The organism is Azospirillum fermentarium (assembly GCF_025961205.1).
GTDB classification, from domain to species: domain Bacteria; phylum Pseudomonadota; class Alphaproteobacteria; order Azospirillales; family Azospirillaceae; genus Azospirillum; species Azospirillum fermentarium.
The window spans coordinates 742695-858037 of the sequence record NZ_JAOQNH010000002.1; the positions used below are offsets into that span (position 1 = coordinate 742695).

The window sequence follows — 115343 nt, forward strand, 5'->3', positions numbered from 1 at the left end:
CCGAAAGCGGCTATGTCCGGCGCCAAGTCTTCATGCGCCCCGATCATCCGGTCGAGGTTGCCAGGATCAGCTTGCCCGCCGGTCAAAACGTGGCGCTTCCCGCGTCCTCCTACGTCGTCATCCGGCAAGTCGTCGTCGTCCTGTCGGGCACCCTCCTGATTCAGGAAGGGACGGAAAGCCACACACTCTTCGCCGGCGACAGTTTGGGATTCGGCGCCCCGGCGGATGTGGTCTTTGCCAATACGACGCAGAACTCTTGTGAGTACATGGTCGTTCTGTCCCGTTCGTGATCAACTTCAATATCGGTCATCGCCACATGCTGATGAAACAGGGAATGCTCGATGACGAGCGCGTCAAGGCGCTGCTCGACGTGCATGTCCGGCGCGCCCGCGCCGAGACGGCCCCCGGCAGCGCCCACGCTCTTGACCTGGATGCCTTGAAAACACCGGATATCCATTTCTGGACCCTGTGGGACGGGGATGCCCTTCTCGGGGTCGGGGCATGGAAGCGGTTGAGTGAGGACCATGGCGAAATCAAATCCATGCATGTCGCGGAGGGCAGCCGCAGGCGCGGCGCCGGCTCCGCACTGCTTCGCCATATCATGGCCGATGCCCAGACCGCGGGCATGCGGCGGCTGAGCCTGGAAACCGGGTCATGGGATTATTTCCGCCCGGCCGCCGCTCTCTACGCGCGCCATGGCTTTGTCGTCTGCGGCCCGTTCGGAAACTACCAACCCAACCCCAACAATGTGTTCATGACGGTGACGGTGACGGTGGAGGACGGCGGGGCAGAGGGGAAAAACTGACCTTTGGGTCATCCGTGCGGGGCTTGCCGGCTCCGTTCCGCTTCGACACCCCGATTCGCGGCCATCCCAGCGGCAAACCCCGTTAAAACGGTGGCGTATGGGACACGAAAGGCGATCGGAATGGTTCTTTCCCGCCGGCCAAACCCTTTCTTTCGAAGAGTTCCGGGCGGCTGATCTGCAATTATGAAAGGGGAAGGGCCACCCAAGCCGCTTGCGTGTGGCCGGATCGCCGTCACATAGTGGTCCTACCGCCCGACCCGACCAGGGTCGGCGTCCGTTGGGCTGCGTTCAGCGGAAATAACAAAGTAAGGTCAAACGTTAAGGAATCCACCAATGGCGAGCCATGGCGAGAGCAAGTGGGTTTACTCCTTCGGTGCGGGCAAGACCGAGGGCCGTGCGGACATGAAGAATCTGCTGGGCGGTAAGGGAGCCAATCTGGCCGAAATGGCCAACCTCGGGCTTCCTGTCCCCCCCGGCTTTACCATCACGACCGAGGTCTGCACCTACTTCTATGCCAACGGCCGCACCTATCCGGTGGAACTGAAGGATCAGGTCGCCGCCGCTCTGGCCGAGATCGAGCAGGCCATGGGCGCGGTGTTCGGCGATGCCAACAACCCGCTGCTGGTGTCGGTGCGTTCGGGTGCCCGCGCGTCCATGCCGGGCATGATGGACACGGTGCTGAACCTGGGCCTGAACGACGTGACCGTCGCCGGCCTGGCTACCCGTTCCGGTGACGCCCGCTTCGCGTACGACAGCTACCGCCGCTTCATCCAGATGTACGGCAACGTGGTGCTGGACGTCGATCACCACCATTTCGAGGAGATCCTCGATTCGGTGAAGCGCGACCGCGGCTATTCGCTCGACACCGACCTGACCGCCGCCGACTGGCAGGCGGTGATCGCCGACTACAAGGCGATGGTGGAACGCGAACTGGGCCGCCCCTTCCCGCAGGATCCGCAGGAACAGCTCTGGGGGGCCGTCGGTGCGGTGTTCGGGTCGTGGATGAACGCCCGCGCCATCACCTACCGCAAGCTGCACGACATCCCCGCCGAATGGGGCACCGCGGTCAACGTGCAGTCCATGGTGTTCGGCAACATGGGCAACGACTGCGCCACCGGCGTGGCCTTCACCCGCAACCCGTCCACCGGTGAGAACGCCTTCTACGGCGAATATCTGGTGAACGCCCAGGGCGAGGACGTGGTGGCCGGCATCCGCACGCCGCAGCACCTGACCATCGCCGGGCGCGAAGCCAACAAGTCCGACCTCCCCTCCATGGAAGAGGTGATGCCGGAAGTGTTCAACCAGCTCAACGAGGTCCGCCTCCGGCTGGAAAAGCACTACCGCGACATGCAGGACATCGAATTCACCGTGCAGCAGAACAAGCTGTACATGCTCCAGACCCGCACCGGCAAGCGCACCGCCCAGGCGGCCCTGCGCATCGCCGTGGACATGGCCACCGAAGCCCTGGTGACCAAGGCCGAGGCGGTGTCGCGCATCGACCCGGCCTCCCTCGACCAGCTCCTGCACCCGACCCTGGACCCCAAGGCCGAGCGCAAGGTCATCGCCAAGGGCCTGCCGGCGTCCCCCGGTGCGGCGTCGGGCAAGGTGGTGTTCTCCGCCGACGACGCGGAAACCCAGGCGGCGTTGGGTGATGCGGTCATCCTCTGCCGCATCGAGACCAGCCCCGAAGACATCCACGGCATGCACGCGGCCAAGGGCATTCTGACCACCCGCGGCGGCATGACCAGCCACGCGGCGGTTGTGGCCCGCGGCATGGGCCGCGCCTGCGTCGCCGGGGCCGGCGAACTGCGCATCGACTACAAGACCAAGGTCATGTCGGTGCGCGGCGTGCAGGTGAAGGAAGGCGATCTGGTCACCATCGACGGGTCCACCGGCGAGGTGATGCTGGGTGCCGTCCCCACCGTGCAGCCGGAACTGTCGGGCGATTTCGCCACCCTGATGGGTTGGGCCGACGAACTGCGCCGCATGAAGGTGCGCGCCAACGCCGAAACCGCGCTGGACGCCGCCACCGCCCGCAAGTTCGGGGCCGAGGGCATCGGCCTGTGCCGCACCGAGCACATGTTCTTCGACCCCGCCCGCATCCTGGCGGTGCGTGAAATGATCCTGGCGGAGACCGAAGAGGGCCGCCGCAAGGCGCTGGCCAAGCTGGAGCCGTTCCAGAAGCAGGACTTCGTGGAGCTGTTCACCATCATGGCCGGCCTGCCGGTGACCATCCGCCTGCTCGACCCGCCGCTGCACGAATTCCTGCCCAACACGGAAAAGGAAATGGCGGAGGTGGCGGCCGCCGCCGGCACCGACCCGCTGCGCGTGCATCAGCGTTCGGTCCAGCTTCACGAAGCCAACCCGATGCTGGGCCACCGCGGCTGCCGTCTGGGCATCACCTACCCGGAAATCTACGAGATGCAGGCCCGCGCCATCTTCTCCGCCGCGGCGGACGTGGCGAAGTCCGGCACCCCGGTGACGCCGGAGGTGATGATCCCCATCGTCGCCACCCGCAAGGAACTGGACATCCTGAAGGCCGTGATCGACCGCGTGGCGGCCGAGGTGAAGGCGGCCAGCGGCCAGGAGTTCGAGTATTCCGTCGGCACCATGATCGAACTGCCCCGCGCCGCTCTGCGGGCCGGTGAGATCGCTGAAACGGCGGAGTTCTTCAGCTTCGGCACCAACGACCTGACCCAGACCACCCTGGGCATCAGCCGTGACGACGCCGGTAGCTTCCTGCCCGATTACGAGCGGGCCGGCATCATCGAGCACGATCCCTTCGCCACCCTGGACCAGGACGGCGTGGGCGAACTGGTGCGCATCGGTGCCGAGCGTGGCCGTGCGGCCCGTCCGGGCATCAAGCTCGGCATCTGCGGCGAGCACGGCGGCGACCCGGCGTCGATCCAGTTCTGCGAGTCGGTTGGGCTGGATTACGTGTCCTGCTCGCCCTACCGCGTTCCGATCGCCCGTCTGGCCGCGGCCCAGGCCGCGCTGAAGACCGACACGGTGAAGCGCGACTGATTCGGTCTTATCCCCGCATCCATCGGTATGATTGATGCGGGGATGGTCCCTGCGACAGGAAAACCCCTCCCGAAAGGCATAGTCGGGAGGGGTTTTCTATTGCTTTCTGCTGAGATTTGCTCAGACTTAGCTTATAAAGCAAAGACGCGAGAAACCGCACCGGACGGGTGCGGGAGGGGATCATGGAGACAATCGGCTGGTCGGACGCGATGGTTTTGGGCGTCCCCGAACTGGACCGGGAACACCAATCCCTCGTCACCCATTTCAAAACCCTGGCCGACCCCGCGCTGCTGCGGGATCAGGCCGCGTTCCGCGGGCGTCTCGACGCTCTCGTGGCGGAGGTGTGCGCCCACTTCGACGCCGAAGAGCGCCTGATGCGCGAGCATCATTACCAGGACGCCGCCGAGCACAAGGACGCCCACGACGAAATGCTGAAGCAGATCAACAGCTTTCTGACCCTGCTGGAGCAGGAGCACGGCCACCCCGGCGTGACTATCCTGGATTTCGTCGGCCAGTGGCTGACCGACCATATCGCCGAGGACGACCGGGCCTTCGCCGAGTTTCTCAAGCGGAACCGGCGGCAGGCGTCATGACCGTCTCCTATGTGGTGACCCTCTACAACAAGCGCGCCTACATCGGCGGCGTGCTGGACAGCCTGTTACGGGAATGGGAGCAGACGGGCGGGGAGATCGTCGTCGTCGATGACGGGTCCACCGACGGCTCCCGCGCCGTCGTGGAAGCGGTGGCCGCCGGGCGGCCCCATGTGCGGCTGATCGTCAAGGACAACGGCGGCGTGGCCTCGGCCACCAACGCCGGTTTTGCCGCCGCCGCCTTCCCCCTGGTGCGTTTCATGGACGCCGACGACACGGCGGTGCCCGGCAGCACCCGCCGTCTGGTCCGTGCCTTGGACGAGCATGGTGCCGGGCTGGCCTTCGGCGGGTGGCGGGGCTATGACGGCGACGAGGCGGCCCTGGCGTTCCCCGATCCGTCGGCGGCCCCGTCGCGGCGGGTGGACGACCCGTTGCGGCTGGCGCTGTCGCGCCAAGCCTTCGTGCCCAGTTCCATGATCGCCGTGCGTCAAGCCATTGCCCCCTGCTTTCCGCTGCCCGAGGGCTACCGGACCAGCCAGGATTTCGTCATGAGCGCCCGCTTCGCTCAGGTGACCGGCTTTGCCAAAGTGGACGCCACCGTCTGTTTCCTGCCCGAAGGGGTGGCGGGCCGGCTGTCGGGCAGCCTGGCGCGCATGTATTCGGATTCGGCCCTGCTGCTGGCCGACGAATGGGAGCGGGCGCCGGGGGACTGGCCGGCGCCCTACCGCCGCCACGCCGTTCGGCGTCAGGCGTGGCGGGCCTACCTCTACGCCACCCGCCACCTGCCGGGGAACCGGGGGCAGGCGGCGTGGCTGATGGTGCGCCGGGCGCTCGGCGCTCTGCCCTGGGGCAGCCCCGGCCCGGCGGTCCTGCGCCGGATCGCCGCCACCTATGCCGGCGCCCTGCGCGCGCCCGGCCGCTATCCGTAAGAAAAACCGCCAGATCAGCCGGCGCCGGCCATCAGCGACTGGTAGAGATCGGCCAGGGAGGGCTGGGACGCGGGCGTTCCGGCATTCTGATAGCGGCCCAGCATCGTTTCGATGGCCTTCTGCATGGCGTTCATGGCCGACGGGTCGGTGTTGCCGCCGTCGCTTTCCGTGCCGTAATGCACTTCGGCGGTGGTGCCGTCGCTCATCGGCACGCCGAAGGTATCGATGCAGCGGGCATCGGCCGGCGACCCGCTGGGCGGCCCCTCGCCGGTCGGGCGGATGCTGCTGAGATAGCCGACCATATCCTGCATGGACGCCAGCATCTGGGCGCTGAAGCCCGCGCTGCCGCTGCCGATGTGGGTGGCGCTCACCGAAAAGCCGTTGGGCAGGTCCACCTGCAGCCGGTCCATGGACAGGGCGCTGTCGGCGCTGTCCTGCGACAGGTTCAGTCCGAAGGACGAACCGTCCGATAGCGGCGTTCCGCCCCAGGTGCTGCGGGCACCGTACGGGGTGCCGGCGGCCCCCGTCCGTTCAAGAGTGTTGATCGACATGGAATGATCCCTTTTTGCGTACCCCGGCGGATCCAAGCAAGAACCGCACCGCAAAAGGGATATTTCATTGTGAGTTGCTCCCGCTTTTCATGCGCAAAACACCGGTTTTGCCGAAAATGTGCGGGGCGGGGCCGGAACAAACTGCCGGCCCGGAAAAGCTTTCCCCCTTGCCCCGTGAGAGGCAAGGGGGAAACCCGCGATCAACCCTCGGCGGAGGCGCGCTGGTGCTTCTTGCGCTCGTTGGGGTCGAGGTAGCGCTTGCGCAGGCGGATGGACTTGGGCGTCACCTCCACCAGCTCGTCGTCGGCGATGTACGACAGCGCCTTTTCCAGCGACATCTGGATGGGCGGGGTCAGACGGACCGCTTCGTCCTTGCCGCTGGCGCGCATGTTGGTGAGCTGCTTGCCCTTGGTGACGTTCACGTCCAGATCGTTGCCGCGGGTGTGCTCGCCGATGATCATGCCGGTGTAGACCGGGACGCCGGGGTCGATCAGCATCGGCCCGCGGTCTTCCAGGTTCCACAGGGCATAGGCCACCGCGGTGCCGTCGCAGTTGGAGATCAGCACACCGGTGCGCCGGGCGGCGATCGGCCCCTTGTAGGGGGCATAGTCGTGGAACAGCCGGTTCATGATGCCGGTGCCGCGGGTGTCGGTCAGGAATTCCGACTGATACCCGATCAGCCCGCGCGACGGCGCGTGGAAGACGATGCGGGTCTTGCCGCCGCCGCCGGGCTTCATCTCCACCATTTCGGCCTTGCGCTCGGCCATCTTGTTGACGACGGCGCCGGAGAATTCCTCGTCCACGTCAACCACGACTTCCTCGATCGGCTCCAGGCGCTGGCCGTTCAGGGGGTCGTTCTTGAACAGCACGCGCGGACGGCTGATGGACAGCTCGTAACCCTCGCGGCGCATGGTTTCGATCAGGATGCCGAGCTGGAGTTCGCCGCGGCCCGCCACCTCGAACGCATCGCCGTTCTCGGTGTCGCGGACGCGCAGCGCCACGTTGCCCTCGGTCTCGCGCATCAGGCGGTCGCGGATCATGCGGCTGGTGACCTTGTCGCCCTCGCGGCCCGCCAGCGGGCTGTCGTTGACCGAGAAGGTCATGGCCAGGGTCGGCGGGTCGATGGGCTGGGCTTCCAGCGGCTCGTTCACTTCCGGCGCGCACAGGGTGTCGGCGACGGTGGACTGCGACAGCCCGGCCAGGGCCACGATGTCACCGGCCTCGGCCTCTTCCACCGGCACGCGCTCCAGCCCGCGGAAGGCCAGCACCTTGCTGACGCGGCCCTGCTCCAGCAGCTTGCCGTCGCGCGACAGCGCCTTGATCGCCATGTTCGGCTTCACCCGGCCCGACTGGATGCGCCCGGTCAGCAGGCGGCCCAGATAGGGGTTGGCTTCCAGCGTGGTGGCCAGCATGCGGAACGGCTCGTCGGCGCTGTCCACCCGCGGGGCCGGCACATGGTCGCGGATCAGCTCGAACAGCGGCTCCAGGTTCTCGCGGGCGCCGTTCTCCAGATCGGTGGTGGCCCAGCCGTTGCGGCCCGAGGCGAACAGGGTCGGGAAGTCGAGCTGGTCGTCGGAGGCGTCGAGCGAGGCGAACAGGTCGAACACCTCGTCATGCACCTCGTGCGGGCGGCCGTCGGGACGGTCCACCTTGTTCACGACGACGATGGGGCGCAGGCCCAGCTTCAGCGCCTTGCCCAGCACGAACTTGGTCTGGGGCAGGGGGCCTTCGGCGGCATCGCACAGCAGGACCACGCCGTCCACCATGGACAGGATGCGTTCCACCTCGCCGCCGAAATCGGCGTGGCCGGGGGTGTCCACGATGTTGATGCGCAGATCCTTCCACAGCACCGAGGTGCATTTGGCCAGAATGGTGATACCGCGCTCACGCTCCAGGTCGTTGGAGTCCATGGCGCGTTCGGCCACCTGCTGGTTTTCGCGGAAGGAGCCGGCTTGCTTGAGAAGCTGGTCAACCAGGGTGGTCTTGCCGTGGTCAACGTGGGCGATGATCGCGACGTTACGGAGGGTCATGCTCATCCGACTAAAAGGGCGGCCGCCATCCGTCTTACCCATAGCAAAACGACCCGCCAGAGTGCATCTGGTGGGCACGGCCGGTTGTTTCTGTTGCCCTGCAATATAATGAAAGACCCATACGGGGCAAGCGCTATGGCCGTCTGGCGTAGGACCATTTTTCGATCCCAGACCTGCTGCATTTCGCTAGATTCAAGCGGTAGCTTTTCCGTATGCCCAGCCCCGCCGCCGCTTTCCCGGACTCTCATGACCATTTATGACCGGACCACCCCCTGGATCTTGCCGGCTGTTGCCGCCGCCCTGGCGCTGCCGGTCATGGTGTGGGCCGCCGACGAGGGAATCCCGGCTGCGCCGCAATCCCCCGCCGCCGACGGGGGGGATGGTGGGGGGGACGGGGCGCCCGAACCGGCGGTGGCCTACACCGTCACCCTGACGGGGGTGGAGGACGGCGGGCTGCGGGATGTGCTGGAACAATCCTCCTCCCTCTTCGCGCTCAAGGAGTCGCCGCCGCCGTCGCTGATCGGGCTGGAGCGGCGGGCGGAAACCGACCGCACGCGGCTGGGGGCGGCGCTGCGGTCCGCCGGCTATTACGACGCGCGGGTGGACATCGGGGTGGACCGCGCCGCGTCGCCCGTGGCGGTGACGCTGACGGTGGTCACCGGCCCCGTCTACCGCTTCAAGACGCTGGCGGTGAAGACGGCGGGCGGTGCCCCGCTGCCGGGCCCGGCCCCCGACGCCGCCGCCCTGGGGCTGCTGCCGGGCCCGGCCCCCGACGCCGCCGCCCTGGGGCTGCCGCCGGGGGCGGAGGCGCGGGCGCCGGCGGTGGTGTCGGCGCAATCCCGGCTGACCGCCCGGCTGGCGGAGGCCGGCTACGCCTTCGCCAAGGTCACGGACCGGGAGGTGGTGGTGGACCACACCGAGCGGACCATGGACGTGACCTTCACCCTGGATCCCGGCCCGCTGGTCCGTTTCGGTGCCGTGACGGTGGAGGGGGCCAGGGATGTGGACCCCACCCTGATCCGCGGGCGCATCCCCTGGGCCGCGGGCGACGTCTACGACCCCGCCCGGCTGACGCGGGCCCGCACCGATATCGCCAAGCTGGAAACCTTCGACACCGTGCGGGTGGCGCTGGCCGAGCAGCCGGGACCGGACGGGGTGACACCGGTGACGGTGACGGTGGTGGAGCGCAAGCCGCGTTTCATCGGTGCCGGCGTCACCTACACCACCGCCGACGGATTCGGCATCAACGGCTATTGGGGCCACCGCAACCTGTTCGGCCATGCCGAGCAACTGCGCCTGTCGCTGGACATCGCGCGGCTCAGCGCCAATACCGCAAGCTCCAGCGGCCTGGAAAAGACCGACTTCACCGTCGGCGCCGTCTTCCGCAAGCCCGATTTCCTGGAGCCGCACCAGTCGCTGGTGCTGTCGTTCACCGCGGTGACCGACAACCCGCCCGCCTATAGCCGCGATGCGGTGATCCTGTCGGGCGTGGTGGAGCGGCCCTTGAGCGAACGGCTGACCGTCTCCGCCGGGCTGACGTCGGAACGCGCCCGGCTGACGGTGACGGACGGGCAGGTGCAGAGCGCCCTGTTCGGCGTGCCGCTGGGGATGAAGTACGACGCCTCCAACGACCTGCTCAACCCGACGGAGGGGTACCGGCTGACCGCGGGCCTGACCCCGTGGTTCCCCATGGGCGGCGACACCAAAAGTTCGTTCGTGGAGACGCGGGCCACGGGGACCGCCTATTGGGGCCTGAGCGATGATGCGGTGCTGGCCGGGCGGCTGTCGCTGGGCAGCATCACCGGCGCCAACCTCGCCGCCATCCCGCCGCACAAGCGGTTCTACACCGGCGGCGGCGGGTCGGTGCGGGGTTTCGCCTTCCAGAAGGCGGGGCCGCGGGATGCCGCCGACAAGCCCACCGGCGGGCGGTCGCTGGCCGAAATGGGGCTGGAGGTGCGCTACAAGATCACCGACACCATCGGTCTGGTGCCGTTCGTCGATGCCGGCGGCGTGTTCGACAGCGCCTTCCCCGATTTCTCCACGCCCTTGCGGGTGGGGGCGGGGCTTGGCGTGCGCTATTACACCGATTTCGGGCCGCTGCGGGTGGACGTGGGCTTCCCCCTCAACCCGCAATCGGGGGATGCCCGCTGGCAGCTTTACCTCAGCCTGGGGCAGGCGTTCTGATACCGGCCTGATGGGCGGGACGGCCGGAGCCGATTGTTGAGCCACACTCAACAACGCATCTCGGAATGATGATTTGTGCTGGCGCCGCGCAGGCCCGATCATCACACCCGTACCACTGCCACGGCGTTTGCCGGCGTGGGTGTGACATTCCTTTTCGAAAAAAGGGTTCGTTTGATGATCGAGGCCAAGGGCTACGCCGCGCACGATGCCGCCTCTCCGCTGGTGCCGTTCCGTTTCGAACGCCGCGATCCGGGGCCGCACGACGTGCAGATCGAAATCCTGTACAGCGGCATCTGCCATTCCGACCTGCATCAGATCCACAACGACTGGGGCAATTCCGTCTATCCCATGGTGCCGGGGCACGAGATCATCGGCCGCGTGGTGCGGGTGGGGGAGGCGGTGACCAAGCTGAAGCCCGGCGACCATGCCGGCGTCGGCTGCATGGTCGATTCCTGCCGCACCTGCCCCGCCTGCCTGGAGGGGCTGGAGCAGTATTGCGAGAACGGGGCGACCCTGACCTACAACGACCGTGACCGGAACGGGGCGCTGACCTTCGGCGGCTATTCCGACCAGATCGTGGTCGAGGAACGCTTCGTGGTGAAGATCCCCGGCACCATGGACCTGAAGGCCGCGGCCCCGCTGCTGTGCGCCGGCATCACCACGTATTCCCCCCTGCGCCACTGGAAGGTGGGGCCGGGGCAGAAGGTGGGCGTGATCGGGCTGGGCGGGCTGGGCCACATGGGCATCAAGTTCGCCAAGGCGCTCGGCGCGCACGTGGTGATGATCACCACCTCTCCCGGCAAGGCGGAAGACGCCGAACGGCTGGGGGCGGACGCGGTGCTGCTGTCCCGCGACGCCGACGCCATGGCCGCCCACGCCGGCAGCTTCGATTTCCTGCTCAACACGGTTCCGGTGCCCCACGACCTCAACCCCTATCTGCGCCTGCTCAAGCGGGACCGCACCATGGCGCTGGTGGGGGTGCTGACCGGGCTGGAGCCGCCGGTATCGGGGGCCGCGCTGATCATGGGGCGCAAGTCGGTGGCGGGATCGGCCATCGGCGGCATGGCCGAAACCCAGGAGATGATCGACTTCTGCGCCGAGCACGGCATCGTCAGCGACGTGGAGATCATCCCCATCCAGGGGGTGAACGGCGCCTATGACCGGCTGGTGAAGAACGACGTCAAGTACCGGTTCGTCATCGACATGGCCTCGCTGCGCAACGAACCGCAGTTCTGACGCGCAACCAGACCACGAAAATAATGCACGGCGGGGTGGGCGTCCCATGGTCCGCCCCGTCCGTCCCTCTATCTTTTCGCTTCGTCCCTGGAACATCCCGTGATGGCCGGTGCGGGCGGTGCCGTCCCAAGCGAGCGCCCGTGCCGTTTTCCCCCCAGCCATCCCCCCCTTCACGGAGTGGCCCCCGATGAAACTGACTGTGAATGATCGCGCGTACGAGATCGACGCCGATCCCGACATGCCCCTGCTGTGGGTTCTGCGCGACCTGATCGGCCTGACCGGCACCAAGTTCGGCTGTGGTGCCGGCCAGTGCGGCGCCTGCACCGTCCATCTGGGCGGCCAGCCCATCCGCGCCTGCATCACCCCCGTCAGCATGGTGGAAGGCCAGGCGGTGGTGACCATCGAAGGTTTGACGGGCGACGGCCCGTCGGGCCGGGTGGCGGACGCGGTGACCAGGGCCTGGACCGCCCTGGACGTGCCCCAGTGCGGGTACTGTCAGTCCGGGCAGGTGATGGCGGCGGTGGCGCTGCTGACCACCACGCCCAAACCCACCGACGCCGACATCGACGCCGCCATGGACGGCAACCTGTGCCGCTGCGCCACGTATCAGCGCATCCGCGCCGGCATCCATGCCGCGTCCCGCACGCTGGAGGGCTGATCCCATGCGCTTTCTGTCGTCCATGACGGCCAAGCCCGCGCCTGCGCGCACAGCCCTGTCGCGCCGCGGCTTCCTGGTCCTGTCCGGCGTTGCCGGGGCGGGGCTGACGCTGGGGCTGCCGGCCCTGGCCGCCCCCGCGGCCTCCGCCGCCACGGGCGGGGTGCCGGCGCCTTTCGACGCCTATCTGCGGGTGGCCCCCGACGGCACGGTCACCGTGCTGTCCGCCCATATGGACATGGGGCAGGGCATCTACAGCGGCCTTGCCGCCCTGGTGACCGAGGAGCTGGGCGCCGACCCGGCGCAGATCCGGGTGGAGGGGGCGGCGGGCAACACCGCGCTTTACGGCAATCTGGCCTGGGGCGGAGCGATGCAGGGGACCGGCGGGTCCACCGGCATGATGTCGTCCTTCGACCGCTACCGCCGGGCCGGCGCCACCGCGCGCGCCATGCTGGTGGAGGCCGCGGCCCGCGCCTGGGCCGTGCCCGCCGCCGAGATCACGGTGGAGCGGGGCATCCTGTCCCACCGCTCGGGCAAGCAGGGGACGTTCGGCGCCTTTGCCGAGGCCGCGGCCAAACTGCCGGTGCCGGCGGACGTGCCGTTGAAGGCGCCCAGGGATTGGACCGTCATCGGGTCGGAGACCTTCCGCCGGGTGGACAGTGCGGCCAAATCCACGGGCCGCCAGACCTACACCATCGACGTCACGCTGCCGGGGATGCTGACGGCGGTGGTGGCGCACCCGCCGCGGTTCGGCGGCACGGTGCGGTCATTCGACGCCACGGCGGCCAAGGCGGTCAAGGGGGTGGTGGATGTGGTTGCCATCTCCCGCGGGGTGGCGGTGATCGCCGAACACACCTGGGCCGCCATCAAGGGCCGCGAGGCGCTGAAAGTCGATTGGAACCTGGACACGGCGGAATCCCGCGGCTCGGCGGCGCTGATGGCGGAGTTCAAGCGCCTGACCACCCAGCCGCCCACCGCCGTGGCCGCCCAGCGGGGCGATGCCGGCGGGGCCATGGCCAAGGCCGCGAAGACCGTGGAGGCCAGCTTCGAGTTCCCCTACCTCGCCCACGCGGCCCTGGAGCCGCTGGACGCCGTGGCCCGTATGGAGAACGGCGTGCTGGAGGTGTGGGGCGGTCACCAGATGCCCGACATCTATCAGGCCACCGCCGCGTCCATCGCCGGGGTGACGCCGGACAAGGTGACGCTGCACGTCATGATGACCGGCGGCGGCTTCGGGCGCCGGGCCACGCCGGATTCCGACGTGATCGTCGAAGCGGTGGAATGCGCCAAGGCCATCGGCTGGCGCGCCCCGGTCAAGGTGCTGTGGACCCGCGCCGACGACATGGCCGGGGGCCGCTACCGGCCCATGTTCCTGCACACGGTGAAGGCAGGGGTGGATGCCGCCGGCAAACCGGTGGCGTGGCAGCACCGCATCACCGGCCAGTCGATCCTGGCCGGGGGACCGTTCGAAGCCATGATGAAGAACGGCGTCGATCCCACCTCGGTGGAGGGGGTGGCCGACACGCCCTACGCCATTCCCAACATGACGGTGGAACTGACCTCGGTGAAGGCGGGGGTGCCGGTGCTGTGGTGGCGGTCGGTGGGGCACACCCACACCGCCTTTGCCATGGAAGCCATGATCGACCAGTTGGCGGCGGCGGCCAAGGCCGACCCGGTGGCCTACCGCCGCGCGCTGCTGGCCGATCACCCGCGCCACCGGGCGGTGCTGGATCTGGCGGCGGAAAAGGCCGGCTGGGGCCAGCCGCTGCCCCAGGGGCGGTTCCGCGGTGTGGCGGTCCATGAATCCTTCGGCACCGTGGTGGCGGAGGTGGCGGAAATCGCCGTGGACAGCCGCGGCGGCTTCCGCGTCGAACGGGTGGTGTGCGCGGTGGATTGCGGCGTGGCGGTCAACCCCGACCAGATCCGCGCCCAGATGGAGGGCGGCATCGGCTTCGGCCTGGGGGCGGTGCTGCATTCCAAGATCACGCTGACCGACGGCGTGGTGGACCAGGGGAACTTCGACACCTACCGCGTGCTGCGCATCGGCGAGATGCCGCGGGTGGAGGTGCACGTGGTTCCCTCCGCCGCCCCGCCCAGCGGTGTCGGCGAACCGGGGGTGCCGCCCATCGGCCCGGCGGTGGCCAACGCGCTGGCGGCGGCGGGCCGTACCGTTCGCGTGCTTCCCATGGACCCCGCCGCCCAGGCATGATCCCCCGGTCCTGACGAACGCCGGTTGTCACCCTTTCAGGGTGGGCAACCGGCGTCCTCATGGCTACATGAGGAGGAGGACGGGATGGAAAGGACTGGGCGTTGAAGGGTTTGCGGTGGGTGCTGTGGGCACTGGCGGGGCTGGTGCTGCTGATCGTCGTTGCCGCCGGGGCCGGCGTGGCGTGGCTGTCCAGCCCGCCGGGCCGGGCATGGCTGGAAGCCACGGTGGAGACGGCGGCCTCCGGTCCCGGCCAGGGGCTGGACATCGAGGGCTTGACCGTTTCCCCCGTCGGCGTCACCGCCGCCCGCATCGCCGTGTCCGACGCCCAGGGGGTGTGGCTGGTGCTGGAGCGGGTGCGGCTGGACCTCGCCCCTGCGGCCCTGCTGTCGCGCCGGGTGCGGATCACCGGGGTGGAGGCCGCCCGCATCGCCGTGGACCGCGCGCCCGTCGCCGCCCCCGCCCAGCCGGAACCCGCACCGCCGTCCGAACCGGGGCCGCTGCTGCCCGGCCTGCCGGTGTCGCTGTCGCTGGACCGGCTGGCGGTGGACAGCATCGAGCTTGGCCCGGCCCTGGCGGGGCAGGCGGCGCGCTTGCGCCTCTCCGCCGCGGGCCGGCTGGAGGCGGGGGGGCGGGAAGCCGCCCTGACCGCCGCCATCGACCGCATCGACGGTCCGCCGGGGCGGCTTGCCGCCGACATCGCCTTCGTGTCCGCCGGGGAGTTGCTGCGGGTGGACATCCGCGGCGACGAGCCGGCGGGGGGCGTGATCGTCACCACCGCCGGCATCCCCGGCGCGCCACCCTTCCATCTGGAGATCAAGGGCGACGGGTCGCTGGCCGACTGGCGCGGCACCGTCGCCGCCCTGGCCGGCGATGCCGCCCGCCTGACCGCCGACATCGGCGTGAAGGGCGTGGCGCAGGGGCACGCCGTCACCCTGTCGGCCACCGCCGACGCCCGCCCGGTGATCGAAGCCCTGGCCGGCGCCCCCGCCGCCGCCCTGGCCGGCGACCGCCCGACCTTGACCGCCGACATTCTGGTGGGGGGCGACGGCAGCATCGCCCTGCGTCCGGCAACGGTGACTGCCGCCGCCGGCACGCTCACCCTGTCGGGCACCGCCGGGCCGGGGGGATCGCCTCTGGCGCTGGCCTACACGCTCGACGTTCCGGCGGACTCGCCGCTGCACGCCCTGGCTCCCGTCGCCTGGGCCACCGCGCGGGCGGAGGGGCAGGTGTCGGGCACCCCGACGGCCCTGACCGTCAGCCTGTCCGCCGCCGTCCGTGATCTTCTGTCCACCGATCCCGCCCTGGCGCCGCTGGCCGGGCCGGAGGTGCGGCTGGACACCACCGCCACCATCGACACCGCCGCCGGCGGTATCCGCGTGCCGTCCCTGACCCTTACCACCCCCGCCGCCACGGTGGCCGCCGAGGCCACGGCCACCGGCTGGGGGCAGAGCGCGCAGGCACGGGTGACGCTGACCGCCGATGACCTGTCGCGGCTGTCGGCGCTGGCCGGCAAGCCCCTGGCCGGCAAGGCCACCCTGACCGCCGAGGCCGGCGTGGCCCCCGGCGGGGCGGTGCGGGTCGGCGGGGTGACGCTGGAGTCCCCCTATGTCCGCCTGACCGACGGGCGGGCGGCGCTGGCCGATGGCCGGCTCGACGCCGCCGCGTCGCTGCGGGCCGAGGATCTGTCCGTCCTGTCGTCCCTGGCCGGCGTTCCCCTGGCCGGCGGGGCCGGCGTGACCGTCACCGCCACCGGCCCCCTGGACGCCCTGGCGGTGGAGGCCAAGGCCGAGACACGTAATCTTGTGGCGAACGGCCGCACCCTGGGCCGCGTCACCCTGTCGGCCACCGCCACCGGGCTGCCGCAGGCGCCCGCCGGCACGGTGCAGGCCGGGGCGGCGCTGGAGGGGCAGACCCTTGCCCTCGGCGGCGCCTACGCCCTCTCGGGCGACACGCTGCGGCTGTCGGATCTGACGCTGACCGCCGGGCGCAACCGCATCGGCGGCGGGGTCACCGTCTCCCTCGCCACCCTGCTGGCGGAAGGGAAGCTGGAGGGCGACCTGCCGGCGCTGGATGCCTTTTCCGCGCTGGCGGGGGTGGAGTTGGGCGGGCAGGCGTCGTTCGCCGTCACTCTGGCCGGGCGCAACGGGCAGCAGGACGCCACCGTCACCGCCAAGGCCGGGGGGCTGCGGGTCACCGGCCCCGGCGGGCCGCTGCTGGCCGCCCGCACCCTGACCCTCGACGCAAGCGTCCGTGATGCCCTGGGCACGGCGGCGGGCAAGGCCGACCTGAGTTTGCGCGACGGATCGGCGGCGGGCACGCCGCTGGCGGCGGTGACGGCGGGCATCGACGGCTCGCTGGCCGGTGCCGGTTTCAAGCTGGATGTGAAGGGGGGCGGGGCCGAGGCGCCCAGCCTGACCCTGGCCGGCACCGCGGCCCAGACCAACACCCAAGCCGGCGCCCTGACCCGCATCCGCCTGACCGCGCTGACCGCCCGCGCGTCGGGCCAGACGGTGACCCTGACCAGGCCGGCAACGGTGGAGGTGGGGGCACAGCACTACGCGGTGTCCGGTCTGGCGCTGTCCAGCGGCGGGGCGCGGCTGACCGCCGACGGCGGGCTGACCGGCGGGCAGATGCGCGGCGGCCTGACCATCGACCGTTTCCCCCTGGCGCTGGCCGCCCTGGTTGATCCATCGCTGGCGCTGGACGGCACGCTGGGGCTGACGCTCAAGCTGGCCGGCACGGTGCAGGCGCCGCGGGCCGACGTGGCCCTGCGCCTGAGCGGGGTGAGTGCCGCCGGCATGGCTGCCGCCGGGGTGTCGGGGATCGATGCCACCATCGACGGGTCGTGGCGCAACAACCGCGTCACCGCCACCGGCACCCTGTCCACCCGCGATGCCGGGGCCGGGCGGTTGACGCTGCGGGCCGCCGCCCCGCTGGTGCTGAACCCGGACACGCTGGCGGTGTCGGTGCCGCCGCGCGGTGCTGTGTCGGCCTCGGCCCAGGGCACGTTCCAGCTGGCCCGGCTCAACGACCTGCTGGCGGCCAGCGGCGACCGGGTGCGCGGCACGCTGGCCGTGGACGTGACCGCCGGGGGCACGGTGGAGAATCCCCGGCTGGGTGGGGCGGTGACCATCAGCGGCGGACGCTACGAGAACCGCGCCAGCGGTGCCGTCGTCACCGACATCACCGCCCGTCTGGCCGGCGACGGCAAGGTCTTCACGCTGCAGGACTTCTCCGCCCGCACCGCCGGGGGCGGCACCATCACCGCCACCGGCACCGTGCGCCCCGCCCCGCAAGAACCACGGCAACTGGACATCCGGGTCAAGGCGGTGGACGCCCGCCTGCTGGCCATGGACATCGTGACCGCGCGCATCGGCGCCGATCTGTCCCTGACCGGCACCTTCGCCCGCGCGCTGCTGTCCGGCACGCTGCGGGTCAACCGCGCCGACGTGCAGGTGCCCAACCGCCTGCCCCCCAACGTGGTCGATCTGGGGGTGGAGGAGGTGGGACGCCCCCGCAACCGCAAGCCCACCCCGGTCAAGGCGGCGGTCAAGGAACAGAACCCCGACGCCCCCATGATCCTGGCCCTGGACGTCAAGGTGGACGTGCCCGGACAGGTGTTCGTGCGCGGGCGCGGGCTGGACGTGGAGTTGGGCGGCGACCTGCACGTGGGCGGCACCGCGGTGGCGCCTGCGGTCACCGGGCGGCTGTCGGTCCAGCGCGGGCAACTGGATCTGCTGGGCAAGCGCTTCGCCTTCAGCCGCGGCAACCTGGATTTCGACGGCGGGGTGGACCCGCGGCTGGACGTTCTGGCCGAGGCCACCGCCAATCAGGTGACGGCGCAGGTGGAGGTGACCGGCACCGCCAGCCGCCCCACCATCGCCCTGACCTCGCCCCAGGGGCTGCCGCAGGACGAAGTGCTCGCCCGCGTGCTGTTCGGCAAGCCGGCCAGCGAACTGGGAGCGGCGGAGGCGGTCCAGCTTGCCCAGTCGGCGGCGGAACTGGCCGGTTATGGCGGCGGCGGGGTGCTGGACACCGTGCGCCGCACGCTGGGGGTGGACCGGCTGGAATTCTCCCAGGGCACCGACGGCAAGCCCGGCGGGGTGGAGGCCGGCAGCTACATCAGCCGCGACGTCTATGTCGGCGTGGAACAGGGATTGGGGGCCGACCAGAGCCGGGTGAAGGTCGAGATCGACCTGACCGACACCGTGAAGGCCGAAGCCAAGGCCGGCGGCAACGAAGGGGCCAGCGTGGGCGTTAAGTTCGAGTGGGATTATTGATGGTGGTGGCAAAAAGACCGGCCACACCTCATCGTCATTCCCGCGAAAACGGGAATCCAGAAGATTTGTCCAGAGCGGTCCCTTTGGGATTCATATCGCCGCAGACGCGGCGTTTGCCTGGATTCCCGCTTTCGCGGGAATGACGAGAAAAATCGTTCTGAACAAGAATTGCACAAGAAAAAGGGCCGGCGGTTCGCACCCCCGACCCCTTTCCCGCGATACCTGGAAACCGCCGCTTACTTGGCGTCGGCGGCGACCTGCATCTTGACGATCTTGTCGGGGTCGGTCACCTGACCGTTGCGGTTGCTGGCCCCCTTCTTGATCATGTCCACGAATTCCATCCCCTCGACCACCTTGCCCCACACGGTGTACTGGCCGTTCAGGAAGCTGGAGTCGGCGAAGCAGATGAAAAACTGGCTGTCGGCGCTGTTGGGATCCTGCGCACGGGCCATGGACAGGGTGCCGCGGACGTGGGGTTCCTTGTTGAACTCCGCCTTCAGCTTCTTGCCCGAGCCGCCCATGCCGGTGCCGGTGGGGTCGCCGGTCTGGGCCATGAACCCGTCGATCACGCGGTGGAAGACCACGCCGTCGTAAAAGCCTTCGCGGGTCAGTTCCTTGATGCGGGCCACGTGGTTCGGGGCCAGGTCGGGGCGCAGTTCGATGACGACGCGGCCGTCCTTCAGGTCAAGGTACAGGGTGTTTTCGAGATCCAAGGCGAATGCCTCCCCAATGAACAGGACGGCGGCTGCCAGCGCCGCCAGGATAATGCGGGATAACCGCAGCATGTGACGTTGTCTCCCATCTGCTGTCCGCTGGCCGGGACGATAGGGGAAAGCGGGGCCGATTTCAAAGCGGACTTGTATCCCCGCCCCCATCCCGACACATTCGCCCTATACCAACCACGACAGAACCGGAGCTTGGGCCAAGCCGGGGGAACCGTTGCGCGCGAAGAACCGCACCACAGGACAACAGGGGCGACGGGGCTGGCGGCGGATGCTGCGGCTGGTCTTCGTGCTGATCTGGCTGGGCGTGCTGGTGGCCCTGTGGCCCTTTCTGCTGGCAGCAGGGGTGGAGGCCGGGCTGGCGGCGGCGGGCTGGCCCGGCATGACCGCCGCCGTGGCCGAGACCGGCCTGTCCCGCACCGCCGTCACCCTGCGCCCCGATGGCTGGCGCGGGCAGCCGGTGACCGTGGCGGTGGACCATCCGTGGTCCGATCTGCTGCGGGATGGCAAGGTGCGGCTGTCGGTGGCCGTCCCCGATCTCGCCGCCGTGCCCTTTCCCCCCGCCTGGGGCCTGCGGGCCGCCGCCGGGCGGCTGACCTACGGCGGTACCATCGTCTGGACCGGCGGACGGCTGGACGGGGAGGGGGAGGCCACCATCACGGGTGCCGCCGGGCAGGCGGCGGGCCTGGATGTGGCCGGGTTGTCGGGGCGGGTGCCGCTGTCGGGTCTCAATCCCCCCGCCATTCCCGACGACACCGCGCTGACCGCCGAACGGGTGGACGCCGGCACCGTGCTGACCGACGCGGAGGTGGTGTTCGGCCTGCGCCGCAACGGCAAGATTCCGGTGACGAAGGTGGAGGCGGCGTGGGCCGGCGGGCGGCTGCTGACCCGCCCCTTCGTGATCAGCCCCGACGGCCCCGCCGCCGCCCTGACGCTGGAGGTGGTGGGGGTGGACGTGGCCGCGGTGCTGGCCCTGGCCGAGGTGCCGGGGCTGGAGGGCACGGGCGCCCTGTCGGGCCGGGTGCCCATGGTGCTGCACGGCGAGCAGTTGCGCATCGAAAGCGGCAAACTCGCCGCCGATGAGCCGGGCCTGATCCGTTACGACCCCGCCCGCGCGCCCCGCGGCGCGCTGCAGGCGGAGGGGGAGACGCCGGTGGGAGCGGTGCTGAAGGCGCTCAGCGATTTCCGTTACGAGACGCTGGAGATGCTGCTGGACGGCACGCTGGGGGACGAGATGGCCGCCCGGCTGGTCATCCGCGGCGCCAATCCCGCATTCTATGATGGCACGCCGGTGGCGCTGACCCTTAATCTCAGCGGGGCGCTGGACCGGGTGCTCCGCCGGGGGATCGACGCCTACCGCCTGCCTCAGCGGCTGGGGGAAGGGGCGGCGGCCCGGCAGGCGAAACCCAAGGGGCAATGAGGATGGGGGAAACGGTGCGGTACGGATATGCGGGTCTGGCGGCGGTGACGCTCACCTTCGGGCTGGGCGGCTGCACGCCCACGGTGAAGGTGGAGGTTCCCGACAAGCCCATCGAGATCAACCTGAACATCCGCATCGAACAGGAGGTGCGGGTGAAGGTGGAACGGGATCTGGACGACGCCATCCGCAGCGACCCGGCCCTGTTCGGCCTGCCGCCCGCCACCGTGGCCCCCGCGGTCAAGGGAAAGGAAAAGTCATGACACCGACGTTCCGGCGCATCGCCGCCGCTGCCGCCCTGGCGCTGCTGTCCCTCGCCACCCCGGCCCACGCCGACGACGCCCTGGCCGCGGCCAAGGCGGCGGGGCAGGCGGGGGAGCGGCCCGACGGGCTGGTGGCCGCCCGGCCCGGTGCGCCCGCCGCGGTGGAAACCCTGGTGGGGACGGTAAACGCCGCCCGTCTGTCCCGTTACCGCGCCATTGCCGCCCAGAACGGCACGGCGCTCGATTCGGTGCAGGCGCTGGCGGGCAAGGAGCTGATCGCCCGCACCCCCGCCGGCCAGTATGTGATGGGCGCCGACGGCCAGTGGATTCGGAAATAGCCCGGTGCCCGCCCCGTCCCTGATGCAGGCGGAGGCCGACCGCGCCGCCGGGCGGTTCGACGCGGCTCTGGCCGGCTACCGCGCCGTGCTGGCCGCCGACCCGGCGGTGGAGGCGGCGCTGACCGGCCTGTGCGCCACCCTCGACGCCCTCAACCGCTCCGGCACGCCGGAGGAGGCCGTGGCCCGCAGCAACTTCGCCGAGGGGCTGCGCCGCCGGGGCCGGGTGGCGGAGGCGGAGGCCCACCACCGCGCCGCCCTGGGCTGGTTGCCGGATTTCGGCGGCATCCATTTCAATCTGGCGGTGCTGCTCCAGGCTGGCGGACGGCTGGAGGAGGCCGCCGGCCATTACGGCGAGGCCGCACGGCTGATGCCCCGCTTCGCCCCCGCCGTCGCCAACCTGGGCACCGTGGCGCGGGATCTCGGGCGGCTGGACGCGGCGGAGGCGGCGTTCCGCAGCGCCCTCACCCTTGATGCCGGCCTGACGGCGGCGTGGGTCGGGCTGGGTGGGGTGGCCCGCAGCCGGGGGGATGACGCCCGCGCCGTGGCCCTGTGGCGGGCGGCGGCGGCCCTGGCCCCGGCGCTGGCGGAAATCCACGCCAACCTGGGTGTCTCGTTGAAGGATCTGGGGCGGGGGGAGGAGGCGCTGGCCGCCTTTGCCCGCGCGCTCAATGCCGGGCTTTCCGACGAGGGCGGCGTGCTGGCGCAACTGGTGCAGCAGCGCCGCCACCTGTGCCGCTGGGACGGGCTGGAGCCGCTGTCGCGCCGGCTGACCGGCTTGGCCGGCACCTCCCGCCAGATCCACCCGTGGATCTTTCTGGGCCAGGGGGCGGGGCCGGCGGCGGAACGGGCGTGCGCCGAGGCGTACGCCGCGTGGCGTACCCGCACCGTGACGCCCTTGCCCGCTGCCGCTCCCCGCGTAGCGGACGGAACGGTCCGGCTGGGCTACCTGTCCGCCGATTTCCACGAGCACGCGACCGCCGTCCTGCTGGCCGAGGTGATCGAGCGCCACGACCGCCGCCGGTTCCACGTGGCCGCCTATTCCTACGGCCCCGACGACGGCGGGCCGATGCGGGCGCGGTTGCGGCGGGGGTTCGACGCCTTTCACGACATCGCCGCCCTGTCCCACGCCGACGCCGCCCGCAAGATCCGCGCCGACGGCATCGACATCCTGATCGATCTGAAGGGCTTCACCCAGGGTGCCCGGCCCGAGATCCCGGCCCACCGCCCGGCCCCGGTGCAGGTGCAATGGCTGGGCTATCCCGGCACCATGGGGGCTGGCTTCATCGACTACATCATCGGTGATGCCATCGTGACGCCGCCGGGGTGTGAATCCGGCTACCGCGAGCGCATCGTCCGGCTGCCCCATTGCTACCAGCCCAACGACCGCACCCGCCCCATTACCCCGCCGCTGGGGCGGGCGGCCTGCGGCCTGCCGGCGGACGGGGTGGTGTTCTGCGCCTTCAACGCGCTCTATAAGATCACGCCAGTGCGGTTCGCCTTGTGGATGGACATCCTGCGGGCGGTGCCGGGGTCGGTGCTGTGGCTGCTGGCCGGGCCGGCCCCGGCCATGGAGTCCCTGCGCACCGCCGCCCGGTCCCACGGGGTGGACGGTGATCGGCTGGTCTTCGCCGCCCGCCGCCCCCTGGCGGCGTATCTCGGGCTGTTCACCCTGGCCGACCTGTTCCTCGACACCCACCCGGTGGGCGCCCACACCACGGCCAGCGATGCCCTGTGGGCCGGGCTGCCGGTGCTGACCCACCTGGGTCCGGGCTTCGCCGCGCGGGTGGCCGCCAGCCTGCTGCACGCGGTGGGGTTGCCCGACCTGGCGCTGGCGACGGCGGAGGATTACCGCGCCGCCGCCATCCGGCTGGGGCATGACGCCGCCGAACGGGCCGCCCTGTGTGCCCGGCTGGCGCGGCAGCGGGACCGGGCGCCGCTGTTCGACACACCCCGCTTCACCCACGGGCTGGAGGTGGCCTTCGCCCACATGGCCGCCCTTCACCGCAGCGGACAGGGGCCGCAGGGTTTCGAGCTTGAACCCTTGGGGTGAAGGGGGTGCGCCTTCAGGGCGGCAACGCCCGCTTAACAGTCCCTTTCCCGGGGCGGGAGAGGGGGATCACCCGGTTTTGCCCACCCGTATCACAGCCGGTGAACCCGGACCGCCCCGGCGGGCAGGCAGGCGGCGGCGGTGTCCAGCACCGAGCGGTGATGGGTGAACAGCACCACCTGGGTGTGGGCGCCCAATTCGGCCAAGGCGTGCAGGCCCGGCACCGTGCGCTGGTCGTCCGAGGTGATGAACAGATCGTCGGCGATGAAGGGCAGCGGTTCCTTCTCCGCCGCGTACTGTTCGATGGCGGCGATGCGCAGGGCCAGGAAAAGCTGATCCCGCGTGCCCTCGCTCATGCCATCCACCAGGCAGGTGGTGCCGTCGGCGCGGCGGGCCTGGAGCACCGGGCGGTTGTTCTTGCCGTAATCGGGCTCCAGCCCGGTGATCGGGTTGCCGGACCCGGCGGCGATGGCGGCCAAGAGGCCGCTGGCCCGCGTCAGCAGCGGCTGCTGGTTGGTGGCGCGGTAGCGCTCCACCGCCTGGGCCAGCAGCAGGGAGGCCGCGCGCAGGCGCATCCAGTGGCGGGCGTGCTCGCCCATGGCGCGGGCGGCGTCGCGGGCCTGCCATTCCGCCTCTCCCCCGCCGCGGGCCGAGCGCAGGGTGTGCAGCCGCTGGTCGGTCAGGGCCTGGGTGCGGGTGGCCTCGTCCTTGCGGTGGAGCAGGCGCTTTTCCTCTTCGTCCAGGTCCAGCGCCTGGGCGTTCAGGGTGTCGGGGTCCAGACCCGCCGCTTCCCGCCGCAGCTCCTCTTCCGGCTGGCCGCCGCCGGCCTCGGCCAGGGCGGCGCGGCAGCGGACGATGTCCCGTTCCGCCGTGCGCACGGCGGCGGCGGCGCGGGCCAGGGTTACGGCGTCGTCATCCGGCCCCAGCCCGTGGCGGGCGCGCAAGGAATCCAGCGCCTGCGCCGCATCGCGGGCGGTGACGGCGGCGGCGTCCAGGGCGGTTTTCGCATCGCCCGCGCGCTTGTCCACCTGCCGGCGGTGGGTGTCGCGGGTCTGGGCCGCCTCCAGCCGCCGCACGGCCTCGGCCATGATCTCCAGCCCGTCGCGGCCCGCCAGGTCGTCCAGCGCCGGGGCCGCCTGGGCCACCAGCGCCGTCACGGCGGCGGCGAAGGCCTCATCCTCGGCCTCCAGAGCGTCCAGGCGGCGGTGGCGGTCCTGCTGGCGGGTGACGGCGGCGCGGATGTCGTCCCACAGGGCCAGCGCCGCCGCGGCTTCGGCCACCGTGGCGCCCGCGGGCAGGCCGAGGGCCGGCATGGCCTGCGCCCACTCCCGCTCCCATTTCTGAAGTGCGGCATCGGCGGCGCCCATGTCCCGCTCCGCCGCCCCCACCTCGCGTTCATGGGCCTGATGGTCCCGGCGCAGCGTGTCCAGCGCGCCGCGCCGCTTGGTGGCGGTATCGACGGCGGCCCGCAGAACGGCGGCGCTGCTGTCGGCGGGCAGACCCAGCGCCAGGGCCGCGGCCCGGCGGTGGGATGCTGCCCGGTCATGACGTTCCGCGGCGCCGGCCGCCTCGGCGCCGGCCAGCCGGGCGGCGTCGGCCAGCCGCAGCACCGCGTCCTTGCGCCCCAGCCAGCGGGCCATGGCGCCGGGGGCGGCGGGGATGAGGCCGGCGGGCGCCCACAGGCCGTTCCATGCCCGGTCCCACGCCGCGGTGCGGGCGGCGATGGCGGCACGCTCGGTCTCCGCCGCGTCCCGCTTCATCCGCGCTTCCAGGCGCTGGCGGGACAGGGTGGCGAAACGGGCGATGCGGTTGGCCTCCCGCTCCCGCCGGTCGGCCAGGGAGTCGGCGGCGGCCACCGCCTCTTCGTAGCGGGCGGGCAGGGCAGGGTCGCCGGGGGCGGTGCGCAGGGCACGCCACAGCCGGTCGCGCTCCCGCCGCGCCTCCATCACCGCGTCGGGGGTGGGGACGGAGCCGGCGGCCTCGATCTCCGCCAGATCCGCCGCCAACCGGTCGTGCAGGGCGGCGGCCTCGTCGCGCCCGCTCTCCTTGCGGGTGTGGGCATCGTCCAGGGCGGCGCGTTCGCGCTCCCGCTCCGCCACCGTCTCGGCGTCGGGGAAGGGGGCGGCGGCCAGGGCGTCCAGCCCCATCGTCCACAGGTCCAGCCGGGCCAGCGCCTGGTCCACCGCGGCAGCGGCCAGGGACTGGCGCTGGCGGGCGGCGGCCAGCGCCTCGGCGGTATCGCCCAGCCGGGCGGCCTCGTCCAGGGCGGCCGCCGCGTCCGCGGGGTCGGCGGCGGTGGCGGCCTCGGCCAGCGCGGCGGCGGAGGCGGCGGCGCGGGCCGTGGCCTCCTCGTGGCGGCGGCGGGCGGCGGCCTGGGCGGTGGCGAGATCCTTGCGCCGCTCCATCCGCTCCCGTACCCCGGCGGTCAGGGGGGCGGAGGGAATGCGCGGCCCGATCCCGTCCACCGGGACGGGCAGGCCCAGCGCCTGGACCAGGGCCGCCAGATGCTCCTGTCCGGCCTTCCATTCCTGATGGATGACGGGCTTTTCGCGGCGGCTGCCGGCGATGGCGCCGCCCATCTGGTGCAGCCGGCGGATCTCCTCGGCCAGGGCCGGCAGCGGGCCGGGATCGCCGCAGCCGGCCAGTTCCACGGCCAGCCCGTCCCACGCCGTTTGCGCGCGGGCCAGGGCGTCGGCGGCGCCGGTGGCGGCGGTGGCGGCGGCACGCCAGTCATCCTCGAACCCCTCGGGCAGATCGGGCACGGTGCCGAGGGCTGCCCGTGCCACCAGCACGCCGTCCAGCGCCGCCAGGGCCGGCAACACCCGCAGCAGCCGGTGGATGCGGTGGCGGCGGGCGCGCACGTCCGACAGGATGCCGGCCACCTCGTCCCCGATGGCGCGGGCGGCGGCGGCGTCCTTTTGCGCCTGATGCCATTCCTGTTCCGAGCGGCCCTCGGCCTTCAGCCGGTCCTGGGCCTCCTTGAAGCTTTCCAGGGCCTGATTGAGCCGGCGGCTTTTCGCTTGCCGGCCCAACGAGGCGATGGCGTCCGCCTCCGCCTCCAGCGCGTCCAGCAGGCGCATGGCGCCGCTGAGGCCGCTGCCGGCTTCGAACAGCAGCCGGGCCAGATCGCCGCCGTCCTCCAGCATGGCCCGGCCCCCCTGGCGCAGGCGGGCGTGGTCCAGGCCGAACATGCGCTCGAACACATCCCGGCCGGCGTCGCCCAGGAAGGGGGGCAGGGTGCGGGCGGCATCCTCCAGCACCTCGCCGCCGCCGGTGCGCACCAGGATCTTGCCGTCGTTCTTCTTGCGCCGCTGAAAGCTGAGCCGTGCGCCGCCGCGGCTGACCAGCGTGCCGCTGACCGCCAGCGGGTCGTTGCCGTAGCGGAACTTGTACGGGGTGCTGCGGGGGAAGCCGAACAGGAAATCGCCGATGGCCGACAGGGTGGTGGATTTCCCCGCCTCGTTGGGGCCGTGGACGATGTGCAGCCGCACGTCATCCCCCGACAGGTCGAAATCCCTTTCCTTGAAATGGCCGTAGCAGTCCAGGGACAGGCGTTCGATCTTCACGAGGTACGTCCTTCGTCGAGCGGGCGGGCGTCGAGCAGGCGGGCCAGCAGCAGCGCCTCGGCCTCGGCCACGATGTCGGCGGCAAGATCGTCGCCGATCTCCTCCAGGCCCGCGTGCTTGCGGGCCAGGGGGGGCAGCTTGTCGATCAGCGCCGCGGCGTCCGCCCGCACGCCGTCCAGCAGGGCGGGGCTGGTGCGCACATCGGCCATGGTGCGCAGCAGGGTGTCGAGCGCGTCCGCCGCGCCGGCGTCCAGGGTGGTAGACGTGGTGCCCGGCGGGCGGGTCTTCAGCCGGATGCGCTCGATCCACACATCATGCCCGGTCCAGGCGGCGGCCCCGCAGCAATCGGCCTCCACCTGTTCGGGGTCGGCGGCCAGCCGGTGATGGGCCACGGTTTCGCCCGCCAGCGTCAGCCGCACCGCCAGCGCCCGCCCGCCGGCGGCCAGTGCGGCATCGGTCAGGGCCGCCTGCACCCGGCGGTTCACGGAGTCCACATCGGCGCAGCCGGTGGCGTCCACCGTCACCCGCGCCCACCGCAGCACGTCGCAGGCGTGGTGTTCCACGCGGCGGATGGCCCCGGCCTCGGCGGTGACGATGGTGAAGCCCTTGTCCCCCGGCTCGTTCACATGGCGGGCCTGCAGATTGCCGGGAAAGACGATCCACGGCGCCTCGCACAGCACCTCGCGGCTGTGGACGTGGCCCAGCGCCCAGTAATCATAGCCGTGGGCGGCAAGCTGCCCCACGGTGCAGGGGGCGTAGGCGTCGTGGCCGGGCCGCCCCTCCGCCGCCGTGTGCAGAACGCCGATGTTCAGGCATCCGGGCCGGGGCGGGGGGTAGGATGCGGCCAGATTGGCGCTCACCGGGCCGGTGGCGAAACTTTGCCCGTGCAGCGCCACGCCCAGATCGTCCCACACCACCGTCTGCGGACGCTTGTGGTCGAAGATCACCGTGTTGGGCATTTCGGTGGCGATGTGGCGGGTGATCTTGCTGGCGGCGTCGTGGTTGCCCTTGACCACCGCCGCGCGGATGCCGGCCTGATGCAGCCGCACCATCTGTTCGGCGAAGAATAGGCCGGTCGATATGTGCGGCCAGTCGCCGTCGTACAGGTCGCCGGCGATGACCACGAAATCAACGCCCATGTCCACCGCCGCGTCGATCATGGCGGTGAAGGCGCGGCGGGTGCTGTCGGCCAGCGCGCGGGCCGGCTCGCCCCCCCGCGGCTTCAGCGCGGAGATGGGGCTGTCCAGATGGATGTCGGCGGCGTGGATGAAGCGCACGGGTGAAAATCCCGGTTCGGTAATCCCTGGGGTGGCGGGGAGGCTACCCCGCCGTTGCCGTTCCGTTCAACCGCCAAAGCGGCCACCATTGCCGCAAGGGGCATTTCGTGCTGTGCTGATGCCCCGCCCGAGCAACCCGAGGATGCCATGAGCCGCCTGTCCCTCGACGCCGTGAACGATCTGGACGCCGTTGGTTTCACCGCCGCGTTCGGCGGGCTGGCCGAGCATTCGCCGTGGGTGGCGGCGATGGCCTTCTCCCATCGGCCCTTTCCCTCGGTGACGGCGCTCCACGCCGCCCTTGTGGCCGCCATCAACGCTGCGGGGCCGGATCAGCAGCTTGCCCTGCTGCGCGCCCATCCCGATCTTGCCGGGCGGGCGGCGCTGGCGGGGGAACTGACCGCCTCCTCCTCCGCCGAACAGGCCGCCGCCGGCCTGGACCGCCTGACGCCGGAGGAGATGGCACGGTTCCAGGAACTGAACGCCGCCTATACCGCGCGGTTCGGCTTCCCCTTCATCCTGGCGGTGCGCCACGCCACCAAGCATCACATCCTGGCCGCCTATGCCCGCCGCGTGACCAACACGCCCGCGGCGGAAACCGCCGCCGCCCTGGGGGAGGTGGCGAAGATCATAGGGATGCGGCTGCTGACCGTGGTGGAGCCCGCACCCACCGGGCGCCTGACCGTGCATGCGCTGGACACCGCCGCCGGGATGCCCGCCCGCGGCCTGCCCGTGGAACTGGTGCGGGGGGATGGCGGGACTGTGCTGGTCAGCACCATCACCAACGCCGACGGGCGGGTGGATGGGCCGCTCCTGGCCGGGGCGGATCTGCACGCCGGGGTCTATGAGCTGCGGTTCCACGCCGGCGTCTATTTCCAGACCGCCGGCCACGCCCTGTCGGCCCCGCCGTTTCTGGATGTGGTGCCGATCCGTTTCGCCGTCGCCAACCCGGAACAGCATTACCACGTGCCCCTGCTGCTGTCGCCGTGGAGCTATTCGACGTACCGCGGCAGCTAAATTCCATCGAAAGCCATTGTTGGTTATACCCCGTATTGATGGCATTAATTTGTCAGTCAAACGGATACAGCCGCGCCTATAACCATAATATAATTATGGAAAAGGCTGCCTGCTTTGGTGTGCTTTGCTTGCCCATTTTTTGCGCGTGTGTCGTTCCTTGGGCATGATTGCCTATAAATTAGGCGATTAATTCGGATAATCCCTGCCTGCCTTTCGCCCAGGCCCAAGTGTTTCCGCCGCTTTTGCCCTATGTCCCCGGTTGGCATCCCTTTTGCGATGCAGCGTCCGCACGCAAAACCCGAGCGAGGGGATAACAATGGGTCAGTCGATGCTGGGTCAGTGGGGAAAGGGTCTGAAGGGGTTTGTCGCCGGCACCGCCATGGCGGCGGCGATGCTGGCCGCCGGGGCCGTGAAGGCGGCGGAGCCGATCAAGATCGGTGTCCTGCATTCGCTGTCGGGCACCATGGCCATCAGCGAAACCACCTTGAAGGACACGGTCCTGATGATGGTGGACGACATCAACAAGAAGGGCGGGCTGCTGGGCCGCCCGGTGGAAGCGGTGGTGGTGGATCCCGCGTCCAACTGGCCGCTGTTCGCCGAAAAGGCGCGCGAACTGCTGCAAAAGGAAAAGGTGGCCGCGGTGTTCGGCTGCTGGACCTCGGTCAGCCGCAAGTCGGTGCTGCCGGTGTTCGAGGAACTGAACGGCCTGCTGTTCTACCCCGTCCAGTACGAGGGTGAGGAATCCTCCCGCAACGTGTTCTACACCGGGGCGGCCCCCAACCAGCAGGCCATCCCGGCGGTGGATTACCTGATGGGCGCCGACGGTGGGTCGGTGAAGCGCTGGGTTCTGGCCGGCACCGATTACGTCTATCCGCGCACCACCAACAAGATCCTTGAAGCCTACCTGCTGTCGAAGGGCGTGGCCAAGGACGACATCATGGTCAACTACACGCCGTTCGGGCATTCCGACTGGCAGACCATCGTCGCCGACATCAAGAAGTTCGCCTCTCAGGGCAAGAAGACCGCCGTCGTCTCCACCATCAACGGCGACGCCAACGTTCCCTTCTACAAGGAACTGGCCAACCAGGGCATCAAGGCCACCGACATTCCCGTCGTCGCCTTCTCGGTGGGTGAAGAGGAACTGGCCGGCATCGACACCAAGAACCTCGTCGGCCATCTGGCCGCCTGGAACTACTTCATGTCGGTGGACACGGCCGAGAACGACGCCTTCATCAAGCAGTGGCAGACCTTCATCAAGAATCCCAAGCGCGTGACCAACGACCCCATGGAAGCCACCTTCATCGGCTTCAAGATGTGGACGCAGGCCGTGCAGCAGGCCGGTTCCACCGACGTGGACGCCGTGCGTCAGGCGCTGTACGGGCAGAAGGTCCGCTCGCCGTCGGGCTATGACATCGTGATGAACACCAACCATCACCTGTCCAAGCCGGTGATGATCGGCGAGATCCAGGCCAACGGCCAGTTCCAGATCGTCTGGCAGACCAAGGGCCCGATCAAGGCCGACGCCTGGTCGCCCTACATCCCCGAATCCGCCAAGCTGACCGCCGACTGGACCTATCCGTGGGTCTGCGGCAACTGCACCGCGCCCAAGTACGGCACCGCTGCCGCCAAATAAGCGGCCCCGGACGCCCCCTTTCCGCCTTCGCCGCCATCCCGGCGGGGGCGGGGAGGGGGGCGGCCCCGCCGGGGGCCTTGCCAGACACATTCCTCAGTCCCCATTCCCACGCAAAGGGGCCTTCGTTTCCGTGGGAATGGCGAGTGACCGGATGGGATCGCCGGCACCACGCGTTCAAAGACAATGGGGGGTTTCCATGCGGTGCGTGCGCCTGTTGCAGGTGCTGTTCGTTCTGCTGGCGCTCGGGGCCGGAACACCCGCCCGTGCCGCCGACGACAGCACCTTTTCATCCGCGCTGGCCGGGCTGGCCGCCGACGGCTTTGCCGAAAAGATCGCCGCCGCCGAACGGCTGGCCGGCACCGGCGACGCCCGTGCGCTGGCGGTGCTGCGGGCCATGGAATCGGGATCCCTGTTCGTGCGCAAGAGCGACGGGGCCGTGCTGATCGGCGCCGTCACCGGGCGGGAGGCCGCCCTGACCGATCCCCTGACCGGGGCCGATGCCGGCACCTCCCCCACCCGTGACCTGACCAAGATCACGGTCAACAACGCGCTGCGCTCGGCCCTGGCCGGGCTGGCGGCGCGGCTGGACCTGGCCTCCCCCGATCCCGCCCGCCGTCTGGCCGCCGCCCAGGCCGCCGCCAACGACCCGTCGCCGGAAGCGGTGGCCCTGCTGAAGGGCGCGCTCGCCCGCGAAACCGACGCAGGCGTCAAGGCGGCGCTGTCGGCCGCGGTGGCCCGCTCGGCCCTGGCGTCCCCCGACGCCGCCGAGCGGCTGCAGGCGGTGGCCGATCTCAGCGGCATCCTGTCGGCGGAGGTGCGCTTCCTGGTGGCCCCGCTCGCCAACGACCCCGACCCGGCGGTGCGGCAGGCGGTGAAGGATCTGACCGCCTCCATCGAGCGGCGGGAAACCGCGGTGGCCGTCACGCTGAACCTGTTCCAGGGGGTGAGCCTGGGGTCGGTGCTGCTGCTGGCGGCGGTGGGGCTGGCGATCACCTTCGGCGTGATGGGCGTCATCAACATGGCCCATGGCGAGATGATCATGCTGGGCGCCTACACCACCTTCGTGGTGCAGGAGGCGTTCCGCGCGTGGTTGCCGCCGTCGGTGTTCGGCCTCTATCTGATTTTGGCGATCCCGGCGGCGTTTCTGGTGGCCGGGGCCGTGGGCGTGGCGCTGGAACGCGGGGTGATCCGCTTCCTCTATGGCCGCCCGCTGGAAACCATGCTTGCCACCTGGGGTATTTCGCTGGCCCTGCAGCAGATGGTCCGCTCGCTGTTCGGCGCCACCAACAAGGAGGTCGCCAACCCCGCCTGGATGACCGGCGCGTGGGAGGCGGTTCCGGGGCTGGTGCTGACCTGGAACCGCATCGCCATCGTCATCTTCGCGCTGGCCGTGCTGGCGGCGGTGGCGGCGGCGTTGCGCTACACCTCCTTCGGTCTGCGGATGCGGGCGGTGACGCAGAACCGGCCCATGGCCGCGTGCATGGGCATCAAGACCGGGTGGGTGGACGCGCTGACCTTCGGCCTTGGGTCCGGCATTGCCGGGGTGGCCGGGGTGGCGCTGTCACAGGTGGGCAACGTCAGCCCCAACCTGGGCCAGACCTACATCGTGGACAGCTTCATGGTGGTGGTGTTCGGCGGGGTGGGCAGCCTGTGGGGCGTGCTGGCCGGGGCCATGTCGCTGGGCGTGGTCAACAAGGTTCTGGAACCCTACGCCGGCGCCATGCTGGGCAAGATCCTGGTGCTGGTCTTCATCATCCTGTTCATCCAGAAGCGGCCGCGCGGTCTGTTCGCGCTCAAGGGCCGTGCGGCGGAGGCCTGAACCCATGGGTCCGATCATCGCGCGCCTGATGGCGCTGGAATCCCGCCGCGGCTGGCCGGTGTTCCTGGCCCTGACCGCCGTGGCGGCGGTGCTGATCCCGGTGCTGCACGTGGCGGTGCCGGCCACCTCGCTCTTCCACGTGCCCGACTATATGCTGAGCCTGCTGGGCAAGTACCTGTGTTACGCCCTGCTGGCCCTGGCCATGGATCTGGTATGGGGCTACGCCGGGGCGCTGTCGCTGGGGCACGGGGCGTTCTTCTCGCTCGGCGGCTATTGCATGGGCATGTACCTGATGCGGCAGATCGGCGGGCGCGGCGTCTACGGCAACGCCGAACTGCCGGATTTCATGGTGTTCCTGAACTGGAAGGAGTTGCCGTGGTACTGGTGGGGGTTCGACAACCCGGTCTTCGCCATGATCATGATCGCGGCGGTGCCGGGGGTTCTGGCCTTCGTCATCGGCTGGTTCGCCTTCCGCTCGCGCATCACCGGGGTCTACTTCTCCATTATTACCCAGGCGATGACCTATGCCCTGATGCTGGCCTTCTTCCGCAACGAAATGGGGTTCGGCGGCAACAACGGCCTGACCGACTTCAAGGACATCCTGGGCCATCCGATGCAGGCGCCGGGCACGCGGGTGGGGCTTTATGTGGCCTCCGCCGTGCTGCTGGCGGTGGCGTACCTGCTGTGCCGCTTCATCGTCACGTCCAAGCTGGGGCGGGTGCTGATGGCGATCCGCGACGCGGAAAGCCGGGTGCGCTTCCTGGGCTATGACGTCACGGCGGCCAAGCTGTTCGTCTTCACCGTCTCGGCCATCCTGGCCGGTGTGGCGGGGGCGCTGTACGTGCCGCAGGTGGGCATCATCAACCCCAGTGAATTTTCCCCCGCCAATTCCATCGAGGTGGCGATCTGGGTCGCCGTCGGCGGGCGCGGCACGCTGGTGGGGGCCATCATCGGGGCCTTTGCCGTCAACGGCGCCAAGACGTGGCTGACCGGGGCGATGCCCGAGGTGTGGCTGTTCGCGCTCGGCGGCCTGTTCATCGTCGTCACCCTGTTCATGCCCAAGGGGCTGCTGGGTCTGGCCGGCCAGATCCGCACCCGCATCCGGGAGGGCGCCCCCGTGGCGCGCAAGCACAATGCATGACAAGGCCGAAGGCTCGATCCTCTACCTCGACGGCGTGTCGGTCAGCTTCGACGGCTTCCGCGCGCTGAACAACCTCAGCCTGATTTTGCAGAAGGGGGAACTGCGCACCATCATCGGCCCCAACGGGGCGGGCAAGACCACGATGATGGACATCATCACCGGCAAGACCAAACCCGACCACGGCGACGTGTTGTTCGATGGGCAGGTCGATCTTCGCAAACTGGATGAAACCCGCATCGCAAACCTCGGTATTGGCAGAAAGTTCCAGAAGCCGACGGTGTTTGAGCACCTGACCGTGTTCGAGAATCTGGAACTGGCGCTGAAGGGCGACCGGGGGGTGTGGACGACGCTGTTCTTCACCCTGCCGTCCGCCGACCGCGACCGGATCGAGGCGGCCATCATCCGCATCGGCCTGACCGGCAAGGGCGCCATGCGGGCCGGTGCGCTCAGCCACGGGCAGAAGCAGTGGCTGGAGATCGGCATGCTGCTGATGCAGGAACCGGCGGTGATGCTGCTGGACGAGCCGGTGGCCGGCATGACCGACCACGAAACCGAACAGACCGCCGACCTGATCCTCGACATCAACCGCGACCGCTCGGTGGTGGTGGTGGAGCACGATATGGAGTTCGTCCGCCGCCTGGGCGCCAAGGTCACGGTGCTGGCCGAGGGGTCGGTGCTGGCCGAAGGCTCGCTGGACACGGTGCAGAACGACCAGCGCGTCATCGAAGTCTATCTGGGCCGCTAAGAGGGATGCCGCGTCATGCTGACCGTTGAAAACGCCCATCTCTACTACGGCGCCAGCCACACCCTGCGCGGCGTGTCGCTGGAAGCACCCAAGGGGGCGGTCACCTGCCTGCTGGGCCGCAACGGGGTGGGGAAGACCAGCCTGCTGCGCGCCGTGGTGGGGCTGGAATCCCTGCGCCACGGGCGGGTGATGTGGGAGGGGCAGGACATCGCCCGCCTGCCCGTCGCCGAGCGCGCCCGCCGCGGCATCGGCTTCGTGCCCCAGGGGCGGGAGATCTTTCCGCGCCTGACCGTGCTGGAGAATCTGGAAACCGGCTTTGCCGCCCTGCCTCGCAAGGACCGCACCATCCCCGACGAGATCTTCGAACTGTTCCCGGTGCTGAAATCCATGCTGAAGCGCCGCGGCGGCGACCTGTCGGGCGGGCAGCAGCAGCAGTTGGCCATCGCCCGCGCGCTGGTCACCCGTCCGCGGCTGCTGATCCTGGACGAACCGACCGAGGGCATCCAGCCGTCGATCATCAAGCTGATCGAGAACGTCATCCGCATGCTGGGCGCGCGGGGGGACATGGCGATCCTGCTGGTGGAGCAGTATTTCGACTTCGCCCGCGATCTTGCCAACCATTTCGCGGTGATGGACCGGGGCGAGATCGTGCTTGCGGGCGATGCCGCCGGCATGGTCGAGTCCGAGGTGCGCCGTCACCTGACCGTTTGAGAGCTATGCTCGCCCCTTGGGGCAGCGTGGAACCGGGTGAGGGCTGTTTTCCGTCCGTACCACCGGCCCTCACCCGGTCGCTTTCCTTTTATTTATCAATGTGATGAACGATATTCTTCAGGTAAGAACCCACCTTAAGGAACCAGCCCGCCTGACCATCCATGGCCGGGCGGAGGTGGCGTTCGACAGCCGTAACGGCGAGCCGACGCGGCTGTTACACCTGTATCATCACGATCCCCTGCGCTTCCTGTTCCCCCAACCGGGGGCCGGCGAGCCACCCATGGCGGTGCTGGTCACCACGTCCGGCGGGCTGGTGGGCGGTGACCGGCTGGAGGTGTCGGCCCGCGTGGGCGACGGCGCTGCGGCGCAGGTGGTGGCCCAGGCGGCGGAAAAGGTCTACCGCTCCGCCGGTCCCGACGTGACCATGGGGGTGGAACTGGCCTGCGGTGACGGCGGGTGGCTGGAATGGCTGCCACAGGACACCATCCTGTTCGACCGCGCCCGCCTGAACCGCACCACCCGCATCGACGTGGCCGGCACGGGCCAGGTGCTGGCGGGAGAGTTGCTGGTGTTCGGGCGCATCGCACGCGGTGAGCGTTTTACGGAAGGCCTGGCGCGGGAAGCGTGGGAGATCCGCCGCGACGGGCGGCTGCTGTGGGCCGACACGCTGCATCTGGACGGCGCTTGCGCCGCGGTGCTGGACCATCCGGCGGGCTTTGCCGGGGCCGTGGCTTATGGCAGCATCGTCTACACCGCCCCCGATGCGGCGGAGCGGCTGGATGAGGCCCGCGCGCTGCTGGAGGGAATGGGCGGCCACGCCGGGGCAACGTGCGTCGGCGGGGTTCTGGTGGTGCGGTTCCTCGACACCGACGCCCGGCGCCTGCGCGAAGGCTACGGCCGTTTTTGGGCCGGGTTCCGGGCGCGGGTGGCGGGGCTGCCGGACCGGCTGCCGCGGCTGTGGGTCATTTAAGAAAAAGGGTGAGGGAAAAGGGCTATGAACCTGACTCCGCGGGAAAAAGATAAGCTTCTCGTCGCCATGGCGGCCCAGGTGGCCCGCCGCCGTCTGGAACGGGGCGTGAAGCTGAACCACCCGGAAGCCGTGGCGCTCATCACCGATTTCGTGGTCGAAGGGGCGCGCGACGGGCGCAGCGTCGCCGAGCTGATGCGCGACGGTGCCACCGTGCTGACCCGCGCGCAGGTGATGGACGGCATCCCGGAGATGATCCACGAGATCCAGGTGGAAGCCACCTTCCCCGACGGCACCAAGCTGGTCACCGTCCACAACCCCATCCGCTGAGAGGTTACGTGATGATTCCCGGCGAACTCCTTCCCGCGGCGGGGGAAATCGAACTGAACGCGGGCCGTCCGACGGTGACGCTGGATGTGTCCAACACCGGTGACCGGCCCATTCAGGTGGGTTCCCACTATCACTTTTTCGAAACCAACGGGGCGTTGCAGTTCGACCGGGCGGCGGCGCGGGGATACCGGCTGGACATCCCCGCCGGCACGGCGGTGCGGTTCGAGCCGGGCCAGACCCGCAGCGTGACGCTGATCGCCTATGACGGCGCGCGGGTGGTCCACGGCTTCAATGGTCTTGTCAACGGCGCTCTGTAAGGGATTGAGATCATGGCAAACCGCATCAGCCGCGCCGATTACGCCGCCCATTACGGCCCCACCACCGGCGACCGCCTGCGCCTGGCCGACACCGACCTGATCATCGAGGTGGAGAAGGACTTCACCATCTATGGCGAAGAGGTGAAGTTCGGCGGCGGCAAGGTGATCCGCGACGGCATGGGCCAGTCGCAGATGACGAATGCCGAAGGGGCGATGGATACCGTTATCACCAACGCCCTGATCCTCGACCACTGGGGCATCGTCAAGGCCGACATCGGGCTGAAGGGCGGGCGCATCGCCGCCATCGGCAAGGCCGGCAACCCCGATGTCCAGCCCGGTGTCACCATCGTCATCGGCCCCGGCACCGAGGTGATCGCGGGCGAGGGCAAGATCATCACGGCGGGCGGCATCGACGCCCACATTCACTTCATCTGCCCGCAGCAGGTGGACGAGGCGCTTTACAGCGGCGTCACCACCATGCTGGGCGGCGGCACCGGCCCGGCGGCGGGCACCAACGCCACCACCTGCACCCCCGGCCCCTGGCACATGGCGCGGATGCTCCAGGCGGCGGAGGCCCTGCCCATCAACCTGGGCTTCTTCGGCAAGGGCAACGCCAGCCGCGGGGATGCGCTCGAAGAGATGGTGCGGGCCGGCGCCTGCGGGCTGAAGCTGCACGAGGATTGGGGCACCACGCCCAAGGCCATCGACACCTGCCTGGACGTGGCCGAGCGGTTCGACGTGCAGGTGGCCATCCACACCGACACGCTGAACGAATCCGGCTTCGTGGAAAACACGGTGGCGGCGTTCCAGGGGCGGACCATCCACGCCTTCCACACGGAAGGGGCCGGCGGCGGCCACGCGCCGGACATCATCAAGGTCTGCGGCCTCAACAACGTCCTGCCCAGTTCCACCAACCCCACACGGCCGTTCACGGTCAACACGGTGGACGAGCATCTGGACATGCTGATGGTCTGCCATCACCTGTCCCCCCGCATCGCCGAGGACGTGGCCTTCGCCGAAAGCCGCATCCGCCGGGAAACCATCGCGGCGGAAGACATTCTGCACGACCTGGGCGCCTTCTCCATGCTGTCGTCGGACAGCCAGGCCATGGGCCGGGTGGGGGAGGTCATCATCCGCACCTGGCAGACCGCCCACAAGATGAAGGTCCAGCGGGGCCGCTTCGCGGAGGAGACGGGCGACAACGACAATGTGCGGGTCAAGCGCTATGTCGCCAAATACACCATCAACCCGGCGCTCTCCCACGGCATCGCGTCCCACGTGGGATCGGTGGAGGTGGGCAAGCTGGCCGATCTGGTGGTGTGGTCGCCGGCCTTTTTCGGGGTGAAGCCCGACATGGTGCTGAAATGCGGCACCATCGCCGCCGCCCCCATGGGCGACCCCAACGCCTCCATCCCCACGCCGCAGCCGGTGCATTACCGCCCCATGTTCGGCGCGCTCGGCCGGGCGCGCACGGCCAGTTCCGTCACCTTCGTCAGCGCGGCAGCCCTGGAGGCGGATCTGCCGGCCACGCTGGGGCTGACCCGCCCGCTGCTGGCGGTGTCGGGCTGCCGCAGCATCACCAAGGCCGGCATGATCCACAACGCCGCCACCCCCCACATCGAGGTTGACCCGGAAACCTACGAGGTGCGGGCCGACGGTGCGCTGCTGCTGTGCGAACCGGCGGACGTGCTGCCCATGGCCCAGCGTTATTTCCTGTTCTGATGAGAAAGACCCGTTGATGACCCGCCGCGCCGTACAGGCCATCCCCGCCGGCCAGTGGCCGGAGGCGGAGGCCGTCGCCACCGTCACCCTGTCCCACGACGACCGTTTCCGCCGCCGCATCCGCTTGACCGACGATGCCGGAGCCGCGTTCCTGCTCGACCTGCCGCGGGCGGTGGCGCTGGAGCACGGCGACGGTCTGGCGCTGGAAGAGGGCGGCTTCATCCGCGTGGCCGCCGCGTGTGAGAAACTGGCGGAGGTGCGTTGCGCCGACGCCACGGATCTCGCGCGGGTGGCGTGGCATCTGGGCAACCGGCACCTGGCCGTCGAGATCCGCGACGGGGCGGTGCGGCTGCGGTGGGACCATGTGATCGTGGACATGCTGCACGGGCTGGGGGCCGCGGTGACGGCGGTGGACGCGCCGTTCTCGCCGGAATCCGGGGCCTATGCCGCGGGTGGCGGGCACCACCACCATGAGCACGGGCATGACCACGATCATGGGCATCACCATCATCATGACCACCACCATCACTGACCCCCGCCGTTCTCCCTCTCCCCGGGGGGAGAGGGGGGGCGGCTCATGACGCCCCTCCTGCGTCTGCTGGCGTGGCTGTCGCCCAGCTTCCCGACCGGCGGCTACACCTACAGCCACGGGCTGGAAAAGGCGGTAGAGGCCGGGTTCGTCCGTGACCGAGCCACCCTGACCCACTGGGTGGCGGCGGTGCTGGAGCACGGGGCCGGGCGGGCCGACGGGGTGTTCCTGGCGCTCACCCACCGGGCGGTGACCGCGGGCGACGAGGACGGGTTCCGCTGGGCGGTGGAACGGGCCGATGTGATGCGCGCGTCGGCGGAAACCGCGCTTGAGTCCTCGGCGCAAGGGGCGGCGTTCCTCACCACCGTGCGGGCGGCGTGGCCGCTGGATGGGCTGGACCGCTGGGCCGGGATTATCAAGGCCATGGGCCGCGCCCCCGCCCACCCGGTGGCGGTGGGGCTGGCGGCCGCACTGGCCGGCATCCCGTTGGCCGATACCTTGCAAGGGTTCACTCACGCCGTTGCCGCCAATCTGGTGTCGGCGGGCGTGCGGCTGGTGCCGCTGGGCCAGACCGACGGCCAACGGGCGCTGGCCGCCTTGGAAGGCACCGCCCACGCCATGGCCCAATGGGCGGCGGACGCCGGGCCGGACGATCTGGGCAGCCGGGCGCCGATGATCGATTGGACCTCCATCACTCACGAAACACAGTACACGAGGCTGTTCCGCTCATGACCTTCACCCCCATCACCCGCGGCCACACCGGCCCCTTGCGCGTGGGCATCGGCGGCCCGGTCGGGTCCGGCAAGACGGCGCTGACCGACGCCTTGTGCAAGCGGATGCGCGACGACTGGAACGTCGCCGCCATCACCAACGACATCTACACCAAGGAGGATGCGGAGTTCCTGACCCGCTCGGGCGCGCTGCACCCGTCGCGGATCATGGGCGTGGAAACCGGCGGCTGTCCCCACACCGCCATCCGCGAGGACGCCTCCATCAACCTCGCCGCCGTCGATCAGATGGTGGAGAAATTCCCCGACCTGGACCTGATCTTCATCGAATCCGGCGGCGACAATCTGGCGGCCACCTTCTCGCCGGAACTGGCCGACATCACGATCTATGTGATCGACGTGTCGGCGGGCGACAAGATCCCGCGCAAGGGCGGCCCCGGCATCACCCGCTCCGACCTGCTGGTCATCAACAAGATCGACCTCGCCCCCCATGTGGGCGCCAGCCTGGAGGTGATGGACCGGGACGCGAAGAAGATGCGCGGCGACCGCCCGTTCCTGTTCACCAACCTGAAAGCGGGCCAGGGATTGAACGAGATCATCAGCTTCATCGTCCAGACTGGCGGGTTGCCCGATCCGGGCTAACGCACCGGGAGGTGTGGCGCGAAATGACGCACCCTGCCGATTTTCGCGCCACCCATTGCGGATTCGCAAAGGCAGGGCAGGGCCGCCCGCCTAGCCTCATGGGATCGGATCTTGAAGAGGACCGCCCCCATGAACTTCGATACCCAGACCTACATCGCGCTTGTCGGTGCCGCCAGCGTCTTCGTGGTGACCATCGGCGTCTTCGTCTTCCTGCTGACCCGCAAGTAAGACGCGCGCATCATGGCCTACCGCATCGTTGCCGCCGAGTGCGTCGCCTGTGACGCCTGTGTCGCCGTGTGCCCCAACGGGGCGATTGCCGTGAAACGCGGCACCTATGTCATCGACCCCGATAAATGCACCGAGTGCCGCAAGCGGACGGACGGGCCGCAATGCGCGTCCGTCTGTCCCACCGACTGCTGCCAGCCGGCGTGATCACGCGCCCCGCCGGGCGCGCAGCATCTCGGTGATGCCCTCGTGGCAGGGGTGGCACAGCGTGGTCAGGGCGTCCACCGTCTCCGTCCCCATCACGCCGGGGTAATAGCGGTGGTGGACCTCCAGCCCGCGGCGGGCGTTGCACAGGCGGCAGCGGCGCCCGTCCCGTTCCAGCGCCTCTTGCCGCAGGGCCTGCCACTCGGGGCTGTCCATATAGGCGGCATAGGCTGCCTGCCGCCGCCGCCGGGCCGCCAGACGGCGGTTATGGCGCCATGCCCACAGCACAAGGCGCAGCAGAAGCCACAGGATCACCAGCGCCAGCACAACGCCGGCGGCATCGTTCATCAGCTCGGACACGGAAAACCTTACCCGGACAGCCCGTCGAAGGCGTCGTCCATAGCCTGCATCGCCCTGATCCGCAAGTCGTCGGCGGGCGCCGGGCCGGCGGCCAGCTCCAGCATGCGCACGCTGTAGAACAGCGCCTGTTCCATGGACATCAGGCTGTCGTCGGTGCGCGGCACCCGGTCCAGCCCGTTCATCAGCACCGACGCCTGCTTTTCCACCGTCTCGCCGATGGTCTTCAGCGTGTCGGCCACCGCCGGTTCCAGCCCCAGCGGCCCGGCGAAGCTCTGGCAGCGGCGGAGCGCGCGGATGTGATCCTCGGCGCGGGCCTGGGCCGCGTCGTCGGGGGGCCGGAGTTCCTGGCCGCGGGGCGGCAGCGTCGGCAGGGACGCGGCCACCGCCGCCGGGGCCGGCGCGATCACCGTGGACGACACCATGCCGCCGACCGCCAGCCGCACCCCGTCCAGCCGCGCGTCATAGGCGGTCTCGTTCAGCGTGCCCATGACCGACACGGTGGATTCCAGGCTCTGCATCATCTGTTCGGCCAGATCCACGGCGGCGGTGGGGTCGTGGGCCAGGGAGTCCATTCCCTCCAGCCGGTGGCTGCGGTCCTCCAGCGACGTCACCACCAGCCCCGAAAGCTGGGCGAAAATGGCCGGCTTGTGCCGGTGGGCCTTGCCGAAATCCACGTCCCCCAGGGCTGCCAGCAGGTCGGCGGGCTTGCGCATCCGCGACGCCACCACCAGCAGCAGGAACACGGGCTTCATCGGTCCCTGCTTGGCCGCCTCGCGCACCGCCTCGCCGAGGACGGTCACCGAGTCCGCGTCCAGCGCCGGGATGGGCCGGGGGGGCAGGGCGGCCTTGGTCTGAGCGATCAGATGGCCGAGATCCTGGAAATCGGCGATATCCTGAGCCTGACGCACCAGGTCCGGGTCGCCGTCGAACAGATCCCGCAGGACGGCAACGTTCTTTTCCGCCTCCGCCAGGGCGGCACGCAGGGCGGTGCCCGCCACGTACCACAGACGGCAACCCAGCGTGTGACGGCCACGGGCGTCGTGCCCGTCCAGCCGGCGCACCGCCTGCTCCATGGCGGCCATCTGTTTGGGGTCGCCGCGCTGTTCCACCACCCGCCACAGGGGGGCGATGGCCGCCCGCTCCACCCGGCCCACCGGCACGTCGGTGATGCGGGCCGCCTCCAGCACATCCTCGAACGGGTCGCAGAAGATGCGCTTCAGGGTCGGGCGGCGGGCGGGGCGCACCTGGGCCAGCCGGGGGCGGATGGACGCGAAGGTGTCCCGCACCTCGGGCAGGTCGCCCACCTGTTCCAGCAGCCGGACGATTTCCACGAATTTCGCTTCGGGAATGTCGTGCAGCGTGTGCCGCAGATCCTTCAGCGTTTCGCGCGGGTCGGTCATGCGGCCTTGGCCTTGATCGCTTCGATGCGGTGAACGGCTTCGGTGTCGAGAACGCCGGTGCGCCAATCCTCGTACGCACGCACCGACCGGCGGTGCTGGGCCATGACCGACCGGGCCTCGGCGTGCTGGTCGCGGGCGGTCTCGCCGGTGGGCAGCAGCGGCAGGATGCGGAAGATCTCGTTCACCGTCATCGCCTGTTCCTGCAGGTCGTCGCGCCCCTGCGCCTCGGCCCACGCCCCCAGGATGAAATCCCAGCCGTCGGCCAGCCACGTCAGCTTTTCCGAATCCTCGCGGAAGATGGCGCTCTGCCCGGCCCAGTCGCGGATCATGGTGCCGATGGCCCGCGCCCGGCGGTCGAAATCGGCCAGCAGCTCCTCCCCCTTGCCCAGCGTGTGGGTGGCGACGGAGGCGCAGAAGCGTGCCACGGGGGCGGCATCGCACGGGTGCCCGTCGGCCCACTGGTTCAGCTCGTCACGGAAATCGGCCAGCCCGCGCAGCCGGCGGCGCAGCCGCCCCGGCTCAGGCGCGGTGACCAGACCGATGGGCCACACCACCTCGGCCAGGGTGGCGATGCGCTCGTAGAGCTGGGCCGGGTCGATGGCGAAGGAGGCGGCGGCGCGGGTCAGATAGCTGCGGGTCAGCGCCTCCATCTCCCGGCTGTCCAGGCCGGAGCGCACGAGATCGGCGGATTCCAGCCCGGCGGCGCGCAGCACCTCCACGATCAGCAGCACGTTGGTCAGCGCGCGGTACTTCTGATCCTCGGCCAGGGTGGCGCGGGCGGCCTTCGCCCCCTCCGGTCCGGCAAGGCCGGAACGGGCGGCGCGCAACTGGGCACCGCGGATCTCCTGCGGCGAGCAGACGCCCAGCCGCACGATCTGTTCATGCAGGTAACGGTCGTGGACGGTCATGGCCACCATCTCCGGCACCACCTTCCACGGAACCACATAGATCCCCTTGCCCTCGGAAAAAGAGGGGATCAGCACCTCCAGCCGGCGGCGTTCATCCACCCGCACGCGGGTCTGGGACAGAAGCGGGGTGGTGAAGGACACGGCGACCCCCCGTTCCTCGAACGTGGCGGGGGCATAGATGACGGTGCCTTGCATGGCGTCCGCGGTCCTTGAGGCCGGAAGAGGGAGCGGGGCAGGGCGGGGGGGCCTGTTCGGCCGGTTCACACCGCCAGCACCAGATAACCGGCATTCTATATGAATGCCGTCTATTGGGAACCGGAAAGCACCGGCCCCCGTCACGTCCCCGCCCGTGCGTGGCGTTTATGCCGCAGGAGCGGGGCCGGCGGGCACACTTCGCTGCGCCGCTTCCACCGGCACGTCGCGGGGGTCGAAGGCATAGCCGCGCTGACGGGCGAAGCGGGCCAGATCGGTCACCGACCGCAGATCCCCTGCCGACCGCCGCAACGCCGCGCGCAGATCGGGATCCCGTTCCGCATCGATCAGGAAACGCAGGAAATGAACCTCGCCCATGCGGGACGGCTCCCATGGCTTGTGGGGTGGGGCCGGGGTTGGCGGCGCTTGTTTATGCTGGGCAGGATAACAGCATGCAGGGGTGTTCTTATGTCATTTATGTAAAATTGCGTTGATTCGCATGCGTCATTGTGACGCGCCTTTCCGTCTTGCCCGGTGTCATGGGCGGGCAAGACGGGCGGGCAGGCGCTCCAGCAGCAGCAACGACCGCCCGGCCACCTGCACCTCGGCTCCGCTGTCGGCGGCACGGATGGTGTCGCTGGCCGGATCGGCGGTGTCCACCAGCGTTACCCAGCGGCCGCCGCCCGGGGCCATGGGCAGGGTAAAGGGCACCACATCGTGATAGGCGTTGACGATCAGCAGCAGGGTCGATTCCACCCCCGCCTTGCGGATGCCGGTGGGCTGGGCACGTCCGTCCATCAGCATGCCCAGACAGCGGGCCATGGGATCCTGCCATTGCTCGGTGGTCTTTTCCGTTCCGGCCGGGGTGATCCAGGCCACATCCTTTACATCCAGATCGGAGTTGTAGAGCCCGGTGAAGAACCGCCCGCGCCGCAGCAGCGGGTGGGTCTGGCGCAGGCCGATCAATTGCCGCACGAAATCGGTCAGTGCCCGCCCCTCGTCGCCGATGGCGGACCAGTCGATCCACGACAGGGCGTTGTCCTGGCAATAGGCGTTGTTGTTGCCCTGCTGGGTGCGGCCGAACTCGTCGCCGGCCAGGATCATCGGCGTGCCCTGCGACAGCAGCAGGGTGCCCAGCAGGTTGCGCATCTGCTGCCAGCGCAGGGCATTGACGGCGGGATCGTCGGTCGGCCCCTCCGCCCCATGGTTCCAGGACAGATTGTGGGAATGGCCGTCCCGGTTGTCCTCGCCGTTCGCCTCGTTGTGCTTGTCGTTGTAGGACACGAGGTCGGCCAGCGTGAACCCGTCGTGGGCGGTGACGAAGTTGACCGACGACCACGGCTTGCGCCCGCGCCGGTTGAACACGTCGCCCGATGCGGTCAGGCGGGCGGCCAGATCGGGCAGCTTGCCCTCGTCCCCCTTCCAATAGGCGCGCACGGTGTCGCGGTAACGGTCGTTCCATTCGGCCCAGCCGGGGGGGAAGCCGCCCACCTGATAGCCGCCGGGGCCGCAGTCCCACGGCTCGGCGATCAGCTTGACCCGCGACAGCACCGGATCCTGCCGGCAGGAATCGAGGAAGCCGCCGCCCTGGTCGAAGCCGTGCGGCTCCCGCCCCAGAATGGTGGCGAGGTCGAAGCGGAACCCGTCCACGTGCATGTCGGTCACCCAATAGCGCAGGCTGTCGGTGACCATCTGCAAAACCCGCGGGTGCGACAGGTTCAGCGTGTTGCCGGTGCCGGTGTCGTTGATGTAATAGCGCGGGTCCGGCGCCAGCCGGTAGTAGGAGGCGTTGTCGATCCCCTTGAACGACAGGGTGGGGCCCATCTCGTTGCCCTCGGCGGTGTGGTTGTAGACCACATCCAGGATCACCTCGATGCCCGCTTCGTGATAGCGGGCGACCATCTCCTTCACCTCATAGATGGCGCCGGTGGACAGATAGCGGGGGTCGGGAGCGAAGAAGCCGATGGAATTGTAGCCCCAGTAATTGCGCAGGCCCCTTTCCAGCAGCATGCGGTCGTCGATGAAGGCGTGGACCGGCAGCAGTTCCACCGACGTCACGCCGAGCGAGCGGATGTAGTCCACCACCTCCGGCTGGGCCATGCCGGCGAAGCTGCCGCGGAACTGTGGCGGCACCGCCGGGTGGTTCATGGTGAAGCCGCGCAGGTGCGCTTCGTACAGGATGGTCCGTTCCCACGGCACCGCCGGGGCGCGGTCCTGGCCCCAGGTGAAGGCGGGATCGACCACCACGCATTTGGGCATCCCCGCCGCACTGTCCCGCCGGTCGAACGACAGATCCCCCCGCGGCGATCCGACGCGGTAGCCGAAATGGGCGTCCGACCAACGCAGCGGCCCCAGCAGCGCCTTGGCGTACGGGTCCAGCAGCAGCTTGTGGGGGTTGAAGCGGTGGCCGGCCCGCGGTTCATAGGGACCGTGGACGCGGTAGCCATAGACGGTGCCGGGCCGGGCGTCGGGCAGATAGCCGTGCCACACCTCGTCGGTGTATTCGGGCAGCTCGATCCGCTCCAGCTCCCGCCGTCCGTCACGGTCGAACAGGCACAATTCCACCTTGGTGGCGTTGGCCGAGAACAGGGCGAAGTTCACCCCCAGCCCGTCCCAGGTGGCGCCGAGGGGGTAGGGCAGCCCCTCGCGCACGCGGGCACGGGACAGGACGGACGGCTTGGGCGGCGACGGAACGGTCATGGGCACGGGGAATCCCCTGGCTGTGGCTTTACCATCAGGGGAACGCGCCGCCCCGCCCGGAAGATCCCGTGCTTTTTGTATCAGTTTACGTCAGCGCGGCCTTGCCCCCGCGCGCCCGGCGGGCGGGCATCCCCCCATGGGCCAGCCGCACCCCCACCAGCAGGGCCAGGATGGCGACATAGAGGAAAGGGGCCGGCTGCCACCCCTTCACCAGCATCACGTAATGGGCGCAGCCGGCGGCCCCGGCCACGAACACCCCCTTGTGCAGCGCCCGCCACCGCCGCCCGCCCAGCCGCCGCACCATGCCGGCGGTGGAGGTCAGCGCCAGCAGCAGCAGGATGACGAACCCGCCCATGCCGATGGTGATGTAGGGGCGTTTCACGATGTCGAGCCCGACCGCCGTCCAGTCGAAGAACTGGTCGATGCCCACATAGGTCAGCAGATGGACCACGGCGTAGAAGAAGGCGAACAGCCCCACCATGCGGCGGAACCGGCCCAGAATGGCCAGGCCGGTGACGATGCGCAGCGGCGTGACCGCCAGGGCCAGCATCAGGAAACGGATGGCCCACAGCCCGCTCTGCCGCACCGCCTCCGCCACCGGCTCCGGCCCCAGCCCATCGGACAGGGCCAGCCACACCGTCCAGGCCAGCGGCACCAGGGCGGCCACGAACAGCACCGGCTTGGCCCAGGGGGAGGCGAGGGCGGCGGTGGCGGCGGTCTTCACGGATGCTCTGCCCATCTCAATAATGGGCCCGCAGGTCCATGCCGGCGTAGAGGGACGCCACCTCCTCGCCATAGCCGTTGAAGGGCAGGGTCTTGCGGCGGAAGAAATCGCCCACCCGCCGTTCGGTGGCCTGGCTCCACCGCGGGTGGCTGACGTCGGGGTTGACGTTGGCGTAGAAGCCGTATTCGTCGGGCTGCAGGCGGTTCCACGCGGTGGGCGGCTGGTCCTTCACCAGCGTGATGCGGACCACCGACTTGATGGATTTGAAACCGTACTTCCACGGCACCACCAGCCGGATGGGGGCGCCGTTCTGGGGCGGCAGCGGGTCGCCGTACATACCCACCGCCAGAATGGCCAGCGGGTGCATGGCCTCGTCCAGCCGCAGCCCCTCGGTGTAGGGCCAGTCGAGCAGAGGATAGCGGATGCCGGGCATGGTCTTCATGTCCAGCGCGGTCTGGAACGCCACGTACTTCGCCCGGCTGGTGGGCTCCACCCGTTTCAGCAGTTCGGCCAGCGCGAAGCCGGTCCAGGGAATGACCATGGACCAGCCCTCGACGCAGCGCAGGCGGTAGACGCGTTCCTCCAACGGAAAGCGCAACAGATCCTCGATGCCGACGGTAGCGGGCTTGGCGACTTCGCCATCCACCACCACCTGCCAGGGCCGCAGAGGCAGGGCATTGGCATAGCGGGAGGGGTCGCTCTTGCCGGGGCCGAACTCATAGAAATTGTTGTAGGTGGTGGAGGATTTGAACGGGGTCACCGTGTCGGCGGCGGCATCCGCGGGCTTTACCGTGGTGGGCGCGCCAAAGCCGGCGGCGGCGGGAAAGGCGGTTCCCATCGCCAGGGCCGCAGCCCCCCCGGCCAGCAGCGTGCGCCGGGACAGCACGAGATCCCGCGGGGTCACCGCGCTTTCGCGCAGGTGCGATGCGGGGCGGGAAAAGATCAGCATATCCCTTGGAACCTCCGGTCCTGGTCCTATGGCGGGAGATGTCGGGCGGATCCCCGTGCAATCAACCCCCCGTCGGTGCGAAACCGGGATCGATCCCGGTCATGGCGGATCAAGGTCCATTATTTTCCATAATACAAACATTATTTTCCATAATCTTCATTATGTGATCTTAATGCCGCCGCGAGCCGTGGCCATCGCTTCCGCGGACAGGTTGTGCTGAAAGACAACAACATCTGCACGGCCACATCGTAAACCCTCAGGCACACATGGTCTAATTCTGGAGACACGACCCCTTCCGCACGCGGCAGAGTTGCTTGTTGTGCGCGGATTTATCTGTTCTTCCGGGTTCCGCCGGTTCTGGACGGTTTTCAACCACTGCAACAGTATTTCAGTATGCTCATCACAAACCCGCTGGCCGCCGCAAAGAGGCTCCGATAAGCTCTTTAACCCGTATGATTATCCGTAGTATGCAGCGTAAGGATGTTCGCCGGATCACGGAATGACGCGCAGGTGGCGGTCCTCCCGTTCTGGAACGAACAATCAGGGCGTGCGCCTTTTCCTCCCCCCCTTCCTCACGGACCGGCTGCCATGAACCCGTTGACGATCGACCTCAGTTTGGTTGGCATTGGAAACGACTTTCAGGTCGTGGGCTTCGAGGGTGAGGAATCGCTGTTCGGCGATTATCTGTTTTCCGTCTACATCCTCTCGCCCAACAACGCGCTGGAACTGCGCCCGTTCGTCAACGCACCCGCGGTGCTGACCCTGCAGGCGGCGGGCATGCCCGAACGCCTCTTCAGCGGCGTGGTGCAGTCGGCGACCTTCCTGGGCACCAACCCGCGTCATTCCTTCTATTGCTTCAAGATCGTACCGCCCTTCAGCCTGCTGCGGATGACGCGCTGCAGCCGGATCTTCCACAACAAGCCGGCCACCGACATCATCGAAACGGTGCTGGACGGGCATAGGATCACCGACCGCAGCTTTCTGACGGTCAACAGCTATCCCGACTATGAATTCTACACGCAGAACAATATCTCGTCCTACAGCTTCCTGCGCCAGATCATGGCGGAAGAGGGCATCTTCTATTATTACGACCATAAGAAGACCGGCAGCACCATGATCATCCAGGATGCCGGCATGCCCTTCACCGCGTCGGGCATCACGCTGCGCCACGGTTATTCCGGGTCCGACCGTTTCCGCCCCGACGAGGTGGACGCCTGCTCGCTGGAACACCGGGTGGTGCCGTCGCGGCTGGTGACCATTCCGCTGCACACCCACAACATGCTGCGCATGCCGGCCACCACCACCAGCGGCGCCGATTACGACCTGCCCTATGAATGGACCAAGGGCAGCGCGTCCAGCGTGGAGCATCTGGAGGCCATGAACGACCAGCGTCAGGCATCGTTCGAATCCTCCGCCGTTGTCCTGCGGGCGCGCAGCTTCTGCCCCAACGTCTGCCCCGGCTACACGCTCCAGCTGGCCGGTTCGGCGCGCGAGGACATCAAGGGCGGCTTTACCGTCAAGCGCGTGCGCCACCGCATCGGCAAACAGGGCTACAGCAATGATTTCGCCGCCTTCCCCGCCGACAGCCGGTACGTGCCGCTGCTGCCGGACGACCAGATGGATTTCGAGGACAACCAGATCACCCCGCTGGGCGAGATGCTGAATTATATCCGCCACCTTCAGGACGCCTGAGCCGCCCTGCCCCGCCCGCCCTGGACAGATAAAGACAAGACGCAGCACCGTCCGCGCACAGGAGATCGAGAGCCATGTCCCAGATCGAATTGGGTGTCGTCCAATCCGATACCCCGGACGAATACGGCCGGGTCAGCGTTCTGCCCAATTTCGTCAACGACCCGTCCTACGTCGTGTGGGCGGAGGTGGCGCAGGCCTGGGCGGGGGATAATTTCGGCGTGCGCTTCACCCCGCGCGAAGGCGACACGGTGGTGCTGCTGTACCCGTCCCACGGGTCCAATTCGCCCATCGTGGTGGGCAACCTGAATTCCCGCGCCAACAACACCCGCCACACGGTCTACAACCCCACCGACGAGGACCGGGTCGAGGCGCTCTATGCCAACGTCAAGGGCGGGCTGGAAAAGCTCAAGCCCTATTCCAACAGCGACCGCAATTCCTACATCGAGGCGGACGCCACCGAGAACGCCCACGAGGCGATCAAGGCCAACCGCAACTTCACCCTCGACGTCACCGCCGCCAACGGCAAGAGCCTGGGAGGCAAATTCTCCAAGGGCAAATCCTTCGCCGCCCCGGCCTACGACGTCTTCCGCACCCAGCCCGACGACGACAGCACCGAAAGCCAGTACCAGAAGGGCATGGGGCCGCAGGAGGCGGAGGTCACCACCAACCAGTGGCGCTCGGTCCTGCGGTCCAAGATCCGCGACGCCGGCTCCGGGTCGGGCGGGATCAGCAGCGACGCCGATTACAGCGGCAAGTACCACGAGATCGTTTTCGACGACAACCCGTCCTCCCCCATGGTGGCGATCACCGCGCGGGGCGAGCGGCTGGACTACACCGACGGCGACCTGCACGAGGTGGTGCAGGGCGACCGCCACACCCGCGTCGTCGGCACCGATTACCGCTATGTGGAAGGCGACGAATACCTGCACGTCCAGGGCGACCAGCACGTCTATGTCAACGGCGACCTGTACACGACCTACATCGGCGACACCTACACCACCAACTGGGGCACGGACCGCGTCGTCTTCTACGGCTTCGACGATTCCATCTATTACGGCGAAGCCCGCAGTTCCATGTACGGCTACAGCTATTCGTACAACGACGGCGACGTCGAAGAGGTGTCCTACGGCAACGTGAAATCCTATTCCGAGGGGGATACGGATTCCTTTACCAAGGGCAACACCAAGGAAGTCTACCACGGGGCGGTGTCGTCCAGCTTCATGGGGGCGGTGAACGAGAATTTCCTGTCGGCGGCCAACGCCAACCATCTGGGCGCCGTGGCCGAGTTCTTCCTGGGCGGCACGCTGGAGGTCAAGATCGCCGCCGCCGCCGAGATCTTCCTCGGCTTCATGTTCGAATGCTGTCTGGCGTACAAGGTGGAGGTGAACCCCCAGGGCGACGCCGAGGCGAAGAAGGACAAGGCCGAACTCGTCGCCGAAATCGAAGCCAAGATCACCACGGCCAAGGCGGAGGTCACCTCCGCCACCGACACCAAGATCAAAGGGCTCGAAACCAAGATCGGCACCATCGAGACCAAGATCAACAGTCTGACCGTGAAGCCCTGATGCAGATCGTCAAGCCCATGCGCCTTGGGGTTCTCTCCAAGCCGTTCACCCACCGGGGCCGGCACTGGCTGTCGGTGGCGGCGCTGGCCTATTTCGATTTCGCCCGCCCCGACCGTCTGCTGCTGGACAGCGCGATGTGGCCGGAGGTGATGACGGTTCTGGGCGGCGACGCCCTGCTGGATATCGCCATGCCCAAGCCCCACGCCGAGGTGCTGGTGGGCGGCAGCGCCCATCCCGCCCCCGGCACGCCGGGCACGGTGGCCGAACCATGCCTGCGCATCGGGCCGGTGGACAAGCGGCTGATCGTGTTCGGCGACCGGTCCTGGAACCCGGTGCCCGGCCCCCGCCGGGCCATGGCCACCGCCCCCCTCCCCTTCACCGCCATGCCGCTGACCTGGGCCAACGCCTTCGGCGGGCCGGCGTTCGCCGATAACCCGGTGGGCAAGGGCCACAACGCCATCGACCGGGTGATGGCCGGGGAAGCCCCGGTGCCGCTGCCCAACGTGGAAAACCCCGCCGACCTGATCGCCAGCCCGCGCGATACCCCGGTTCCCGCCGGTTTCGGGCCGCGGGACATCGCGTGGCCCCAGCGGCAGAGGCTGGCCGGCACCTATGACGCCGAATGGCTGGAAAAGGATTTCCCCGGTCTGGCGGCGGACATCGACTGGCGCATCTTCAACGCCGCCCCGCCCGACCAATGGCTGCCGGGGTATCTGGAACCGGGCACCCCCTTCACCGTCGCCGCCATGCACCCGGAAAAGCCGGTGCAGACGGGCCGCACCCCGGCCATCCGGGTGCGCGTCTTCGTGCGCCGCCGCGGGCCGGACGGGGGGGAGCAGTTCATCGAGGGCGGCACCCGCGTCGATACCCTGTGGCTGTTCCCCGGCCTGAGCCGCGGCGTGACCCTGCACCGGGCGGGGGTGGAGATCGGCGACAGCGACGGGCTGGACGTGGAGGCGCTGCTGCTGGCGTGGGAGCGGGCGGACGACCCGCCGCGGCCCATCGACTATTACCGCGAGATCCTGGACCTGCGGCTCGACCCGGAGCAGGGGGGGCTCTACGCCCTGTCCGACGGCCAGCTTTCCCCCCCGCGCAGCGTGGAGGAGGAAGCGGCCCTGGCCGCCGAGCGCGAGGCCGCCCTGGACGCCATGGTCGCCCGCATCGAGGCCATGCGGCGCAAGGCGCTGGAGCAGGTCAAGGACAAGATGCCGGCTGATCACCCCATCGACCTGCCGCCCATCGACCGCAACAGCTTTGGCCCCGTGGTCACCCCGACCCAGGTGGCGGAGTTCGATATCGACCTGAAGGCCATCATCGACCACGCCAAGGCCAAGGTGGAAAACGTCGCAGCGCTGCGCGATGAGGCGCTGGCCAAAGCCGAGCAGCACCGCGAGGAGGCGGCGGCCATCGCCAAAACGCTGGGCCACATCCCCGAAACCCTGGAGGAGCGCAAGCGCAAGGCCCGCGAAACCGCCGCGTGGCAGCCGGCGGCCCTGCGCCCCCCCGCCCATCCGGAAGCATCCGGTCCGTCGTTCTTCCTGAACAGCCTGAAACTCGATCCCGACATCCTTGCCCAGGCGGAGACCGAGATCCCCGACCCCGCCGAACGGGAGGAGGAGGTGATGGCCGGCTTCGCCGGCGTCCGCCGCATCGCCCCCAGCGCCATAGCCCCCGAAGAGCCGTGGTTCGACGGGGTGGGCGAGGATCTGGCCGGTTACATCCGCGAACTTCTGGACCAGGGACACACGCTGGCGGGCCGCGATCTGGCCGGTGCGCGGCTGGCCGGCATGGATTTCAGCGGCGCCGACCTGCGGGGCGTGATGCTGGAAAAGGCCGACCTGACCGGCTGCCGCTTCGACGGCGCCAATCTGGAACAGGCGGTGTTCACCGAAGCGGTGCTGGACGGCGCCGGCTTCGCCGGGGCCGTCATGGCCGGCTGCAACCTGTCCGCCGTGCGGGGGGCCGGCGCCCGTTTCGCCGGGGCCGACCTGACCCGGGCCATCATGATGCGGGCGTCGCTGCCCGGCGCCGACCTGTCCCGCTGCACCCTGACCGGGATGCTGGCGATCGACGCCGACCTGACCGCCGCCGACCTGACCGGGGCGGTGTTCGACACCACCGCGTGGGTCAAGCCGCGGATGGCGGACGCGCGCATGGCCGGCGTCACGCTCACCCTGTCGGCCCTGGTGCAGGCGGACCTGAGCCGGGCCGACATGTCCGGGGCGCGGATCGAACGGGTGGGGCTGCCCGACCTGACCGCACCGGGGCTGTCGCTGCGCGGGGCGCATATCCGCGCCATCAGCACCTCCAGCAAGGCCGACCTGCGCGGTGCCGACCTGTCGTGGTGCGATGCCGACGGCACGTCGTGGTACAAATGCAGCCTGGCCGGCGCCCGGCTGACCGGCGCCCGGCTGGACGACACGGTGTTCACCCAGGCCGACCTGCGCGGCGCCGACCTGTCGGGAGCATCGTTGCGCGGTGCCCATTTCACCGCCGCCGACGCGTGCACGGCCACTCTGGCCGGGGCCGACGGGTTCAATGCGGTGTTCCGCAAGACGCTGCTGAGCGATGCGGCGGTCACCGACGCCAACATGTTCTCCGCCATGCTGGACGAAGCCAATCTGGAGGGGGCGAAACTGGACCGCACCAATTTCGGCCTGACCCTCTTCACCCGCCGCAAGACATGGTGAGGCCATGATCGAACGCCCCACATCCGTGACCGTGGCCGAGCTGCAGGATCTGCTGTCCTCCATCGGCATCGCGGAGGATCTGGACTGCACCGGCTATGACCTGGGCAGCCTGCGGGTGAGCAACGGGATGCTCACCCGCTGCACCTTCACCAACGCCGATTTCAGCGGCATCGGCCTGGAGAACGCCATCTTCACCAAGGGCGGTTTCACCCGCACCCGCTGGGACCGCACCGCACCGCGCACCACCGCCTTCGTGCAGTGCGACTTCGCCGGGGCCGATTTCACCGGCGCCGATCTGGAAACCTGCGCCTTCACCGACTGCACCTTCGCCGGGGCGCGGTTCGACGGGGTGCGGCTGTTCCGCTGCGCCTTCAGCGACTGCGACATGACCGGCAGCGTGTTCACCGGGGCCGCTCTGACCGAATGCGCCCTGATGGGCGGCACCCTGGGCACCGCCGATTTCGCCGGCGCGCGCCTGGTGGGGGTGACGCTGCACAAGCCCGACTTCGCGCGGCTGGGCACCGCCGGCACCCGGTTCGAACGTTGCGCCTTCATCGAGGCGAACGCGGCGGGGCTGACCCTGTCGGGATATGCCTTCCCCCTGTGCAACTTCACCGACGCGGTTCTCGACGGCACGGTGATGGAGGGCTGCGACCTGGGCCAGACCGTGTTCATGAACGCCACGCTGCGCGGCGCCCGGCTGGACCGCTCGCTCATCGCGCGGGCGCTGTTCACCGGCGCCGACCTGACCGGGGCGACCCTGCGCGCGGCCAACCTGATGCAGTCCAATTTCCAGAAGGCCACGCTGACCTGGGCCGATTTCTCCGGGTCGCATCTGGAGCAGGCCCAGTTCGGCGGGGCGGTGTGCCGGGGCACGGTGTTCAACGACACCAATCTGGCCACCGCCGATTTCGCCGGAGCCGACCTGACCGGGGCGCGTGTGATGAACGCCGGCCTCTACCGCACCAGCCTGCACAACACCGTCGAGACCGACAGCGTGTGGACGGGATCCAACCGGGCCGTGGCGCTCGGCACCGATCCCCAGCGCAAGGCGGCGGAGGATTTCACCCCCGCCGCCCGCCGCCCCGCCTGACCCGCCCCTTTTCTGCTACAGTTACCGCCCCTCATATCAGGAACGCCCCCATGCACGTTGACCGCACCCCCCCGCACAGCGACACGTCCGGCCCGGCGATGGCGACCCTTGCCCTGTCCCCCGCCCCTGCCCTGACCGTGGCGGTGGTCACCGCCGGCCACGGCGGCGGCGCCTGGACGGTGGAAAGCGGCGGGCGGGCGCTGGCGGCGGGCCGGGCGGTGTCGTGCCTGGTGGAACCGGCGGTGGGCGACACGGTGCTGCTGCTGGCGGAGTCGCCCGTGGGCCAGCGCATCCTGGCGGTGCTGGACCGCGGCGCCGAGGCGCCGGTGACCCTGACCGGCGGCGGGAACCGCGACGTGACCCTGGCGGCCCCCGCCGTCACCATCGCCGCGTCCCGCCGGGCGGCGCTGCAGGCCCCGGACGCCGAGGTGACGGCCCGCCGCGTGGCGGTGCGGGCGGACAGCGCCACGCTGGTGGGCCGGCTGGTGGAGGCCACCGCCGACACGCTGAAGACCGTCGCCCTGTCGGTGATGAGCGTGGCCGAGCGGGTCACCGCGTCCGCCGGCACCTCCACGCGGATGGTCCAGGGGGCCGACACGGTGCAGGCCCGCGATCTGGTGTATCAGGCCGGCGAAACCGCCCTGGTCCGGGGGGCGCGCACGTCGGTGTCGGCGGTGGACGACGTGGTCATCACCGGTTCGCGCATCAGCATGACCTGAGACGGGGGGTACGCCATGGTCTTCGCCACCTGCCAGATGATGGGGATGAACTTCGGGTTCCCGGATGTGTGCCTGACGCCGGCACCGCCGCTGCCGCCCATCCCCATCCCCTATCCCAACATCGCCATGACGCCGACCGGCATCCCGACGGCGCCGACCATCCTGACCATGTGCTGCCCGACCCACAACATGCTGAGCGTCGTGCCGATGAGCATGGGCGACAACCCCGGCGTGGCCATGGGCGTGGCGTCGGGCATGGTGATGGGGCCGGAACGCAAGGTGCTGACCAGCGTCAAGGTGTTCTTCACCGGTCCCCCCGCCGACAAGATGCTGAGCATGAACATCCAGAACAGCACCAACTGCCCCGGCAGCCAACTCGTGCCCAGCCAGCCCAAAGTCATGATCCTGTCGTAACGGCCATGGCGCGCATTCTTCTGGTTTGGGAACTGGGGGCCGGGTACGGGCATCTGGCGCAGCTTCGCCGCATCGGCGCGGCGGTGCAGGCCCGCGGCCACGAGATCGCCTATGCCGTCCGCAGCCTGGACGAGGCGGCGGACGTGCTGGGCGTCACCGCCCCCATGTTCCAGGCGCCGCTGGTGGGGCCGAACTTCGCCCTGGCCGGCACCCGGCTGCCGCTGTCCAGCCTGCCCGACATCCTCTACGCCACCGGCTTTTCCCACGCGCGCACGCTGATGCCGGCGGTGCGGGCGTGGGAGATGCTGCTGGGGCTGGTGGCGCCCGACGTCATCGTCGCCGATTACGCCCCGGTGGCGACGCTGGCGGCGTGGAGCTTCGTGCCGGTGCTGGCGGTGGGCAACGGCTTCACCCTGCCGCCCCGCCATCTGGCCGAACTGCCGCCGCTGGCCACCCGCTCCGGGCCGGGGGTTCCGGCCCGCCACATCCTGGAGGTGGCGGCGCAGATCCAGGCCGCCCGCCGCGCGCCCGCCCCCGCCTCTCTCGGCGAATTGCTGGGGGGGGACCGCGGCTTTGCCTTTGGGCTGGAGCTGTTCGACCCCTACCGCGACCTGCGGCTGGAGCCGCTTTACGCGCCGCTGGAGCCGCTGCCCCCGCCCCTGCCGCCGCCCGCCGATCCGCGTTCGGCCTTCGTCTATCTGGGCGGGGATTACGCACCGACCGCCCCGGCCCTGATGGCGCTGGCCGAACGGGCCAAGGAGCAGGGCATCCGCCTCGCCGCCACCATCCGCCGGGCGCCGCTGCGGCTGCGCGACGGGCTGGCGGCCTTGGGGGTAACCGTTCACGACCGCCCGCCGCCGCTGGCCGAGATGCTGGCCGGGCACGGGGCCGTGGTCCATCACGGCGGGCTGGGCACCGCCGCCGCCGCGCTGGCGGCGGGCCGTCCGCAGGTGCTGTTCACCCAGCATCTGGAGCATGGGCTGAACGGCGCGGCCCTGGCCCGTCTGGGCTGCGCCGTGGCGGTGGAGGGCCGGGACGGCCCCGCCCTGCTGGCCCGCGCGGTGACGGGTGTGCTGGACGACCCCCAGGCGGCGGAACGGGCCGCCGCCGCGGCCGCCACCCGGCGGGAGCAGCCGGACGGGCTGCCCGCCCTGCTGGACGCCATCGACACGCTGGGGGGGAGGGCACGGTGAACGGTCCCACGTCCCCTTCCCTGCCCACCCTGCTGACCACGGCGGGCCGGGGGCTGGCGACCCGCAACCAGGCGCTCAACGAGGCGCTGGTCCTGGCCCAGGGCGGGAGCACGGTCAAGGCGATCGCCCTGCTGGGCGATCTGATCGACGCCGAACCGCGGTTCGCCGACGCCTATGTGGCGCTGGGCTGCTGCTACCTGCACGGCGGGCGCACCGCCGATGCGGTGGCGGCGCTGGGCAGCGCCGCATCGCTCGACGCCTACAACCCCGACGCCTTCGCCAATCTGGCGCTGGCCCACACCGCCGCCGGCAATCACGACGACGCGCGGGTCTGTTTCGACCGCGCCCTGACGCTGGCCCCCGGCAACCCGGTCACCCTGTCCAACTATGCCGCCCTGCTGGCCGCGGCGGGGGAGGACGAGGAGGCCGCCGGCTGCTACCGCCGCGCCCTGGCCGCCGACCCCGACCACCCCCTGGCCTGCAGCGGGCTGGCGAAGCTGCTGCGCCGCCGGGGCAACCGGACGGCGGCGGCGGCGCTGCTGCACCACGCCACCACGGTCAACCCCGGCCATCACGGGCTGTGGCTGGAGCGGGCGGAAACGCTGGTGGAGATGGGCCGCGTGAGCGAGGCGCTGGAGGCCAGCCGGCAGGCCCGTGCCATCGACCCCACCCACACCGACGGGCTGATCGTCGATGGCCGCATCCTGCTGGCCGCCGGGATGGCGGCGGAGGCGGCGGCGGTGCTGAAACAGGCTGCGGCCCTGCGCCCCAACGCCATGCTGCCCCGCTTCCTGCTGGCCGAGGCGGTGCGGACCCAGGGGGACTATCCCGCTGCCCTGGCCCTGTGGTCGGCGCTGGTGCAGCGCTTTCCCCGCTCGCCCCAGCCTTATCTGGGGATGGCGCGGGCGCTGATCGACATGGGCAACGCCGACGGCGCCCGCCGCTGCCTGGAACGGGTGGCGGAGGTGCGCCCCGACGCCCCCGAGCGCCACTGGCTGCAGGCCGAGATGGACCTGCGCCAGGGCTATGTGACCAAGGCGTGGCCGGTGCTGGCCGAGCACATCCGCCCTCTGGCCGCCGAACCGGACACCGCCCGCCCGCCCCTGTGGGACGGGACGCCGCTGGAGGGACGGCGGCTGCTGGTGGACGCCCGCCTGACCATCACCGACACCGTTCTGCTGGCCCGGCTGCTGACCCTGGCCGCCCGCTGCGGCGGGCCGGTGCGCGTGCTGGCCCATCCGTCCCTGGCGCAGCTTCTGTCCACCGTGGCGGGGGTGGCGGCCGCCTATCCCCACCCCCGCGGCGCCTATGCCGAGGCCGACCTGTGGTGCTCCCTGAGCGGTCTGGCCCCCCTGCTGGCCCCCCGGCGGGAGGATCTGACCGCCCTTACCCCGTCCCTGCGGGCACCGCCGGTTCTGGTGGCGCGCATGGCGGCCCGGCTGGCGGAGGCCGACGCCGGTGGGCGGCGCTGGCTGGGCGTGGTGGCGCCGCCGCCGGAACAGACGGACCTGATGGCGGCGGTGCTGGATCGGGTGGACCCGGACCGCTGGACCGTCGCCTGGATCGCCCCCTCGGTTCCCGCCGGCCAACCGCCCCTGCCCCGCCTGACCGGCGGTGCTGCGACAGCCGGGCCGCGGATCACCCTGACCGCCGACGAGCCGGTGGAGACCGCCGCGGCGCTGAGCGCGGTCGATCGCGTGGTTGCCGCCGACGGCCCCGCCGCCCATCTGGCCGGTGCCCTGGGCCGCCCCGGCCATGTTCTGGTGCGCCCGTCGGGGCATTGGTGCTGGGGCTATCGGCCTGGGGGGCCGTGGTATCCGACCCTGACCGCCGTGCGCCGTGCCCCCGCGGACACGGATTGGGAACCGGCTCTGGAGCGGCTGGCGCAGGCGCTGGCAACTGGTCTCACCAATTGCGACAAGAGCGATTGACACCCGCCCTGTTGCACCGCATCGTTCCCCGTATTGTTGACCAAACCATTCGGGAACACCCGCAATGACCGAGGCCGAGGCCAAAGCCGCCCGCAACGCCCGTGACTCCAGCCGCCGCCGGAACGACGACACCCGGACCACGGACACAGGCACCGGCTGGACTCTGCCGACCGGGCCGTTGCTGACCGACCCGGTGGCCCGGTTCCCGGCTCCCGCGGCGCTGGATTGCGCCGCCCTGGTGGCCGACCTCGGCGCCTGCCTCGACCGTTTCACGCGCGAGAGCGAGGAAGACCCCTTCACCAACCCCATCCTGCACCTGTCGCTGGAAATCAACCGGCGGCTGGCCGCGGGTACGCTCGACCTGGGCACGGTGGAGCAGCTTCTGCAATACCTGTCGGCGGACGGCTTCCTGGGCCGCACCCGGCGATTCGCCGCCAAGCTGGGCGAAACCGACCCGGCGGCCAACGACGCCGTGATCCGCCGGCTGGTCCGCTCCATCGCCCAGCCCGACGGCGAGGCCGCCCCCATCCCCTTCGCCGATTTCCGCCGCCGGGTGGAGGCGGAGGTGTTCGGCATCGTCATCACCGCCCACCCCACCTTCAACCTGTCCGGCCCGCTGATGACGGCGCTGGCCTGTCTGGCGCTGGACCGCGACGAGCAGGGCCAGCCGCTCACCGCGTCCAAGCGCGCAGCATTGGTCAGCCGCATGGCGCGGTCGGAGCACCGGCCCGACGCCAACCTCACGCTCTCGCGCGAGCATGAGCTGTCGCTGCACGCCCTGGGCAACATCCACGCCGCGCTGCGCCGGCTCTACGGCCTGATCTTCGAAGAGGCGGCAACCCTCTATCCCGACCACTGGACCGACCTGACGCCCAAGCTGCTGACGGTGGCGAGCTGGGTCGGCTACGACATCGACGGGCGGTCGGACATCAAGTGGACCGACATGCTGCACAAGCGGCAGAAGGTCCAGCTTCAGCAGCTTCGCCAGTATCTGGCGGAGGTGCAGGGTGCCCGCGCCGCCGTGCCCGACGATGAGGAACTGCGCCACACGCTGGAGCAGATCGAATCCCGGCTGGTGCTGGCGATCCACGAGATCACCGACGAAATCAGCGTCTTCGCCGTCCACGACCCCCAGCGGGCGGATTCGCAGAAGCACCTGCAGCGCATCTCCCGCCGGATGCACGAGGACCGCGCCTTCCGCCTGACCGACGGGGCGTTCCTGGTGGAGCGGGTCAACCGCGCCATCCGCCTGCTGGGCAGCCGCGGGGCGGCGGCGATGCCGGCGGTGCTGCGCCTGACCGTGCTGCGGGCGGAACTGGCCAATTACGGGCTGGGGGTGGCCCACACCCATGTGCGCATCAACTCCACCCAGCTTCACAACGCCATCCGCAAGGCGGTGGGGCTGGAGACCGCGCCCGACGACCCGCGGTTCCGCCAGTCCTATCTGGAACGGCTGACCCAGCTTCTGGACACGGTGCAGCCGGTCGCCATCAACTTCGGCTCCCTGATCGGCGAGCGCACCTCGGCCAAGCGGCTGTTCATGACCGTGGCCCAGATGCTGAAGTATTCGGACTCCACGGTCCCCGTCCGCTTCCTGATCGCGGAGAGCGAGGCGGCGTTCACCGTGCTGACCGCGCTCTATTACGCCCGCCTGTTCGGGATCGAGGACCGGCTGGACATCTCGCCGCTGTTCGAGACGGAACGCGCACTGGAACTGGGCAGCCGCGTCATCGACACCCTGCTGGAGAACCCGCACTACCGCGCCTATGTGCAAAAGCGCGGGCGGCTGTGCATCCAGACCGGCTATTCCGACGCCGGGCGCTATCTGGGCCAGACGCCCGCCGCCGCCTCCATCGAGCGGCTGCGCAGCCGCGTGGCGCGCCTGTTCAGGAAGCACGGGCTGACCGGCGTCCAGCTTGTGGTGTTCGACACCCATGGTGAATCCATCGGCCGCGGCGCCCACCCGGCCAGCTTCACCGAGCGCCTGTCGTACATCGCCCCCCCGGCGTGGCTGTCGTCGCTGGCCGAACTGGGCGTACCGTACAAGCAGGAGGTCAGCTTCCAGGGCGGCGACGGCTTCCTCTATTTCGTGACCGAGGCGTCGGCCTTTGCCGTGGTCACCCGCATCGTGCAGTACATGCTGGGCGAGCGGCCCGCCGGCACCGACGATCCCTTCTACGACGAGAACGACTACATCACCGAAGTCTTCACCACGGTGAAGGAGTTCCAGGTGGCGCTGGTGCGCGACCCCAATTACGCCGTTCTGGTGGGGACGTTCGGCGGCAGCCTGCTCTACCCCTCGGGCAGCCGGGCGTTCAAGCGCCAGCACGACGGCAGCACCGACAGCATCGACCAGCAGAACATCTCCCAGATCCGCGCCATCCCCCACAACGCCATCCTGCTGCAGCAGGGGCTGCCCGCCAACGTCATCGGCGGGTTCGGGGCGGCCATCGACAAGGATCCCGAGCGCTTCGCCGCCCTCTACGCCCGCTCGCCGCGGTTCCGCCAGTTGCTGGGCATCGTGGAATACGGCTTCGCCGTCGCCGAGCCGGACGCGCTGAAGGCGTACATCGACATGATGGACCCGGAACTGTGGCTGACGCTGGCCGCGCGCGAACGGGAGCCGGCGCGGGCGGAGGAGATGCGCAATCTGGCCGACCATCTGGAAAACAGCCCGGCCCATGTGCGGCAGATGCGCATCTTCCGCAAGCTGTACCGCGACCACACCATGCTGCGCGACGGTCTGGCCCGCACGGGTCCGGGCTGTGCGGCGCTGCTGGACGGCGACTGCCGCACGGGCCTGCGCCTGCTGCACGCCCTGCGTCTGGCGCTGATCCACGAGGTGTTCCGGCTGGCGACCCACATCCCGGAATTCTCCAGCCAGCATTCCACCACCCGCGAGCGGGTGATCGCCCGCATCCTGCACCTGGACATCCCCACCGCCGTGTCGCAGTTGGAGGAGATCTTCCCCGCCACCACCGACACCGGGCCGGAGGATGCCGACTACGGCGAGCCCGCCACCTATGTCAGCGACGAAAGCCAGAACTACCGCCAGGAAAACGAGCGGCTGTTCCGCCCCATGACCGGCCTGTACGACCTGATCGTGCGCACCGGCTCGGCGATCACCCAGCGGGTCGGGTTCTTCGGGTAGCGGCGGCGGTCGGTTGCCATGGGGCACGTCTGCGGAAACACCTATGGCATTTGACGGCATAGGTGTTTCGTGACAGAGTTCCCCATAGCAACCGGAGGCGGCAGTGCCGTGCCCAAAGCCACCCTGCTTCATGCGGAACGCCGCCTTCTTTCCAGTGGCGCCATCATGCAGGCCAGGATCTGGCTGGTGCCTGAGCCGGTGCCACCATCCACGCATCCGCTCAAGTATTCGCTGGTTTATATTGTCGGCGGCGAACGGGTGGTCGGCTACGACAACGAACGCGGCAAGGGCGACCACCGGCACTATGGCACGTGTGAGGAACCGTATGCCTTCACGACACCGGAACGGTTGATGATGGACTTTCTCGCCGACGTGCGGGCAGCGGGAGGAGACGTGTGATGACCGGCGATCTCAACGTTCACGTGGGCGACACCGCCGCCGATTTTGGCCAGCGCTTCGTGGAAGCCTGGAAACGTGCCGAGCGTGGCGAGGTGCAGCAGGAACGGCACCTGTCGTTCGACAGTTTCGAAACCCTGGCCCGTGTGCTGACGCCCAAGCGCCTGGAATTGCTGCGCCATCTTCACCGGGAGCCGGCCCCCAGCATCAGCGCGCTGGCGCGTGCGGTGGGGCGCGATTACCGCCGGGTTCACGAGGATGTGGAAGCGCTCGCCGCCGCCGGACTGGTGGACCGTGACAAAAACGGCAATGGTCTGACCGCCCCCTATGACGCCATCGCAACCCGCATCGCGTTGTGATGGAGCAAAACCGGCTGAATTCCTGACGATCGGGCAGCCCTTCAGGGAAAGATCCCGTTTGGGTGTATTTTCCTTGCGTCGTCTCAACCCCACGCGGAAACGCATTGCGCGGCTCGGCATACGAATGTACGATTCGTGGCCCCCGCAACCGTGATCCCGCGGGGTGAGCGCAAGCGGCCGAACGGGTGGGCAGGCACCCTCCCGTCCGGCCTGACCACAACTCGACTACAACACGATAAGAGGAGTCGACTCATGGCTGACGTGGTGGATACCACAGCCGCACGCCTTCGCGTGCAGAATTCCCGCACCCCCGATCCGGTGACGCTGCTGCTGGACGTGATGGAACGGCAGGTGACGGGGTGGCGGACCCTGCCCTCCGACGACGACGGCGTGCGGGACAGGGTGGCGGAACTGACCCGTGACGAAACGGGCGCCCTGCTGCGGCAGATCGAACCGACGACCATCAGCGGCGTCATCCGCGCGCTGCGCCATGCGACGGAGCGCATCGCCCCGAACGGCGGTGCCGGTCCCGATGCGTACAGCATCCCGCTGGCCCGCAACGCCATCACGGCGCTGGAGCGCATGGTGGGGAACTGACGGCGGGCCCCCCATCCCCCCTTGCGGACCGTTGGTGGAATCCCTTTATTTTGTGGTGCGATCATTCGGCACGGCATCATAATCGGGATGAAACCACCGGCCCCAGGGGGAAGTCATGGAACGCACCCGCTCCGGCCCTGCCCTTGCCTTCGCCCGCCGTGCCGCCGCTCTCACGGCGGCGGCGTTCTGCATCCTGTCTCCGCCGGCCATCGCCGCCCCCCAGACCCGCACCGTGGATGCGCCTGCCGGCTGGACCGTCGGCGCGCTGCCCGCCCCGGCCCCCGCACCCGTGGAAACCGGCGGTGCCGCCGGGCGACGGACGGAGCTGTTCGGGCTGCAGGACAAATACCGGGTCGGCGGGGCGCTGCTGCCCTGGCTCCAGCCCTATGCGGCGCTGAGCCCGTGGGTGTCGGCCACGCCGGGGGCGGGCGGGGCGCCGCTGTCCAGCGGCGGTGTGCTGCTGGATGTGCCGGTGGGCGGCGGCTTCACCTTCACCCCCAGCATCGGTGCCGGCTATACCCCCAACCGGCTGCGGCCCGAGGGGGAGGCGGTGGAGTTCCGCTCCCAGCTCGAGATCGGCTATGCCTTCGACAACAACGCGCGGGTGACGCTGGGATACACCCGCATGCGCGGAACCGGCGGCGGACGGGACGACGGCGAGATGCTGGGCTTCACCTTCCGCCTGCCCTTCGGCGCCTTGACCGGCGACTGATCCCCCGCTCTGCGACGAAGAGCGGCGGGTTTTCCGGCGAAGCGTGTGCTGCACCGTCTTTACTAATCCTCCCCGTCGCGGCACTCTGACGCGCGCACCATCGGGCCGGTTCACGTCCGGCGCGCGGAACGAACGAAACGGGGAAGAACACACATGTCCAAGCGCAAGACCACCGCTGCGGCCGTCGAAGCCACCACCGTTGCCGCCCCGGACGCCAAGTCGGTCATCGACGCCGGCGCCGACGCCATCCTCAAGACCGGCTTCACCCGGCCCGAGGGCGACGCCCGCACCCTGACCCACGCCGCCACCCTGCTGATCGAGGCCAACAGCCCCGAAACCGTCAGCATCGCGCTGGACCACAACCTCAAGATCTGGGTCGCCATCAAGCTGCTGGTGCAGGACGACGCCAGCCCCCTGCCGGTCGAGGTCAAGGAAAACCTGAAGAACCTGGCCCAGTACGTTTCCGCCACCACCATGCAGGTGACCGAGGGGACGATCGAGGAAAGCAAGCTGGTGTCGCTGGCGCGGCTCAACATGCACATCGCCGAAGGGCTGCTGAGCGGCGAGCAGAACCGGCTGATCCAGGAACGCGCCTATCAGATCTGGGAGGCCCAGGGCCGTCCCGAAGGCCGCGCCATGGACCATTGGATCCAGGCCGAAGAGGAAATCCGCGCCGAACTCGCCGATAAGTAAACCCATGATGCCAAGGGGTTTGGCCGGGCCGCACACCGGCCATTCCCCGGCGGCATGGACCGGACCCCGCCCCCGCGGTGACGGGACGGCGGAGTTTTGTTACCGTGCGGCCTGTGAGAGACTCCCCCGCCCCCCCCGATATCCGCACGGAAAACGCGCCGCTCGCCATCGCCCTGATGCTGGTGTCGGTGTTCATCTTTTCCATTTTGAACCTGCTGGTGAAGCTGGCCGCGGAGCGGTATCCGCTGGCCGAGGTCACTTTCTTCCGCAACCTGCTGGCGCTGGTGCCGGTGGGCATCGCGGTGGCCATGAGCGGCGGGCTGCCCAGCCTGCGCACCGCCCACCCGCTGGGGCATCTGTGGCGGTCGGTCATCGGCCTGACGGCCATGTCGCTGATGTTCTGGTCGTTCCATCTGCTGCCGCTGGGCACGGCGATCGCCTTCAACTTCACCTCGCCCCTGTTCCTGACGGCGCTGTCGGTGCCGCTGCTGGGGGAGCGGGTGGGGCTGTTCCGCTGGGCGGCGGTGGGGGTGGGATTCGGCGGCACGCTGATCATGCTGCGCCCCACCGGCGACGTGCTGGAGGTGGGCACCCTGGTGGCGCTGGCCGCGGCGCTGTGCCAGTCGCTGGCCATGGTCACCATCCGGCAATTGAGCCGGACCGAGCCGCCGACCACCATCGTCTTCTACTTCACCCTCATCACCACGCTGCTGTGCGCGCTGGCCCAGCCCTTCGTCTGGGTGACGCCGCAGGGGTGGGACTGGCTGCTGCTGGCCGGCTGCGGGCTGACCGGCGGCGTGGCCCAGCTTTTCATGACCCGCGCCTATGCCCTGGCCCCCGCGGCGGTGGTGGCGCCGTTCAATTACGCCGCATTGCTGTTCGCGCTGCTGTTCGGCTGGATGTTCTGGAACGAAATTCCCGATCTGTGGACGCTGGTGGGTGCGGCTGTGGTGGCGGCCAGCGGCCTGTACATCCTGCACCGGGAAACCGTGCGGCGGGCCACGGTCACCGCCGCCGGAGACGCCCACAATGACTGACCCCGCCTTATCCCTTGCCCGGCTGCCCCGCATCGACGCCGCCCGCGGCGGCGCCGTGGTGGCGATGGTGCTCTATCACCTGTCGTGGGATCTCAATCATTTCGGCTGGCTGACCCTGAACCTGTTCGCCAGCCCGGCGTGGCTGGCGGCGCGGGCCGGCATTCTGTCGGCATTCCTGTTCCTGGCCGGGGTGTCGCTGGTCCTGTCCACCCGCGGGGGGATGGACCGGCGGCGGTTCGGGCGCCGCTGGGCGCTGCTGGCCGCGGCGGCGGCGGCCATCACCGCGGTGTCTCTGGCGGTCTTTCCCCAGAGCCCGATCCTCTTCGGAGTCCTGCACCATCTGGCGGTGGGCAGCCTGCTGGGTCTGGCCTTCCTGCGGCTGCCGGCGGCGGTGACCGCCCTGGCGGGCGTGGCGGTGCTGGCCCTGCCCCAGTGGATGGGCTTCCCCCTGTTCGACAGCCCCTGGCTGTCGTGGGTGGGGCTGGTAACCCATGAACCCGACGCCAACGATTACGTGCCGCTGTTCCCGTGGTTCGGCGTGCTGCTGCTGGGCATGGCCGCCGGGCGGCTGTGGGGGGAACGGGCCGGCGGCGGGGCGCCCGCTTCGCTCGCCTGGCTGGGGCGGCACAGCCTGCCCGTCTACCTGATCCACCAGCCGGTGCTGTTCGGGCTGCTGTGGGGGATCACCGCCGCCGGCCTGTCGCCTGCGGGGGACGAGACGGAGCGGTCCTTCCACGCCAGTTGCGTGGCGTCCTGCGTCCAGACGGGAGCGGATGAGGAGGGATGCGTGCAAAGCTGCCACTGCATCGCCGGCGGGCTGAAGGAGCACGGGCTGTGGCAGGCCGTGTTGCGGCGGAACACCACGCCGGAAGAGATGGAACGGGTGATGGCGGTGATACGGGCGTGCCGGCCGTAGGCTCAGGGCTTCAGCAGCGGCTCCACGGCGCCCAGCACCCCATTGACCAGGATCTGCACGCCGACGCAGAACAGCAGGAAGGCGAACAGGCGCGTCAGGATGTGGGCGCGGGTCTGGCCCAGCAGCGCCACCAGCCGGTCGGCGGAGCGGTAGGACAGCCAGATCAGCACCGCAATCGCCACCGCCGCCGCCGACATGCCGATGAAGAATTCACCCAGGGCCGCCGTGTTCGACGGGCGCGTGGCGCCCAGGGCGATGGCCACCGAAATGGTGCCCGGCCCGGTGGTGAACGGAATGGTCAGGGGAAAGAACGCGGATTCCTGCACCGTGCCCGCCGGGGCCGCCTGTTCCTGCTTGCGCGCCTCGTGCGCTTCGGGGGCGGTCAGCAGCGCCCACGCGCGCTCGGCGACCACGAAGCCGCCGGCGATCCGCAGCGCGGCCAGGGAAATCCCGAAGAAATTCAGAACATAGGCACCGGCCCACAGGGCCGTGAGCATCACCACCGCGGAATAGACCGCCACCAGCCGGGCAAGCTGCGCGCGTTCACGCGGCGTGCGGCCCGCCGTGACCTGACTGAAGATCAGGGCCATGGCCAGCGGATTGACGATGGAGAACAAAGCCGGGAAGGCGAGCAGGAAACTGTCCAGCATGGGAAGGCTATCCAAGCGGATCGATCAGGCCAAAACATCCGGTCATTGACCGGATGTGGCGTCCATAGATAGCACCATTTCGAACGAGTTGTTCGAGACTCTGACGGAATGGAACACCTATCTGGAGCATCGCAAGGCGTCTGACCGGCTGGTGCCGCCATGCCCGTAAGAGACGTCCGTATCCATGCCATGCCCTTTGGCAGCGCCCCCGCGTCTGAACAGGCGGGGGCAAAGCGGAAACAGCGTGGCAAAACCCCTGCCCCGTTCTCGCTCCGTCTGACGTTCGAGGAACGGGCGGCGCTTGCGGTGGCAGCGGGTGCCGAACCGCTCGGCTGTTACATCCGCAGGCGCATTCTCGGTGACGACGTGACCTATTCACGCCGTCATCGCCGTGCCCCGGTGCAGGACCACGAAGCGCTTGGCCGAGTGCTGGGAGCGCTAGGCCAATCGAAGCTGGCAAGTAACCTGAACCAGCTTGCCAAGGCGGTGAACACCGGCACGCTGGAGGTGACGCCCGACTCGGAACAGGCAATCCGCGATGCCTGCGCCGATGTCCAGCGGATGCGGGCGGAACTGCTTCGGGCGCTCGGCTTGCCAGCGGAGACGCCGTGATCCTCAAGGCCAGTCAGCGGGGCGGCGGTGGCGAGCTTGCTCGCCACCTGCTGCGCCTCGATCAGAATGAGCATGTCGAAGTCCATGAGTTGCGCGGCTTCGTCGCCGACGATCTGCGCGGCGCGTTTCAGGAAGCCTATGCCCTGAGCAAGGGGACAAGATGCCGCCAGTTCCTTTTCTCGTTGAGCCTCAATCCCCCGCAGACGGCTGACGTGCCTGAAAAGGCGTTCAAGGACGCTATCCGCACGGTGGAAAAGGAACTCGGCCTGATCGGTCAGCCTCGCGCTATCGTCTTCCATGAAAAGGAAGGACGGCGGCATGCTCACTGCGTCTGGTCGCGGATCAAGGCCGATACCATGACGGCAGTCAACCTGCCGCACTTCAAGATGAAGCTGCGGGATATCTCCCGCGCCCTCTACGTCAAGCATAACTGGCGGATGCCTGAGGGACTGGTTGACCAGCGCGACCGCTCGTCGCTCAACTTCACCCGCGAGCAATGGCAGCAGGCGAAACGGGCGGGCCTTGATCCCAAGACGATCAAGAGCCTGTTCCAGCAGAGTTGGGCCGCGTCCGACTCGCTGGCGTCGTTCTCGCGGGCGCTGGAAGAGAAAGGCTTCTGGCTGGCGCAGGGCGACCGACGCGGCTTCGTCGCGGTCGATTTCCGGGGCGAGGTCTACAGCGTCGCCCGCACGGTCGGGACGCCGACCAAGACGGTGAATGCGCGGCTGGGCGACTCGGCCAAGCTGCCTTCGGTCGAACAGGTCAAGGCGACCATCACCCAGAAGATGACCGAGGCAATACGGGCGGACATCCGCACCGCTGAACGCGCCTTCGCCGAGCAAAGCACCGGGCTGGCGCTCAAGCGCCGGGAGGTGGTCAGCCAGCAGCGGGCCGAACGGCAGAAGCTCAAGGAACAACAAGAGCAACGCCGGGTGCGGGAAACCAAGGAACGGGCTGCGCGGCTACACACAGGGATGCGAGGGCTATGGCAGAGGTTCACCGGGCGCTATGGCAAGATCAAGCGGGAGAATGAACAGCAGGCACAGCAAGCCCGCCTGCGCGACCAAGGGGAAAAGGAATCGTTGATCGCCAAGCAACTGGCCGACCGCCGCACCCTCCAGCGTGATATCCGGGAAGCCAAGAGCGCATATGATCAGAACATGAAAGAGCTATACCGGGATGTAGCTCAGCTTACCCAGACACAGGGCCAGCAGCAGACGCCAGTTCAGGAACCATCCCGTTCCGCTGCGGAGAAAGAAAGGCCACCGATTCAGCTAAACGCTGACCGCACCAGCGAGAATACCCGCAGCGAAGGGCGCGGCAGGCGGCGAGAACCAAAATAGTGCGAAAAACAACGCAATGGGCTGTGGGTAATTGGCCTGCCGAAGTGCCCTTCACATGGCGGCGTAGGCAGGCCAATTACCCACAGCCGTCGCTCAAGCGAAAATCATAGCCTATCTTGAAAGGTGGCACGGCCTTCCAATTTCATTGTCAAAAAATGTTATTACAGATTTTTTGCATTCAAAATATGTATTAAGCTACAATTTGCTTCACTAGCCAGAGAGGTAATTTACTATTCTTAAAATCCCACTCCGAAAGAGGAGAAAACCACTCAGGAGCTGCTTCCCCTTTAAGTTGAATAACTTGATCGCCTTCCACTGTTCTATGAGTAAAATAATTAGAAAATATTCTGCTTGCTATTCCCACAAAATTAAAACCTTCTTCAGAGATTTCTTGAGGATACGCACAGAATTCAATTCCTTGGAAAACATCCTCACTTCTAATTGCACGAGCCCCATCGGTCACCCAATCACCATAATGCATCAAGATCCAAGCCAATTTTTGGTCTCTAGAATCCGTGAGTTCTGTAGTATCGCTGAATATCTTAACTGCTTGAATTGTAAATTCTGCCTTTCCATCGTCATATAAACAAACAGATTTTTCTTGATCCGCCTCAAATCTCAGCCTGAGAGGAGCAATCGTCCCTATATGAACATCACCAAGTTTTCCCATTAGGTTTGCCTTCATGGCATCACCCATTGTAATTACTAAACCGCCATTTTTTGTTTTGAACTGTTCTGGCGAAATCAGCGTCCAAAAATTCCATTTTGACCAAAAGAAAGCTATCTTTAACGGAACCTTCACAAGATCGGCGTATGATTGAATACTATTTAAGTATGCTGGCGTTAGTTTCGCTTTCTGCCTAAGCGGATCCCTACAAAAGACACTTTTTACCTCGACTAGCCATTGATCTCCATCATTAAGCACGATTCGGAAATCTGGGGCGCGAAGTTGATTTGAGGAATGAACTCTTCCAATATCCTCAGTTTTAAATAAATTGTATTTCCCAAGACTAATTACAGTTGCTTCAAAAAGGCTTTCTACGCGATTACCGTACAAGAGAGTTTTATCATCAAGCGCTTCTTTGACTTTATTTTCTGCATTTTCCATGAAACTGGAGATGAATTCTGTAGAATTCAGAGGAATGCCGCTCTCTTTTGCGAAATTTGCAATTGGCGCAATAAAATCAAACGGCTTATTCATGTCTATCCCCCGGAAAAATATGCTAAAATCTTATAAGAAAACAGGCTGACGCAGCAAGCCTGCCGCGCTAGCCTGATCCTCTGGCTGCTTCCTATTGCAGCCCATGCAGGTAATCGACTGCGCGCTGAGCCTCTGCGGCGGCGGTGAAGATCGCCCGTTTATCATCCTTCAGCACCTTGAGCCATGACGCTATATAGGCGGCGTGATCGTCCCGCACGTCCGGCACAATGCCGAGGTCGGCAGACAGAAAGGCCGAACCAAGCTCGGCGACCAGCTCTTCGGCTGCGTAGCCTTCATCGCCCCAGCGCTTGCGGCCGAGATCGCGGTTCAGCCGGGATGGGTGTTTCGTCCAATGGGTCGTTTCATGGGCAAGCGTCGCATAATAGCTCTCGGCGTCCCGGAAGGTGACGAACTCCGGCATCTGCACATAGTCGGGCTGGGCGGCGTAATAGGCGCGGTTGCCGCCATGCCGAATGTCGGCCCCGGTCCCGGCGAAGAAGCGTTCCGCCTGCTCGATCCGCTTCATCGGGTCAGGGACCGGCGCCGCAACGGCTCGATACTGCTCGGGCAAGCCGTCGATCTGCTCGCAGTTGAAGACGGTATAGCCTTTCATGAACGGGATTTCCCGCTCGATCTCGTCCCCTGTTTCCGTAGTTTCGGTGCGGGTGAAACGGTCGGCGAACACCACCAGCGACCCGGCTTCGCCCTTCCGGACTTGCCCGCCGAGCTGCTGGGCCTGCTGGTAGGTCATCCAGATCGGGCAGATAAAGCCCTTATCCGTAGCATCGTTCCACAGCATAAGCGTGTTGATTCCACGGTACGGCGTGCCGTTGTGCCTGAGCGGCCTGACGATCCGCCCAGCGGCATGTTCCGCACTCCATGGCTTGAACCAAGGGCGAACCCCCTGTTCAAGATCGGCGATGATGCGGTTGGTGATGCGGGTATAGGCGTCGGCTCTTTCATGGTTAGACATTTTCTTTCCCCTTTCCTCATGTTTGGGTTGCACATGCAACCCGAAGCGAGGCCCGCGCCGGGGAGCGGGGAGTCCGGGGTCAAGCCCGGATAGCCGGGAGGGGAATCGCCCGGCCTGCACGACCGCAGGGAGGAAGGTTGGGGATACCTGGCTGTCCGCCTGCATGGCGGGAAAGGCTTTACACCGGCAGGGGCGCAGTCCCTCTCCTACTCAAGGAGACAGAGGCGAAGCCTTCATCAGCTCCGACATGGGGAGGAACAGGGAGCGTCTACACAGAAGCCCGCCCAGCCCTTCGCCAGCCATGTGGGGGCGCTCCGGCAGGCGGGGACGACGGTTACAAAGGCCGATAGGCAAGCACACCGAGCCATTGCTGCGGATACTTGCTCGTACTCGAGCTCCACAGAAACTAAGATGGTACAGCTAAAATTCTTCTTCATTGTCTAAGGTATAACTATGAAGATCATCACGTAAGAATGCGATTGCTAACACATAATTTTATGTGTTAGGCTCATGAAGCCATGGATGAATAACGCTGTGACATACGACGACTTCATCACCGAACTTAATAAGGCGGGCCTCAGTGTCCGACGCTTCGCAGAACTTATGAGCATGCAGCCAAATTCCGTTTCCAATAACAAGAAGAAAGGCGATGTCCCAGTCCATCTCGCAGTGATCGCGAGCCTGCTTGCCGAAATGGCGAGTCGGGATATTGACTACGCTCCTATTTTCGAGCGCCTTGAACTCGGGAGGAAAAAGCCTCGTGGGGGCGCCAAGTTAGGCAAGTTCGCTGGCAATCCCCAAGGAATGCTGGAGCTGAAAAAATGACCTGCCGCTGGTCAAGGGTCAAATTGTTCTTGATGCGTTCCGATCTGTGCGGTACACGCACCTATCCCATGAAGCGAGAGGAGGCGAAGCGTGGCGAATAGCTTTGCTTCGCACTGGCAGGAGGCTCTTGCTCTTGAGCGCCGGATGGCACCCGAGTTTTACACATCTCTTTCCGAGGTGGAACCGGGGCCGCACTCAGATGCAATCCGCTTTGCACTGACCGATCTCGGACTAGCTGCTGTATTTTGCATTGAGGGCGTCCCTACAGTCGGATTCCTGAACGAGCCGGATGTTTCGCTCGACCGGATTGACGAACTACACCGGGTTCTCTGGAATCAGGGCCTTATGAGCCTGTTACTCGTTCTAAAGGAGGATGAACTTGTCGCCTATTCGCTCGTTCAGAGGCCATTCCAGCGCGAGTTAGGTCAGCGAAATGATCCTCGCTTGATCATGACGCTATCAATTCTATCCGATGCACTGAAACTCCGTGAGTTGATCGACTCTACAGAGTCAGGACGGTTTTGGTTCGAGAACGACAAATATTTCGACCCAGATGATCGCGTCGATAGCGTACTGCTGTCGAATCTGTTGGAAGCATTCCGGGACATGCGTGGCGACCTTGGCAACGAGGCTGCCCAGGCGCTCCTGATGCAGACGATGTTCATCGCCTATCTGGAAGATCGCAAGATTATCAAAGAAGCGGTATTCCAAGACGCTTCCGAGAAAAAATGCTCCAGCCTCGCGGAGATGCTGGAGGCGGATTCACCTGCCCATTTCGAAAAGCTCTTCATATGGCTGAAAGATGCTTTCAACGGCAATCTGTTCAACGCCCCTTGTGCGTTTGAGACAGGTGATGGAACACCACCAAAACTAACGGTGCGACATCTGCGAACGTTGGCACGCTTCCGGCATGGACGGGAGGAGATGGCTTCTGGACAGCTCCGTCTGTGGGGTTACGACTTTCAATACATGTCGATTGGCCTCATCAGTGCGGTCTATGATCGTTTTCTGAAGGAAGAGGCTGAAAAGAAAAGTGCCGATGGCGCTTTCTACACTCCGATGTTCTTGGCAGATGCCGTTGTCAATCAGCTCTGGGATGATTTGTCTGATGAGCAAAGGACAAAGGGCATCTTCTGCGATCCGGCATGCGGTTCGGGGATTTTTCTTGTCCGGCTGTTTCAGCGCCTTGTCTCATATCATTGCCGCAGCAGAAATAAACAGCATGCCCAATGGAATGAATTGAAGTTAATTGCGCAGCGATTGCATGGGGGAGACATCAATCCCTCTGCTGTACGCGTGGCCGCCTTCTCACTCTACATCGCATTGCTTGAGCAATCTAACCCGCCCGATCTACCTGCGCTTCTGAAAGCCGGGAAGCTTTTGCCGTCGCTCTACGGTGACACACTGCTCCCGGCGTCGGATTTCTTTGCAGTTGCGGATTTGCCGAAGTTCGATGCTGTCGTCGGAAATCCGCCTTGGAAGGGACGGAGCGGACAAGTTACAACCGCTCAGACATGGGCAAAGACGAACGGATATCCTGACCCTGCCAAAGATATTGCTTGGGGTTTTGTCTGGAAGGCATTGAAGGTTGTCAAGACAGATGGTCTTGTTGCTTTTCTATTGCCAGCTATGGGAGTTCTCCATAATACCTCGAGAGAGGCTCAGGAGGCACGCCGTCGACTTCTTCGTGACACTAGGGTCCGGCGAATCGTAAATCTCTCAGATCTTTGTTTCCAGTTGTTTGATGGTGCGCAGCGGCCGACAGCGCTTGTTCTGTATGCGCCAGCGAAGAGCAAACAAGATCACTATCGATTCGAGTATTGGGTTCCGAAAGCCGATCTTAATTTGCGTCTCAAGCGACTGATGACTTTGTCACGCGCTGATCGCCTTCGATTTCGTTCGGATTTGGTCGGCAAAGATCCTTCGCTGTTCAAGCGGCGGCTGTGGACGCGTGGTCCGGAAGAAACACTACTTCAGTATTTGCAGACCATCCCCGCACTGAACACCTTCATTAAGGAATACAAGGACGTTCGTAAGGCTAATGCCACGGTTGATCGGAAGGTGGATTGGGTAATTGGGCAGGGCTTTAAGCCTGCCCAGGAAGATCGAATGAGCGATCCTAAGTACGACACTACGACAGCGGAAGTCGTCACCCAGTTTCCATTCCTAAATGCCCGTGCTTTCCGACCGATAGCTATGCCGACGATTGAAGCTGCTCCTTGGTCAAGCTCAATCGTTCATCGCGCGGGCTTTATCGAAGGTTTTATCGGCCCGCACATCTTGATCCCGCAGGGTGTCGAGCGCTCTATTGGTCGAGTTCGCGCCACTTATTGTGAACAAAATATGGTATTTCAAGATTCAATCCAAGCTATTGCTTTTCCTAAAACGGAAAGACGCACAGCGAAAGTATTGACGGCTGTCCTGAACAGCAGTTTGGCGGCCTGGATTTATTTCCATGATACTGCTAACTTTGGTGCTGACCGCGCGAAGGTTCATCAAGGCGAATTGTTGAAGCTACCGTTTGACAAGCCGGAGAACATGCCCGATCCCAAGAGGGCTGCAATTGCCGAAGAGAAAATTATCCAACTGATCGATCAAGAAATTGCAAAGGCAGACGAATTTTTTTCGCTGCAATACGACCCTTTTGATGAAATTGATAGTCTAGTGTTCGAATACTACGGTTTCGACACGCGTGAAATTGCGCTGATTGAGGATACTTTCCAATACATCATTCCAGCGATGCAACCACGGCGCAGCGCGGGGCTACAGAAAATCTGGGCGAACAGTAGATATGAGCACCGTGCCGATTATGCAGCCATGCTTCGTAACGCCCTCGAGCCATGTTTTCGACAACCGATCCAAGCATCGCTTGCTGCTCGATCCGGAGATATTGCGATTTTGAAGCTAACTATTGCCGACGGAGATGGCGAATACAAGGAGGAAGTGTCTCCCGAGGTAGGAGAATTCCTTCAGTCGATTCAATCCAATCTGCCAATACGCTTGCCGGGCAACGTGCAGCTGGTACCGGACCTGCGCTTTGTGATCGGAAGTGACATGTATCTGGTTAAACCAATGCAGCTTCGACACTGGTTGAGATCGACAGCGTTGGCAGACGCAGAACAGATTGCAGCCGAATTTGCAGCGGCTGTTGCTCGCCATGGTCAGAGTGGTGATGAATATGCTGACTGGTGATCTAAATGCATGGCTCCCTCAATTTCGAGGCCTTGAAGAGCGAGTCGCCGATGCGGTCGAGGCCGCTTGGCCCGTCTGTATTGCGCCGCTTCAATCTAAAAAGGATGCAATGACGCATGAAGATCATATCACTGAACATCTTGTTAAATCGTTGATCCGAACGAAACGGATGCCGGGACGGATCATCTATCAGTATACATTATTAGCAGAAGATGACAGTGGGAACGTATCGTCGCCAAGTAATATCGACTTTGTCTTAACCATCGGTGATGATGAGGATGTCTATTTAGCCTGCGAATGCAAACGGCTGAACGTTCCTTACAAGACAGGAGTGCGCGCCTTAGTCGGCCAATATGTCGATGAAGGGCTGATGCGATTCGTAACCGGCCAGTATTCCAATGGACTGCCATTGGCGATGATGCTCGGATACGTTATGAATGCAAAAACGGATGTGGCAAGGCGTGGCGTCAAAAGGATTTTGGCACTTCGATCCGCCACCGTTGGGCTACAGTCCGAACGGGATGTTCCTGTTGTAAATGGCCGACCTGTTCGCTTCCATACGACACATACTTGTATTCCAGGCTACGTAGTTGAGATAGCTCATACCTTTTTAGCTTGGCCTTAGCTAAAGAAACATTAGCACCTACCGCTGGGAGGAACGAAAGTGGGGCTTGCATGGATACCCCGCCCTTGCCTTAGCCAGCCATATGGGGGCACTTCGGCGGGCGGGGACGACGGTTACAAAGACCGGTAGACAAGCACACCGAACCAGCCGCACAATCCGGCAAGGCCGGGAAAAATCAAGAATGCGAACAGCAGCGTCCCAAGAAGGCAGATCGTGAGCTTTGTACGTTCTGTCACCATGTAAAACGCACCATATAGAGAAACCATCCCTGCAAAACCGCAAAAGTATGCAATCGCTCCGAGCGTAATAAAGAGGCTTCCAATCTGGGCACCCAATTTTCCAATCTCAGTTTTCATCGCAAATGCATAATTCATAACCGAATACACTATTTCATAGAAGAAAACAGGGATATCCCAAACTATGAACTTTAACGAGACAGCCGCTATATAAGCCGCATAATTGTAAAAGAAATTCGATGAACTGGCTAAGGTGCTCCAAGTCTCCGAGCTTGCGGGTTTGGGATGGACCAAAACCCCGACGTACCATAGATACACGCCAGAAAGTATGGGCATTATTATAGTTACGAATATGCCCGCGAATAAAAGCTCCAGCAAGCCGCCCTGTGAGTTAGATGGTGTCCCATCATCATAATACTCTAATTCCGGGTAGGTATTATCATCATATGGAGCCGTCGTTCCGTTGTTCCGATACGTCCTCGTGGTTTTCCAGACAAGCCGCTGCTTGAGCATAACCAGCCCTCCAATTTTATTGCTGCGCGGAAGAGAAAGACTGAGTTTCAGAAGGCTGCTAACCAGAAACCAGCTCATAGAAGCGCCAACCGTCCGAATACTTCACACCCTTGATTTCAAAGTCCTTTGTCAGATCATTGCCGTATTTGTTTTCAATCGGCTGGGCGGCAACCATAGTGAAATCGAGCTTCAGCTTGACATTAATATGAGAGACGATCTTGCCGTCCTTGTCCGGCGCTGGGTCGGTGTAGTTCATCACCTCCTGAAACAGCCATTGCCCCGTCAGGCAAGCTGTTCCCTCCTTCCACACACCCGCGCTTTTCCCCTTGTCCGTCAGGACAGTCACCGCGCCGTTCCGGCGGATTTCCTCGAAGATGGTCCACAGCTCATCTCGGGATTTGGGCTCATAAAGCGCGCCCGGTTTGCCGGCAGGCGCTCCCTTGAACACGCTCTCGCCGGGATAGCCGCCCTGATAAATGTTGACGTACCCACCACTCAGCAGAATGCCGATGATTAGGCCGTCTTCCGCCTCCCAGTTCATGAACATCTCTTCGGCAAGCACGAAGCGATCCGGCCTGTTGGTTTCCTTGATCTTCGCCTGTGGCAGACAGTGCCGAACCTTGCCTTTCGACATGAGATGATCTTTGACCGCGTTCTTGATCACCGAATCCGACAGGCCATTGCCGCAGCCCGCCAGCCCGAGACAGACCAACCCACTCATGAGAAGGCGCGCCATGCTGCCCGGCTGAACCGGCGCAGCAGGCTTCAGGCGATAACGCGAAGGGCGAACGCGCTCGATCATCTTCATTTTGCTGATAGCTCCGGTGAAGCTGGATTAACTGGAAATTGGTTAACTGGATGGGTGCGGCCTACGGAGGCGGAACGCGCGTCGTGACCAGCCCGGCGGGAACGGCGCTTCCGTCCTCGAACCGCCAACCGCTTCCGTCCTGTGTCTGGTAAATCCGCCGACCGTCCGGCAGCCGCCATGCCCGCGCCTGCACGGCCTTGAGATTGGCGTCGGCGCTGGACTGGTCGCGCTCGGCCTGCTCCTTGGCGCGTCGCGTCGCCTCGTCCAGCAGATCGGCCTTGTTCGCCACCCGCTCACGCAGGAGCCTCATCCCCTCGTCCTTGTTCGCCCCGCAGCGCTTCTCCATCATCGCCATGACGATGCGGGCGGGGTCCTCGTCGGGGAACTTGGTCGCGTTGCGGAAGATGGCGGTATTGCCCGCTGCCGGGTCTTGGCCGTACCAGCGGGTGACGCAGTTCGAGCGAACCGTCGTGCCGTCCGTTTCCTGAAAATGCCGGGCGATGGCGGCAACCACCTGCCCCAGATAGCTGGTCTGCTGCGGGGCCGGGAGGTCGATGAGCTGCTTGCCAGTCTGGGCCGGTGCGGCACCGGCAAGGCCGAACGCCAGCACGCCGACAAGGGCGCAAAGATGATCGAGTTTCATGGAAGGTCATCCCCTATGGATGGGTCGACAGTGAAGGCATCGCCACCCTCGGGGCGGCGGTCGGGGTGAGGTTCACGCTGGAAACCGAAAGGTCATCGTCCGCGCGGGCGTCCCTTACGGCTCGCGCCTCTGGTTCTGGCCGTTCAGACATCAGCCGGTCACGTTCCTTCCGAACGGCGGCAGGGGTATCCCGGTCGAGGTCACTTTCTAACCGCTCAAGCTCTTCCTGACTGAGGCTCTCGGGCTTTGCCTTGCTCAACAGGGCCTGTGTGGCCTGAAGGCGCTGCTGGAAGCGCTCGATCTCCTCGACGCTCAGGCGGGCTTGTTCGTTGGCTTCGTTGGCGGCTTGGTAGCTTTCCCACGATGGAGAACCCTCAGCCCATTTGATCCGAGCTGCATCGGTCGCAGGAATCTGCGCTCCGTCCTCCGTATATGCATTGCCGTCTTTATCCCTATAGACGCGCCGTCCATCGGGCAGAACCGTGGCTTGATTTTGGATAGTTTTCAGGGCTTCGGCGGCAGTGATCTGATTTTGCCGGGCTTTTTCCAAGGCAATCTCAGTCGCCTCGGCGGTGGTGTTCACAAAATAATTGACGCGCTCGAACGTCTCTTCCCACACCATCATGAGAAGGTCGAACATCTCTGTAACGTCGAGCTTGCTTTTATCGTCTTCTTCAGCCCTGAGCTTTTTCGTCCTGTCCAGCTCCCGGCTTGCGGCCTCGTCGGCCAACTCCTTCAAGCGTGAGCGGTGCTGTTGCTCAAGGGTTCCCTTTCGGACACCTGTGGGGAATGATGATGCGTCCCTGTCCTTCTGAATGATACAGCTTATGGCTGAGTATTAGCAAAACATTAACTAGTCTCTTATAGTATAGGCTGATAGTTCTGAAGAGGAGATAAGGCGATGAGCGGGAACGTTCAAAAAGGAACCGTTTCGATCACATGAACTCACTATATCCGGTAGCCCTGTAGCCAGCAAGGTTACTCGTGGACGCATATGTGGCAATTATGGAGTGGCAGCGTATGAGGATCGGGTACGCCCGCGTTTCGACCGAAGACCAGAGCTTGGACTTGCAACGCCGCGCCCTGCTGGCCGCAGGCTGCGAATCCGTGTTCGAGGATCACGGCATATCCGGCGCAGCGGTGCGCCGCCCCAACCTCGACCGGGCGCTCGCCGCGCTCAACCCCGGTGACGTGCTGGTGGTTTGGAAACTGGATCGGCTCGGCCGGTCGCTCATTCATCTGGTCGAGACGATCAAGACGCTCGGCGAACGGGACATCGGCTTCCTATCCCTCAACGACAACATAGACACGACCTCACCCGGCGGCCGCCTCATGCTCCACGTCCTCGCCGCCTTCGCCGAGTTCGAGCGCGAGTTGGTGTCGGAACGCACCCGCGCCGGGATGCAGGCCCGCAAGGCACGGGGCGAGCCAGTGGGGCGGCGGCGCAAGCTGCTACCGCAACAGGCCGAACAAGCCCGGCAACTCCTTGAACAGCCGGGACGCACAAAAACCGCCGTTGCCCGCACGCTCAACGTCAGCCGTGCTACGCTGCATAGGGCGCTTCAATAGTTACATATGTTCGTACGCTGATGCACCGGGCGAGCGGTGCTCGTGATGAACCGGCGATACGGTTCAATGACCTTCCCCCGGCTCGATGCCGAGGGAAGGTCACAGCATCCGTTGGCGTTGCGGTCATGGTTTCCGTGGCCGCAACGCTTAGGGATGCCCAAGGGGGATGCAACGGGGGGCGGGACGCCCCCCTTGCCAAGATGCGTGTTGGACGTAGTACAACACACATCTTGCGCACAGCGGAAATCAGCCGGTTCTAATATGGTATATTTGGGGCAATAGGCTGTGTACCTTACTTCGCCCCTTCTCGGGGTATGGCTGCCTCGAACCGCTTCCTGCTGGCACGTTAACGGACAGGAAGACGCTGCCTCAAATCAGAAACACTGTTTGGACGCATGTGGATAGGGATCAGCGGCGATGACAAAGGGATATGGACGAAGCGATAGGCAATTCATCGGATTGCGCTCTACATACCCAAGCCTTCCTCCCCATGCCTCACTGATAAGGAAAAGGCCCCCTCGTCCCGAGCCTTCTTTACGGACTAGCGGCTTGGGAATACATCAAGTCCGGAATGATTCGCCCTAAGCTCCACCGCTGGCGATCCAATTGAGCAAGAACGATGAATAGCTCCAAATCCAAAATTCTCAGCGAGAAAATTATTGCCGCTGTTGCGGTAGAAGATCAGCACATCTTCTTGACTTTTGCGAGGGGAGTGGAATTTTCCGAGCAACCTTTTGATTCAAAAAATGCGAAACTGTTCTTTAAGTATGAAACAATATCAGAGCCGAGAATTATCCAGAGAGATAAAAATACTTACGATGAATCAGGATCAGGTGAGTATTTTTTTAGCAAAATTCTTATACCTATTGTCTCTGATTTTATTGATGAATTTGGCGGTGTCGTTCCAGATATTCTTGGGATAAGTACATTTGGTACTATTGAGCCTGCCAGAAATTTTATTCAATTCACCCCAGGGCATGGGCCTAATCTGGGGAAAATCGAGAAAATTGATCTTACAAATGAACTTCGATCAAAAGGCACGCGGATCGTAGTCGACAACGATGCTACAGCAGCAGCATTTGGCGAATATGTATTTGGAGCTGGAGCAAAGCACTCGACCTTTGCCTATGTTCAGGCAGGAAGAGGACTTAATGCAGGTATTATCTTTAATGGTAAGCCTCTGCGAGGTCGGCTAAATCCTGAGATAGGCCACCTTACAGCAAGTCGGTATTCACGAGACTCCATTCCAGATCCACACCTTGGGAACTGTGGATCACATCGCGCTTGCCTGAACGGCCTCGGAGGACTCCGCGCCCTACGTGAACGCATGAATGAACACAATTGGACGGAGGATCGGGGAGTTGATGCAATGAGTTACTACATTGCCCAACTTTGCGCCGCTGTTACTCTCATGATGTCGCCTGATCGTATTGTTGTGGGAGGGCAATCAACCCGATTGCATTTTAGAGAGCATCTTTTTCAGAAAATTCGCTATTACTACAAAGATATAGTAAGAGGCTATCCCGGATATGATGATGATCGAATATCTCGGAATATAATTATCCAAGCGAAGCTCGGAGACCAAGCGGCGCTCTTAGGGATATTGGAAATCGCTCGCCGATCAATCCTGCCACTGCACGAACTAAGGGTGAAATAAACTATGAAAAAGAAAGAAGTCATTGCAGAGAATGGCACGAAAGAATATCAGAAACAAGACATGCCAAAGAGAATGCGTGACTTCAATGATTATCTGAATGACGTTTCTTCAGATAATAATGGAAATTATGTTTTCATTGATGATAATATTTCATCTATGGAAGCAGAAAAGCAAAAGCGTATTAACGCGTTGAAAGAGATTTACGGATGCAGTGACAAAGAAGCTGAGAAGGCCGATAGCTATTTGATGCTAGAATTTTCTTCGGCCGCTCGGTCTCAAGAATTGCCAATCTTGAATTTGCCAGAACGGCCAAAACGTGAAATTCGTAATCGCGAGAATATTATTGACTATTTGCGTGATGACGAAGGGTTTGGCCCTTGGCTTGCAGCTAATGCTTTGACACGCCCGCTGTTGCGTGAGCTATCCCCCAAGGCAGACATGGCCCTTTCTAATTGGCTGCGCAAAAACAAATTACCTGAAGACATTCGCATTCCTACGAAATCAGAAGTCCTGAGCCAGAAACAAAGAGTTTTATCCGAGACGGATCAAGCTGCTGCTCGTCGTGCTGCCGCCGCCAGGATGTATACCCTACGACATAGCCAGCCCAAGAACAAATAAATATACGCAGAAAGTTTGAACATTTGACGTTGACGCGCAATGATCTGCGTGCCATCGTGTTGGCATGCTCGGTTGCCAGCGCAAAAATCAATCCAATTCAGTTAAAACACCAACTTTAAGGGATGGTTATAACGCGCAGTCAAACTGAGGCAGATAATAATCCTTCAAGAGGAAATAATCATGCCCCTTGATGATGAACAGAAAAGTGTTATCAACCACTACCGGATCAAAAATAATCTTGATCCTTCACTTATCTCTGACGATGAAATCTGGAATATGATCCCTATCGGTCTCTGGGATTATTTTCATCCAAAACACCCGGCTAACGAAGACTCCTAGCCGTATCGAAAGCGTCCCACCACCTTACTAATGGCGGGACGCCCCCCTCTAATTTTCTGAGAACTACTTTATCGTTTCACAAATATGTGAACCGGATAGAGAGATACGCGCTTCCATATTAGATTTATTAAAAATTTTATTACGAACTGTTTTGTTTAGAAAATAAAGAGGAGTGGGGAAATGAATGCTTATACCCGCCTTTCCTTGAAATTACTCGATGATATCCCGCGCGGTGCGCCGCGTCGCGGGGGGATTGAAACCCGGCTCGATGACCACATTTCGCCCCGCGCCCAGTTCCGCGACCCTGCGACCATCATTCGCTCCGACATCTTCAAGCGTTCCGGGGGCAAGCTGCATCTGGGCGTGATCGGCGGCACCGTCGAAACCGTCAAGCTGCCCGATGGCCGGGTTGAGCGGCATGTCATGGGCGGGCACGGCGTCAGCCTCGGCGACGACCGCCACGCGGCGACCGTCGCGGGAAGCCGGTCGGGGAAAGGCCGCTGCGTCATCGTGCCGACGCTGCTCGACTATGAGGGCAGCGTCCTTGCGACCGACCCCAAGGCCGAGCTGTTCAACGTCACCGCTGAACGCCGCGCCAAGGGGCTGGGGCAACGGGTGGTCGGCCTCGATCCGTTCGGGATTTCCGGCCCCCACGTTGCCGCCTACAGGGGCGGCTTCAATCCCATGACGATCCTGAAGCCCGACAGCCCGACCTTGATCGAGGATGCCGGGTTGATCGCTGACGCGCTCGTGGTTCCCAGCGGCGGCGATTCGCATTGGGACGATAGCGCCCGGAACTGGCTCGAAACGCTCATCCTGCATGTCGCCACCCACGACGCCTATGAGGGCGAACGGAACCTCGTGACCATGCACCGGCTGTTGATGCGCGGGGCGGTGGCCGACGGGGTTTCGAGCTATGACGCGCTCGCCACGGAAATGCTCGGCAATGACGCGGCGTTCGGCGCGGTGCAGGAAGGGGCCAGCGACTTCTTCGACAAGCCGAAGGAAGAGCGCGGCTCGGTGCTCTCGACGGCCCGGCGGCACGCTAAGTTCCTGTCCTATCAGGCCATTCAGCGGGTTGTCAGCGCCCATGACTTCGATCTTGAGGATCTGAAGCGGGAGCGGCTCACCCTCTATCTGTGCCTGCCGGCGATGCGGCTCGGCACCTGTAACCGCTGGCTGCGCCTGTTCGTCAATCTGGCGCTCGCGGCCATGGAGCGCGTGCCCGTCAAGCCGGTGCCGCCGGTTCTCATGTGCCTCGATGAATTTGCCATCCTCGGGCACATGCAGACGGTGGAAAACGCCATCGGGCAGATTGCCGGGTTCGGCGTCCGCCTGTGGCCGATCCTGCAAGACCTGACGCAGTTGAAAGCGCTCTACCGCGAGCGTTGGGAAACCTTCCTCGGCAATGCGGGCGTCATTCAGTTCTTCGGCAACAATGACGCCTTTACGCTGGAATGGATTTCGAAGCGGCTCGGCAAGACCTCGCTGATTGTGACCCGCCGTTCCGAAGTGTCGGCGGACAGCCGCGAGCGGCAGGGCGTCAACGGCGAAAGCTGGTCGCTCGAAGTTCAGGACTTGATGACGCTCGAAGAAGTCAGCCGCTTCTTCGCCCGTGACGATCACCTTGCCCGTCAACTGGTCATCCGGGCCGGGGACGATCCCATCATCCTCCAGCGCTGCAACTACGACACCCATGAACTCTTCAAGGGGAAGTTCCATGCCGAACGCTAACGTCTCGGCCCGCATGCGCATGCTCGATTGCCGGTACACCTCGCCGCAGTCGCTCTACGCGCTGGCCGACCTCCAGCCGATTGCCCAAGTGGCGCTGTTCGCCTTGCTGCTGGGGCCGTGGTGGTTCCTGCTGTGGGCTGACCCGTGGCTCATGCCGTTGGGTAAGCGCGTCGTCCTCGCCATCTTCGGCTTCGGCGGCGCGGCCATCGTCTCCAAGGGCATCGCGATTCTCCTTCTCCGCTTCCTCGGTGGCTATACCCGGCACTTCAGGGGCTTCCGCAGACTGACCGGCGCTTTCGAGCCGGGGCGTGTCCGCCTGCTGGTCAACGGCGAATGGCTCAGCATCAACACCACCGAGCCGCATCAGTTCTCCATGCGCGAACACAGCGAGCGGATCGAGGAAGCGCGAGCGGAAGAACAGGCGCGGGCCTTCGGCTACGGTCAGCAGCCGGACTATTTCCGGCGCTCGTTCGAGATTTTCCTCGATCACGGTTTGGCCCGCACCCGCCTGGCTGAAATCGCCTTCGAGGATCAGGCGCGGGACATCGTGCGCCAGCTCCACGAACTCGACGCCTATGCCCGCAGCACTAGCGGGGCGGGCACGCTGACCCGCACCGCGAACCAGCCCGGCGCCGTGCCGCTCGGCAAGCGCCCTTCCCTCGACTGATACCCGATCCGAAAGCTCTGATTCTCGGATCGGGTATCGCCCGCGACGACGGGCGCGCGCTGAGAAGCGCGAAGCCTGCGTGGCGAATGAACGCAGCGCTCCGGCCGTCCCGGAGCGCGTCCCAAAGGAGACAACCGACATGGAAACCCGCTCTGAAGAAACGTCCTCGGTCTTCGTCAACCTGTTCCTCATGGCGCTTGCGTGGCGGATCGTGACGCTTGTGCCCGACTCTCTGGTTGCCACGGGCATTGGTGCCGTCTTTGCGTTGAGCGGCACCATGGAGCTGGTCGGGCATTTCAACCGGCTCCTTCGCATGCGCCGCGCCCATTCGCTGACCTTCGTGCCGCCGTTGTGGCTGGTCGGCTGGGTCGCTCTGGTCGCTGTCGCCACTCTGTTCGGCACTCCGCATGTGACCTTCAGCGAGAACCGCAACGCCTGCGCCTATTTCGGCTGGAACGGCGTCGTCCGCACCCCGCCGCCGTGCCCGACGCTGCGCTTCTTCCCGACCAGCGACCAGCCGGTGCAGCCCGATAACGGCATCCGCTACCGGCTCATCAGCAACCCGGCGAACCAGTAACGCCAAACTCTGGACAAGAGAAGAGCACAACCATAACGGTAGATAATAGGATTATATTCCTTGACTGTTCTTCTCTCGTTCTGTAATCTTTCACATTAACTTTGCCGTAAGGCAAGAAAGGAAAATGCTATGAGCAAAGATAACCTGCTCAGCCGAGATGAAACGCAAACCAACCCGATGAAGAATTTTACCCTGACGCAAAATCCGCCTTTTGATCTGGATGTCGAGAAATACCGCCCGGAAATCGCCGAATTCAATCTGACTGAGGAACAGGAAATCGAATTTCTGCAAACCCTCTGGTCTATCATGTACAGCTTCGTTGAGCTGGGTTTCTCGTACGATATCTGTGCGCACCTTACCGATAATTTCAATGAAGTCGCCAAAATTGATAACGAAGATGATAGGCTGAAATAGCCCATCACAACATCATCAACCATGGAAAAAAGGAAGGAAGCTCCATGATTCAAAATGAACAGAAAGCGGCAGTGATCTACTGCCGCGTCTCCAGCGTCAAGCAATCGACGCTTGGGGATGGCCTGCGGTCGCAGGAAACACGCTGCCGGGAATTCGCCCGCATGAAGGGCTATCATGTCGTGGAAGCGTTCCATGACGATGTGTCCGGCAGCCTGATCGACCGTCCCGGCATGAAGGCGATGCTCGCTTTCATCCGCAAACGTCGCGCCAAGGGCACCGTCGTTATCATCGACGACGTGTCACGTCTGGCGCGGGGCCTGCAAGCTCACCTTGAGCTGCGCAGCTCTATTGCCAACGCAGGCGGCATTCTGGAATCGCCCTCCATCGAGTTCGGCGAAGACTCCGACTCGGTGCTGGTCGAAAACCTGCTCGCCAGCGTCTCGCAGCACCAGCGCCAGAAGAACGGCGAACAGACCAAGAACCGCATGCGCGCCCGCCTCATGAACGGCTATTGGGTGTTCCAGCCTCCGGCAGGTTACAAGTATGAGCGCGTGACCGGCGGCGGCAGGATGCTTAAGCGCAATGAGCCTGTCGCCTCTGTCGTTCAGGAAGCGCTTGAAGGCTACGCTTTGGGCCGCTTCGAGAACCAAGCCGATGTCATGCGCTTCCTGCAAGAGCACCCCCTGTTCCCCAAGGACAGGACGCAGCGCGTCCGGCACCAGCGGGTGCATGTCCTGCTGAACCAGTGCGTCTATGCCGGGTATGTCGAAGCCCCTGAATGGGGCGTGTCGCTGCGGGTCGGCCAGCATGAGCCGCTTATCAGCTTCCAGACCTACCAGCGCATCCAAGACCGTCTGAAGGGCATTGGCCGCGCTCCGGCTCGAAAGAACCTCAATGAGGATTTCCCGCTTCGTGGCTTCGTCAGTTGCGGCGATTGCGGCGGCACGCTCACCGCCTGCTGGTCGAAGGGGGCGCATAGCTATCACCCCTATTACCTCTGCCCGAAACGCGGCTGTGCCAGCTATGGCAAGTCGATTCGCCGCGACCGGATCGAGGAGGAATTCGAGAAGCTGCTTCAAACCATGACGCCAAGCGCTACCGCGTTCAAGGTCGTCAAGGATATGTTCAAGAGCCTCTGGGATCGCCGGTCGATGCAGAGCGCGACCGAGACGAAGGCGCTCGGCGCAGAAATCGTCAAGATCGAACGGCAGGTCGAACAACTGCTCGAACGCATCCTTGAGACAAGCACGTCGAGCGTGATCGCAGCCTACGAACAGAAGGTGCAGAAGCTGGAGCGGGAAAAGCTGCTCATCCAAGAACGGATGGCAAATTCAGGTCGTCCGAAAAGCAGCTTTGATAGCACACTTAGAACGGCGCTTGAGTACCTGCTAAGCCCTTGGAAACTCTGGTGTTCCGACAAATTGGAAGATAAACGTACCGTGCTGAAACTGACCTTCGCGAACCACCTGAGCTACGTTCGGAACGAAGGCTTTAGAACACCTGATTTGTCCTTGCCCTTCAAGCTCTTAGGTGAGCTTTCAGGCCGCAAAAGCGAGATGGCGTCCCCGACGGGATTCGAACCCGTGTCGCCGCCGTGAAAGGGCGGTGTCCTAGGCCTCTAGACGACGGGGACGTCGTGCACGGCATTGTCTGCCGCGGCCGTCCGCATGGTGCCTGCCACGATGGGCAGGCGGCGAAATTGGCGTCCCCGACGGGATTCGAACCCGTGTCGCCGCCGTGAAAGGGCGGTGTCCTAGGCCTCTAGACGACGGGGACGTCGTTCGCTGCGGTGGGCGGTTTCTAGAAGATCATGCGGTACCGGTCAAGCACTTTTCTTCATAGGCCGAAGGAAATTATTCGGGGCCGTCCAGAACCTCCTGAACCGCCGCCAGCACCTCGGAGGGGGTGAAGGGCTTGCGCAGGGACCGGGCCGCGCCCAGTGCTTCGGCCACCGGAAGCACATCCAGGGATTCCCGCGCACCGCCGCCGGAAATGGCGATGATCCGGCTGCCGGGGCAGCCCCGCCGGATCTGCATGATGGTCGCCAGCCCTTCCTGCTGTGGCATGAAGATGTCGGTGATCACCAGATCCACGGGATTGTCCTGGACATACCGCACCCCTTCGGCACCGTCGGCGGCGCCGACCGCCTGATGGCCGCCACGGGCCAGGGTGCGGATCAGCAGGGTGCGGACCATATCGTCGTCATCAATAACCAGTATCGTCGCCATACGGCGTTACCCCTTTTCACTGTGACGGACAGAGAGCGATGCGCCGTCCTTGTCCCGGGCCCCCGGCTCTCCCCCCCGATTGGCGCTGCGCCGTGTCCCGATGATGCGGGCAACCAAGGCCATGAAGGCCGACGGGTCCGACGGGGCGATGGTAATCCCGGCGGCGGCCGCTTCGTTCCCGATGAGCGTCTTTTCCTGACACTCCTGGGCGTTGCACAGAATGATCGGGATATCCCCCGATGATGCGGCCAGGGACCGGGCCATGGTCAAGGTTTTCCAGCCGGCGCCCGGCGTTGCGGCGGGCAGGATCACGGCGGCGAAACGGTGGGGCGCCATGGCGAACAGCGCCCGCCCCCGCCGTTCGCTGCCGGTCGCGACCACCCGCAACCCTTGGCTGCGCAACAGGTGCGCGGCCAGAGCCCGCGCGCCTTCCGTCCCGCCGACCAGCAGCACCCGCGCCGCCCTGCCCCCGCCCCACGACAGGCCGGCATCGTAGAACGGCAGATACAGGCTGATGCTGGTGCCGAGTGCCGGGGAACTCACCACGTCGATCACCCCGCCGTGGCGTCCGGCGATGCCGTGGACGGCGGCCAGCCCCAGCCCGGTCCCCTTCCCCACCGGCTTGGTGGTGAAGAAGGGCTCGAACATGCGCTCCTGCACCGCCGCGGGAATGCCGCAGCCGCTGTCGGCCACCGTCAGGCAGATGTAGCGCCCCGGCTCCAGCGTGGCGCGGCTCAACGGCTGCGGCTGGCCCACCGACACATGGGTCATCGAGACGATGATGGTTCCGCCGTCACGGCGCGCTTCGCCGATGGCATCGGCGGCGTTCTTGCACAGGTTGAGCATCATCTGATGGATTTGGTTCGGTGCCGCCAGAACCGTCATCGGCCCGGCACCGCTGACGGTGCGCAGATGGATGGTGGACGGAATGGCGGCGGACGCCAGCTTCACCGCCTCTTCCACCGTGCGGCGCAGGTCGATGACCTGCATCTCCGCCATGTCCTGGCGGGAGAAGGTCAGCAACTGCCCCACCAGATCCTGCGCCCGCCGGGTGGCGTCGATGATCTGTTCCACATCCTCGCGCAGGTCGCTGCCGCCGGACAGCCGGTCCAGCACCAGATGGGCATAGCCGGTGATGACCAGCAGGATGTTGTTGAAATCGTGGGCGATGCCTCCGGCCAGCACCCCGACCGCCTGCATCTTCTGCGCCCGGCGGATGTGCTCTTCGGCCTGGTGGCGGTCGGTCACGTCTTCGGCCAGGCACAGCAGGTTGGCGATGGTGCCGTCACCCCCCCGCACGGGAAACGCGCGCAGCAGCACCCGCGCCGCCACGCCACCCGGTGTGCGCAGGGTCAGCTCGTCCTCCCACGTTTCGCCCGCCAGCACGGCGCGCCACAGCCGGACCGTCCCCTCCCAAGCGGGGGGCAGCAGGGCCGACAGGAAACCGTCCAGCCGCACCACCTCTTCCCGTGCCAGCCCGGTCATCTCCGCCGCACGGGGGTTGACATAGGACACCTGCCCGTGGGCATCGGCAATCACCACGCCCAGCCGGCTTTGGTCCAGGGCCTGGGACAGGACGCGCAGATGCTCCTGGTTGCGGCGGCGTTCGGTGACGTCGGTGATGCGGATCACCGCGCCGATCCGCTCGCCATCCCGCATCACCGGGGCGGACCGGATATCGGCGGCAAAGCTGGACCCGTCGTTCCGCCACACCGTCTCGTCCTGCAGGCTGCCGTTCAGACCGCCGGCCAGTCCCTGGGCCAGCCCGGTCAGCGGCTGCCCGATCAGATCGGCGGAGGAGCCATAGCCCAGCAGCCGGGCCGATGCCGGGTTGGCCAGGGTGCAGACACCCTCCCCATCCAGCCCGAGGATGCCGTCCCGCGTGGAATGGAGCAGCAGGCGGACCCGCTCCTCGCTCTCGCGCAGGGCGTCGCGGTCCTTGGCCGCGGCGGTGATGTCGTGAGACACGCCGATGATCCCCAGCACCTCGCCCGAGGGGCCGAAGAACGGCGTCTTCAGGGTTTCCAGCAGGATCACGCGCCCGTCGGCGGCGGTGACCCATTCCTCGAACCGGCGGGGCCGCCCTTCGGCCAGCATGGCGCGGTCGTGGGAACGGAAAAAGGCGGCAAGCTCGCGGTTGCCGGGCACCAGATCGTAATCGCTGCGCCCGACCACCCACGCCACGTCAACCCCGAAGCAGCCGGCGAAGGCCCGGTTGCACCCCATATAGATGCTGTTGTGATCCTTGATGAAAATCAGGTCGGGGATGGAATCCAGCAGCGCCCGGAACAGCGGGTCGCCCAAGGCCGGCTCCACCCCCTCGCCCGTGATGTCGAAGGCATGGCTGGCGCACGTCACCACCCCGCCGGCGTGGGAGGACAGGGTGGTGACCGTCTGCCACCAACGCTCCCGCCCCTGCCGGTCCAGGATGCGGTGATGGTGGTGGCACACCTGCCGGCGCCCGGCGGAGGCCGCCCCTTGAATCTCGGCCAGGAACCGCGCACGGTCGCCGGGGTGCAGCAGCGCGCCCATCCCGCCCCCCACCCCCACCAGCGCCGCGGCGGCGGGGGATGCGGCGGTGATGGGGCAGGCACGGCCATCCGCCACCCACTGCACCAGCAGCAGGGCATCGTCCGCCGCCATGCCGGGCAGGGCATCAGGCGGAAGGGTCGGCGTGAGGGCCTTGTGCAAAGCGGTCTGCTCCGGTCAGCGCATCCACCCTATCCTTGCCCCAAGCGCCGGCCCGCGTCCACCCTCGCGGGCAATATGGAATGCATTACGACGCCAAATTGCGAAGTACATAATTCAAAACACCGCCATGCCGGTAATATTCCAACTCGTCCAGTGTATCGATCCGACACAGCAGCGGCACCGTCCGGGTGGATCCGTCGGAGCGTGTCACGGTCAGGGTCACATCCTTGCGCGGGGTCAGTCCGGTTTCGATGCCGGTGATATCAAAGGTTTCCGTGCCGTCGAGACTCAGATCCGCGCGGGTCATGCCGTCCTTGAACTGCAGCGCCAGGATGCCCATGCCCACCAGATTGGACCTGTGGATGCGCTCGAAGCTTTCAGCGATGACGGCCCGCACGCCCAGCAGCCGCGTGCCCTTGGCCGCCCAGTCGCGCGACGATCCGGTGCCGTATTCCTTGCCGGCCACGATCACCAGCGGCACTCCCTCGTCCGCATAGCGCATGGCGGCGGTGTAAATGGGCAGTTGCTCGCCCGAAGGCACGTGGCGCGTCTCGCCCCCCTCCACCCCCGGCAACAGTTCGTTGCGGATGCGGATGTTGGCAAAGGTGCCGCGCATCATCACCTCGTGATTGCCGCGGCGGGAACCGTAGGAATTGAAATCCGCCACCCGCACCTGATGGGCCAGCAGGTATTCGCCTGCCGGGCTGGTCTTCTTGATCGAGCCGGCGGGGGAAATGTGGTCGGTGGTGATGGAGTCCCCCAGAAGCGCCAGCAACCGCGCCCCGTGCACGTCGCCGACCGCCCCCGGCACCTTCGGCATCCCTTCGAAGAAGGGCGGGCGCTTGACATAGGTGGAGGTGGCGTCCCAGGCATAGGCTTGGCCGCCCGCCGCGGCGATGGCCTGCCATTCCGGGGGCCCAAGAAACACGTCGGCATAGCGTCTGCGGAACATGGCGGGGCTCAGGGCGGCGTTGATGGCCGCCTGCACCTCGTGGCTGGTGGGCCAGATGTCCTTGAGATAGACCGGCTGGCCGTCGGAGCCGGTGCCCAGCGGGTCGCGGGTCAGGTCGGTCAGCATGGTTCCGGCCAGGGCATAGGCCACGCACAAGGGCGGGCTGGCCAGATAGTTGGCGCGGGTGTGGGGGTTGACGCGGCCTTCGAAATTGCGGTTGCCCGACAGCACGGCGGCGACCACCAGATCCCCGGCCTCCACCGCCGCGGCCACCGGCTCGGGCAGAGGGCCGGAATTGCCGATGCAGGTGGTGCAGCCGTAACCCACGATGTTGAACCCCAGCGTGTCCAGCGCGTCCTGCAGCCCCGCCTTGGCCAGATAGTCGGTGACCACCTGCGAGCCGGGGGCCAGAGAGGTCTTGACCCATGGGCGCGTCGTCAGCCCCTTCTCCACCGCCTTCTTCGCCACCAGCCCCGCGGCCACCAGCACCGCCGGATTGGATGTGTTGGTGCACGAGGTGATGGCGGCGATCACCACCGCCCCATGGGTCAGGCTGTAGCCCGTTCCCGCCACCGGCTCCGCGCGCTTGGGCTCGGCGGCCTTGAAGGTGCCGGTCAGGTCGGCGGCGAAGGACGATGCTGCGTCGGTCAGCGCCACCCGGTCCTGCGGCCGCTTCGGCCCGGCCAGCGACGGTTCCACCGTGCCCATGTCCAATTCCAGCGTGTCGGTGAACACCGGTTCGGGCGTCTCGGCGCCGCGCCACATGCCTTGGGCCTTGGCGTACGCCTCCACCAGCGCCACCCGTCCGGGATCGCGTCCGGTGAAGGCCAGATAGCGGATGGTCTCGGCGTCGATGGGGAAGATGCCGCAGGTGGCACCGTATTCCGGGGCCATGTTGCCGATGGTGGCGCGGTCGGGCAGCGTCAGGTGGTCCAGGCCGGGGCCGTAGAATTCCACGAACTTGCCCACCACCCCCTTTTTCCGCAGCATCTGGGTGACGGTCAGCACCAGATCGGTGGCGGTGGTGCCCTCCCGCAAGGTGCCGGTCAGCTTGAACCCGATCACCTCGGGGATCAGCATGGAGATGGGCTGGCCCAGCATGGCCGCTTCCGCCTCGATCCCGCCCACGCCCCAGCCCAGCACCGCCAGGCCGTTGACCATGGTGGTGTGGCTGTCGGTGCCCACCAGCGTGTCCGGGTAGGCGACCAGCCGGCCCGCCGGGTCGGTGTCGGTCCACACCACCTGGGCCAGATATTCGGTGTTGACCTGATGGCAGATGCCGGTGCCCGGCGGCACGACGCGGAAATTGTCGAACGCCCCCTGCCCCCACCGCAGGAAGGCATAGCGCTCGCCGTTGCGCTGGAACTCCAGGTCCACGTTGGCCTTGAACGCGCCGGCGGTGCCGAACTGGTCCACCATCACCGAGTGGTCGATCACCAGATCCACCGGCACCAGCGGGTTGATGCGCTGGGGATCGCCGCCCAGGTCCGCCATCGCCTCCCGCATCGCGGCCAGATCGCAGACGGCGGGCACGCCGGTGAAGTCCTGCATCAGCACACGGGCGGGGCGATAGGCGATTTCACGGTCCGACCGCCGGTCCACCAGCCACGCCGCCACCGCACGCACGTCGGCGGCGGTGACCGACCGCCCGTCCTCGAACCGCAGAAGGTTTTCCAGCAGCACCTTCATGGAAAACGGCAGGCGGGACACGTCGCCCAGCCCCGCGGCCTCCGCCGCCGTCAGGCTGAAATAATCGTAGGATGCGCCCCCCACCGTCAGCGAACGGCGGGTCTTCAGGCTGTCCTGGCCGGTGAACGTGGTCACGGAAACCCCCTCTCCTTGCCTTTTCCGGCCCGGCTTGGGGAGGCGTCGTGCCGTCAACCCAGACTGCGGACCCTGGCAAGAGATGTGGGGGCGGCTGCGTCCGGCTTCAAACGCAAAGCCCCTGCCCCGCGCGTCAGGGCTTGGGCAACGTCTTCTGCACGCCCTGGAGCACGGGATCCCAGATCTCCCCGTACAGCCCCAGTTGCTCGCTGTTGCAGGAGCGGAAGAAACGCACCTGCACATGGCTGGGCAGCACCACTTCGGGCGCGTCCAGCAGGTCGGGGTCCATCCAGGTGTCGGACCCGCGGATGGTGTTGGCGTAGCGGGAGAAATTGCTTTGCAGCGCGGCGTTTTCCGGCTGGAGCATGAAATTGATGAATTGCAGGGCCGCGGCCTTGTGGGGGGTGCCCTTCATCACCACCAGCGCGTCGGACCAGACGATGATCCCCTCCTTGGGATAGGCATAGCGGAGCGTGGGGCGGATGGCGCGGGCGCGCAGGGCATCGCCGTTCCACGCGACCGCCACCGCCACCCGCCCGCTGGTCAGGGTGTCGAGCACGGAACTGATGTCGTAGACCCGGCTCGGGTGCAGCAGCGGGCGCACCAGCCCCATGGCCCGGTCCAGCACCGCCCGGTCCGACGTGCATTGCGGCTGGCCCATGTAGAGCAGGGCCATGCGCAGCGTCTCTTCCGCCCCGATCAGGAACCCCACCTTGTCCTTCAACTCCGGCGGCGGGTCGAACAGCAGGCGATAGGTGTCGATGTCCCCCTGATACGCCGCCGTGTCCACCACGATGGAGGTGGTGCCCCAATGGAACGGCACGCTCCATTCGTTGCGGCGGTCATAGGGGGGCGACCGCCACCCGTCCAGCAGGTTGGCATAGCCGGGCAGTTCCTGCGCGTTGATCGGCTCCAGCACCCCGGACTGCGCCAGCAGGGGCACGTCGTAATCGGCGGGGTGGGCGATGTCGTAGCGCACCGGAGCGCCGGGCTTCAGCCGTTCCCGCAGTTCGCCCACGGTCATGAAGGTATCGACGATGAGCGTGTGGCCGGTCTCCCGCTCGAACTTCGCCACCACGTCGGGGGCGATGTAATCGGCCCAGGTGAGAAAGCGAAGCTCGTCCGCCGCCGCCGGCACGGCAAGCATGCCGAAGACCGCCAGGAGGACCGACACGCCGCGGCGCCACACCCGGCCGCCGGTTTCCTTTTCCGATCCCATCCCGCGCCCGGTCATGCCTGCGGTTCTCCATTGGCGAAGACGTTGTGCTCGGGCATCATGCCGGCCTTGGCGGGGATGGATCAACCATCTCATCAGGGTTCAGGGACGGGGTGCAACCGGAACGTGCCGGCGGGCAGCCGGCGGAAGGAAGGCGGAAACGGTGACGGACGGTCTGGGATTCCGGCGGCGCAGCGTGCGGGCGACGGTGGTCGCCGCGGCGTTCGCCGTGGCGGCGATGACCCTGGTGGCCGTGGGCATCAGCGCTTATTCCTACACCCGTATCGAACACCTGTTCGCCGTCGTGTCGCAGGAACAGGCCACCGCGCTCAATCAGGCGCTGCGGCTGGCGGAAACAACCAACCGCTATGCCGCCGGCAGCGGCGAGATCGAAGCGGCGCGCAACCAGATCCAGCGGCAGAACGCCGTGGTGTCGCTGGGACAGCATGCCTATGCCCTGGTCGATGCCCTGTCGGCCCTGCGCCGCATCCCCGCCACGGCCCCCCATGTGGAACCCATCGCCGGGATCGTCCGCGCGCTGGAGGAGAACGTCAGCCAGCGCAACCAGCTGGTGGAGCAGCGGATCGAGGTGGAGGGCAAGAACCGCCGCCTGCGCCAGTCCCTGGAACGGCTCCAGGCCGGACTCGACGTGTTCCTGGCCCGGCTGGACAACGCCGAGCACCGGGCGGTGTCCGATTCCCTGCGCTGGGATCTGGAATCCGCCGGGGACCGCATGATGCTGCGCCTTTACGACGCCGGCCAGATCGAACAGCACACCGCGCTGCAGGCGGCCCAGGCCAATTTCGACGCCGCCCGCATCCGGTTCGACGCCGCGGTCGCCGCCCTGCCCGCCGGCAGCCCGGAGCAGGCGGCGGCGGGGCGGCTGCTGGCCGAATTCACCGCCCTGGCCACCGGGCCGGACGGGCTGTTCCCCGTGCGCACCCGCCTGCTGGCCCTGCGTGCCGACAGCGAGCGCCGCACCCTCCAGGGGCGGGAGGTTGTGACCACCCTCAGCGTCGCCGTGTCCCGCGTGGTCGGGCTGGTGGAGCAGCAGGCCGAACAGACCAAGGCCGCGGTCGCCGCCCAGATCAGTGCGGCGCGGCACTGGCTGGTGGCGGTTGCCGCGGCCACCTTCCTGGGGCCGCTGGCGTTCGTGTGGCTGGTGGTGGGGCGCACGGTGGTGCGGCCCCTGGCCCAGCTTGCCGCCGCCACCCGCCGCATCGCCGACGGCGACCTGAACACCCCCATTCCCCCGGTCCGCCACAGCGAATTCCTGAAGATCGCCGGCGCGCTGGAAGTGTTCCGCACCAACACCGCCGCACTGGCGCAGCGCACCCACGCCCTGACCGCCAGCGAGGAGGCGCAGCGCCAGGCCCGCGAACAGGCCGAGCGCGCCCTGGCCGACCTGCGCGCCGCCCAGGAGCAGTTGATCCACAGCGAGAAGATGGCGGCGCTGGGCAGCGTGGTGGCCGGCGTGGCGCACGAGGTCAACACCCCCATCGGCATCACCCTGACCGGCGCCAGCCTGCTGACCGAAGAGGTGAAGACCATCATGGAGGCGCAGGCCCGCGGCGCGCTGAAACGGTCGGAATTCGAGAGCTTCATCGCCCGCTCCCAGGAAATCGCCGGGCTGATCCAGGGCAACATGGAGCGGGCCGCCAATCTGGTGCAGGCGTTCAAGCAGGTGGCCGCCGACCAGTCCAGCGAACGGCGGCGCGGCTTCGACCTGCGCGAAACCCTGTCGCAGACGATCATCAGCGTGAAGCCGAAATGCGACCGCGCCGGAGTCGCCATCGCCCTCGACTGCGCCGAGGGGCTGATCGCCGACAGCTACCCCGGCGCCCTGTCACAGGTGGTGACGATCCTGGTGATGAACTCCCTGGATCACGCCTTCAGCGGTGACGGCGGCGGCGGGCACATCGCCATCACCGTGGCCGAAAAGGACGGCGGGCAGGTCCGCATCGACTACCGCGACACCGGGCCCGGCATTCCGGCGGACGTACGGCGCCGGGTGTTCGAACCCTTCTTCACCACCCGCCGGGGCCAGGGCAACACCGGACTGGGCCTGCATCTGGCCTTCAACACGGTGCAGCAGAACCTCAAGGGGCACCTCTCGCTGGGGCCGGAGGGCGGCGAGGGGGGCGCCCATTTCATCCTGACGCTTCCCCTGGCCCTGCCGCTGGAAACGGCGGCGCCGGAGAAAAGCACGGCGGGGTGAGCCTCTTTCCCCCTTACCGCTTGCGCATGATCAGCGTGGTCCACTCGCCGACGGGAATGCGGGCGACCAGATGCAGGCCCTGGGTGCGGTGGGCCTGGATCACGTGGCGTTCCTGGCGGTTCAGCAGCCCGGACAGGATGGCGTAGCCGCCCGGCACCAGATTGCGGGCCAGCAGCGGCGCCATGCGGGCCAGCGGGCGGGCCAGGATGTTGGCGGTGATCAGGCGGTAGGGGCCGCGGCGGCGCACCACCGGGGTGTGATAGCCGTCGCCGCCCTCGCTCGCGATCAGCGGGGCCACGCCGTTCAGGTGGGCGTTTTCCAGGGTGACGCGCACCGCTTCCGGGTCGATATCGACGGCCACCACCGGCACCCGCCACGTCTTGGCCACCGCCAGCGCCAGGATGCCCGAGCCGCACCCCATGTCCAGGGCGCCCTGCCCCCGCCCGGTCCCCAGCCGCAGCACCCGCGACACCCGGTGCAGGGCCTGCAGGCAGCCGTTGGTCGAGCCGTGCTCGCCGGTGCCGAACGCCGTGGCGGCGTCCACCAGCAGCGGGATGCTGCCCGGCGGCACCGGGTCTTCCAGGTGGGAGCCGTGGACGAAATAGCGCCCGGCGCGGATCGGCGGGAACGCCTGATAGGTATAGGACACCCAGTCGATGGAGGGGATGTCCTCAACGATCACCTTGGGCTCCGGCACGCCGAGCGCCTGGGCCAGCAGCGCGACACGGGTTTCCAGCCGCGGCAGATCGGGGGGCGTGTGGGCGGTGGCCTCGATCAGCCAGGTCTCCCCCTCGTCCAGCTCGAAGGACGACACCGCGTCGGCGTGATCGCCCACCGCCTCGGCGAAAGCGGGGGTGTGAACCTCGGGAACGACAAGCGCGATGCGCCAGAACCGGACAGCCATGATCGAATATCTGCTTTTACGAAGGGGTTACGCGGTCAGAGCGCGACCTTACTCCAAACGGTGGAGCGGGCGGAAGGGATACGGACACAAAAATGCCCCATCCCGGCCCGAAGCCCGGTCATGCTGACACCGGCGCCACAGGTGCCCACAGCACGTCGGTGATGTCCGCCGCCCCGCTGCACAGCATCACCAGCCGGTCGAACCCCAGCGCGATGCCGGAGCAATCGGGCATTCCATGCTCCAATGCTGCCAGGAAATCCTCGTCCACCGGGAAGCGCTCGCCGTAGAGCCGTTCCTTCAGGTCCATGTCGGCGGCGAAGCGCGCCCGCTGCACCGCCGGGTCGGTCAGCTCGCCGAAGGCGTTCGCCAGCTCCAGCCCGCAGGCATACAGCTCGAATCGCTCGGCCAGCCGGCCATCCTCGGGCTTGGGCCGCGACAGGGCCGCCATACACAGGGGATAGTCGGTCAGCACGCACGGCACGCCCTGGCCCAGATGCGGCTCGATCCGTTCGAACAGCACGCGGAACACGATGTCCTCCCACCGGTCGCCGGTGTGGGGTGGGATGCCCGCCGCCGCCGCCGCCGCCGCCAGCGGGGCCGGGTCAGGCTCGTGGGTGCCGTCGCAGCAGGCCATCAGGTCGATGCCGGCGTATTCGTGAAAGGCGTCCGGCACGGTCAGGATGCGCCAGGGGGCGAAGGGGTCGCAGTCCATGCCGTTGAAGGCGAACCGCGCCATCCCGGCGGCGGATGCGGCGGCGCGCACCAGATCCCGGCAATCGTCGATCAGTTGCCGGTACCCCTCCCCCGCCCGGTACCATTCCAGCATGGAGAATTCCGGGTGGTGGGTGGCCGACCGCTCGCCGTTGCGGAAGGCGTGGGTCAGCTGGTAGATGCGCGGCTCCCCCGCCACCAGCAGCTTCTTCATGGCGAATTCGGGGGAGGTGTGGAGGTAGAGCCGCCGCCGCTCCCCCGGATAGGGGCCGGCAAGGTCGGTGGCGAAGGCGTTCAGGTGCGGCTCCATCCCCGGCGACACCTGCAGCGCCGGGGTGTCCACCTCGGCGAATCCGGCGCCGTCGAAGAAGCGGCGCACCGCCCCCAGCACGCGCCCCCGCACCGCCAGATGGGGCCGGCGGCGGGCGAAAACGTCGGGATGCCAGAACGGCGGGCGGGATAGGGGCGGATGCGGCATGGACAAACCCCACGCAATGGGTATTTTAGGCGGCTCATAGGTATGGACACGCCGGCCGCCGCCGGTCAACGCAGCGCCTGACATGGGGGGCCATAGCCGCCATGACGGGCACGGCGTTGCAGGCGCGTGGGCAAGCTGCTAGGGTCCGCGCCGCCTGTCTCTTGGAAAAACGGGAAAGTCCCCATGAAGGTCAATGCCAACACGATGCGCGCCGGCCATGTGCTGGAGCACAACGGTAAGCTCTACGTCGTCCAGAAAACCGCCATCGTGCAGCCCGGCAAGGGCGGCGCCTTCATCCAGATCGAGGCGAAGGACATCCGTTCGGGCACCAAGATCATCGAGCGTTTCCGCACCCAGGAAACCGTCGAGCGCGCCCGCCTGGACGAACATGAAATGACCTTCCTGTTCGCCGACGGCGACGCCTATACCTTCATGGACAAGGAATCGTTCGAACAGGTCACGATTTCCAAGGACATCATCGGCGACCAGGCCGTGTTCCTGCAGGACGGCATGGAAGTGACCGTGCAGACCCACGAAGGCAGCCCGCTGGGCGTGGAACTGCCGGCCAAGGTCACCCTGCTGATCACCGAAGCCGACCCGGTGGTGAAGGGGCAGACCGCCTCCTCCTCCTACAAGCCGGCCAAGCTGGAAAACGGCGTGTCGATCCTGGTGCCGCCCCACGTCGAAGCCGGCACCCGCGTGGTGGTGGACACGGCGTCGGGCGAATACATCGAACGCGCCAAGGATTGATTCCCGCGCATGGGCGGCGCGTTCCGCGCGCCGCCCTTCTCAGTGCCCGTTATCAGGATCGTCTCATCCATGGCTACCCGTTCCGCCCTCCTCAACGTCATGACCCGCGCCGCTGAAAAGGCGGGCCGCGCGCTGGTCCGCGATTTCGGCGAGGTCGAAAACCTCCAGGTGTCCCGCAAGGGCCCCAGCGATTTCGTCTCCAACGCCGACCACAAGGCCGAAAAGATCCTCCGCGAGGAACTGTCGAAGGCCCGCCCCGAGTTCGGTTTCCTTCTGGAAGAAGGCGGCAAGGTCGAGGGCAAGGATGTCACCACCCGCTGGATCATCGATCCGCTGGACGGCACCACCAATTTCCTGCACGGCCTGCCCCATTGGGCGGTGTCCATCGCGCTGGAAAAGAACGGCGAGATCGTGGCCGGCGTCATTTACGAGCCGGTGCACGACGAGATGTTCTGGGCGGAAAAGGGCCAGGGCGCGTTCCTGAACCATCAGCGCATGCGCGTGTCCGAACGCCGCCGGCTGGACGATTCCCTGGTCGCCACCGGCGTGCCTTTCAAGGGCCGCGGCGACCACAAGGGCTTCCTGGCCGAGATGGAAACGGTGATGGCCGAGGTGGCGGGCATCCGCCGGTTCGGCGCCGCCTCGCTCGACCTCGCCTATGTGGCCGCGGGCCGGTACGAGGGCTTCTGGGAGCGTGGGCTGTCGCCGTGGGATTGCGCCGCGGGTGTGCTGCTGGTGACGGAAGCCGGCGGTTTCGTCGGCGAGATCGGCGGCGGCCGCAACCCGGTCTATGGCGGGTCGATCCTGGCCGCCAACGCCCATCTGCACCTGACGCTCGGCAAGCTTCTGCGCGTGTCGGACAAGCAGAAGGCGGGTGCGGAGCGCAAACCCGCCTGATTTTCCGCCCGAATGGGGGATCCATCCCCATCCGGGCGGCGCCGTCGGGCGGGATGGGCGTTGTCGCTACACCGTCCGATAGGCTATTCATGGTGCAGGGGCATCCCATGTAAGGGGGAAACGCGCTGTTGACGAAGGGGTGTTTCATTCGCATGGGCGGCTTTCCCACAGCCTTGCTGGCCGCCGTGACCGTGGCTGGGCTGAGCGCCCCGGCTCTGGCCCAGGTGCGGATCACGGTGGACAAGCATCAGCCGGCCGCCGCCGCTCCGGCGGCACCGCCCGTGCATGACAAGCTGACGCTGGAAAACGCATCCCCCCTGCCGGTTCCCCCGGCCCCCCGTCTGGCGACACCCAAACCCGTGCCGGCCCCGCGCCGGTTCGTGGCGCCCGAACCGCTGGAACCGCCCTCGGTTCCGGTGATTGCGGAAGAGAGCCCGGTCAACCCGCCCGCCGCCCCCCGCGGGGCGCCGGAACCGGCCCCGGCTCCCAACCGCCCGGCCCCCATTCCTCCGCCCCCGTCCGCCGCTCCGCCGCCTCCGCCTGCGGTGGCGGCCGTGCCGGCGCCGCCGCCGGCCCTGCCGCCGAAGCCCGCCAGCCTGTCGGTGGTCTTCGACGCCATCGACCCGGCGATTTCCCCGGCGGCCGACGCGGTCCTGACCGACGTGGCCCAGCGGATGAACGCCAGCCCGGCCATGCGGCTGCAGCTGCGCTCCTACGCCTCCGGCACGCCGGACACGGCACGGGAAGCACGGCAGCGGTCGCTGACGCGGGCGATTGCGGTGCGGGAACGGCTGTCGGCGCTGGGTGTGCGCAGCATGCGGGTCGATATCCGCGCGTTGGGCAACACCGCAGAGGACGGCCCCGATGACCGCATCGACCTGGAGTTCCTTAACGAGTGAGCCGGCGGCCCGCCAGCCGAGCCCCCTTCAGCCGAGCCTATGGGAGGCCCGTGTTCACATGACCCGCCCCGAGCGGTACCTGACCCGGATGATCCTGTTCCTGCTGGTGGTCGCGGGGGTGGCGGCGCTGCTGTTCCCGGCCCTGGAACACGCCTTCATGAACAACCCGGCGCTGAACGGGCTGATCCTGGGCGCGCTGACGGTGGGCATCATCTACATCTTCCGCCAGGTGGTGATGCTGCGGCCCGAGGTGGCTTGGCTGAAGCATTTCCAGGCGAACCAGGGACACACCGCCGGCCAGGGCGCCCCCGCCGACCCGGTGCTGCTGGCCCCCATGGCCCGCATGCTGGGGGAAAAGAAGGGACGGCTGATGCTGTCGGCCCTGTCCATGCGCTCGCTGCTGGACGGCATCGCGGCCCGGCTGGACGAATCCCGCGAACTGTCGCGCTATCTGATCGGGCTGCTGATCTTCCTCGGGCTGCTCGGCACCTTCTGGGGGCTGCTGACCACGGTGCAGTCGGTGGGGGCGGTCATCGGCACCCTGTCGGTGACCGGCGGCGACGTGGGCCAGATGTTCGCCGAGCTGAAGGCCGGGCTGGAAACCCCGCTGGTGGGCATGGGCACGGCCTTTTCCTCGTCCCTCTTCGGGCTGGCGGGGTCGCTGGTGCTGGGCTTTCTGGAGCTTCAGGCGGGCCAGGCGCAGAACCGCTTCTTCCAGGACGTGGAGGATTGGCTGTCGGGGGCCACGCGGCTGTCGTCGGGGGCCACCGGGTTCGAGACGGGGGACCAGTCGGTGCCGGCCTATGTCCAGGCGCTGCTGGAGACCACCGCGGAGAACATGGAGACGCTGCAGCGCACCGTCGCGGCGGCGGAGGACAGCCGGCGGTCGTCCAACAGCAATCTGGTGGCCCTGACCGAACGGCTGTCAGCCCTGACCGACCAGATGCGGGCGGAACAGGGGCTGCTGGTCAAGCTGGCGGAAAATCAGGTGGAGATGCGCCACGCGCTGACCCGGCTGATGGAAGGCAACATCGGCGGGCTGGACGAGAACTCGCGCCAGCACCTGCGCAACATCGACGTCTATCTGGCACGGCTGGTGGAGGAATCGGTCACGGGGCGCAATCAGGCCGTGCATGAGATCCGCACCGAGATCAAGGTGCTGACCCGCACCATCGCCGCCCTGGCCGACGAGCCGGAAGCCCGCTGACCCCGTTCCCCTTTCACCTTGCCTGACAGGAGCGCCACCCCATGGCATCCCTCAGCCGGCGCAACAGCCGTTCCGATGTCAGCGCGTGGCCCGGCTGGGTCGATGCGCTGTCGTCGCTGGTGATGGTGGTCATCTTCCTGCTGATGATCTTCGTGGTGGCGCAATTCTACCTCGCCACCGCCATCACCGGGCGCGACGAGCAGCTTCACGTTCTGAACGGCAAGGTTGCCGAACTGAACGAGATCCTGGCCATGCAGAAGCAGGCCAACACCGAACTGGGGGCGGCCAACGCACAGTTGACCCGCCAGTTGGCCGAGTCGGCCGACGCCCGCGACGCCCTGGATCGCCGGCTGACCGTGGCCACCGCCGATCTGGAAGCGGCGCGCAAGGCGGCGGAGGAGCTGAACCGCACGGTCACCGCCGACCGTGAGACCATCGAACGGAAACTGAAGGAAATCGCCAGCCTGCAGGCCGACCTCAAGGCCCTGCGCGATGCCCGCCAGTCGCTGGAGGGACAGGTGGCGGAACTGGTGGCCGCCCGCCGCCTGCTGGAAGACCAGCAGAAGGACCAGGAAAAGACGTTGCAGGAACAGGCCGGCACCCTGGCGGCCACCCGCAGGCAGGCGGACGAGCAGCAACGCACCCTGCAGGCCCAGCTCGACGGCCTGACCGCCGCCCGGAAGCTGAGCGAGGAGCAGCGTCAGGCGCTGCTGGCCGAACTGGGCAATCTGCGCGACCGCTCCAAGGCGCTGGAAGCCCAGGTGGCCGACGCCAGGGACAAGACCATGCTGGCGCAGAAGGAGATTGACGCCCGCGACATCCGGCTGGCCGATCTGGAAAAGGCACTGGCCGGGGAAAAGACGGCCGGGCAGCAGGGGGCGGCGCAAATCGACCTGCTGAATCAGCAGATCGCCCTGCTGCGCAAACAGTTGGCGGAGATCGGTGCCGTGCTGGAGGCCTCGGAAAGGCAGGCCGCCGAACAGAAGGTGCAGATCGCCGAACTGGGCGCCCGGCTCAATCAGGCACTGGCCAGCAAGGTGCAGGAGTTGGCCCGCTACCGCTCCGAATTCTTCGGACGGGTGCGGGAGGCGCTGGGCAATCGCCCCGACGTCCGCATCGTCGGCGACCGTTTCGTGTTCCAGTCGGAACTGCTGTTCCCCACCGCGTCGGCCAGTCTGGAGGAAGGCGGCAAACAGCGGCTGGCGCAACTGGCCCGCACCCTGATCGACATCGGCAAGTCGATCCCCGGCGACATCAACTGGGTGCTGCGGGTGGACGGGCACACCGACCAGCGGCCCATCAGCACCCCGCAGTTCCCGTCCAACTGGGAATTGTCGGCGGCGCGCGCCATCGCCGTGGTGAAATACCTGAGCGAACAGGGCATCCCGGCGGAACGGCTGGCCGCCGCCGGCTTCGGCGAGTTCCAGCCGCTCGACCCCGGCCGCACCGACGAGGCGCTGGCCCGCAACCGCCGCATCGAGATCAAGCTGGACCAGCGCTGAGGGCGGGCGCGTCGGAGGTGTCGGCCAGACACATCATGGTGGCCTGCATCAGGGCGACGGCCCGTTCACTGCCGTCGTCGGCCACCGCCGCCACCTCCGACCGCACCACCGACAAGGTGCGGCCCGGCTTTTCCACCACCGCGCGGGCAACGAACCGTTTGCCCGCCGCCGGGGCCAGCAGGTTCAGCTTGTATTCCACCGTCAGCACCGACGACCCCGCCGGCATCAGGCTGTAGGCGGCATACCCCGCCGCCGAATCGGCCAGCGCCGTCGTCGCCCCGGCGTGGACATAGCCGTGCTGCTGGCACAGGTCGGGACGGAAACCCATGGACAGCACGCATTCCCCCGGCCCCACCCGGTCCATGGTGATGCCCAGCGTGTCCATGAAGCGCTGGCGGGCGAAGCTGGCGCGCACCCGCTGTTCAAAATCGGGGTCTTTGGCGGCAAAAGCGGCCATGGGCCTTCCTCCGGTGTGGTTTTTCGCGATGAATCGCTTGTCCATTGGCCGGCGCATCCGCTAAACGACAAGCGGGTTGCCCCGGATCAGTACGGGAGCGTATGGTAAGGGTCGGCCGCCGTCAATACGCAGCCGTATGCCACAACCGGGACGAAAGGCCGAAGCGACGATGGATGTGCGAGTCAGCCGCGGTGATTGGATCGAAGAGGCGCTGAACACCCTGGCCGAGGCCGGCGTGGACGGCGTGAAGGTCGAACCCCTGGCCCGCCGTCTGAACGTGACCAAGGGCGGCTTCTACTGGCATTTCAAGGACCGCCCCGACCTGTTGGCGGCCATGCTGGACACCTGGAAGACTGGCCGCATCGAGGCGCTGCACCGGCAGGTGCAGGCCGCCGGCCCGCTGGCCCGCGACCGCATCGCCCGGTTGATCCGCATCTACGTCTCGACCGTGAATCCCAAGGGCATCGCCATCGAACTGGCCATCCGCGACTGGGCGCGGCGCGACCCGGCGGCGTCTGCCGCCGCGGCGGAGGTGGACGCCGAGCGTCTGTCCCTGACCACCCGGCTTTACCGCGAACTGGGCCTGGACGACTCCACGGCCAGCGCCCAGGCGTTCCTGATGTACAGCTTCCTGTTCGGCCAGGGCCTGCTGGTCATCAACGCCACCGAGGAGGAGCGCGCCGCCCTGGTGGACCGCTGCATCGCCATCCTGGTGCCGCAGGGGTAAGGGGCGAAAGCCCTCTTCACGGGCTATAGCGCTTCAATCATCGTCATTCCCGCGGAAGCGGGAATCCAGTGTGAGCCGCATCAGCGGCGATATGATTCTTCGCCATCATCGGTAAAACAGCACCCTGATGAAAACGAAAGGGGCCGGGGATCGCCAACCGATCCCCGGCCCCTTTTCATCTCACGCCGAAGCGTCCGGGGTCATCAGACCTTCAGGATGCTCTTGCCGGCGAAGCGGGCGGCCACACCAAGCTGTTCTTCGATGCGGATGAGCTGGTTGTACTTGGCCAGACGGTCCGAACGGCTGAGCGAGCCGGTCTTGATCTGGCCGCAGTTGGTGGCCACCGCCAGATCGGCGATGGTGCTGTCCTCGGTCTCGCCCGAACGGTGCGACAGGACGGCGGTGTAATTGGCCTTGTGGGCCATGTCCACGGCCTGCAGCGTCTCGGTCAGGGTGCCGATCTGGTTGACCTTCACCAGGATGGAGTTGCCCACACCCTTCTTGATGCCATCGGCCAGACGGGCGGGGTTGGTGACGAACAGGTCATCGCCGACAAGCTGCACCTTCTTGCCCAGCAGGTCGGTCAGACCCTTCCAGCCGGCCCAGTCGTCCTCCGACATGCCGTCTTCGATGGACACGATCGGGTAGCGCGCCACCAGATCTTCCCAGTAACGGGCCATGCCTTCGCTGTCCAGCGACTTGCCTTCGCCGGCCAACTCGTACTTGCCGTTCTTGTAGAACTCGGTGGAGGCGGCGTCGAGCGCCAGCACCACGTCGTCGCCGGGGGTGTAGCCGGCGGCTTCCACCGCCTTCATGATGAAGCTCAGGGCTTCGTCCGCCGACGCCAGGTTGGGAGCGAAGCCGCCCTCGTCACCCACGTTGGTGTTGTGGCCGGCGTCCTTCAGCTTCTTCTTCAGGGCCTGGAAGATTTCCGAGCCCATGCGGATCGAATCGGCGCAGGTGTCGGCGCCGACCGGCATGATCATGAATTCCTGGATGTCGATGGGGTTGTCGGCGTGCGCGCCGCCGTTGATGATGTTCATCATCGGCACCGGCAGCAGCGACGCGAAGGCTCCGCCGACATAGCGGTACAGCGGCAGCCCGGCTTCCAGCGCCTGGGCCTTGGCAACGGCCATGCTGACGCCCAGGATGGCGTTGGCGCCCAGACGCGACTTGTTGGGCGTGCCGTCCAGTTCCAGCATCGCCAGATCGACGGCGCACTGGTTGTCGCTGTCCAGGCCCAGCAGGGCGTCGGCGATTTCGCCGTTGACGGAATCGACCGCCTTCAGCACGCCCTTGCCGCCGAAGCGGGACTTGTCGCCGTCGCGCAGTTCGACCGCCTCGTGGGCGCCGGTGGAGGCCCCCGACGGCACCGCCGCACGGCCCATGACGCCGCTGTCCAGGGTCACATCGACCTCGACGGTCGGGTTGCCGCGGCTATCGAGGATCTCGCGGGCGTGAATATCGGTGATGGCGCTCATGGTGGCTTTCCTCCGCATGGGGCTTGCGCGGGGGACTTGATAGCCCCCGCGTCCACGGCTTTCAAGGGGGCGCGGCGCAGGATAAGCGTGATCTATGCCGAAAGATCGGGCAAAATCATTGCCGCCGGTATTTCCGCGAGCAGTTCGCGGGCCAGAAAGCCCAGCGGCCCCCGGCTGCGCGCCAGGCGGTTGCCCGCCTCCCCATGCAGCCACACCGCCCACATGGCAGCATTCAGGGGCGTGGCGCCACGGGCCAGCAGCCCGGCGGCGATGCCGGCCAGCGTGTCCCCCGACCCGCCGGTGGCCAGCCCCACCGTCCCTTCCCGATAGGACCAGCATTCCCCCTGCGGCGTCACCACGTGGGTGGTGGCGCCCTTCATCGCCACCACCGCCTGGAACCGCGCCGCCGCCCGCCGTGCGGCGTCCAGCGGATCGGCCTCCACCGCCGCGCGGGGGCAGCCCAGCAGGCCGGCCATCTCGCCCGCGTGCGGGGTCAGCACCACCCGGCCCCGGTGGCGGTGCAGCCACGGGGCATCCGCCCCATCGCCGTGCAGGGCGGTCAGCGCCGCCGCGTCCAGCACGATGCACGGCCCCGGCGCCACCCGGTCCAGCACCCCGGCGGTCAGGGCGGCCACGCACGGCCCGTCCATCATGCCGGGGCCGATCAGCAGCGCCGAACAGCGGGCGGTCCGGTCGCCCAGCATGTCCGCCGCCGTCTCGGCGATGTCGCCCTGTTCGGTTTCGGGAAGCCCGGCCACCAGCGCCTCGGGCACCGCCAGCCCCAGGGGAACAGCCACGCTGCGCGGCACCGCCATCTGCAGCTTGCCCGCCCCGGCCCGCAACGCCGCGGTGCCGGCCAGCAGCACCCCGCCCGGCACCGCCGTGCAGCCCCCCACCACCAGAACCCGGCCCCGTTGTTCCTTGTCACCGTCCTCCCCCGGCTGCGGCAGGGGATGGCGGCGCAGGCTGCCGGCGGTGATGACCCGTTCCTCGCCCATGATTCCCTCCCCCTCAGCGGGCCGCCACGGGGGCGTCGGGTTCGGCGGTGACCGGGGTGCCGGCCTGTGCCACCGGGGCCGTCATGTTGTAGCGCACCAGCCCCAGCCCGCCGTTCGGCCCCAACGCGGGATCGAAGGCGTATTCGGTGACCGAACAGTTCGCCACGTCCCCCGCCGCGTCGATGGTCAGGATCTCATCCTCGGTCAGGTTTTCCAGAAGATAGCGCAGGCACAGCACCACCACCTGATGGGTGACGATCAACACCCGCCGCCCGCTGTAATGCAGGCTGATGGTGTCCAGCGCGCTGCGCAGGCGCAAGATCACGTCGCACCAGCTCTCACCCCCCGGCGGGCGGTGGTAGAACTTGCCGAGAATCCGGCGGAATTCCGCCTGTTCCGGGTGCTGGGCCGTGATCCCGTGACGGGTCAGCCCGTCGAGGATGCCGAATTCCTTTTCCCGCAGCCGCTCGTCGGTGACGAATCCGTCCCTGGCCGGTTCCACCCCGCCGCCGTCCCGGATCAGGTCCGCCGTGCGGCGGGCGCGGCGGTACGGCGACACCAGCACCACATCGGGGCACCGGTCCGCACCCAGCCCGGCGAACCAGCGGGCCAGCGCCTGCGACTGCTCCTCCCCCAGCGGGCTGAGGGGGACGTCCACGTCCCGTTCGGCAATGTCGATGCGGGCCAGCCCGGCGGACAGCGCCGCGTCCCGCGCCACGTTGCCCGCACTTTCCCCATGCCGCACGATCCACAGCCGTTCCGGCCACCGCTGCCCCATGCCCATCCTCCGCCATCGCCGCCGACAGCGTTATCAACGGCGGGAGGGGGGAAAGATCACGCAGGATCCGGGGAATCAGGCCGTCTGGACCTCCGCCGGAACGGCGTCCTGGGTCACCACCCGGTTGCGCCCGCCGCGCTTGGCGCGGTACAGCGCCTCGTCCGCGCGGGCCAGGACGCTGTCGATGCCGTGGTCGTCCGCCCCCAGCCACGCCACGCCGATGCTGACGGTGTAGTTGAACGGCTTCACCCCCGCCGGGGCCACCGCCGTCACCGCCATGGACCGCCGCAGCCGTTCGGCCACCACCAGCGCGCCGTCACGGGCGGTATCGGGCAGCATCACCGCGAACTCCTCGCCCCCCAGCCGGCCCAGCACGTCGCAGCCGCGCACGATCTGGCGGGTGGTGCGCACGTTGGTGCGGATGGCCTCGTCGCCGGCCGGATGGCCGAAGGTGTCGTTGATCTGCTTGAAATGGTCGATGTCGAGCATCAGCACGCTGAGCGGGCGCCCGGCCCGGCGGCTGCGCGCCACCTCGTCGTTGGCGCATTCCAGGAAATGGCGGCGGTTCAGCGCCCCGGTCAGCCCGTCGGTGGTCGCCAGCCGCACCAGCTCCTGCTGCATCTGCACCACCCGCGACGCCGCCAGCAGCCGGGCGTTCAGCCAGGGGAAGTCGATGGGCTTGCGCAGGAATTCATCCGCCCCGTTCTCCACCACCTCCAGGAACTGGTTGGTGATGCTGCCGGGCAGCATGAGCATCAGATAGAGGTGGCGCGTGCCCTGGCTGGAGCGCAGATGCCAGCAGATTTCCACCCCGTCCATGTCGCCGGCCCGGTAATCGACCAGCACCACGTCGAAGGATTCCATCTGCACCCGTTCCAGCGCTTCCCGTCCGGTTTCGACGGAAACCGCCTTATGCCCCCATTCGATGAGCTGGTTGCAGAGAACCTTGCGGTTCATCCGCGAATCATCGACCACCAGGATGCGCATGCCGGTCCCCCGTCCGCCGGACGTCGTTAAGGTGGCTTAACCGTAACGCGCCGATCATGATTTCCGTTGAATTAACACGCAATCGCTGTTGCGGCCAATGGGCCGTAACCCAAAGGCTGCAAAAACAACAACCACAATGATCTTGCGGGCTTTTGTGAACAAAAAATCGTCAATTCTTGATCCTGTCCCTCCCCCAAACGTCACGGCACTGTCACTTTTGCGCAGCACCGCTCCGGGAAATATAAAATAGAAGGTGTAATCAAATGATAAAGGCCGGTGCCGGAGTTTGCGACTCCGCCACCGGCCCTTCCATTGGATTGCTTTTATGGTAAACGATCCCTTACGCGGAGACCAGTTCCTCCAGCGCGCCCTCGATCACCGCCAGACCCTCGTCGATCAGCGCGTCCGAGGCGGTCAGCGGCACCAGGATGCGGATGACGTTGCCGTAGGTACCGCAGGACAGCAGGATCAGGCCCTTGTCCGCCGCCTTCTGCACCAGCGCCTTGGTCAGTTCCGGGGCCGGTTCCTTGGTGCCGCGGTCCTTGACCAGTTCCACCGCGATCATGGCGCCCAGGCCGCGCACGTCGCCGATGCACGACAGGCTGTTGCGCTGGGCCATGGTCTTGAAGCGGGTGGTGATGCGCTCGCCGATGGTGTTGGCGCGGTCGATCAGCTTTTCTTCCTCGATGGCTTCCAGCACCGCCAGACCGGCGGCGCAGGCCAGCGGGCTGCCGGCGTAGGTGCCGCCCAGGCCGCCGGGAATGGGCGCGTCCATGATCTCCGCCTTGCCGGTCAGGGCCGAGATGGGGAAGCCGCCGCCCAGGCTCTTGGCCATGGTCATCAGGTCGGGCACCACGCCCGCGTGCTCCACCGCGAACAGCTTGCCGGTGCGGGCGAAGCCGGTCTGGATCTCGTCCACCACCATCACGATGCCGTGCTGGTCGCAGATGGCGCGGACCTTCTGGAGGAATTCCGGCGGGGCGATGTTGAACCCGCCCTCACCCTGCACCGGCTCGACGATGATGGCGGCGACGCGGGTGGCCTCGATGTCGGTCTTGAACAGGTTTTCCAGCGCCTTGATGCTGTCGTCCACCGACACGCCGCGATAGGCGTTGGGGAACGGCACGTGGAACACCTCCGACGGGAAGGGGCCGAAGCCGACCTTGTACGGGGCGACCTTGCCGGTCAGCGCCATGGTCATCAGCGTGCGGCCGTGGAAGCCGCCGGCAAACGAGATCACGCCCGGACGGCCGGTGTGGGCGCGGGCCACCTTCACGGCGTTTTCCACCGCTTCCGCACCCGTGGTGAAGAAGCCGGTCTTCTTGGCGTGGGTGCCGGGGGTCAGGTCGTTCAGCTTTTCCGCCAGCGCCACGAAGGATTCGTACGGCGTGACCATGAAGCAGGTGTGGGTGAAGGCGTCGGCCTGCTTCTTCACCGCGTCCATCACCTTCGGGTGACGGTGGCCGGTGTTGAGCACCGCGATGCCGCCCGCGAAGTCGATGAAGCGGCGGCCCTCGACGTCCCACACCTCGGCGTTTTCCGCCCGCTCCACATACACGGGCAGCATGTTGGAGATGCCACGGACCACAGCGGCATCGCGCCGCGCCTGAAGCGACTGGTTGCTCATAACGATCCCTCGGAGGTTGGGGCGTGCGGGGGCGTTCCCTGGCCCGGGCACGGGTGGGTTTTTTGGAAAGGCGAAGAACAATGAGACAGGTTTTATGAAGGGGGCGCTGCCCCCTTCATGCTTCCCCCACCAAGGGCCGGAAGGCCCTTGGAACCCTCTGGAATCAGGCGCCGAGGCCCATGCAGAGGTATTTGATTTCCATGAAATCGTCGATGCCGTAGCGGGAGCCCTCGCGGCCGATGCCGCTTTCCTTCACGCCGCCGAACGGGGCGACTTCGTTGGAAATGATGCCCTCGTTGATGCCGACGATGCCGTACTCCAGACCTTCGGCAACCCGCCACACGCGGCCCAGGTTGGTCGAATAGAAATAGGCGGCAAGCCCGAATTCGGTGTCGTTGGCCATGCGGATCGCCTCTTCCTCCGTCTCGAAACGGAACAGCGGCGCCACCGGGCCGAAGATCTCTTCCCGCGCCACGCGCATATCGGTGGTCACGCCGGTCACCACCGTGGGTTCGAAGAAGGTCTGGCCCATGGCGTGGCGCTTGCCGCCGGTCACCACCGTCGCACCCTTCGACACCGCGTCGGACAGCAGTTCCTCCACCTTGGCGACCGCGGGTTCGTTGATCATCGGACCCTGCTGGATGCCGGCCTCGGCACCGTTGCCCACGCGGATGGCCTTCACGGCTTCCGCCAGCTTGGCGGCGAAGGCGTCGTACACGCCCGCCTGCACCAGCAGACGGTTGGCGCACACGCAGGTCTGGCCGGAATTGCGGTACTTCGACGCCATGGCGCCCTGCACCGCCGCGTCCAGATCGGCGTCGTCGAACACGATGAACGGCGCGTTGCCGCCCAGTTCCAGCGACACCTTCTTCACCGTGCCGGCGCACTGGCGCATCAGAATCTTGCCGACTTCGGTGGAGCCGGTGAACGACACCTTGCGCACGATGGGGTTGCCGGTCAGCTCACCCCCGATGGCCGGGGCGTCCATGCCGGTGATGATATTAAACACCCCGGCCGGAATCCCCGCACGCTCGGCCAGCACGGCCAGAGCCAGCGCCGACAAGGGCGTGTCTTCCGCCGGCTTGATCACCACGGGGCAGCCGGCGGCCAGCGCCGGCGCCACCTTGCGGGTGATCATGGCGTTGGGGAAGTTCCACGGCGTGATGGCACCCACCACCCCGATCGGCTCCTTCAGCACCACCAGACGGGTGCCGTGCTTGTGGGTGGGGATCACGTCGCCATAGACGCGCTTGCCCTCCTCCGCGAACCATTCGATGAAGCTGGCGCCGTACATCACCTCGCCGCGGGCCTCGGTCAGGGGCTTGCCCTGCTCGGCGGTCATCAACTGGGCCAGGTCTTCCTGGGCGGCCAGGATCAGGTTGTACCACGTGCGCAGGATGACGGCGCGTTCCTTGGCGGTCTTGGCCCGCCACGCCGGCCACGCGGCGTTGGCGGCGGCAATCGCCTCGCGCGTTTCGTCAGCGCCCAGGTCGGCCACATGGGCCAGAACCTCACCCGTCGCCGGGTTGGTCACGGGGAACGTGCGGCCGCCGGGACCGTCGCGCCACGCGCCGTTGATGTAGGATTGCGTGCGAAGAAGGGCCGAATCGCTGAGCGTCACCATGAAGACACCGCTTCCCATCTCAAAGGTTCGTGGACGGAACAGAGCTTACGCGCGTTTAATAATTTAAACAACACCCGTCGTGTGCCCAACCGCTTTTTGATGACGGATTTTCTGGAATAAGGTAGCGTTTCCAAGGGGAAAGGCAATCGCCATCCCGGGGGGCGCCAACACGCCCGCCGGGGCAGAGGGGGAGAAGGGTACGGTGGATGCGTCCATGGATTTCGACGTCGGCATACGGCTGAAGCAGGTGCGGGAGGCCAACGGCCTGTCGCAGCGCCAATTGGCCCAGCGGGCCGGGGTCACCAACGGCACCATCTCGCTGATCGAACAGAACCGCTGCAGCCCGTCGGTGTCGTCCCTGCGCAAGGTGTTGCAGGGCATCCCCATGACATTGGCCGAATTCTTCACCACCGAGGATCTGCCGCCGCGCGAACAGATCTTCTACCGCCGGGACGAGCTGATCGAACTGACCAGCATCCCGGTCAAGGGCAAGGTGGGACAGATCTCGTTCCGGCAGGTGGGCGACCTGCGTGGACGGAATCTCCAGGTGCTGCACGAACGCTACGCCCCCGGTGCCGACACCGGCGGGCGCACCATGCTGCAGCACGAATCGGAAGAGGGCGGCATCGTCATCCGCGGCGAGATCGAACTGACCGTCGGCGACCGCAAGGAGATTTTGAAGGCCGGCGACGCCTATCTCTTCGACAGCCGCATCCCCCACCGCTTCCGCAACATCAGCGGCGAGGAGTGCGAGATCATCAGCGCCTGCACGCCGCCGTACCTGTAACGGTGCGCCTTACCCGGCCTTGGTCCCGTTCAGGAACAGCGCCACCGCCTGCCGGACATAGCGGTCCAGTTCCTCCAGGGGCGGCAGGCGGTCGGGCATGATCAGGTGACGGATGATCAGGTTGCCGGTGACCATGCCCAGAAACGCCTGCGCCGCGTCGCGCGGGTTGGCGATGCGCAGCACCCCGGCGTCGGACAGGCCCTGCAGGTAATCGGCCAGACGGGTCACCGCCGTGTCCGGCCCGATGCGGAAGAAGGAATCGGCGACGTCGGGAATCCGCGCCCCCTCCGCGATCAGGATGCGCAGGACCGACACGACCCGCTCGCTCAGCAACTCCCGCACCAGATGCAGCCCGAAGCAGGTCAGGCCGGTCTCGGGGGTCACCCCCTCGCCCGTGTGGGCGGCGCACAGCCCCTTGAGGATGTTGGTGCTGTTCTCCTCCATCATCGCGCGGAACAGCCCGGCCTTGTCGCCGAAATGCTCGTAGAGCGTGGCGCGGGAGCCGCCGGACTGGGCGATGATGTCGGTCAGCGTGGTCTTCTCGAACCCCTTTTCGATGAACAGGCGGCGGGCGGCGTCCAGCATCGCCTGCCGCCGCGCCAACCCGCGCGGGCCGGCGGTGGGCAGGGCGGCGGGCCCCCCTTCCCTGACGAGATCGTTCAGCGTGCTGTCACTCATGCGTGCGTTCCCTGGCCGGCGGCGTGGCCGGCTTTCCCTTCCCTCTGGGCTTACCCGCCCCACTCCCGGCGGGCAAGCCTTGGCCTCATGTGGACAACAAAATCGGCAGCCCGGCCTTCGCCAGCACCGTACGGGTGGTGCCGCCGAACACGAATTCGCTGAGCCGCGTGCGGCCATAGGCCCCCATCACCAGCAGGTCGGCGTCCACCGTGCGTGCGTGCTCCAGCAGGACGGTGCCGGCATCGCTGCCCCGCCGCTGGTCCAGCACCACCGGCACCCCGTGGC

The 115343-nt window shown here is 66.8% G+C and carries 100 protein-coding genes and 2 tRNA genes (2 of these 102 cut by a window edge); 66 read left to right on the forward strand and 36 right to left on the reverse strand.

What is annotated here, in order from left to right; genetic code table 11:
• From M2352_RS18165 to M2352_RS18185, 5 genes are all read left to right on the forward strand, one after another.
• Window positions 1–290, forward strand: the 3' portion of a protein-coding gene (locus tag M2352_RS18165) for an XRE family transcriptional regulator (RefSeq protein ID WP_264665919.1). Its footprint begins 277 nt before the window's first position; 290 of the gene's 567 nt are visible here — the last part of the coding sequence; its start codon lies beyond the left edge, outside the window; the stop codon is at window positions 288–290.
• A complete protein-coding gene (locus M2352_RS18170; protein WP_264665920.1) occupies window positions 287–805 on the forward strand; it encodes a GNAT family N-acetyltransferase in 519 nt (172 codons plus the stop codon). Before M2352_RS18165 ends, M2352_RS18170 begins: the two co-directional genes overlap by 4 nt.
• A 333-nt stretch (window positions 806–1138) precedes the next feature.
• Complete coding sequence (gene ppdK, locus M2352_RS18175) at window positions 1139–3829, forward strand: pyruvate, phosphate dikinase (RefSeq protein WP_264665921.1); 2691 nt, start codon at window positions 1139–1141, stop codon at window positions 3827–3829.
• Window positions 3830–4011: 182 nt separating this feature from the next.
• Entirely contained in the window at window positions 4012–4422 is a 411-nt protein-coding gene (locus M2352_RS18180) for a bacteriohemerythrin (RefSeq protein WP_264665922.1), read from the forward strand.
• Window positions 4419–5348, forward strand: a complete 930-nt coding sequence (locus tag M2352_RS18185) for a glycosyltransferase family 2 protein (RefSeq protein ID WP_264665923.1) — start codon at window positions 4419–4421, stop codon at window positions 5346–5348. Before M2352_RS18180 ends, M2352_RS18185 begins: the two co-directional genes overlap by 4 nt.
• A 14-nt stretch (window positions 5349–5362) precedes the next feature.
• Here M2352_RS18185 and M2352_RS18190 read toward each other — a convergent pair whose 3' ends face one another.
• Together M2352_RS18190 and typA are read right to left on the reverse strand one after the other, a co-directional pair.
• Window positions 5363–5899, reverse strand: a complete 537-nt coding sequence (locus M2352_RS18190) for a hypothetical protein (RefSeq protein ID WP_264665924.1) — start codon at window positions 5897–5899, stop codon at window positions 5363–5365.
• A 200-nt stretch (window positions 5900–6099) separates the two neighbouring features.
• Window positions 6100–7929, reverse strand: a complete 1830-nt coding sequence (gene typA, locus M2352_RS18195) for a translational GTPase TypA (RefSeq protein WP_264665925.1) — start codon at window positions 7927–7929, stop codon at window positions 6100–6102.
• A 246-nt stretch (window positions 7930–8175) separates the two neighbouring features.
• Here typA and M2352_RS18200 point away from each other — a divergent pair, with 246 nt between their 5' ends.
• The 5 genes from M2352_RS18200 to M2352_RS18220 all read left to right on the forward strand — a co-directional run bounded on the left by M2352_RS18200 (window position 8176) and on the right by M2352_RS18220 (window position 18493).
• Entirely contained in the window at window positions 8176–10113 is a 1938-nt protein-coding gene (locus M2352_RS18200; protein WP_264665926.1) for an autotransporter assembly complex protein TamA, read from the forward strand.
• Window positions 10114–10287: 174 nt separating this feature from the next.
• Window positions 10288–11349 carry an NAD(P)-dependent alcohol dehydrogenase gene (locus tag M2352_RS18205; protein ID WP_264665927.1) on the forward strand — a complete coding sequence of 354 codons (1062 nt, stop codon included), beginning with the start codon at window positions 10288–10290 and terminating at the stop codon, window positions 11347–11349.
• A 187-nt stretch (window positions 11350–11536) separates the two neighbouring features.
• Window positions 11537–12007 (forward strand): (2Fe-2S)-binding protein, encoded by a 471-nt coding sequence (locus tag M2352_RS18210; RefSeq protein WP_264665928.1) that lies wholly within the window; start codon window positions 11537–11539, stop codon window positions 12005–12007.
• A gap of 4 nt (window positions 12008–12011) precedes the next feature.
• Window positions 12012–14213 carry a xanthine dehydrogenase family protein molybdopterin-binding subunit gene (locus M2352_RS18215; protein ID WP_264665929.1) on the forward strand — a complete coding sequence of 734 codons (2202 nt, stop codon included), beginning with the start codon at window positions 12012–12014 and terminating at the stop codon, window positions 14211–14213.
• A 101-nt stretch (window positions 14214–14314) separates the two neighbouring features.
• The gene (locus M2352_RS18220) at window positions 14315–18493 is read left to right on the forward strand and encodes a translocation/assembly module TamB domain-containing protein (RefSeq protein WP_264665930.1); all 4179 of its coding nucleotides are present in this window, start codon (window positions 14315–14317) and stop codon (window positions 18491–18493) included.
• A gap of 236 nt (window positions 18494–18729) precedes the next feature.
• On the opposite strand, the gene M2352_RS18225 is transcribed toward M2352_RS18220, so the two are convergent.
• Window positions 18730–19278 (reverse strand): peptidylprolyl isomerase, encoded by a 549-nt coding sequence (locus M2352_RS18225; RefSeq protein ID WP_264665931.1) that lies wholly within the window; start codon window positions 19276–19278, stop codon window positions 18730–18732.
• Between the two features lie 208 nt (window positions 19279–19486).
• On the opposite strand from M2352_RS18225, the gene M2352_RS18230 reads away from it, so the two are divergent.
• The 4 genes from M2352_RS18230 to M2352_RS18245 are packed head-to-tail and all read left to right on the forward strand — an operon-like array spanning window position 19487 to window position 23283.
• The gene (locus tag M2352_RS18230) at window positions 19487–20635 is read left to right on the forward strand and encodes a YdbH domain-containing protein (RefSeq protein WP_264665932.1); all 1149 of its coding nucleotides are present in this window, start codon (window positions 19487–19489) and stop codon (window positions 20633–20635) included.
• A gap of 14 nt (window positions 20636–20649) precedes the next feature.
• Window positions 20650–20895, forward strand: coding sequence for a YnbE family lipoprotein (locus M2352_RS18235; RefSeq protein WP_264665933.1), 246 nt, complete (start codon window positions 20650–20652; stop codon window positions 20893–20895).
• A complete protein-coding gene (locus M2352_RS18240) occupies window positions 20892–21233 on the forward strand; it encodes a YdbL family protein (RefSeq protein ID WP_264665934.1) in 342 nt (113 codons plus the stop codon). Before M2352_RS18235 ends, M2352_RS18240 begins: the two co-directional genes overlap by 4 nt.
• A gap of 4 nt (window positions 21234–21237) precedes the next feature.
• Entirely contained in the window at window positions 21238–23283 is a 2046-nt protein-coding gene (locus tag M2352_RS18245; protein WP_264665935.1) for an O-linked N-acetylglucosamine transferase, SPINDLY family protein, read from the forward strand.
• Between the two features lie 89 nt (window positions 23284–23372).
• Here M2352_RS18245 and M2352_RS18250 read toward each other — a convergent pair whose 3' ends face one another.
• Both M2352_RS18250 and M2352_RS18255 read right to left on the reverse strand, forming a co-directional pair.
• Complete coding sequence (locus tag M2352_RS18250) at window positions 23373–26846, reverse strand: YhaN family protein (protein ID WP_264665936.1); 3474 nt, start codon at window positions 26844–26846, stop codon at window positions 23373–23375.
• Window positions 26843–28123, reverse strand: coding sequence for a metallophosphoesterase family protein (locus tag M2352_RS18255; protein WP_264665937.1), 1281 nt, complete (start codon window positions 28121–28123; stop codon window positions 26843–26845). Before M2352_RS18255 ends, M2352_RS18250 begins: the two co-directional genes overlap by 4 nt.
• Window positions 28124–28270: 147 nt before the next feature.
• Between M2352_RS18255 and uraD the strand changes: the two genes are divergently transcribed.
• The 14 genes from uraD (at window position 28271) to M2352_RS18330 (ending at window position 40853) form a co-directional block, all read left to right on the forward strand.
• The gene (uraD, locus tag M2352_RS26510) at window positions 28271–29137 is read left to right on the forward strand and encodes a 2-oxo-4-hydroxy-4-carboxy-5-ureidoimidazoline decarboxylase (protein ID WP_319802050.1); all 867 of its coding nucleotides are present in this window, start codon (window positions 28271–28273) and stop codon (window positions 29135–29137) included.
• 379 nt (window positions 29138–29516) lie between these two features.
• Window positions 29517–30770 (forward strand): urea ABC transporter substrate-binding protein, encoded by a 1254-nt coding sequence (gene urtA / locus M2352_RS18270; RefSeq protein ID WP_264666359.1) that lies wholly within the window; start codon window positions 29517–29519, stop codon window positions 30768–30770.
• 196 nt (window positions 30771–30966) lie between these two features.
• Entirely contained in the window at window positions 30967–32589 is a 1623-nt protein-coding gene (gene urtB / locus M2352_RS18275) for an urea ABC transporter permease subunit UrtB (protein WP_264665938.1), read from the forward strand.
• Window positions 32590–32593: 4 nt separating this feature from the next.
• Window positions 32594–33730: an urea ABC transporter permease subunit UrtC gene (gene urtC / locus M2352_RS18280; protein ID WP_264665939.1), complete on the forward strand. Its 1137-nt coding sequence runs from the start codon at window positions 32594–32596 to the stop codon at window positions 33728–33730.
• Window positions 33723–34475 (forward strand): urea ABC transporter ATP-binding protein UrtD, encoded by a 753-nt coding sequence (urtD, locus tag M2352_RS18285; RefSeq protein WP_264665940.1) that lies wholly within the window; start codon window positions 33723–33725, stop codon window positions 34473–34475. The genes urtC and urtD overlap by 8 nt, the downstream gene beginning before the upstream one ends.
• A 15-nt stretch (window positions 34476–34490) precedes the next feature.
• Entirely contained in the window at window positions 34491–35186 is a 696-nt protein-coding gene (gene urtE / locus M2352_RS18290) for an urea ABC transporter ATP-binding subunit UrtE (RefSeq protein WP_264665941.1), read from the forward strand.
• 103 nt (window positions 35187–35289) lie between these two features.
• Entirely contained in the window at window positions 35290–36156 is an 867-nt protein-coding gene (locus M2352_RS18295; protein ID WP_264665942.1) for an urease accessory protein UreD, read from the forward strand.
• 24 nt (window positions 36157–36180) lie between these two features.
• A complete protein-coding gene (locus M2352_RS18300) occupies window positions 36181–36483 on the forward strand; it encodes an urease subunit gamma (RefSeq protein ID WP_264665943.1) in 303 nt (100 codons plus the stop codon).
• An 11-nt stretch (window positions 36484–36494) separates the two neighbouring features.
• Window positions 36495–36800, forward strand: a complete 306-nt coding sequence (locus M2352_RS18305; RefSeq protein WP_264666360.1) for an urease subunit beta — start codon at window positions 36495–36497, stop codon at window positions 36798–36800.
• A gap of 12 nt (window positions 36801–36812) precedes the next feature.
• The gene (gene ureC / locus M2352_RS18310; RefSeq protein WP_264665944.1) at window positions 36813–38522 is read left to right on the forward strand and encodes an urease subunit alpha; all 1710 of its coding nucleotides are present in this window, start codon (window positions 36813–36815) and stop codon (window positions 38520–38522) included.
• 16 nt (window positions 38523–38538) lie between these two features.
• Window positions 38539–39054 carry an urease accessory protein UreE gene (gene ureE, locus M2352_RS18315; protein ID WP_264665945.1) on the forward strand — a complete coding sequence of 172 codons (516 nt, stop codon included), beginning with the start codon at window positions 38539–38541 and terminating at the stop codon, window positions 39052–39054.
• Window positions 39055–39099: 45 nt separating this feature from the next.
• Window positions 39100–39783, forward strand: coding sequence for an urease accessory protein UreF (locus tag M2352_RS18320; protein WP_264665946.1), 684 nt, complete (start codon window positions 39100–39102; stop codon window positions 39781–39783).
• A complete protein-coding gene (gene ureG, locus M2352_RS18325) occupies window positions 39780–40421 on the forward strand; it encodes an urease accessory protein UreG (protein ID WP_264665947.1) in 642 nt (213 codons plus the stop codon). Before M2352_RS18320 ends, ureG begins: the two co-directional genes overlap by 4 nt.
• A 240-nt stretch (window positions 40422–40661) precedes the next feature.
• A complete protein-coding gene (locus M2352_RS18330) occupies window positions 40662–40853 on the forward strand; it encodes a 4Fe-4S dicluster domain-containing protein (RefSeq protein WP_264665948.1) in 192 nt (63 codons plus the stop codon).
• On the opposite strand, the gene M2352_RS18335 is transcribed toward M2352_RS18330, so the two are convergent.
• From M2352_RS18335 to msrP, 7 genes are all read right to left on the reverse strand, one after another.
• Entirely contained in the window at window positions 40854–41210 is a 357-nt protein-coding gene (locus M2352_RS18335; protein WP_264665949.1) for a hypothetical protein, read from the reverse strand.
• 8 nt (window positions 41211–41218) lie between these two features.
• A complete protein-coding gene (locus tag M2352_RS18340; protein WP_264665950.1) occupies window positions 41219–42610 on the reverse strand; it encodes a hypothetical protein in 1392 nt (463 codons plus the stop codon).
• On the reverse strand, window positions 42607–43713 hold the full coding sequence (locus tag M2352_RS18345; protein WP_264665951.1) for a hypothetical protein: 1107 nt from the start codon (window positions 43711–43713) through the stop codon (window positions 42607–42609). The genes M2352_RS18340 and M2352_RS18345 overlap by 4 nt, the downstream gene beginning before the upstream one ends.
• A 165-nt stretch (window positions 43714–43878) precedes the next feature.
• Window positions 43879–44088 (reverse strand): Nif11-like leader peptide family natural product precursor, encoded by a 210-nt coding sequence (locus tag M2352_RS18350; RefSeq protein WP_264665952.1) that lies wholly within the window; start codon window positions 44086–44088, stop codon window positions 43879–43881.
• A 159-nt stretch (window positions 44089–44247) separates the two neighbouring features.
• Entirely contained in the window at window positions 44248–46410 is a 2163-nt protein-coding gene (gene glgX / locus M2352_RS18355) for a glycogen debranching protein GlgX (RefSeq protein WP_264665953.1), read from the reverse strand.
• A gap of 85 nt (window positions 46411–46495) precedes the next feature.
• Window positions 46496–47149: a protein-methionine-sulfoxide reductase heme-binding subunit MsrQ gene (locus tag M2352_RS18360; RefSeq protein WP_264665954.1), complete on the reverse strand. Its 654-nt coding sequence runs from the start codon at window positions 47147–47149 to the stop codon at window positions 46496–46498.
• Between the two features lies 1 nt (window position 47150).
• Window positions 47151–48083 carry a protein-methionine-sulfoxide reductase catalytic subunit MsrP gene (gene msrP, locus M2352_RS18365; RefSeq protein WP_264665955.1) on the reverse strand — a complete coding sequence of 311 codons (933 nt, stop codon included), beginning with the start codon at window positions 48081–48083 and terminating at the stop codon, window positions 47151–47153.
• Window positions 48084–48671: 588 nt separating this feature from the next.
• Here msrP and M2352_RS18370 point away from each other — a divergent pair.
• The 16 genes from M2352_RS18370 (at window position 48672) to M2352_RS18445 (ending at window position 67241) form a co-directional block, all read left to right on the forward strand.
• Window positions 48672–49775, forward strand: coding sequence for a type VI secretion system Vgr family protein (locus tag M2352_RS18370; RefSeq protein ID WP_264665956.1), 1104 nt, complete (start codon window positions 48672–48674; stop codon window positions 49773–49775).
• Between the two features lie 74 nt (window positions 49776–49849).
• A complete protein-coding gene (locus M2352_RS18375) occupies window positions 49850–51340 on the forward strand; it encodes a phage baseplate assembly protein V (protein ID WP_264665957.1) in 1491 nt (496 codons plus the stop codon).
• Window positions 51340–54030, forward strand: coding sequence for a DUF2169 family type VI secretion system accessory protein (locus M2352_RS18380; protein ID WP_264665958.1), 2691 nt, complete (start codon window positions 51340–51342; stop codon window positions 54028–54030). Before M2352_RS18375 ends, M2352_RS18380 begins: the two co-directional genes overlap by 1 nt.
• A 4-nt stretch (window positions 54031–54034) precedes the next feature.
• A complete protein-coding gene (locus M2352_RS18385) occupies window positions 54035–55123 on the forward strand; it encodes a pentapeptide repeat-containing protein (protein WP_264665959.1) in 1089 nt (362 codons plus the stop codon).
• Between the two features lie 50 nt (window positions 55124–55173).
• Window positions 55174–55842: a DUF3540 domain-containing protein gene (locus tag M2352_RS18390; RefSeq protein ID WP_264665960.1), complete on the forward strand. Its 669-nt coding sequence runs from the start codon at window positions 55174–55176 to the stop codon at window positions 55840–55842.
• 15 nt (window positions 55843–55857) lie between these two features.
• Entirely contained in the window at window positions 55858–56256 is a 399-nt protein-coding gene (locus tag M2352_RS18395; RefSeq protein WP_264665961.1) for a DUF4150 domain-containing protein, read from the forward strand.
• 5 nt (window positions 56257–56261) lie between these two features.
• The gene (locus M2352_RS18400) at window positions 56262–57449 is read left to right on the forward strand and encodes a nucleotide disphospho-sugar-binding domain-containing protein (RefSeq protein WP_264665962.1); all 1188 of its coding nucleotides are present in this window, start codon (window positions 56262–56264) and stop codon (window positions 57447–57449) included.
• Window positions 57446–59380, forward strand: coding sequence for a tetratricopeptide repeat protein (locus M2352_RS18405; RefSeq protein WP_264665963.1), 1935 nt, complete (start codon window positions 57446–57448; stop codon window positions 59378–59380). The genes M2352_RS18400 and M2352_RS18405 overlap by 4 nt, the downstream gene beginning before the upstream one ends.
• 64 nt (window positions 59381–59444) lie before the next feature.
• Window positions 59445–62531, forward strand: coding sequence for a phosphoenolpyruvate carboxylase (locus tag M2352_RS18410; RefSeq protein WP_264665964.1), 3087 nt, complete (start codon window positions 59445–59447; stop codon window positions 62529–62531).
• Between the two features lie 108 nt (window positions 62532–62639).
• Window positions 62640–62930, forward strand: coding sequence for a toxin-antitoxin system TumE family protein (locus M2352_RS18415; RefSeq protein ID WP_264665965.1), 291 nt, complete (start codon window positions 62640–62642; stop codon window positions 62928–62930).
• Window positions 62930–63286 carry an HVO_A0114 family putative DNA-binding protein gene (locus tag M2352_RS18420; protein WP_264665966.1) on the forward strand — a complete coding sequence of 119 codons (357 nt, stop codon included), beginning with the start codon at window positions 62930–62932 and terminating at the stop codon, window positions 63284–63286. Before M2352_RS18415 ends, M2352_RS18420 begins: the two co-directional genes overlap by 1 nt.
• 252 nt (window positions 63287–63538) lie before the next feature.
• Window positions 63539–63883 (forward strand): hypothetical protein, encoded by a 345-nt coding sequence (locus M2352_RS18425; protein ID WP_264665967.1) that lies wholly within the window; start codon window positions 63539–63541, stop codon window positions 63881–63883.
• 115 nt (window positions 63884–63998) lie between these two features.
• Window positions 63999–64595, forward strand: coding sequence for a hypothetical protein (locus M2352_RS18430; protein ID WP_264665968.1), 597 nt, complete (start codon window positions 63999–64001; stop codon window positions 64593–64595).
• A 153-nt stretch (window positions 64596–64748) separates the two neighbouring features.
• Window positions 64749–65288 (forward strand): DUF2934 domain-containing protein, encoded by a 540-nt coding sequence (locus tag M2352_RS18435; RefSeq protein ID WP_264665969.1) that lies wholly within the window; start codon window positions 64749–64751, stop codon window positions 65286–65288.
• A gap of 104 nt (window positions 65289–65392) precedes the next feature.
• Window positions 65393–66325, forward strand: coding sequence for a DMT family transporter (locus M2352_RS18440; RefSeq protein WP_264665970.1), 933 nt, complete (start codon window positions 65393–65395; stop codon window positions 66323–66325).
• Entirely contained in the window at window positions 66318–67241 is a 924-nt protein-coding gene (locus M2352_RS18445) for a DUF1624 domain-containing protein (RefSeq protein ID WP_264665971.1), read from the forward strand. The genes M2352_RS18440 and M2352_RS18445 overlap by 8 nt, the downstream gene beginning before the upstream one ends.
• A 2-nt stretch (window positions 67242–67243) precedes the next feature.
• On the opposite strand, the gene M2352_RS18450 is transcribed toward M2352_RS18445, so the two are convergent.
• The gene (locus M2352_RS18450) at window positions 67244–67891 is read right to left on the reverse strand and encodes a MarC family protein (protein WP_264665972.1); all 648 of its coding nucleotides are present in this window, start codon (window positions 67889–67891) and stop codon (window positions 67244–67246) included.
• Between the two features lie 189 nt (window positions 67892–68080).
• On the opposite strand from M2352_RS18450, the gene M2352_RS18455 reads away from it, so the two are divergent.
• Together M2352_RS18455 and M2352_RS18460 are read left to right on the forward strand one after the other, a co-directional pair.
• Window positions 68081–68503, forward strand: a complete 423-nt coding sequence (locus M2352_RS18455; protein WP_264665973.1) for a hypothetical protein — start codon at window positions 68081–68083, stop codon at window positions 68501–68503.
• Window positions 68500–69846 (forward strand): relaxase/mobilization nuclease domain-containing protein, encoded by a 1347-nt coding sequence (locus M2352_RS18460; protein WP_264665974.1) that lies wholly within the window; start codon window positions 68500–68502, stop codon window positions 69844–69846. The genes M2352_RS18455 and M2352_RS18460 overlap by 4 nt, the downstream gene beginning before the upstream one ends.
• Before the next feature lie 190 nt (window positions 69847–70036).
• Here M2352_RS18460 and M2352_RS18465 read toward each other — a convergent pair whose 3' ends face one another.
• Window positions 70037–71047 carry a hypothetical protein gene (locus tag M2352_RS18465; RefSeq protein WP_264665975.1) on the reverse strand — a complete coding sequence of 337 codons (1011 nt, stop codon included), beginning with the start codon at window positions 71045–71047 and terminating at the stop codon, window positions 70037–70039.
• Window positions 71048–71138: 91 nt separating this feature from the next.
• Window positions 71139–72020 (reverse strand): ArdC family protein, encoded by an 882-nt coding sequence (locus M2352_RS18470; RefSeq protein ID WP_264665976.1) that lies wholly within the window; start codon window positions 72018–72020, stop codon window positions 71139–71141.
• Window positions 72021–72554: 534 nt separating this feature from the next.
• Between M2352_RS18470 and M2352_RS18475 the strand changes: the two genes are divergently transcribed.
• The 3 genes from M2352_RS18475 to M2352_RS18485 all read left to right on the forward strand — a co-directional run bounded on the left by M2352_RS18475 (window position 72555) and on the right by M2352_RS18485 (window position 76662).
• Entirely contained in the window at window positions 72555–72845 is a 291-nt protein-coding gene (locus M2352_RS18475; RefSeq protein ID WP_264665977.1) for an XRE family transcriptional regulator, read from the forward strand.
• A gap of 90 nt (window positions 72846–72935) precedes the next feature.
• Window positions 72936–76037 carry an HsdM family class I SAM-dependent methyltransferase gene (locus M2352_RS18480; protein ID WP_264665978.1) on the forward strand — a complete coding sequence of 1034 codons (3102 nt, stop codon included), beginning with the start codon at window positions 72936–72938 and terminating at the stop codon, window positions 76035–76037.
• Window positions 76018–76662, forward strand: coding sequence for a hypothetical protein (locus tag M2352_RS18485; protein ID WP_264665979.1), 645 nt, complete (start codon window positions 76018–76020; stop codon window positions 76660–76662). The genes M2352_RS18480 and M2352_RS18485 overlap by 20 nt, the downstream gene beginning before the upstream one ends.
• Before the next feature lie 113 nt (window positions 76663–76775).
• On the opposite strand, the gene M2352_RS18490 is transcribed toward M2352_RS18485, so the two are convergent.
• From M2352_RS18490 to M2352_RS18505, 4 genes are all read right to left on the reverse strand, one after another.
• On the reverse strand, window positions 76776–77489 hold the full coding sequence (locus tag M2352_RS18490; protein ID WP_264665980.1) for a hypothetical protein: 714 nt from the start codon (window positions 77487–77489) through the stop codon (window positions 76776–76778).
• The gene (locus tag M2352_RS18495) at window positions 77470–78219 is read right to left on the reverse strand and encodes a hypothetical protein (protein ID WP_264665981.1); all 750 of its coding nucleotides are present in this window, start codon (window positions 78217–78219) and stop codon (window positions 77470–77472) included. The genes M2352_RS18490 and M2352_RS18495 overlap by 20 nt, the downstream gene beginning before the upstream one ends.
• Window positions 78220–78280: 61 nt before the next feature.
• Window positions 78281–78862, reverse strand: a complete 582-nt coding sequence (locus tag M2352_RS18500; RefSeq protein WP_264665982.1) for a hypothetical protein — start codon at window positions 78860–78862, stop codon at window positions 78281–78283.
• Between the two features lie 13 nt (window positions 78863–78875).
• A complete protein-coding gene (locus M2352_RS18505; RefSeq protein WP_264665983.1) occupies window positions 78876–79592 on the reverse strand; it encodes a hypothetical protein in 717 nt (238 codons plus the stop codon).
• A 290-nt stretch (window positions 79593–79882) separates the two neighbouring features.
• Between M2352_RS18505 and M2352_RS18510 the strand changes: the two genes are divergently transcribed.
• The 9 genes from M2352_RS18510 to M2352_RS26630 all read left to right on the forward strand — a co-directional run bounded on the left by M2352_RS18510 (window position 79883) and on the right by M2352_RS26630 (window position 88035).
• The gene (locus M2352_RS18510; RefSeq protein ID WP_264665984.1) at window positions 79883–80431 is read left to right on the forward strand and encodes a recombinase family protein; all 549 of its coding nucleotides are present in this window, start codon (window positions 79883–79885) and stop codon (window positions 80429–80431) included.
• Window positions 80432–81050: 619 nt separating this feature from the next.
• On the forward strand, window positions 81051–82088 hold the full coding sequence (locus M2352_RS18515) for an ROK family protein (RefSeq protein WP_264665985.1): 1038 nt from the start codon (window positions 81051–81053) through the stop codon (window positions 82086–82088).
• A gap of 3 nt (window positions 82089–82091) precedes the next feature.
• On the forward strand, window positions 82092–82706 hold the full coding sequence (locus M2352_RS18520; RefSeq protein ID WP_264665986.1) for a hypothetical protein: 615 nt from the start codon (window positions 82092–82094) through the stop codon (window positions 82704–82706).
• A 180-nt stretch (window positions 82707–82886) separates the two neighbouring features.
• Window positions 82887–83045 carry a hypothetical protein gene (locus tag M2352_RS18525; RefSeq protein WP_264665987.1) on the forward strand — a complete coding sequence of 53 codons (159 nt, stop codon included), beginning with the start codon at window positions 82887–82889 and terminating at the stop codon, window positions 83043–83045.
• Between the two features lie 180 nt (window positions 83046–83225).
• Complete coding sequence (locus tag M2352_RS18530) at window positions 83226–84779, forward strand: type IV secretory system conjugative DNA transfer family protein (RefSeq protein ID WP_264665988.1); 1554 nt, start codon at window positions 83226–83228, stop codon at window positions 84777–84779.
• Entirely contained in the window at window positions 84766–85446 is a 681-nt protein-coding gene (locus M2352_RS18535; protein WP_264665989.1) for a hypothetical protein, read from the forward strand. The genes M2352_RS18530 and M2352_RS18535 overlap by 14 nt, the downstream gene beginning before the upstream one ends.
• A gap of 139 nt (window positions 85447–85585) precedes the next feature.
• Window positions 85586–86023 (forward strand): hypothetical protein, encoded by a 438-nt coding sequence (locus tag M2352_RS18540; protein ID WP_264665990.1) that lies wholly within the window; start codon window positions 85586–85588, stop codon window positions 86021–86023.
• Window positions 86024–86152: 129 nt separating this feature from the next.
• Complete coding sequence (locus tag M2352_RS18545; protein WP_264665991.1) at window positions 86153–86437, forward strand: hypothetical protein; 285 nt, start codon at window positions 86153–86155, stop codon at window positions 86435–86437.
• Between the two features lie 44 nt (window positions 86438–86481).
• Window positions 86482–88035, forward strand: a complete 1554-nt coding sequence (locus M2352_RS26630; protein ID WP_406567298.1) for a recombinase family protein — start codon at window positions 86482–86484, stop codon at window positions 88033–88035.
• Here the strand turns inward: M2352_RS26630 and M2352_RS18555 are convergent.
• The 6 genes from M2352_RS18555 to M2352_RS18580 form a co-directional block, all read right to left on the reverse strand.
• Window positions 87995–88070: transfer RNA gene (locus M2352_RS18555), tRNA-Glu, on the reverse strand. The two genes, M2352_RS26630 and M2352_RS18555, sit on opposite strands and share 41 nt — an antisense overlap.
• A gap of 67 nt (window positions 88071–88137) precedes the next feature.
• A tRNA-Glu gene (locus M2352_RS18560) sits at window positions 88138–88213 on the reverse strand.
• Between the two features lie 77 nt (window positions 88214–88290).
• Window positions 88291–88665: a response regulator gene (locus M2352_RS18565; protein WP_264665993.1), complete on the reverse strand. Its 375-nt coding sequence runs from the start codon at window positions 88663–88665 to the stop codon at window positions 88291–88293.
• A 6-nt stretch (window positions 88666–88671) separates the two neighbouring features.
• Window positions 88672–91356: a PAS domain S-box protein gene (locus M2352_RS18570; protein ID WP_264665994.1), complete on the reverse strand. Its 2685-nt coding sequence runs from the start codon at window positions 91354–91356 to the stop codon at window positions 88672–88674.
• An 85-nt stretch (window positions 91357–91441) separates the two neighbouring features.
• The gene (acnA, locus tag M2352_RS18575; RefSeq protein ID WP_264665995.1) at window positions 91442–94132 is read right to left on the reverse strand and encodes an aconitate hydratase AcnA; all 2691 of its coding nucleotides are present in this window, start codon (window positions 94130–94132) and stop codon (window positions 91442–91444) included.
• A gap of 133 nt (window positions 94133–94265) precedes the next feature.
• Window positions 94266–95366: an extracellular solute-binding protein gene (locus tag M2352_RS18580; RefSeq protein WP_264665996.1), complete on the reverse strand. Its 1101-nt coding sequence runs from the start codon at window positions 95364–95366 to the stop codon at window positions 94266–94268.
• Window positions 95367–95511: 145 nt separating this feature from the next.
• On the opposite strand from M2352_RS18580, the gene M2352_RS18585 reads away from it, so the two are divergent.
• On the forward strand, window positions 95512–97566 hold the full coding sequence (locus tag M2352_RS18585) for a sensor histidine kinase (protein ID WP_264665997.1): 2055 nt from the start codon (window positions 95512–95514) through the stop codon (window positions 97564–97566).
• Window positions 97567–97579: 13 nt separating this feature from the next.
• On the opposite strand, the gene M2352_RS18590 is transcribed toward M2352_RS18585, so the two are convergent.
• Together M2352_RS18590 and epmA are read right to left on the reverse strand one after the other, a co-directional pair.
• Window positions 97580–98470 (reverse strand): 50S ribosomal protein L11 methyltransferase, encoded by an 891-nt coding sequence (locus M2352_RS18590; RefSeq protein WP_264665998.1) that lies wholly within the window; start codon window positions 98468–98470, stop codon window positions 97580–97582.
• 118 nt (window positions 98471–98588) lie between these two features.
• The gene (gene epmA, locus M2352_RS18595; RefSeq protein WP_264665999.1) at window positions 98589–99659 is read right to left on the reverse strand and encodes an EF-P lysine aminoacylase EpmA; all 1071 of its coding nucleotides are present in this window, start codon (window positions 99657–99659) and stop codon (window positions 98589–98591) included.
• 183 nt (window positions 99660–99842) lie between these two features.
• Between epmA and efp the strand changes: the two genes are divergently transcribed.
• The 5 genes from efp to M2352_RS18620 all read left to right on the forward strand — a co-directional run bounded on the left by efp (window position 99843) and on the right by M2352_RS18620 (window position 104914).
• The gene (gene efp, locus M2352_RS18600) at window positions 99843–100409 is read left to right on the forward strand and encodes an elongation factor P (protein ID WP_264666000.1); all 567 of its coding nucleotides are present in this window, start codon (window positions 99843–99845) and stop codon (window positions 100407–100409) included.
• A 69-nt stretch (window positions 100410–100478) separates the two neighbouring features.
• Window positions 100479–101306 carry an inositol monophosphatase family protein gene (locus M2352_RS18605; RefSeq protein ID WP_264666001.1) on the forward strand — a complete coding sequence of 276 codons (828 nt, stop codon included), beginning with the start codon at window positions 100479–100481 and terminating at the stop codon, window positions 101304–101306.
• 152 nt (window positions 101307–101458) lie between these two features.
• Window positions 101459–102205: an OmpA family protein gene (locus M2352_RS18610; RefSeq protein WP_264666002.1), complete on the forward strand. Its 747-nt coding sequence runs from the start codon at window positions 101459–101461 to the stop codon at window positions 102203–102205.
• A gap of 58 nt (window positions 102206–102263) precedes the next feature.
• Window positions 102264–103412 (forward strand): flagellar motor protein MotA, encoded by a 1149-nt coding sequence (locus M2352_RS18615; RefSeq protein ID WP_264666003.1) that lies wholly within the window; start codon window positions 102264–102266, stop codon window positions 103410–103412.
• 41 nt (window positions 103413–103453) lie between these two features.
• Window positions 103454–104914 carry a peptidoglycan -binding protein gene (locus tag M2352_RS18620; protein WP_264666004.1) on the forward strand — a complete coding sequence of 487 codons (1461 nt, stop codon included), beginning with the start codon at window positions 103454–103456 and terminating at the stop codon, window positions 104912–104914.
• On the opposite strand, the gene M2352_RS18625 is transcribed toward M2352_RS18620, so the two are convergent.
• Window positions 104895–105371: a PaaI family thioesterase gene (locus M2352_RS18625; RefSeq protein ID WP_264666005.1), complete on the reverse strand. Its 477-nt coding sequence runs from the start codon at window positions 105369–105371 to the stop codon at window positions 104895–104897. The genes M2352_RS18620 and M2352_RS18625 overlap by 20 nt on opposite strands.
• A gap of 169 nt (window positions 105372–105540) precedes the next feature.
• On the opposite strand from M2352_RS18625, the gene M2352_RS18630 reads away from it, so the two are divergent.
• The gene (locus tag M2352_RS18630) at window positions 105541–106098 is read left to right on the forward strand and encodes a TetR/AcrR family transcriptional regulator (RefSeq protein ID WP_264666006.1); all 558 of its coding nucleotides are present in this window, start codon (window positions 105541–105543) and stop codon (window positions 106096–106098) included.
• 203 nt (window positions 106099–106301) lie between these two features.
• Here the strand turns inward: M2352_RS18630 and eno are convergent, their stop codons facing one another.
• The 6 genes from eno to M2352_RS18660 all read right to left on the reverse strand — a co-directional run bounded on the left by eno (window position 106302) and on the right by M2352_RS18660 (window position 113593).
• Complete coding sequence (gene eno, locus M2352_RS18635; protein WP_264666007.1) at window positions 106302–107579, reverse strand: phosphopyruvate hydratase; 1278 nt, start codon at window positions 107577–107579, stop codon at window positions 106302–106304.
• Window positions 107580–107671: 92 nt separating this feature from the next.
• Window positions 107672–108577: an NAD(P)H-hydrate dehydratase gene (locus M2352_RS18640; RefSeq protein WP_264666008.1), complete on the reverse strand. Its 906-nt coding sequence runs from the start codon at window positions 108575–108577 to the stop codon at window positions 107672–107674.
• A 13-nt stretch (window positions 108578–108590) separates the two neighbouring features.
• The gene (locus M2352_RS18645; RefSeq protein ID WP_264666009.1) at window positions 108591–109355 is read right to left on the reverse strand and encodes a histidine phosphatase family protein; all 765 of its coding nucleotides are present in this window, start codon (window positions 109353–109355) and stop codon (window positions 108591–108593) included.
• 75 nt (window positions 109356–109430) lie between these two features.
• A complete protein-coding gene (locus M2352_RS18650; RefSeq protein WP_264666010.1) occupies window positions 109431–110342 on the reverse strand; it encodes a diguanylate cyclase in 912 nt (303 codons plus the stop codon).
• A gap of 340 nt (window positions 110343–110682) precedes the next feature.
• The gene (gene gabT / locus M2352_RS18655; RefSeq protein WP_264666011.1) at window positions 110683–111969 is read right to left on the reverse strand and encodes a 4-aminobutyrate--2-oxoglutarate transaminase; all 1287 of its coding nucleotides are present in this window, start codon (window positions 111967–111969) and stop codon (window positions 110683–110685) included.
• A 163-nt stretch (window positions 111970–112132) separates the two neighbouring features.
• Window positions 112133–113593: an NAD-dependent succinate-semialdehyde dehydrogenase gene (locus M2352_RS18660; protein ID WP_264666361.1), complete on the reverse strand. Its 1461-nt coding sequence runs from the start codon at window positions 113591–113593 to the stop codon at window positions 112133–112135.
• A gap of 214 nt (window positions 113594–113807) precedes the next feature.
• Here M2352_RS18660 and M2352_RS18665 point away from each other — a divergent pair, with 214 nt between their 5' ends.
• A complete protein-coding gene (locus M2352_RS18665; RefSeq protein WP_264666012.1) occupies window positions 113808–114380 on the forward strand; it encodes a cupin domain-containing protein in 573 nt (190 codons plus the stop codon).
• 9 nt (window positions 114381–114389) lie between these two features.
• Here the strand turns inward: M2352_RS18665 and M2352_RS18670 are convergent, their stop codons facing one another.
• Window positions 114390–115058, reverse strand: a complete 669-nt coding sequence (locus tag M2352_RS18670) for a TetR/AcrR family transcriptional regulator (protein WP_264666013.1) — start codon at window positions 115056–115058, stop codon at window positions 114390–114392.
• 85 nt (window positions 115059–115143) lie between these two features.
• On the reverse strand, window positions 115144–115343 hold the final stretch of the coding sequence (locus M2352_RS18675; protein WP_264666014.1) for a universal stress protein. 637 nt of this gene lie beyond the right edge of the window; 200 of the gene's 837 nt are visible here — the last part of the coding sequence; its start codon lies off the right edge, out of view — the gene reads right to left on this strand; the stop codon is at window positions 115144–115146.

Excerpts from the sequence above, each read along its gene's own strand:
- ppdK (WP_264665921.1), top strand. The coding sequence starts at position 1,139 with ATGGCGAGCCATGGCGAGAGCAAGTGGGTTTACTCCTTCGGTGCGGGC.
- M2352_RS18180 (WP_264665922.1), top strand. The coding sequence starts at position 4,012 with ATGGAGACAATCGGCTGGTCGGACGCGATGGTTTTGGGCGTCCCCGAA.
- M2352_RS18185 (WP_264665923.1), top strand. The coding sequence starts at position 4,419 with ATGACCGTCTCCTATGTGGTGACCCTCTACAACAAGCGCGCCTACATC.
- M2352_RS18190 (WP_264665924.1), bottom strand. The coding sequence starts at position 5,899 with ATGTCGATCAACACTCTTGAACGGACGGGGGCCGCCGGCACCCCGTAC.
- typA (WP_264665925.1), bottom strand. The coding sequence starts at position 7,929 with ATGACCCTCCGTAACGTCGCGATCATCGCCCACGTTGACCACGGCAAG.
- M2352_RS18200 (WP_264665926.1), top strand. The coding sequence starts at position 8,176 with ATGACCATTTATGACCGGACCACCCCCTGGATCTTGCCGGCTGTTGCC.
- M2352_RS18205 (WP_264665927.1), top strand. The coding sequence starts at position 10,288 with ATGATCGAGGCCAAGGGCTACGCCGCGCACGATGCCGCCTCTCCGCTG.
- M2352_RS18210 (WP_264665928.1), top strand. The coding sequence starts at position 11,537 with ATGAAACTGACTGTGAATGATCGCGCGTACGAGATCGACGCCGATCCC.
- M2352_RS18215 (WP_264665929.1), top strand. The coding sequence starts at position 12,012 with ATGCGCTTTCTGTCGTCCATGACGGCCAAGCCCGCGCCTGCGCGCACA.
- M2352_RS18225 (WP_264665931.1), bottom strand. The coding sequence starts at position 19,278 with ATGCTGCGGTTATCCCGCATTATCCTGGCGGCGCTGGCAGCCGCCGTC.
- M2352_RS18230 (WP_264665932.1), top strand. The coding sequence starts at position 19,487 with ATGCTGCGGCTGGTCTTCGTGCTGATCTGGCTGGGCGTGCTGGTGGCC.
- M2352_RS18240 (WP_264665934.1), top strand. The coding sequence starts at position 20,892 with ATGACACCGACGTTCCGGCGCATCGCCGCCGCTGCCGCCCTGGCGCTG.
- uraD (WP_319802050.1), top strand. The coding sequence starts at position 28,271 with ATGAGCCGCCTGTCCCTCGACGCCGTGAACGATCTGGACGCCGTTGGT.
- urtA (WP_264666359.1), top strand. The coding sequence starts at position 29,517 with ATGGCGGCGGCGATGCTGGCCGCCGGGGCCGTGAAGGCGGCGGAGCCG.
- urtB (WP_264665938.1), top strand. The coding sequence starts at position 30,967 with ATGCGGTGCGTGCGCCTGTTGCAGGTGCTGTTCGTTCTGCTGGCGCTC.
- urtC (WP_264665939.1), top strand. The coding sequence starts at position 32,594 with ATGGGTCCGATCATCGCGCGCCTGATGGCGCTGGAATCCCGCCGCGGC.
- urtD (WP_264665940.1), top strand. The coding sequence starts at position 33,723 with ATGCATGACAAGGCCGAAGGCTCGATCCTCTACCTCGACGGCGTGTCG.
- urtE (WP_264665941.1), top strand. The coding sequence starts at position 34,491 with ATGCTGACCGTTGAAAACGCCCATCTCTACTACGGCGCCAGCCACACC.
- M2352_RS18295 (WP_264665942.1), top strand. The coding sequence starts at position 35,290 with ATGAACGATATTCTTCAGGTAAGAACCCACCTTAAGGAACCAGCCCGC.
- M2352_RS18300 (WP_264665943.1), top strand. The coding sequence starts at position 36,181 with ATGAACCTGACTCCGCGGGAAAAAGATAAGCTTCTCGTCGCCATGGCG.
- M2352_RS18305 (WP_264666360.1), top strand. The coding sequence starts at position 36,495 with ATGATTCCCGGCGAACTCCTTCCCGCGGCGGGGGAAATCGAACTGAAC.
- ureC (WP_264665944.1), top strand. The coding sequence starts at position 36,813 with ATGGCAAACCGCATCAGCCGCGCCGATTACGCCGCCCATTACGGCCCC.
- ureE (WP_264665945.1), top strand. The coding sequence starts at position 38,539 with ATGACCCGCCGCGCCGTACAGGCCATCCCCGCCGGCCAGTGGCCGGAG.
- M2352_RS18320 (WP_264665946.1), top strand. The coding sequence starts at position 39,100 with ATGACGCCCCTCCTGCGTCTGCTGGCGTGGCTGTCGCCCAGCTTCCCG.
- ureG (WP_264665947.1), top strand. The coding sequence starts at position 39,780 with ATGACCTTCACCCCCATCACCCGCGGCCACACCGGCCCCTTGCGCGTG.
- M2352_RS18330 (WP_264665948.1), top strand. The coding sequence starts at position 40,662 with ATGGCCTACCGCATCGTTGCCGCCGAGTGCGTCGCCTGTGACGCCTGT.
- M2352_RS18340 (WP_264665950.1), bottom strand. The coding sequence starts at position 42,610 with ATGACCGACCCGCGCGAAACGCTGAAGGATCTGCGGCACACGCTGCAC.
- M2352_RS18345 (WP_264665951.1), bottom strand. The coding sequence starts at position 43,713 with ATGCAAGGCACCGTCATCTATGCCCCCGCCACGTTCGAGGAACGGGGG.
- M2352_RS18350 (WP_264665952.1), bottom strand. The coding sequence starts at position 44,088 with ATGGGCGAGGTTCATTTCCTGCGTTTCCTGATCGATGCGGAACGGGAT.
- glgX (WP_264665953.1), bottom strand. The coding sequence starts at position 46,410 with ATGACCGTTCCGTCGCCGCCCAAGCCGTCCGTCCTGTCCCGTGCCCGC.
- M2352_RS18360 (WP_264665954.1), bottom strand. The coding sequence starts at position 47,149 with ATGGGCAGAGCATCCGTGAAGACCGCCGCCACCGCCGCCCTCGCCTCC.
- msrP (WP_264665955.1), bottom strand. The coding sequence starts at position 48,083 with ATGCTGATCTTTTCCCGCCCCGCATCGCACCTGCGCGAAAGCGCGGTG.
- M2352_RS18370 (WP_264665956.1), top strand. The coding sequence starts at position 48,672 with ATGAACCCGTTGACGATCGACCTCAGTTTGGTTGGCATTGGAAACGAC.
- M2352_RS18375 (WP_264665957.1), top strand. The coding sequence starts at position 49,850 with ATGTCCCAGATCGAATTGGGTGTCGTCCAATCCGATACCCCGGACGAA.
- M2352_RS18380 (WP_264665958.1), top strand. The coding sequence starts at position 51,340 with ATGCAGATCGTCAAGCCCATGCGCCTTGGGGTTCTCTCCAAGCCGTTC.
- M2352_RS18385 (WP_264665959.1), top strand. The coding sequence starts at position 54,035 with ATGATCGAACGCCCCACATCCGTGACCGTGGCCGAGCTGCAGGATCTG.
- M2352_RS18390 (WP_264665960.1), top strand. The coding sequence starts at position 55,174 with ATGCACGTTGACCGCACCCCCCCGCACAGCGACACGTCCGGCCCGGCG.
- M2352_RS18395 (WP_264665961.1), top strand. The coding sequence starts at position 55,858 with ATGGTCTTCGCCACCTGCCAGATGATGGGGATGAACTTCGGGTTCCCG.
- M2352_RS18400 (WP_264665962.1), top strand. The coding sequence starts at position 56,262 with ATGGCGCGCATTCTTCTGGTTTGGGAACTGGGGGCCGGGTACGGGCAT.
- M2352_RS18410 (WP_264665964.1), top strand. The coding sequence starts at position 59,445 with ATGACCGAGGCCGAGGCCAAAGCCGCCCGCAACGCCCGTGACTCCAGC.
- M2352_RS18420 (WP_264665966.1), top strand. The coding sequence starts at position 62,930 with ATGACCGGCGATCTCAACGTTCACGTGGGCGACACCGCCGCCGATTTT.
- M2352_RS18425 (WP_264665967.1), top strand. The coding sequence starts at position 63,539 with ATGGCTGACGTGGTGGATACCACAGCCGCACGCCTTCGCGTGCAGAAT.
- M2352_RS18430 (WP_264665968.1), top strand. The coding sequence starts at position 63,999 with ATGGAACGCACCCGCTCCGGCCCTGCCCTTGCCTTCGCCCGCCGTGCC.
- M2352_RS18435 (WP_264665969.1), top strand. The coding sequence starts at position 64,749 with ATGTCCAAGCGCAAGACCACCGCTGCGGCCGTCGAAGCCACCACCGTT.
- M2352_RS18445 (WP_264665971.1), top strand. The coding sequence starts at position 66,318 with ATGACTGACCCCGCCTTATCCCTTGCCCGGCTGCCCCGCATCGACGCC.
- M2352_RS18450 (WP_264665972.1), bottom strand. The coding sequence starts at position 67,891 with ATGCTGGACAGTTTCCTGCTCGCCTTCCCGGCTTTGTTCTCCATCGTC.
- M2352_RS18455 (WP_264665973.1), top strand. The coding sequence starts at position 68,081 with ATGCCCTTTGGCAGCGCCCCCGCGTCTGAACAGGCGGGGGCAAAGCGG.
- M2352_RS18465 (WP_264665975.1), bottom strand. The coding sequence starts at position 71,047 with ATGAATAAGCCGTTTGATTTTATTGCGCCAATTGCAAATTTCGCAAAA.
- M2352_RS18470 (WP_264665976.1), bottom strand. The coding sequence starts at position 72,020 with ATGTCTAACCATGAAAGAGCCGACGCCTATACCCGCATCACCAACCGC.
- M2352_RS18485 (WP_264665979.1), top strand. The coding sequence starts at position 76,018 with ATGAATATGCTGACTGGTGATCTAAATGCATGGCTCCCTCAATTTCGA.
- M2352_RS18490 (WP_264665980.1), bottom strand. The coding sequence starts at position 77,489 with ATGAGCTGGTTTCTGGTTAGCAGCCTTCTGAAACTCAGTCTTTCTCTT.
- M2352_RS18495 (WP_264665981.1), bottom strand. The coding sequence starts at position 78,219 with ATGAAGATGATCGAGCGCGTTCGCCCTTCGCGTTATCGCCTGAAGCCT.
- M2352_RS18500 (WP_264665982.1), bottom strand. The coding sequence starts at position 78,862 with ATGAAACTCGATCATCTTTGCGCCCTTGTCGGCGTGCTGGCGTTCGGC.
- M2352_RS18510 (WP_264665984.1), top strand. The coding sequence starts at position 79,883 with ATGAGGATCGGGTACGCCCGCGTTTCGACCGAAGACCAGAGCTTGGAC.
- M2352_RS18515 (WP_264665985.1), top strand. The coding sequence starts at position 81,051 with ATGAATAGCTCCAAATCCAAAATTCTCAGCGAGAAAATTATTGCCGCT.
- M2352_RS18520 (WP_264665986.1), top strand. The coding sequence starts at position 82,092 with ATGAAAAAGAAAGAAGTCATTGCAGAGAATGGCACGAAAGAATATCAG.
- M2352_RS18525 (WP_264665987.1), top strand. The coding sequence starts at position 82,887 with ATGCCCCTTGATGATGAACAGAAAAGTGTTATCAACCACTACCGGATC.
- M2352_RS18530 (WP_264665988.1), top strand. The coding sequence starts at position 83,226 with ATGAATGCTTATACCCGCCTTTCCTTGAAATTACTCGATGATATCCCG.
- M2352_RS18535 (WP_264665989.1), top strand. The coding sequence starts at position 84,766 with ATGCCGAACGCTAACGTCTCGGCCCGCATGCGCATGCTCGATTGCCGG.
- M2352_RS18540 (WP_264665990.1), top strand. The coding sequence starts at position 85,586 with ATGGAAACCCGCTCTGAAGAAACGTCCTCGGTCTTCGTCAACCTGTTC.
- M2352_RS18545 (WP_264665991.1), top strand. The coding sequence starts at position 86,153 with ATGAGCAAAGATAACCTGCTCAGCCGAGATGAAACGCAAACCAACCCG.
- M2352_RS26630 (WP_406567298.1), top strand. The coding sequence starts at position 86,482 with ATGATTCAAAATGAACAGAAAGCGGCAGTGATCTACTGCCGCGTCTCC.
- M2352_RS18565 (WP_264665993.1), bottom strand. The coding sequence starts at position 88,665 with ATGGCGACGATACTGGTTATTGATGACGACGATATGGTCCGCACCCTG.
- M2352_RS18580 (WP_264665996.1), bottom strand. The coding sequence starts at position 95,366 with ATGACCGGGCGCGGGATGGGATCGGAAAAGGAAACCGGCGGCCGGGTG.
- M2352_RS18590 (WP_264665998.1), bottom strand. The coding sequence starts at position 98,470 with ATGGCTGTCCGGTTCTGGCGCATCGCGCTTGTCGTTCCCGAGGTTCAC.
- epmA (WP_264665999.1), bottom strand. The coding sequence starts at position 99,659 with ATGCCGCATCCGCCCCTATCCCGCCCGCCGTTCTGGCATCCCGACGTT.
- efp (WP_264666000.1), top strand. The coding sequence starts at position 99,843 with ATGAAGGTCAATGCCAACACGATGCGCGCCGGCCATGTGCTGGAGCAC.
- M2352_RS18605 (WP_264666001.1), top strand. The coding sequence starts at position 100,479 with ATGGCTACCCGTTCCGCCCTCCTCAACGTCATGACCCGCGCCGCTGAA.
- M2352_RS18610 (WP_264666002.1), top strand. The coding sequence starts at position 101,459 with ATGGGCGGCTTTCCCACAGCCTTGCTGGCCGCCGTGACCGTGGCTGGG.
- M2352_RS18615 (WP_264666003.1), top strand. The coding sequence starts at position 102,264 with ATGACCCGCCCCGAGCGGTACCTGACCCGGATGATCCTGTTCCTGCTG.
- M2352_RS18620 (WP_264666004.1), top strand. The coding sequence starts at position 103,454 with ATGGCATCCCTCAGCCGGCGCAACAGCCGTTCCGATGTCAGCGCGTGG.
- M2352_RS18625 (WP_264666005.1), bottom strand. The coding sequence starts at position 105,371 with ATGGCCGCTTTTGCCGCCAAAGACCCCGATTTTGAACAGCGGGTGCGC.
- M2352_RS18630 (WP_264666006.1), top strand. The coding sequence starts at position 105,541 with ATGGATGTGCGAGTCAGCCGCGGTGATTGGATCGAAGAGGCGCTGAAC.
- eno (WP_264666007.1), bottom strand. The coding sequence starts at position 107,579 with ATGAGCGCCATCACCGATATTCACGCCCGCGAGATCCTCGATAGCCGC.
- M2352_RS18640 (WP_264666008.1), bottom strand. The coding sequence starts at position 108,577 with ATGGGCGAGGAACGGGTCATCACCGCCGGCAGCCTGCGCCGCCATCCC.
- M2352_RS18645 (WP_264666009.1), bottom strand. The coding sequence starts at position 109,355 with ATGGGGCAGCGGTGGCCGGAACGGCTGTGGATCGTGCGGCATGGGGAA.
- M2352_RS18650 (WP_264666010.1), bottom strand. The coding sequence starts at position 110,342 with ATGCGCATCCTGGTGGTCGATGATTCGCGGATGAACCGCAAGGTTCTC.
- gabT (WP_264666011.1), bottom strand. The coding sequence starts at position 111,969 with ATGAGCAACCAGTCGCTTCAGGCGCGGCGCGATGCCGCTGTGGTCCGT.
- M2352_RS18660 (WP_264666361.1), bottom strand. The coding sequence starts at position 113,593 with ATGGTGACGCTCAGCGATTCGGCCCTTCTTCGCACGCAATCCTACATC.
- M2352_RS18665 (WP_264666012.1), top strand. The coding sequence starts at position 113,808 with ATGGATTTCGACGTCGGCATACGGCTGAAGCAGGTGCGGGAGGCCAAC.
- M2352_RS18670 (WP_264666013.1), bottom strand. The coding sequence starts at position 115,058 with ATGAGTGACAGCACGCTGAACGATCTCGTCAGGGAAGGGGGGCCCGCC.